This window comes from Derxia lacustris, assembly GCF_002105195.1.
GTDB classification, from domain to species: Bacteria; Pseudomonadota; Gammaproteobacteria; order Burkholderiales; family Burkholderiaceae_E; genus Derxia; species Derxia lacustris.
This window is the reverse complement of the sequence record NZ_MUHU01000031.1, coordinates 1-115,343: the sequence shown is the minus strand read 5'-3', so window position 1 is coordinate 115,343 and position 115,343 is coordinate 1. Positions and strand designations below refer to the sequence as shown.

94 protein-coding genes, 1 tRNA gene and 1 pseudogene (1 of these 96 running past the window's edge) are annotated in these 115,343 nt (G+C 70.5%); 62 read left to right on the top strand and 34 right to left on the bottom strand.

Translation table 11 applies throughout. The features are described 5' to 3' along the window. Together B9P64_RS20105 and gorA are read left to right on the top strand one after the other, a co-directional pair. Window positions 1-352, top strand: the 3' portion of a protein-coding gene (locus B9P64_RS20105) for a DUF2237 family protein (RefSeq protein ID WP_085317954.1). Its footprint begins 50 nt before the window's first position; 352 of the gene's 402 nt are visible here — the last part of the coding sequence; the start codon falls outside the window, past its left edge; the stop codon is at window positions 350-352. Next, window positions 349-1,710, top strand: a complete 1,362-nt coding sequence (gorA, locus tag B9P64_RS20100; protein ID WP_085317953.1) for a glutathione-disulfide reductase — start codon at window positions 349-351, stop codon at window positions 1,708-1,710. The genes B9P64_RS20105 and gorA overlap by 4 nt, the downstream gene beginning before the upstream one ends. A gap of 7 nt (window positions 1,711-1,717) precedes the next feature. On the opposite strand, the gene B9P64_RS29120 is transcribed toward gorA, so the two are convergent. From B9P64_RS29120 to B9P64_RS20090, 3 genes are all read right to left on the bottom strand, one after another. After that, complete coding sequence (locus B9P64_RS29120; RefSeq protein WP_268877154.1) at window positions 1,718-1,849, bottom strand: hypothetical protein; 132 nt, start codon at window positions 1,847-1,849, stop codon at window positions 1,718-1,720. A 19-nt stretch (window positions 1,850-1,868) separates the two neighbouring features. Beyond that, window positions 1,869-3,380, bottom strand: a complete 1,512-nt coding sequence (locus B9P64_RS20095; protein ID WP_139826428.1) for an extracellular catalytic domain type 2 short-chain-length polyhydroxyalkanoate depolymerase — start codon at window positions 3,378-3,380, stop codon at window positions 1,869-1,871. A 104-nt stretch (window positions 3,381-3,484) separates the two neighbouring features. Continuing rightward, entirely contained in the window at window positions 3,485-4,696 is a 1,212-nt protein-coding gene (locus B9P64_RS20090; protein ID WP_085317951.1) for an MFS transporter, read from the bottom strand. A 202-nt stretch (window positions 4,697-4,898) separates the two neighbouring features. Between B9P64_RS20090 and B9P64_RS20085 the strand changes: the two genes are divergently transcribed. The 8 genes from B9P64_RS20085 to B9P64_RS20050 all read left to right on the top strand — a co-directional run bounded on the left by B9P64_RS20085 (window position 4,899) and on the right by B9P64_RS20050 (window position 12,711). Then, window positions 4,899-6,164: a pyridoxal phosphate-dependent aminotransferase gene (locus tag B9P64_RS20085; protein WP_407919696.1), complete on the top strand. Its 1,266-nt coding sequence runs from the start codon at window positions 4,899-4,901 to the stop codon at window positions 6,162-6,164. 107 nt (window positions 6,165-6,271) lie between these two features. Further along, window positions 6,272-6,775 (top strand): peroxiredoxin, encoded by a 504-nt coding sequence (locus B9P64_RS20080; protein ID WP_085317949.1) that lies wholly within the window; start codon window positions 6,272-6,274, stop codon window positions 6,773-6,775. A 150-nt stretch (window positions 6,776-6,925) separates the two neighbouring features. Next, the gene (locus B9P64_RS20075; RefSeq protein WP_085317948.1) at window positions 6,926-7,483 is read left to right on the top strand and encodes an HNH endonuclease; all 558 of its coding nucleotides are present in this window, start codon (window positions 6,926-6,928) and stop codon (window positions 7,481-7,483) included. Window positions 7,484-7,612: 129 nt separating this feature from the next. After that, window positions 7,613-8,014 (top strand): response regulator, encoded by a 402-nt coding sequence (locus tag B9P64_RS20070; RefSeq protein ID WP_085317947.1) that lies wholly within the window; start codon window positions 7,613-7,615, stop codon window positions 8,012-8,014. Between the two features lie 102 nt (window positions 8,015-8,116). Beyond that, on the top strand, window positions 8,117-8,647 hold the full coding sequence (locus B9P64_RS20065) for an SET domain-containing protein (protein WP_085317946.1): 531 nt from the start codon (window positions 8,117-8,119) through the stop codon (window positions 8,645-8,647). 133 nt (window positions 8,648-8,780) lie between these two features. Then, entirely contained in the window at window positions 8,781-9,773 is a 993-nt protein-coding gene (gene bioB / locus B9P64_RS20060; RefSeq protein WP_085317945.1) for a biotin synthase BioB, read from the top strand. A 225-nt stretch (window positions 9,774-9,998) separates the two neighbouring features. Continuing rightward, window positions 9,999-11,519 carry a mannose-1-phosphate guanylyltransferase/mannose-6-phosphate isomerase gene (locus B9P64_RS20055; protein WP_085317944.1) on the top strand — a complete coding sequence of 507 codons (1,521 nt, stop codon included), beginning with the start codon at window positions 9,999-10,001 and terminating at the stop codon, window positions 11,517-11,519. 73 nt (window positions 11,520-11,592) lie between these two features. Beyond that, a complete protein-coding gene (locus B9P64_RS20050) occupies window positions 11,593-12,711 on the top strand; it encodes a WecB/TagA/CpsF family glycosyltransferase (RefSeq protein WP_085317943.1) in 1,119 nt (372 codons plus the stop codon). A 45-nt stretch (window positions 12,712-12,756) separates the two neighbouring features. Here the strand turns inward: B9P64_RS20050 and B9P64_RS20045 are convergent, their stop codons facing one another. Together B9P64_RS20045 and B9P64_RS20040 are read right to left on the bottom strand one after the other, a co-directional pair. After that, on the bottom strand, window positions 12,757-13,404 hold the full coding sequence (locus tag B9P64_RS20045) for a response regulator (RefSeq protein ID WP_085317942.1): 648 nt from the start codon (window positions 13,402-13,404) through the stop codon (window positions 12,757-12,759). A gap of 7 nt (window positions 13,405-13,411) precedes the next feature. Continuing rightward, window positions 13,412-14,764, bottom strand: coding sequence for a histidine kinase (locus B9P64_RS20040; protein ID WP_085317941.1), 1,353 nt, complete (start codon window positions 14,762-14,764; stop codon window positions 13,412-13,414). Between the two features lie 169 nt (window positions 14,765-14,933). Between B9P64_RS20040 and pqqA the strand changes: the two genes are divergently transcribed. From pqqA to B9P64_RS20005, 7 genes are all read left to right on the top strand, one after another. Further along, a complete protein-coding gene (pqqA, locus tag B9P64_RS24645) occupies window positions 14,934-15,008 on the top strand; it encodes a pyrroloquinoline quinone precursor peptide PqqA (protein WP_139826432.1) in 75 nt (24 codons plus the stop codon). Window positions 15,009-15,082: 74 nt separating this feature from the next. Further along, a complete protein-coding gene (gene pqqB, locus B9P64_RS20030) occupies window positions 15,083-16,000 on the top strand; it encodes a pyrroloquinoline quinone biosynthesis protein PqqB (protein ID WP_085317940.1) in 918 nt (305 codons plus the stop codon). Next, window positions 15,997-16,746 (top strand): pyrroloquinoline-quinone synthase PqqC, encoded by a 750-nt coding sequence (gene pqqC, locus B9P64_RS28250; protein ID WP_085317939.1) that lies wholly within the window; start codon window positions 15,997-15,999, stop codon window positions 16,744-16,746. The genes pqqB and pqqC overlap by 4 nt, the downstream gene beginning before the upstream one ends. After that, window positions 16,743-17,030 (top strand): pyrroloquinoline quinone biosynthesis peptide chaperone PqqD, encoded by a 288-nt coding sequence (gene pqqD, locus B9P64_RS28245; RefSeq protein ID WP_085317938.1) that lies wholly within the window; start codon window positions 16,743-16,745, stop codon window positions 17,028-17,030. Before pqqC ends, pqqD begins: the two co-directional genes overlap by 4 nt. A gap of 16 nt (window positions 17,031-17,046) precedes the next feature. Next, entirely contained in the window at window positions 17,047-18,294 is a 1,248-nt protein-coding gene (gene pqqE / locus B9P64_RS20015; protein WP_085317937.1) for a pyrroloquinoline quinone biosynthesis protein PqqE, read from the top strand. Window positions 18,295-18,320: 26 nt separating this feature from the next. Continuing rightward, window positions 18,321-18,397 (top strand) — tRNA-Met (locus tag B9P64_RS20010). 198 nt (window positions 18,398-18,595) lie between these two features. Further along, complete coding sequence (locus B9P64_RS20005; RefSeq protein WP_085317936.1) at window positions 18,596-18,922, top strand: hypothetical protein; 327 nt, start codon at window positions 18,596-18,598, stop codon at window positions 18,920-18,922. Between the two features lie 14 nt (window positions 18,923-18,936). On the opposite strand, the gene bioA is transcribed toward B9P64_RS20005, so the two are convergent. After that, window positions 18,937-20,295, bottom strand: a complete 1,359-nt coding sequence (gene bioA, locus B9P64_RS20000; RefSeq protein ID WP_085317935.1) for an adenosylmethionine--8-amino-7-oxononanoate transaminase — start codon at window positions 20,293-20,295, stop codon at window positions 18,937-18,939. Next, window positions 20,292-21,080: an MmyB family transcriptional regulator gene (locus B9P64_RS19995; protein ID WP_085317934.1), complete on the bottom strand. Its 789-nt coding sequence runs from the start codon at window positions 21,078-21,080 to the stop codon at window positions 20,292-20,294. The genes bioA and B9P64_RS19995 overlap by 4 nt, the downstream gene beginning before the upstream one ends. 107 nt (window positions 21,081-21,187) lie before the next feature. Here B9P64_RS19995 and B9P64_RS19990 point away from each other — a divergent pair, with 107 nt between their 5' ends. After that, the gene (locus B9P64_RS19990) at window positions 21,188-21,955 is read left to right on the top strand and encodes a class I SAM-dependent methyltransferase (protein ID WP_085317933.1); all 768 of its coding nucleotides are present in this window, start codon (window positions 21,188-21,190) and stop codon (window positions 21,953-21,955) included. On the opposite strand, the gene bioD is transcribed toward B9P64_RS19990, so the two are convergent. From bioD to B9P64_RS19950, 8 genes are all read right to left on the bottom strand, one after another. Continuing rightward, entirely contained in the window at window positions 21,952-22,581 is a 630-nt protein-coding gene (bioD, locus tag B9P64_RS25825; RefSeq protein WP_085317932.1) for a dethiobiotin synthase, read from the bottom strand. The two genes, B9P64_RS19990 and bioD, sit on opposite strands and share 4 nt — an antisense overlap. Continuing rightward, window positions 22,578-23,333 (bottom strand): methyltransferase domain-containing protein, encoded by a 756-nt coding sequence (locus B9P64_RS19980; protein ID WP_085317931.1) that lies wholly within the window; start codon window positions 23,331-23,333, stop codon window positions 22,578-22,580. The genes bioD and B9P64_RS19980 overlap by 4 nt, the downstream gene beginning before the upstream one ends. Then, the gene (locus B9P64_RS19975) at window positions 23,330-24,016 is read right to left on the bottom strand and encodes a hypothetical protein (protein ID WP_085317930.1); all 687 of its coding nucleotides are present in this window, start codon (window positions 24,014-24,016) and stop codon (window positions 23,330-23,332) included. Before B9P64_RS19975 ends, B9P64_RS19980 begins: the two co-directional genes overlap by 4 nt. Continuing rightward, window positions 24,016-25,212, bottom strand: coding sequence for an aminotransferase class I/II-fold pyridoxal phosphate-dependent enzyme (locus tag B9P64_RS19970; protein ID WP_085317929.1), 1,197 nt, complete (start codon window positions 25,210-25,212; stop codon window positions 24,016-24,018). The genes B9P64_RS19975 and B9P64_RS19970 overlap by 1 nt, the downstream gene beginning before the upstream one ends. A gap of 18 nt (window positions 25,213-25,230) precedes the next feature. Next, window positions 25,231-27,819 carry a DNA topoisomerase III gene (locus tag B9P64_RS19965; protein WP_085317928.1) on the bottom strand — a complete coding sequence of 863 codons (2,589 nt, stop codon included), beginning with the start codon at window positions 27,817-27,819 and terminating at the stop codon, window positions 25,231-25,233. 184 nt (window positions 27,820-28,003) lie between these two features. Beyond that, complete coding sequence (locus tag B9P64_RS19960; RefSeq protein ID WP_085317927.1) at window positions 28,004-28,462, bottom strand: DUF494 family protein; 459 nt, start codon at window positions 28,460-28,462, stop codon at window positions 28,004-28,006. 73 nt (window positions 28,463-28,535) lie between these two features. Next, window positions 28,536-29,786: a DNA-processing protein DprA gene (gene dprA / locus B9P64_RS19955; RefSeq protein WP_085317926.1), complete on the bottom strand. Its 1,251-nt coding sequence runs from the start codon at window positions 29,784-29,786 to the stop codon at window positions 28,536-28,538. A gap of 5 nt (window positions 29,787-29,791) precedes the next feature. After that, window positions 29,792-30,910: a LysM peptidoglycan-binding domain-containing protein gene (locus B9P64_RS19950; protein ID WP_085317925.1), complete on the bottom strand. Its 1,119-nt coding sequence runs from the start codon at window positions 30,908-30,910 to the stop codon at window positions 29,792-29,794. A gap of 390 nt (window positions 30,911-31,300) precedes the next feature. On the opposite strand from B9P64_RS19950, the gene def reads away from it, so the two are divergent. The 11 genes from def (at window position 31,301) to B9P64_RS19900 (ending at window position 41,755) form a co-directional block, all read left to right on the top strand. Further along, window positions 31,301-31,816, top strand: a complete 516-nt coding sequence (gene def / locus B9P64_RS19945) for a peptide deformylase (protein ID WP_085317924.1) — start codon at window positions 31,301-31,303, stop codon at window positions 31,814-31,816. 2 nt (window positions 31,817-31,818) lie between these two features. Then, complete coding sequence (gene fmt, locus B9P64_RS19940) at window positions 31,819-32,856, top strand: methionyl-tRNA formyltransferase (protein ID WP_085317923.1); 1,038 nt, start codon at window positions 31,819-31,821, stop codon at window positions 32,854-32,856. Then, a complete protein-coding gene (locus tag B9P64_RS19935) occupies window positions 32,853-33,554 on the top strand; it encodes a LysE family translocator (protein WP_085317922.1) in 702 nt (233 codons plus the stop codon). The genes fmt and B9P64_RS19935 overlap by 4 nt, the downstream gene beginning before the upstream one ends. A 94-nt stretch (window positions 33,555-33,648) precedes the next feature. Continuing rightward, window positions 33,649-34,509, top strand: a complete 861-nt coding sequence (htpX, locus tag B9P64_RS19930) for a zinc metalloprotease HtpX (RefSeq protein ID WP_085317921.1) — start codon at window positions 33,649-33,651, stop codon at window positions 34,507-34,509. A gap of 185 nt (window positions 34,510-34,694) precedes the next feature. Next, window positions 34,695-35,999 carry a 16S rRNA (cytosine(967)-C(5))-methyltransferase RsmB gene (rsmB, locus tag B9P64_RS19925; RefSeq protein ID WP_139826426.1) on the top strand — a complete coding sequence of 435 codons (1,305 nt, stop codon included), beginning with the start codon at window positions 34,695-34,697 and terminating at the stop codon, window positions 35,997-35,999. A 28-nt stretch (window positions 36,000-36,027) separates the two neighbouring features. Continuing rightward, entirely contained in the window at window positions 36,028-36,597 is a 570-nt protein-coding gene (locus B9P64_RS19920; RefSeq protein WP_217808724.1) for a DUF4390 domain-containing protein, read from the top strand. Between the two features lie 8 nt (window positions 36,598-36,605). After that, the gene (locus B9P64_RS19915; RefSeq protein ID WP_085317918.1) at window positions 36,606-38,936 is read left to right on the top strand and encodes a sensor histidine kinase; all 2,331 of its coding nucleotides are present in this window, start codon (window positions 36,606-36,608) and stop codon (window positions 38,934-38,936) included. Between the two features lie 60 nt (window positions 38,937-38,996). Beyond that, window positions 38,997-39,803 (top strand): response regulator, encoded by an 807-nt coding sequence (locus tag B9P64_RS19910; protein ID WP_085317917.1) that lies wholly within the window; start codon window positions 38,997-38,999, stop codon window positions 39,801-39,803. A 188-nt stretch (window positions 39,804-39,991) separates the two neighbouring features. Next, complete coding sequence (locus B9P64_RS25820; RefSeq protein WP_176256910.1) at window positions 39,992-40,156, top strand: hypothetical protein; 165 nt, start codon at window positions 39,992-39,994, stop codon at window positions 40,154-40,156. A gap of 94 nt (window positions 40,157-40,250) precedes the next feature. Continuing rightward, window positions 40,251-40,532, top strand: a complete 282-nt coding sequence (locus B9P64_RS19905; RefSeq protein WP_085317916.1) for a BTH_I0359 family protein — start codon at window positions 40,251-40,253, stop codon at window positions 40,530-40,532. A 176-nt stretch (window positions 40,533-40,708) separates the two neighbouring features. Continuing rightward, window positions 40,709-41,755, top strand: coding sequence for a homocysteine S-methyltransferase family protein (locus B9P64_RS19900; RefSeq protein WP_085317915.1), 1,047 nt, complete (start codon window positions 40,709-40,711; stop codon window positions 41,753-41,755). Between the two features lie 102 nt (window positions 41,756-41,857). On the opposite strand, the gene B9P64_RS19895 is transcribed toward B9P64_RS19900, so the two are convergent. Further along, window positions 41,858-42,808, bottom strand: coding sequence for a hypothetical protein (locus B9P64_RS19895; RefSeq protein WP_176256909.1), 951 nt, complete (start codon window positions 42,806-42,808; stop codon window positions 41,858-41,860). A 280-nt stretch (window positions 42,809-43,088) separates the two neighbouring features. Here B9P64_RS19895 and B9P64_RS19890 point away from each other — a divergent pair, with 280 nt between their 5' ends. The 12 genes from B9P64_RS19890 to B9P64_RS19835 all read left to right on the top strand — a co-directional run bounded on the left by B9P64_RS19890 (window position 43,089) and on the right by B9P64_RS19835 (window position 72,490). Continuing rightward, window positions 43,089-44,453 (top strand): glycosyltransferase family protein, encoded by a 1,365-nt coding sequence (locus tag B9P64_RS19890; RefSeq protein WP_217808723.1) that lies wholly within the window; start codon window positions 43,089-43,091, stop codon window positions 44,451-44,453. A gap of 250 nt (window positions 44,454-44,703) precedes the next feature. Then, window positions 44,704-47,412, top strand: a complete 2,709-nt coding sequence (gene metH / locus B9P64_RS19885; RefSeq protein ID WP_407919697.1) for a methionine synthase — start codon at window positions 44,704-44,706, stop codon at window positions 47,410-47,412. Window positions 47,413-47,607: 195 nt separating this feature from the next. Then, complete coding sequence (gene glgA, locus B9P64_RS19880; RefSeq protein ID WP_085317911.1) at window positions 47,608-49,059, top strand: glycogen synthase GlgA; 1,452 nt, start codon at window positions 47,608-47,610, stop codon at window positions 49,057-49,059. A gap of 84 nt (window positions 49,060-49,143) precedes the next feature. Continuing rightward, entirely contained in the window at window positions 49,144-50,784 is a 1,641-nt protein-coding gene (gene pgi / locus B9P64_RS19875; RefSeq protein ID WP_085317910.1) for a glucose-6-phosphate isomerase, read from the top strand. Window positions 50,785-51,020: 236 nt separating this feature from the next. Beyond that, on the top strand, window positions 51,021-51,590 hold the full coding sequence (locus B9P64_RS19870) for a GNAT family N-acetyltransferase (RefSeq protein WP_217808722.1): 570 nt from the start codon (window positions 51,021-51,023) through the stop codon (window positions 51,588-51,590). Beyond that, window positions 51,587-51,907: a DUF6916 family protein gene (locus B9P64_RS19865; RefSeq protein WP_085317908.1), complete on the top strand. Its 321-nt coding sequence runs from the start codon at window positions 51,587-51,589 to the stop codon at window positions 51,905-51,907. Before B9P64_RS19870 ends, B9P64_RS19865 begins: the two co-directional genes overlap by 4 nt. After that, on the top strand, window positions 51,904-52,485 hold the full coding sequence (locus B9P64_RS19860) for a phage tail protein (protein WP_085317907.1): 582 nt from the start codon (window positions 51,904-51,906) through the stop codon (window positions 52,483-52,485). Before B9P64_RS19865 ends, B9P64_RS19860 begins: the two co-directional genes overlap by 4 nt. 98 nt (window positions 52,486-52,583) lie before the next feature. Next, complete coding sequence (locus B9P64_RS19855; protein WP_139826424.1) at window positions 52,584-66,473, top strand: DUF4347 domain-containing protein; 13,890 nt, start codon at window positions 52,584-52,586, stop codon at window positions 66,471-66,473. Between the two features lie 38 nt (window positions 66,474-66,511). After that, on the top strand, window positions 66,512-68,077 hold the full coding sequence (locus B9P64_RS19850) for a TolC family protein (RefSeq protein ID WP_235840061.1): 1,566 nt from the start codon (window positions 66,512-66,514) through the stop codon (window positions 68,075-68,077). Beyond that, window positions 68,077-68,820 (top strand): efflux RND transporter periplasmic adaptor subunit, encoded by a 744-nt coding sequence (locus tag B9P64_RS19845; RefSeq protein ID WP_085317905.1) that lies wholly within the window; start codon window positions 68,077-68,079, stop codon window positions 68,818-68,820. The genes B9P64_RS19850 and B9P64_RS19845 overlap by 1 nt, the downstream gene beginning before the upstream one ends. Further along, window positions 68,817-70,286, top strand: coding sequence for an HlyD family efflux transporter periplasmic adaptor subunit (locus tag B9P64_RS19840; protein WP_085317904.1), 1,470 nt, complete (start codon window positions 68,817-68,819; stop codon window positions 70,284-70,286). The genes B9P64_RS19845 and B9P64_RS19840 overlap by 4 nt, the downstream gene beginning before the upstream one ends. Further along, the gene (locus tag B9P64_RS19835) at window positions 70,271-72,490 is read left to right on the top strand and encodes an HlyD family efflux transporter periplasmic adaptor subunit (protein ID WP_217808721.1); all 2,220 of its coding nucleotides are present in this window, start codon (window positions 70,271-70,273) and stop codon (window positions 72,488-72,490) included. Before B9P64_RS19840 ends, B9P64_RS19835 begins: the two co-directional genes overlap by 16 nt. A gap of 18 nt (window positions 72,491-72,508) precedes the next feature. Here the strand turns inward: B9P64_RS19835 and vapC are convergent, their stop codons facing one another. The 3 genes from vapC to B9P64_RS19820 form a co-directional block, all read right to left on the bottom strand. Continuing rightward, entirely contained in the window at window positions 72,509-72,910 is a 402-nt protein-coding gene (gene vapC, locus B9P64_RS19830; protein WP_085317903.1) for a type II toxin-antitoxin system tRNA(fMet)-specific endonuclease VapC, read from the bottom strand. A 9-nt stretch (window positions 72,911-72,919) separates the two neighbouring features. Beyond that, window positions 72,920-73,159, bottom strand: a complete 240-nt coding sequence (gene vapB / locus B9P64_RS19825) for a type II toxin-antitoxin system VapB family antitoxin (protein ID WP_085317902.1) — start codon at window positions 73,157-73,159, stop codon at window positions 72,920-72,922. A 61-nt stretch (window positions 73,160-73,220) separates the two neighbouring features. Beyond that, window positions 73,221-74,399, bottom strand: a complete 1,179-nt coding sequence (locus B9P64_RS19820) for an acetyl-CoA C-acetyltransferase (protein ID WP_085317901.1) — start codon at window positions 74,397-74,399, stop codon at window positions 73,221-73,223. Between B9P64_RS19820 and B9P64_RS25815 the strand changes: the two genes are divergently transcribed. The 4 genes from B9P64_RS25815 to B9P64_RS19805 all read left to right on the top strand — a co-directional run bounded on the left by B9P64_RS25815 (window position 74,398) and on the right by B9P64_RS19805 (window position 78,416). Beyond that, window positions 74,398-74,562 (top strand): hypothetical protein, encoded by a 165-nt coding sequence (locus B9P64_RS25815; protein ID WP_176256908.1) that lies wholly within the window; start codon window positions 74,398-74,400, stop codon window positions 74,560-74,562. The two genes, B9P64_RS19820 and B9P64_RS25815, sit on opposite strands and share 2 nt — an antisense overlap. 79 nt (window positions 74,563-74,641) lie before the next feature. Continuing rightward, window positions 74,642-75,343 carry an ABC transporter ATP-binding protein gene (locus tag B9P64_RS19815; RefSeq protein ID WP_085317900.1) on the top strand — a complete coding sequence of 234 codons (702 nt, stop codon included), beginning with the start codon at window positions 74,642-74,644 and terminating at the stop codon, window positions 75,341-75,343. A gap of 10 nt (window positions 75,344-75,353) precedes the next feature. Then, window positions 75,354-76,511 carry an ABC transporter permease gene (locus tag B9P64_RS19810; protein ID WP_085317899.1) on the top strand — a complete coding sequence of 386 codons (1,158 nt, stop codon included), beginning with the start codon at window positions 75,354-75,356 and terminating at the stop codon, window positions 76,509-76,511. Between the two features lie 84 nt (window positions 76,512-76,595). Continuing rightward, complete coding sequence (locus B9P64_RS19805; protein WP_139826423.1) at window positions 76,596-78,416, top strand: glycoside hydrolase family 17 protein; 1,821 nt, start codon at window positions 76,596-76,598, stop codon at window positions 78,414-78,416. Here B9P64_RS19805 and B9P64_RS19800 read toward each other — a convergent pair. After that, window positions 78,329-78,727, bottom strand: a complete 399-nt coding sequence (locus B9P64_RS19800; protein ID WP_085317898.1) for a hypothetical protein — start codon at window positions 78,725-78,727, stop codon at window positions 78,329-78,331. The genes B9P64_RS19805 and B9P64_RS19800 overlap by 88 nt on opposite strands. 194 nt (window positions 78,728-78,921) lie before the next feature. On the opposite strand from B9P64_RS19800, the gene B9P64_RS19795 reads away from it, so the two are divergent. Then, a complete protein-coding gene (locus B9P64_RS19795) occupies window positions 78,922-81,576 on the top strand; it encodes a glycosyltransferase (protein ID WP_085317897.1) in 2,655 nt (884 codons plus the stop codon). 90 nt (window positions 81,577-81,666) lie between these two features. On the opposite strand, the gene B9P64_RS19790 is transcribed toward B9P64_RS19795, so the two are convergent. Further along, window positions 81,667-82,167 (bottom strand): AtaL-like protein, encoded by a 501-nt coding sequence (locus B9P64_RS19790; RefSeq protein ID WP_085317896.1) that lies wholly within the window; start codon window positions 82,165-82,167, stop codon window positions 81,667-81,669. Window positions 82,168-82,324: 157 nt separating this feature from the next. Here B9P64_RS19790 and atzF point away from each other — a divergent pair, with 157 nt between their 5' ends. The 5 genes from atzF to B9P64_RS19765 are packed head-to-tail and all read left to right on the top strand — an operon-like array spanning window position 82,325 to window position 88,253. Further along, window positions 82,325-84,424 carry an allophanate hydrolase gene (atzF, locus tag B9P64_RS19785; protein ID WP_139826422.1) on the top strand — a complete coding sequence of 700 codons (2,100 nt, stop codon included), beginning with the start codon at window positions 82,325-82,327 and terminating at the stop codon, window positions 84,422-84,424. Window positions 84,425-84,436: 12 nt separating this feature from the next. Beyond that, on the top strand, window positions 84,437-85,885 hold the full coding sequence (locus tag B9P64_RS19780; RefSeq protein WP_085317894.1) for an AtzE family amidohydrolase: 1,449 nt from the start codon (window positions 84,437-84,439) through the stop codon (window positions 85,883-85,885). Beyond that, window positions 85,882-86,274, top strand: coding sequence for an oxalurate catabolism protein HpxZ (gene hpxZ, locus B9P64_RS19775; RefSeq protein WP_085317893.1), 393 nt, complete (start codon window positions 85,882-85,884; stop codon window positions 86,272-86,274). Before B9P64_RS19780 ends, hpxZ begins: the two co-directional genes overlap by 4 nt. A gap of 35 nt (window positions 86,275-86,309) precedes the next feature. Continuing rightward, window positions 86,310-87,011 carry a GntR family transcriptional regulator gene (locus B9P64_RS19770; protein WP_085317892.1) on the top strand — a complete coding sequence of 234 codons (702 nt, stop codon included), beginning with the start codon at window positions 86,310-86,312 and terminating at the stop codon, window positions 87,009-87,011. Window positions 87,012-87,038: 27 nt separating this feature from the next. Next, entirely contained in the window at window positions 87,039-88,253 is a 1,215-nt protein-coding gene (locus B9P64_RS19765) for a hypothetical protein (protein ID WP_139826421.1), read from the top strand. A gap of 9 nt (window positions 88,254-88,262) precedes the next feature. Here B9P64_RS19765 and B9P64_RS19760 read toward each other — a convergent pair whose 3' ends face one another. After that, window positions 88,263-89,444 (bottom strand): hypothetical protein, encoded by a 1,182-nt coding sequence (locus B9P64_RS19760; RefSeq protein WP_085317890.1) that lies wholly within the window; start codon window positions 89,442-89,444, stop codon window positions 88,263-88,265. A 212-nt stretch (window positions 89,445-89,656) separates the two neighbouring features. Further along, window positions 89,657-90,832: an MFS transporter gene (locus B9P64_RS19755; RefSeq protein ID WP_176256907.1), complete on the bottom strand. Its 1,176-nt coding sequence runs from the start codon at window positions 90,830-90,832 to the stop codon at window positions 89,657-89,659. A gap of 412 nt (window positions 90,833-91,244) precedes the next feature. On the opposite strand from B9P64_RS19755, the gene B9P64_RS19750 reads away from it, so the two are divergent. Both B9P64_RS19750 and B9P64_RS19745 read left to right on the top strand, forming a co-directional pair. Beyond that, entirely contained in the window at window positions 91,245-91,709 is a 465-nt protein-coding gene (locus B9P64_RS19750) for a CidA/LrgA family protein (RefSeq protein ID WP_085317888.1), read from the top strand. Further along, the gene (locus B9P64_RS19745; protein WP_085317887.1) at window positions 91,706-92,428 is read left to right on the top strand and encodes an LrgB family protein; all 723 of its coding nucleotides are present in this window, start codon (window positions 91,706-91,708) and stop codon (window positions 92,426-92,428) included. Before B9P64_RS19750 ends, B9P64_RS19745 begins: the two co-directional genes overlap by 4 nt. Window positions 92,429-92,504: 76 nt before the next feature. On the opposite strand, the gene B9P64_RS19740 is transcribed toward B9P64_RS19745, so the two are convergent. Beyond that, entirely contained in the window at window positions 92,505-93,008 is a 504-nt protein-coding gene (locus B9P64_RS19740; protein WP_085317886.1) for a DUF2867 domain-containing protein, read from the bottom strand. A 7-nt stretch (window positions 93,009-93,015) separates the two neighbouring features. After that, a complete protein-coding gene (locus tag B9P64_RS19735) occupies window positions 93,016-93,843 on the bottom strand; it encodes a nitroreductase family protein (protein ID WP_085317885.1) in 828 nt (275 codons plus the stop codon). Between the two features lie 117 nt (window positions 93,844-93,960). Between B9P64_RS19735 and B9P64_RS19730 the strand changes: the two genes are divergently transcribed. From B9P64_RS19730 to B9P64_RS19715, 4 genes are all read left to right on the top strand, one after another. Further along, window positions 93,961-94,335, top strand: a complete 375-nt coding sequence (locus B9P64_RS19730) for a thioredoxin family protein (RefSeq protein ID WP_085317884.1) — start codon at window positions 93,961-93,963, stop codon at window positions 94,333-94,335. 212 nt (window positions 94,336-94,547) lie between these two features. Continuing rightward, a complete protein-coding gene (locus B9P64_RS19725; protein ID WP_085317974.1) occupies window positions 94,548-95,741 on the top strand; it encodes an NAD(P)H-dependent flavin oxidoreductase in 1,194 nt (397 codons plus the stop codon). Between the two features lie 175 nt (window positions 95,742-95,916). After that, complete coding sequence (locus B9P64_RS19720; protein WP_085317883.1) at window positions 95,917-96,735, top strand: nuclear transport factor 2 family protein; 819 nt, start codon at window positions 95,917-95,919, stop codon at window positions 96,733-96,735. A gap of 32 nt (window positions 96,736-96,767) precedes the next feature. After that, entirely contained in the window at window positions 96,768-96,968 is a 201-nt protein-coding gene (locus B9P64_RS19715) for a heavy-metal-associated domain-containing protein (RefSeq protein ID WP_085317882.1), read from the top strand. A gap of 51 nt (window positions 96,969-97,019) precedes the next feature. Here the strand turns inward: B9P64_RS19715 and B9P64_RS19710 are convergent, their stop codons facing one another. Further along, on the bottom strand, window positions 97,020-97,688 hold the full coding sequence (locus B9P64_RS19710; RefSeq protein ID WP_085317881.1) for a hypothetical protein: 669 nt from the start codon (window positions 97,686-97,688) through the stop codon (window positions 97,020-97,022). Between the two features lie 160 nt (window positions 97,689-97,848). Beyond that, a complete protein-coding gene (locus B9P64_RS19705; protein ID WP_139826420.1) occupies window positions 97,849-101,538 on the bottom strand; it encodes an ATP-binding protein in 3,690 nt (1,229 codons plus the stop codon). Window positions 101,539-101,773: 235 nt separating this feature from the next. On the opposite strand from B9P64_RS19705, the pseudogene B9P64_RS19700 reads away from it, so the two are divergent. Continuing rightward, window positions 101,774-102,793, top strand: a pseudogene (locus tag B9P64_RS19700) (glycosyltransferase family 4 protein); the annotation flags it as partial. A 9-nt stretch (window positions 102,794-102,802) separates the two neighbouring features. Here B9P64_RS19700 and B9P64_RS30660 read toward each other — a convergent pair. From B9P64_RS30660 to B9P64_RS19680, 4 genes are all read right to left on the bottom strand, one after another. Next, window positions 102,803-103,810 carry a hypothetical protein gene (locus tag B9P64_RS30660; RefSeq protein ID WP_085317879.1) on the bottom strand — a complete coding sequence of 336 codons (1,008 nt, stop codon included), beginning with the start codon at window positions 103,808-103,810 and terminating at the stop codon, window positions 102,803-102,805. An 8-nt stretch (window positions 103,811-103,818) separates the two neighbouring features. Next, window positions 103,819-104,190, bottom strand: coding sequence for a glycine zipper domain-containing protein (locus B9P64_RS19690; RefSeq protein WP_085317878.1), 372 nt, complete (start codon window positions 104,188-104,190; stop codon window positions 103,819-103,821). Between the two features lie 38 nt (window positions 104,191-104,228). Then, window positions 104,229-104,432, bottom strand: coding sequence for a hypothetical protein (locus B9P64_RS19685; RefSeq protein WP_085317877.1), 204 nt, complete (start codon window positions 104,430-104,432; stop codon window positions 104,229-104,231). A gap of 121 nt (window positions 104,433-104,553) precedes the next feature. Next, complete coding sequence (locus B9P64_RS19680; RefSeq protein ID WP_085317876.1) at window positions 104,554-106,020, bottom strand: CHASE3 domain-containing protein; 1,467 nt, start codon at window positions 106,018-106,020, stop codon at window positions 104,554-104,556. Between the two features lie 305 nt (window positions 106,021-106,325). Here B9P64_RS19680 and B9P64_RS19675 point away from each other — a divergent pair, with 305 nt between their 5' ends. Beyond that, complete coding sequence (locus B9P64_RS19675; protein ID WP_085317875.1) at window positions 106,326-106,883, top strand: ferritin-like domain-containing protein; 558 nt, start codon at window positions 106,326-106,328, stop codon at window positions 106,881-106,883. A 122-nt stretch (window positions 106,884-107,005) separates the two neighbouring features. Next, window positions 107,006-107,647, top strand: a complete 642-nt coding sequence (locus tag B9P64_RS19670) for a response regulator (RefSeq protein WP_085317874.1) — start codon at window positions 107,006-107,008, stop codon at window positions 107,645-107,647. 97 nt (window positions 107,648-107,744) lie between these two features. Here the strand turns inward: B9P64_RS19670 and B9P64_RS19665 are convergent, their stop codons facing one another. The 3 genes from B9P64_RS19665 to B9P64_RS19655 all read right to left on the bottom strand — a co-directional run bounded on the left by B9P64_RS19665 (window position 107,745) and on the right by B9P64_RS19655 (window position 111,613). Next, window positions 107,745-108,185, bottom strand: a complete 441-nt coding sequence (locus B9P64_RS19665; protein ID WP_235840060.1) for a response regulator — start codon at window positions 108,183-108,185, stop codon at window positions 107,745-107,747. A 354-nt stretch (window positions 108,186-108,539) separates the two neighbouring features. Then, window positions 108,540-110,231, bottom strand: coding sequence for an MFS transporter (locus B9P64_RS19660; protein ID WP_085317873.1), 1,692 nt, complete (start codon window positions 110,229-110,231; stop codon window positions 108,540-108,542). 323 nt (window positions 110,232-110,554) lie between these two features. Next, complete coding sequence (locus B9P64_RS19655) at window positions 110,555-111,613, bottom strand: acyltransferase family protein (protein ID WP_176256906.1); 1,059 nt, start codon at window positions 111,611-111,613, stop codon at window positions 110,555-110,557. Between the two features lie 309 nt (window positions 111,614-111,922). Between B9P64_RS19655 and B9P64_RS19650 the strand changes: the two genes are divergently transcribed. Together B9P64_RS19650 and B9P64_RS19645 are read left to right on the top strand one after the other, a co-directional pair. Further along, window positions 111,923-114,148: a patatin-like phospholipase family protein gene (locus B9P64_RS19650; RefSeq protein WP_235840059.1), complete on the top strand. Its 2,226-nt coding sequence runs from the start codon at window positions 111,923-111,925 to the stop codon at window positions 114,146-114,148. Next, the coding region (locus B9P64_RS19645; protein WP_085317870.1) for a VIT1/CCC1 transporter family protein at window positions 114,145-115,343 on the top strand (1,199 nt) is incomplete at its 3' end. The genes B9P64_RS19650 and B9P64_RS19645, both read left to right, overlap by 4 nt.

Sequence of the window (115,343 nt, the reverse complement as noted above, 5' to 3'; positions counted from 1 at the left end):
CCAGACCTGCTCGACCCGTCCGCTCACCGGCTTCTTCCGCGATGGCTGCTGCAACACCTCGCCCGAAGACCACGGCCAGCACACCATCTGCGTGCGCATGACGGCCGAGTTCCTGGCCTTCAGCAAGGCCGCCGGCAACGACCTGTCCACGCCGGTGCCGCAGTACCGCTTTCCGGGGCTCAAGCCGGGCGACCGCTGGTGCCTGTGCGCGCCGCGCTGGGTCGAGGCGATGGAGGCCGGCGCCGCGCCGGCGGTGGTGCTCGAAGCCACGCATGAACGCGCGCTCGAAGTGGCCACGCTGGCCGATCTGCGCTACCACGCCTGGGTCGGCGACGACGGAGCCGCCAAGTGAGCCGCTACGACTACGACCTCATCACGCTCGGCGCCGGCTCGGGCGGCGTGGCCGGCAGCCGCTATGCCGCATCCAAGGGCGTGCGCGTGGCGATCTGCGAGGACAGCCGCGTCGGCGGCACCTGCGTGATCCGCGGCTGCGTGCCCAAGAAGCTGTTCATGTACGGCGCGCAGTTCTCCGACGCGTTTGCCGACGCCGCTGGCTACGGCTGGACCGTGCCCGAACCCAGCTTCGACCTGGCCGTGCTGGCCGCCGCCAAGGCCAAGGAAACCGACCGCCTCGAAGGCATCTACCGCAAGCTGCTGGCCGACTCGGGCGTGACGCTGATCGACGGGCGCGGCCGGCTGCTCGATGCGCACACGGTCGACATCGGCGGCAAGCGCGTGACGGCTGAACGCATCCTGATCGCCACCGGCGGCAAGCCGGCCGCGCCGGCCATTCCCGGCATCGAGCTGGCGCTCACCTCCAACGAGCTGCTCGATCTCACCGAGCGGCCGGCGCGGCTGCTGGTGCTGGGCGCCGGCTACATCGCGGTCGAGTTCGCCGGCATCTTTCGCGGCTTTGGCAGCGCGGTCACCGTGGCCTATCGCGGCGACGCGCCGCTGCGCGGCTTTGACGAAGACCTGCGCCGCCGCCTCGCCACCGAGCTGGGCAATCGCGGCGTCGCGCTCGAAGCCGGCTTCGCGCCCGCCGGCATCGAGCGCGTCGGCGCCGAATTCATCGTGCGCAGCGCCGACGGCCGCGAGCTGCGCGCCGACGCGGTGCTCAATGCGCTCGGCCGGGTGCCCAATTCACGCGGCATCGGGCTGGAGGAAGCCGGCGTCGAAATCGACGCCAAGACCGGCGCGGTGGTGGTCGACGGCTTTTCGCGCACCACGCTGCCGGGCGTGTTTGCTGTCGGCGACGTGACCAATCGCGTGGCGCTCACGCCGGTGGCCATCGCCGAGGCGCGTGCCTTCGTCGACACCGAGTTCGGCAACACGCCGCGCCACATCGACCACAGCCTGATCGCCAGCGCCGTGTTCTCGCAGCCGCCGATCGGCAGCATCGGTCTGTCGGAGGAAGCCGCGAAGGCGCGCGGCCTGCGCGTGACCGTGTTCGAGAGCGACTTCCGGCCGATGAAGAACACCATCTCGGGCCGCACCGAGCGCAGCTACATGAAGCTCGTCGTCGACAGCACGACCGACAAGGTGCTGGGCCTGCACATGATCGGCACCGACGCCGGCGAGCTGGTGCAGGGCTTTGCGGTGGCCATCACGATGGGCGCGACCAAGGCCGACTTCGACCGCACGATCGCCGTCCACCCCACGGCGGGCGAGGAGTTCGTGCTGATGCGCACGCCGCGCAAGGCGGGCTGAGCGCCGGTCACATGCACGAATAGAGCTGCCCGAACAGGTCCACGACCAGTCCGGGCCGGGTCCAGCCGGCGAGCGCGAGCGCAATGGCGGCCACGGCGAGCGCCCAGCCCGCCACGCGCCACCATCGCGCCCGCGTCATTTCCGGCATGGCCTTCCCTTCATGCAAACGGCCCGCAGCTCGCCGAGTTGGTCCAGGTCGAGCCGCAGAGGTAGAGCGTGACGCTGGCCGTGTAGCCGATGCGTCCGCCGAGCGTCAGATATTGCTGCAAGGTCAGCCGCCCGGCCGCGTAGTGGTTGACGACCGTGTCGGTGATGGCCTGCGAATAGGCCGTGCCGGCCTGGGTGCTGGCCGCGACCGGCGCCGACTGCGCGCTTGCGCCGTTGGCATTCACCGCCGCCACCGCATAGCTGTAGCTGGTCGCGGGCGCGAGGCCGCCGTCGGTGTAGCCGGTGCCGGTGGTCGTGCCCACCTGCGTGCCGTTGCGCCACACCTGATAGCCGGTGGCGCCGCCGCTGGCGCCCCACGCCAGCGTGATCGACGTGCTGGTGCTGCCGGTCGCGGCCAGTCCGGTCGGCACCGCCGGCACGCCGGTTCCGCCCCCGCCGCCGCCCGTGAAGCCGCTGCCGATGCGATCGACCATCGCCTTGATGGCCGCCATCTGCACGCCGGCCTTCTGGTCGAAATTGCTGCCGTACCAGCCGATCCAGTCGAAGCAGCCGTTGGGGTTGGCGAGCGAGCCGCTGGCCGCCGTGGCGTGGCTGGTGTTGTCGACCACCGCCTGCGGGTACAGGACGATGAGCTTGTTGGTGTCGGCCCAGCGGTTGTAGCCGGTGTTGCGCAGGAACTTGTCGCCGATCTTGGTGTAGCCCTGCTGGCAGCCGTGCAGCGCCACATGCACCTTGCAGGCCTGGCCGGCGGCGCAGGCGGCCGGCACGAAGGCCCAGCCGGTCGAGTCCATGCCCTTGCCGGCGCCGATGAACTCGGTCTGGTCGAACTGCACCAGGCTGCCGCCGAGCGTGCCGGTGTTGCGCGCGGCCAGCGTGCCGTAGATCCATTGCAGCATCGTCCCGGCGCCATCGAAGCTGCAATTGCTGATGTACGGCGACACGGCCGAGCCGCAGGCGTTGTTGCCGGTGCTGTCGTAGTCGGTCGGGAAGGTATGGGCCGCGCCGCTCGGCTTGTCGTAGCGCAGGTTGGCGGCGCTCACGAAGTTGCCGGTGCCGACGTACATCGCCTGCACCTGGTTCATCACGCTGGTGGCCACCGTGGTGTCGGCGCTGCCGCTGAACAGGTAGATGCGCTGGCTGGCGATGTTGGCGACCGGGTCGATCTGGTTGCCGCTCCAGTTGCGCATGTTGGTCACCGACTGCGTGACGCTCGGCGACGACTGGTACATGCAGCCGGTGTAGTTGCGCTGGCCGGCGCAGTCGTAGGGCCCGCCGGCGAACACGCCCACGCCCTTGAAGATCGACGAATAGGCCACGCCGAGCTGCACGGCCATGAAGCCGCCGGCCGACAGGCCCGAGACCGAGCTTTGCGTCTTGTCGACGTTGTAGCCGGCGAGCGGCGGCGCGGCGCGGGCCGCGAGCGGCAGCGCGGCAAAGGGCAAGGCGAGGGACAGCGCAAGCGCATGCAGCGCGCGCCGGCGCGAGGGTGAAACTGAAATCACGGCGGTCTCCTCAATGCGCGGACTTAGCTTGCGTCCGCTGGCGCGCCACTAGACGCGCGGGGAGACCGTTTCTCAATGCGGGATTTCGTTGTCGGACAGCGCCGTCACGCCACCGCGAGCCGCGCCATCGGCTGCTCGCGGATCGGCAAGTTCGCCAGCCCGGCCACCACGCCCAGCACGACGGTGATGGCCCAGACCACGTCATAGCTGCCGCGCCTGTCGTACAGCCAGCCGCCCAGCCACACGCCCAGGAAGCTGCCGACCTGATGGCTGAAGAACACGAAGCCCGACAGCATCCCCAGATAGCGCACGCCGAACACCGTGGCGATGACGCCGCTGGTGAGCGGCACCGTGGCCAGCCACAAGAAGCCCATCGCCGCCGCAAACACCAGCGTGGAGGCGGCCGTGAGCGGCAGCGCCAGCCACAGCGCAATCACCGCCGCGCGCGTGAAATAGATGCCCGACAGCAGCCACTTGGCCTTGATGCGCGCGCCGAGCTGGCCAGCGCTCCAGGTGCCGGCGATGTTGAACAGCCCGATCAGCGCCAGCGCCCACACCGCCAGCTGGGGGTCCATCGCCTTGTCGCGCAGATAGGCCGGCAGATGCACGCCGATGAACACCACCTGAAAACCGCAGACGAAGTAGCCGACCATCAGCCAGCGGAAGGCCGGCGTGGCGAAGGCCTCGCGCGCGGCCGCCAGCGGCGACTGCTGCATGCCGGGTGCGGCGGGCGCGGCCGCCGGCTCGCGCAAGCCGAGGCCGAGCGGCAGCATCAGCAGCGCCAGCGCCGCGAGGCCGAACAGCGCCTGCTGCCAGCCGACATGGCCGATCAGCCATTGCGAGATCGGCACCATCGCGAACTGGCCGAACGAGCCGGCCGCCGCGCAAATGCCGAGCGCCTGGCTGCGCCTTGCGGGCGGCGCGGTGCGGCCGATCACGCCGTAGACCAGCGAGTAGGTGGTGCCCGAGCAGGCCACGCCGATCAGCACGCCGGCGCCCAGATCGAACAGCGGCACATTCGGCGCAAGCGCCATCAGCACCAGCCCGCCCGCGTAGCAGAGCACCGCCAGCGCCAGCACGCGGAAGGCGCCGTGGCGGTCGGCCAGCATGCCGGCGAAGGGCTGGGTCGCGCCCCAGAGCAGGTTCTGCAAGGCCAGCGCGAAGGCGAAGGTCTCGCGCGACCAGCCGCGCTCCTGCGTGATCGGCAGCTGCCAAAACCCGAAGCCGTGGCGAATGCCCATCGCCAGCGTGACGACGAATCCGCCGCACACGAGCACGGTGGTGAGAGACAGACGATGGCGCAGCGGCGGAATCATGACGGGTGGCGATAGCAGGCGGGGCGCCAGTTTGCGGGCTGCGGCCAGCGGCCGGGGATGAGCTGTTTGCATGGCTCGGATAGCCGCCGCGCATCCGGCACACTGCCGCAGCCGGTCCGCCGTCCGGCCCGCGGCCAGTGCCCGCCGGGCCTTGCCCGCCGCTGCCGCCGCGCCCGATTCCCGCCCAACTTTGCCGACCGCCGTGACCGATCTCAGCTCCGTCCTCGCCCCGTCCGCCGTCCCGTCCGCGCTTCCGTCCGCCGCCCTGCCCGCTCTCCCGCCCGCGCGCGCCGCCGTCGCCGCGCTCGAAGGCTCGCGCATCCGCGAGGTGGCCAATGCCGGCCTCGGGCTCGATGTGCTGCCGTTCTGGTTTGGCGAGCCCGACTGGCCGACCGATCCGCGCATCGTCGCGGCGGCGCAGGCGGCGCTGGCGGCCGGCGACACGCGCTACGGCCACAACCTGGGCCAGCCGGCACTGCGCGAGGCGCTCGCCGGCTATCTGTCGCGCTTGCACGGCAGGGAGATCGGCGCCGGGCGCGTGGCCGTCACCTCCTCGGGCGTGAGCGCGCTGATGCTGGCGCACCAGACCCTGCTCGATCCGGGCTCGCGGGTGGTCATCGTCACGCCGGTCTGGCCCAACCTCACCGAGGCGCCGGCGATCCTCGGCGCGCAGGTGCTGAGGGTGGCGCTCGACTTCGATGCCCAGCGCGGCTTTCGCCTCGACCTCGACCGGCTGCTCGACGCGCTCACGCCCGGCACGCGCGCGCTCGTCATCAACTCACCCAACAACCCGACCGGCTGGACGCTGACCGCCGCCGAGCGCGACGCGATCCTGGCGCACTGCCGCCGCCACGGCATCTGGATCGTCGCCGACGACGTCTACGACCGGCTCTGGTACGGCCATGCCGCCGATGCCGCCAGCGCGCGCAATCCGCGCGGTTACGCCGTGGCGCCCGGCTTCCTCGAAGTCGCCGAGCCCGAGGACCGGCTGCTGGCCGTCAACAGCTTCAGCAAGAGCTGGCGCATGACCGGCTTTCGCCTCGGCTGGCTGGTGGCGCCGGCGCCGCTGATGGAACGGCTCGGCGTGCTCATCGAATACAACACCAGCTGCGCGCCCGGCTTCGTGCAGGCGGCGGGGCTTGCGGCGCTCGGGCTCGGCGAGGCGGTGATCGAGGCCCAGCTCGCGCACTACCGCGCCGCGCGCGATGTGCTGGTGGCCGGGCTGGCCGAGGTGCCGGGCGTGCAGGTGGCGCTGCCGCCGGGCGCGATGTACGCGTTCTTCCGGCTGGAGGGCGAGCGCGACAGCCTCGGGCTGTGCAAGCGGCTGGTGCGCGAGCAGCGGCTCGGTCTGGCGCCAGGCCTCGCCTTCGGCGCCGAGGGCGAAGGCTTCGTGCGCTGGTGCCTGGCCAACGAACCGGCGCTGCTGCGCGAAGGCATCGCGCGGCTGCGCGTCGGGCTCGGCCGCTGACCCACGCCGCCACGCCCGGATTTGCCCTCACCCGCGCGGTGACAAGCCGGCGCCGGCCGAAATGCCGGTGTAGCTTGGTCGGATTCCCGACAAACCGGAGCATTCCGATGACGATCCAGGTTGGCGACACCCTGCCCGACGGCACCCTCTACGAGTACTACGACGCGCCCGAAGGCGCCTGCGTGGTCGGCCCCAACGCCTTTTCCGTGAGCGAGCTGGTCAAGGGCCGCAAGTTGGTGATCTTTGCCGTGCCGGGCGCCTTCACGCCGGGCTGCTCCAAGACCCATCTGCCCGGCTTCATCCGGCTCGCCGACGCGATCAAGGCCAAGGGCGTGGCCGACATCCTCTGCGTGGCGGTCAACGACGCCTTCGTGATGGGCGCCTGGGGCCGCGAGCAGGGCGCCGGCGGCAAGGTGCGTCTGCTCGGCGACGGCAGCGCCACCTGGACCACCGCGCTCGGCCTCGATCTCGACCTCGTTTCCAAGGGCCTCGGCGTGCGCTCGCAGCGCTACGCCCTCATCGCCGAGGACGGCGTGGTCAGGCATCTGGCCATCGACGTGGCCGGCAAGATCGAGGCGAGCACCGCCGAAGCCATCCTCGAACTGCTCTGAAACACGCGTCGCCGACCGATCTGGCACGGGTCTTGAAACAAGCGAGCTGCGTGCCTGTCAAACGCAACACATCCCGGGTAGATTTTCTGTCCGGGGTTCTTGACGCATGCGCATCTCCCCCGCGCATGCGATCCGGTCGGGGTGTTCGCAATGAAAATCCTCAAATTGAGTTCCCAGGGCTTGCCGCAGTCCTGGATTTCGCTCGAAGCCGCCGTGCTGCACTACGCAGCGGGTGACGTGCGCTGGGAAGTGGGCAGTCCGGTCGCGGTGTTCCGCGGCGGGCACAACGCCCGCACCGGCCGCCAGTCGGTCATCGAGGTCAACTCGATCATCGGCACCAAGGGCGTGCCGCGCATCAATCCCTTCCTGCTCACGCCCGGGCTCACCAACGGCAAGCTGTTCGCGCGCGACCGCCATGTCTGCGCCTACTGCGGCGGCCGCTTCGTGAGCGACGCCCTCACGCGCGAGCACATCGTGCCGTTCGCGCAGGGCGGCCGCGATCACTGGATGAACGTGGTCACCGCCTGCCGCGCCTGCAACCATCAGAAGGCCAACCGCACGCCCGAGCAGGCCCACATGCCGCTGCTCTACACGCCCTACATCCCGACGCTGTGGGAGGACTTCATCCTGCGCAACCGCCGCATCCTGTCGGACCAGATGGACTTCCTCATGGCGCATCTGCCGTCGGGCTCGCGGCTGCACGACTGAGCGTGCGCTCGCAAGCGGTGTCGCTTCGCACGCCACGCATTTCCGCCGTCGGGCGCCGAGCAACGATCCTGAGTGCGCGGCGGCGGACCGTGGGTTAGCGTTCAAGCTTCCTGCCCCGCCCGCCCAACAATGTCGAACCCCGCCTCCCGCTCCGCCCTCGCCCGCGTGCTCGTCGTCGAGGACAACCCGATCAATCGCGAACTGGCTCATGCCCAGCTCGAAAGCTTCGGCTGCGATGTGGAAACCGCCGAGAACGGCCAGGTCGCGCTCGACCGTCTAGCCGAAACCGGCTTCGACGTGGTGTTCATGGACATGCAGATGCCGGTGCTCGACGGCCTCGCCACCATCCGGCTGCTGCGCGCACGCGAGGCCGGCGCGGCAACGCACCAGCGCGTGATCGCGCTGACCGCCAACACCTTCCAGAGCGACATCGACACCTGCCTGGCCGCCGGCTTCGACGGCTTCATCGGCAAGCCCTGCTCGATCGAGGACATGCGCCGGGTGGTCGAGACCGCCATCGGCGCGCGCTGAAACGCAGGCCGGTCGGCCGCGGCGCCGGCGCGCGCACGTCTAGAATCGCGCGGCTTCGCCGGGCGCCGCCCGGGGCCCACGGCGCCACGCCATCTCCATTCCATGCCAGCAGCTCAACGCAAGATCGTCGTCCGCCAGTCGAAGATTCACGGGCGCGGCGTGTTTGCCGGCCGCGACCTCGACAAGGGCGAGCGCCTCATCGAATACAAGGGCGAGCGCATCTCGTGGGACGAGGCCATCGCGCGCCATCCGCACGACCCGGCCAATCCCTTCCACACCTTCTATTTCGATGTGGACGACGGCGTGATCGATGGCGGCGTGGGCGGCAACAGCTCGCGCTACATCAATCACTCCTGCAATCCCAACTGCACCGCCGTCACCGAGCCCGGCCCCGACGGCCTCCAGCATGTGTTCATCGAGGCCAGGCGCGCCATCCCGGCCGGCAGCGAGCTGTTCTTCGACTACGGCCTGGTGATCGACGGCCGCATCACCAAGCAGCTGCGCGAGGACTACCGCTGCCTGTGCGGCAGCAAGAATTGCCGCGGCACCATGCTGGCCGAGAAGAAGAAGAAACCCGCCGCCAAGAAGCGGGCGCGCACCTCGGCCAAAAAAGCCGCCGATAGCGCCGACTGAGCCGCCACCGCCCGCCCGACGCCTCGGCCGCCCGTCTTGCCGACGCGGTTTTGCGGGCCTCGCGCAGCCACCCCGGCGCACAATGCGGCGGTCGATTTCACCCTCCCACGGCGGCCCGCCGCCACGACATCGCATGCCCCACAGCCCCATCCAGCTCGTCCCCGCGCCGCGCCGCGCCGAACCCGCCGGTCGCAGCGCCCGCATCACCCGCGCCGAAGTGCTGGCGCTGTTCGATCTGCCGTTCAACGATCTGATCTTTCGCGCGCAGCAGGTGCATCGCGCCAATTTCGATCCCAATGCGGTCCAGCGCTCCACCCTGCTGTCGATCAAGACCGGCGGCTGCGAAGAGGATTGCGGCTACTGCCCGCAATCGGCGCATCACGACGCCGGCGTCGAAGCCACCAAGCTGATGGAAAAGGATGCGGTCGTCGCCGCCGCCCAGGCCGCCAAGGCCGCCGGCGCCTCGCGCTTCTGCATGGGCGCGGCCTGGCGCGGCCCCAATGCGCGCGATCTCGAAAAACTGGTGCCGATCATCGAGGCGGTGCATGAGCTGGGGCTGGAAACCTGCGGCACCTTCGGCCTGCTCGACGAAGGTCAGGCGCAGACGCTGCGCGCCGCCGGCCTCGACTACTACAACCACAACATCGACACCGCGCCCGAGCACTACGCCGACATCATCCACACGCGCAAGTTCGAGGACCGCATCGACACGCTCGACAAGGCGCGCTCGGCCGGACTCAAGCTGTGCTGCGGCGGCATCGTCGGCATGGGCGAATCGCGCGAGCAGCGCGCCGGCCTGATCGCCGAGCTGGCCAGCATGGCCGAGCCGCCCGAATCGGTGCCGATCAACCATCTGGTCGCGGTCGAAGGCACGCCACTTGCTGGCGCCGATGCGCTCGATCCGTTCGAATTCGTGCGCACCATCGCCGCCGCGCGCATCACCATGCCGACCAGCTTCGTGCGCCTGTCCGCCGGCCGCACGCAGATGAGCGACGAAATCCAGGCGCTGTGCTTCCTGGCCGGCGCCAACTCGATCTTTCATGGCGAGCGGCTGCTGACCACCGGCAATCCCGAGGCGGATCGCGACGAAAGGCTGTTTGCGCGGCTGGGGCTTCGCACGATGTGAACGGAGTTGCAGCCGTCTCTCCATGCGGGTCGCAGGCGAGTGCGCAGGCACTGATTTGGTGATCGAATTGCTGCGTCGCGGTACGATTAATCAGCAAAATGAATGCGTTTTACAGCGCATTCCTTCGGAATTCGGATTGCGGAAGTTCGTGGGCAATTGCTTTCTACCCTCAATTCATCGCACCAATTCCGCAACACCTCACTCCTTCCAGTCATAGGAAATCAAATGGGCGAAATCCTCATCGACGCGGCAGTCGGCGAAGCCGCCGCGGCAACCACGACCGGCCTGCTGATTCCGGTCATTCTGTCGGGCGGCTCCGGCACCCGGCTCTGGCCGATGTCGCGCGCCCAATATCCCAAGCAGCTGCTGCCGCTGCACGACAGCAACACGCTGCTCCAGGCCACCGCGCTGCGTACCGACGGCTTTGCTTTCGGCGCCGTGCGCCTGGGCAAGCCGCTGGTGGTCAGCAACGAGGAATACCGTTTCGTCATCGCCGAACAGCTCAAGGCCATCGGCAGCGCCGCCGAATCCATCGTGCTGGAGCCGATCGGCCGCAATACCGCGCCGGCGCTCACGCTGGCCGCACTCGAAGCCTCGCTCGATCCCGCCGAAGACCCGCTGCTGCTCGTGATGCCGTCCGATCACGTCGTCAACGACATTTCCGCATTTCAAAATGCATTGCGCGCCGGTATTCCGGCGGCGCAAAACGGCGCAATCGTGACTTTCGGGATCATTCCCGATCATCCGGAAACGGGTTACGGCTATATCGAAATCAAGGCCGACAATGTCGGCACGCCCGGCCCGATTGCTTCCTTTGTCGAAAAACCGGATGCCGAAACGGCCCAGCGTTATGTCGATTCGGGGCGTTTCGTCTGGAATAGCGGTCTTTTCATGACCCGCGCCTCGGTCTGGCTCAAGGCCATCGGCGCCTTCCGCCCCGACATCCTCGAAGCGGTGAAGGCAGCGCATGCCGCCGGCAAGCGCGACGGCCAGTTCCTGTTCGTGCCGCGCGCCGAGTTCTCGGCCAGCCCGTCCGATTCGATCGACTACGCGGTCATGGAAAAGCTGCCGGCCGACACCGGCACCGGCATCCCGGCCTGGGTCGTGCCGCTCGAATGCGGCTGGTCGGACGTGGGCGCCTGGGGCGCGCTGTGGGACGTGGCCGAGAAGGATGCGGGCGGCAACGTCACGCGCGGCGACGTGCTCACCACCGACACCACCGACACGCTGGTGCTGGCGCAATCGCGCATGGTGGCCTGCGTCGGCGTCGACAATCTGGTCATCATCGAGACGCCCGATGCGGTGATGGTCGCCAACAAGGACGACACGCAGAAGGTGAAGGACATCGTCGGCCAGCTGCAGAAGGCCGGCCGCTCCGAAGCCATCGCCCACCGCAAGGTCTACCGGCCCTGGGGCTGGTACGACAGCATCGACAACGGCCCGCGCTTCCAGGTCAAGCGCATCGTCGTGAATCCGGGCGCCACGCTGTCGCTGCAACTGCACCATCACCGCGCCGAGCACTGGATCGTGGTGAGCGGTACGGCCCGTGTCACGCGCGGCGAGGACACTTTCCTGCTGTCGGAAAACCAGTCCACCTACATCAGCATCGGTCAGGTGCATCGCCTGGCCAACCCGGGCAAGGTGCCGCTCGAAATCATCGAAGTGCAGTCGGGCAGCTATCTGGGCGAGGACGACATCGTCCGCCTCGAAGACACCTACGGTCGCAGCGGCGGCCCGATCTGCTGATCCTCCCCTGACGCGCCGGCCCGGCGGCACTTGCTGCCGTCGGGCCGGCCGCCCGTTTCTCTCTCACGCAAGCATGACGCCCACGACCGACTTCTCCCGTCCCGTCCTCTGCGTGCTCGGCCTGCCGTTCGACATCGTCGATCTGGCGGGCGCCGAGCAGGTCATGCGCTCCGCCATCGCGGACCGGCGCCGGATGTTTCTTTCCACGCCGAACATCAATTTCCTGATCGCCTGCCAGACCGATGCGGCCTTCCGCGAATCGGTGATCGACAGCGATCTGTCGGTCGCCGACGGCATGCCGATCATCTGGCTGAGCCGGCTGGTCGGCACGCCGCTGCCCGAGCGGGTTGCCGGCTCCACGCTGTTCGAGCGCCTGTGCGGCGACGCTGCGCGGCCGGTGTCGGTCTATCTGTTCGGCGGACCCGACGGCATTGCCGCCAAGGCGGCCGCGGCCATGAGCGCGCGCTGCCCGGGCGGCCGCTGCGTCGGTGCGCGTTCGCCGGGCTTTGGCACGGTGGCGCAGATGAGCCCGCCCGAAGTGCTGGCCGAGATCAACGCCAGCAAGGCCGATTTCCTGCTCGTCGCGCTCGGCGCGAAAAAGGGCCAGGAGTGGATCGTGCGCAATCTGGCGGCGCTCGACGCGCCCGCCATCAGCCATCTGGGCGCGGTCATCAACTTCCTCGCCGGCACCGTGTCGCGCGCGCCGCTGCTGGCACAGAAGCTGGGGCTGGAATGGATCTGGCGCATCAAGGAAGAACCCAAGCTCTGGCAGCGCTACTGGAAGGACGGCGTGGCGCTGCTGGGCATGCTCACGCGCTTCGCGCTGCCGCTGGCACTGGCGCAGCGCCGGCGCGGCGCGGCGGTGCCGGCCACGCTCGATGTGCGCGGCCGCCGGCTGACGCTGGGTGGCGACTGGAGCGCGACCGAAGCGCCCAAGCTCGGCGCAGCCTTCACGCTGCTGGCGGCAGCGCCCGGGCCGGTCGAGATCGATCTGTCGGGCGTGCGCTGGATCGACGGTCATGCGATCGGCAAGCTGCTGCTGCTGCGCGCGCACCAGAAGCGCGCCGGCCAGCCGCTCAACATCACCGCGCGCGGGCCGGCGCGTCGGCTCATCGAGCTGCATGCGGCCGGTTATCTGCTGGCCGCCGACAGCGCCCAGCCGGCTGGCGCCGCCGCGCGACTGCCGCTCTGATTGCGCCGGGCGGCCGACGCGCCGCCCTGAACCCGCCAGCGCCGCTCAACTGCCCTCGACGCCGATCACGCCCGCGCGCAGCGCCATCAGCGTGATCTCGGCCTGATTGGCCGCGCCGAGCTTCTGCTTGACGTTGTACAGATGCGTGCCGACGGTCGACGGCGACAGCTTGAGCGACTCGGCGATCTGCGCCACGGTCTGGCCGCGCGCCAGCTGCACGAACACCTCGAACTCGCGCGCCGACAGCTGCTCGATCGGGCCGCGCTCGCCACCGAATTCCTGCAAGGCCATGCGCTGGGCGATGGCGGCATCGACCACGCGCCGGCCGCGCGCCACGTCGCGGATCGCGTCGATCAGCGCCTCGGGCGCACCGCGCTTGCTCAGGTAGCCGAGCGCGCCGGCCTGGAGCGCGCGCTTGGGATGGCTCGTGTCCTCATGCGCCGACAGCGCCAGGATGCGGGCCGCGCGGTCGCGCGCGACGATGCGCCGCATCGCCTCGATGCCGCCCATGCCGGGCATCGCGATGTCCATCACGATCACATCGGGCCTGGCCTCGACGAACTGCTGGTAGGCAGCCTCGCCGCTGTCGGCCTCGGCGATCACCGCGATGTCGTCGGTCGATTGCAGCAGCAGCCGGAAACCCATGCGCACCACCGCATGGTCGTCGACGAGCATGACCCTGATCTTGTCCATCGGCCGACTATACGGCGCCGCCGTCGAGCGGCAGCCGCGCCGCCAGCGTGAGCCCGGCGCCGTCGCCCGAGGCCAGCAGCAGCCGGCCGCCGAGCGCCTCGGCGCGCTCGCGCATGCCGATCAGGCCCCAGTGGCCGGGCTTGTCGCGCGCATCGGCGGCCAGCCCCAGGCCGTCGTCGCGCACCTCGATGCACAGCTCGCCGGCATCGAGCCGCAGCGCCAGCCCGATGCGGCGCGCATGCGCATGCGCGACGGCATTGGCCAGCGCCTCCTGCGCGATGCGGTAGGCCGCCGTCGCGACCGGCCCGGGCAGCGGATCGGGCAGCGTGCCGGCGTCGTAGTCGAAGCCGATGTCGGCATGCGCGATGCGCAGATCGTCGATCAGATCGCCGAGCGCATCGGCCAGCCCGAAGCGGTCGAGCGCCAGCGGCCGCAGGCGCGGGATCAGCTCATGCACGCTGGTGTACATGCGCGCGGCCGTCTCGCCGATGAGCCGGGCCGCCGTGGCGCTGTCGGCATCGGCGGCGGCACGCTTTTCGAGCACCAGCGCCAGGCTGCGCACGGCGGTGATCTGCTGGCCCAGCTCGTCATGCAGCTCGCGCGCGATGGCGGCGCGCTCCTCCTCGATGCGGCGCTCGGTGCTGTGGGCCAGCGCGCGGTTCTCGTCGAGCCGGGCGCGCGCCTCGGCGGCGGCCAGGCGCTGCACCTCGTTGTCCTCGACCGCCTGCGCCATCGCGTTGAAGGCATGGCTCATGAGCCGGCCCTCGCGCCCGGCCAGCGCCGGCAGCCGGATGCGGTAATCGCCGCGCTCCATCTCGCGCAGGCCGTCGAGCAGCACGCCGAAGGGCTGGGTGATGCGCCGGGCGATCCACACCGCCAGCAGATTGGCCAGCGCCAGCCCGCCGGCCGCCAGCGCCAGCATGCGCAGCAGGTCTTCCCAGCCGTCGAGCGTGGCGCGCGAGGCATCGGCATGGATCAGCATCTGGCCGCCCGGCAACGCGATGCTGCGGGTCTCGATGCGGGGCGCGACCAGCTGCGCAAACCAGGCTGGCGCATCGCGCCCGGCCTTGTACTGCGACGGCGGCGAGGCATAGAGCAGTCGGCCGTCGGCCGCGCGCAGCTCGATCTCGGTGGCGCGCACCCGGCCCAGCCGCTCCAGAAAGCCGAGCATGCCCGGCAGCCCGGCCTGCTCATACACCCAGCCGACGCGCGCCAGCAGCTGGGCCGTGACGCGGCTGGAGGTCTCGATCTCCTCATGCACGCCGCGCCGCGTGTCCTGCACCTGCATGGCCACGAGCAGCGCGGCAAAGCCGAGCGTGAGCACGGTGAGGACAAGCTGGATGCGCAGGCGAAGACTCATGGCGTGGGCTTATGGCAGGCGGCGCGCAGGCTGTCGAGCGGCGCCCGGCAGGCTCATGAAAATCATGAGGCGCGATTCCAGCTTTACGCGAGGCGCACGCAGTGCAGCAATCGGCAATCTCCTTCCACACCGGGTTCGCGCCCGGCTCAACCCACCCGAGGAGACTGACATGACCTGGACCACCCCCGCCGCCACCGACCTGCGCTTCGGCTTCGAAATCACGATGTACATCGCCAACCGCTAAGCAGCGGCCAGCGAGCGGGCGTTCCTCGCGGGGCGCCCGCTTTTTTTTCGCGAACCACATTCAGGGCGACGCACATGCACATCCGCATCCTCGGCTCGGGCGCCGGCGGCGGCTTCCCGCAATGGAACTGCAACTGCCGCAACTGCGCCGGCCTGCGCGACGGCACGGTGCGCGCCACCGCCCGCACGCAGTCGTCGATCGCCGTGAGCGGCGACGGCGAGCGCTGGGTGCTGTTCAACGCCTCGCCCGATGTGCTGGCGCAGTTGCGCAGCTTCCCGGCGCTGCATTCGGCGCGCGAGCTGCGCGACACCGCCATCGAGGCCATCGTGCTCATCGACGGCCAGATCGACCACACCACCGGCCTCTACATGCTGCGCGAGCACCGCAAGCCCTGGCCGCTGTGGTGTACCGCGCCGGTGAAGGAAGACCTGAGCGCCGGCAATCCGCTGTTCGGCCTGCTCGCGCACTACTGCAAGCTCGACTGGAACGAAGTGCCGACCGATGCCAGCGCCTTCGAGATCGCGCGCGTGCGCGGCCTGGCATTCAGCGCGCTGCCGCTCATCAGCAATGCGCCGCCCTACTCGCCGCACCGCGATCATCCGCGCGCCGGCGACAACATCGGCGTGACCGTCACCGACGGGGCGAGCGGCCGCAAGCTGTTCTACGCGCCGGGCCTCGGCGAGATGGAACCGGCCGTGTGGGCCGCGATGCAGGCCGCCGACTGCGTGCTGGTCGACGGCACCTTCTGGACCGACGACGAGATGATCGCCCTCGGCGCCAGCCCCAAGCGCGCGGTGCAGATGGGCCATCTCGCGCAGAGCGGCCCGGGCGGAATGATCGAGTGGCTCGACCGGCTGCCCGCCGGCACCCGCAAGGTGCTCATCCACATCAACAACACCAATCCCATCCTCGATGAAGACAGCGCCGAACGCGCGCTGCTCACCGCCCACGGCATCGAGGTGGCGCATGACGGCATGGAGATCGCGCTGTGAACGCACCCCAAGGTTTCGCCCTCGCCTGGAACCGCGACGAGTTCGAGGCGCAACTGCGCGCCAAGGGCCGCGCCTATCACATCCACCATCCGTTCAACGTCATGCTCAACACGGGCAAGGCCACGCCCGAGCAGATTCGCGGCTGGGTGGCGAACCGCTTCTACTACCAGATCGCCATCCCGGTGAAAGACGCGGCGGTGCTCAGCAACTGCCCCGACCGCGAAGTGCGGCGCGGCTGGCTCCAGCGCATCCTCGATCACGACGGTTTCGAGATCACCGGCTCGGACGGCCAGACGGTGAAGGACGACGGCGGCATCGAGGCGTGGATCCGGCTCGGCATTGCCACCGGCCTCACGCGCGAGGAAATCACCGATCTGCGCCATGTGACGCCGGCGGTGCGGTTTGCGGTCGATGCCTATGTCAACTTCGCGCGCCGCGCGCCGTGGCAGGAGGCTGTGTGCTCCTCGCTCACCGAGCTGTTCGCGCCCGAAATCCACAAGCAGCGCCTCGCCACCTGGCCCGAGCATTACCCGTGGATCGAGAGCAGCGGCTTGCAGTATTTCCGCAACCGCGTGAGCCAGGCGCGGCGCGATGTGGAGCAGGGGCTGGCCGTCACGCTCGACCATTTCCGCAGCCGCGAGCAGCAGGACCGCGCGCTCGAAATCCTCCAGTTCAAGCTCGACATCCTGTGGGCGATGAACGATGCGATGGCGCTGCGCTACGGCGTGCAGGGCGTGGCGCAGTGAGCGCGCCGGTCGAGTCCGATGCCGCGCTCGCGGTCGTGCCGCGCGTCGCGCGGCTGTTCCGGCTGCAATACGAGGAGGTGCAGCAGAGCTGGGTGCTGCTGTATCCGGAAGGCATGGTCAAGCTCAACCAGAGCGCCGGCGAAATCATGAGCCGCTGCGACGGCAGCAAGACCGTGGCGCAGATCGTCGCCGAGCTGGAAGCGGCCTTCTCCGCCACCGGCCTGACCGCCGATGTGCTGGGCTTTCTCGACATCGCGCGCAGCAAGCGCTGGATCGAGACTTGAGCGCCGGGAGACGTGGATGAGCTGTCCTGAAAGCAGTACCGGCAATGCCGCTCTGGCGGCGCTGCGCACGCCGCAGGCCGCGCCCATTGCCGCCGGTGGTGTGGCGCCGGCCGGCCCGCCGCTCTGGCTGCTCGCCGAGCTCACCTACCGCTGTCCGCTGCATTGCGTGTTCTGCTACAACCCGGTCGACTTCGCCCGGCACGAAGCCGAGCTTTCCACCGACGACTGGCTGCGCGTGCTGCGCGAGGCGCGTGCCGCCGGCGCGGTGCAATGCGGCTTCTCGGGCGGCGAGCCCATGCTGCGCGACGACCTCGAAGTGCTGGTCGCCGAGGCGCACCGGCTCGGCTTCTACACCAACCTGCTCACCTCGGGCGTGGGCCTCACCGAGCAGCGCGCCGCCGCGCTCAAGGCCGCCGGGCTCGATCACATCCAGCTGTCGTTCCAGGACTCCACGCGCGAGCTGAACGACTTTCTCTCGCACACCCGCACCTTCGATCTCAAGCAGAAGGTGGCCCGCATCATCAAGGACCACGGCTGGCCGATGGTGCTCAACTGCGTCGTGCACCGGCTCAACATCGAGTACATCGACCGCATCATCGAGATGGCCGACGAGCTTGGTGCCGAGTATCTGGAGCTGGCCAACAGCCAGTACTACTCGTGGGCGCTGCTCAACCGCGACGAGCTGCTGCCGTCGCGCGCCCAGCTCGAACGCGCCGAGCGCATCACCAACGACTGGCGCGCCGCCCACGGCGACCGCATGCGCATCTTCTACGTCGTGCCCGACTACTACGAAAACCGGCCGAAGAAATGCATGAATGGCTGGGGCAATGTCTTCCTCACCGTCACGCCCGACGGCACGGCCCTGCCCTGCCATACCGCGCGCATGCTGCCCGGCCTCGACTTCCCCAATGTGCGCAGCATGCCGGTCGCCGACATCTGGCATTCGAGCGAAGGCTTCAACCGCTATCGCGGCACCGGCTGGATGAAGCAACCCTGCGCCAGCTGCGACGAGAAGGAGAAGGACCTGGGCGGCTGCCGTTGCCAGGCCTACATGCTGGCCGGCGATCCGGCGGCAGCCGATCCGGTCTGCGCCAAGTCGCCGCAGCGCGCCGTGGTGGACGCGGCGGTATCGCTCGCGCAGCAGCCGCGCAGCGCGCCAGCCCAGCCACTGGTGTTCCGCGATCCGAAGGAATCGCGCGCCAGAACAACAGCGCCCATCGCGCCGGACGAGAAAGTTTCTGCAAAGCCTTGCGTTATCCCCTGAGCGTGCTAGAGTCCGGCCTCTTCAGACGCGGGGTGGAGCAGTCTGGCAGCTCGTCGGGCTCATAACCCGAAGGTCGTAGGTTCAAATCCTGCCCCCGCAACCAGTTTCGAGAACGCCTCGTCGGCCACAAGCCTGCGGGGCGTTTTTCATTGTGGCGGCCGGATCGGAGCATTGCGGACCGGCCTGCCGCTGGTGCAGAAGAAGCCGAGCCCGGCCGTTACAGGCGTAGCCGGCGCGAAACGCCGCCCGCCCCGACGCAGCGCTAGCGTGCAGTGACCGATCGCGCTTTTCGGGGCCTTTCATGCACTGCCGCCTTGCTGTCCTGCCCGTTCTCGTCGCCCTGCTCGGCGGCTGCGCCGTCTATGGCGAGCCCTACCGCACAGAGGTGTATCGCGAAGACATCTATTACTCCCAGCCCTATTACGGCTCGCGCATCTACAGCGCGCCGCCGATCTATCAGCCGCGCTACTACACGCCGCCGCCGGTGATCATTGCGCCGCCGGTGATCGTTCCGCCGCGTTACGGCGGTGGATGGGCGCCGGGCTTCGGCCGCGGGCCACATCGCGGCGAGGGCTGGGGCGGCGGGCCGCGTGACGGCGGCCGCTGGCGCGGCGGCGACCGGCGCTGAGCGCCGACCCGCCGTCAGAACAGGTCGCTCGGCGCTCCGGCACGCGCGGCGGGATCGGCCAGCTCATCGAGCACCGCACGCAATTGCGCATAGGCAAAGTCCAGATCGTCGGCCGAGGTGCAGTAGGGCGGCAGGAAGTAGACCGCATCGCCCATCGGCCGCATGAGCACGCCGCGCGCAATCATCGCTTCGCGCAGCGCGCGGCCGGATGCCGAGGCATAGCCACCGACATCGCCAGCGGGCTGGGCCAGATCGAAGGCGGCGATCGTGCCCCACTGGCGCGGCCGCGTGACCAGCGGATGGCCGGCGATGGCCGCGAGCCGCTCGGCCTGCATCGCCTCCAGCGCGACGATCTTCGCCATCACGTCTTCGTCGTCGAACAGCTTGAGCGAGGCCAGTGCGGCGGCGCAGCCGAGCGGATTGGCGGTGAAGGTGTGGCCGTGCAGCAGCGCGCGGTCGACGTTTTCGCCGAGGAAGGCATCGTGGATGTGCGGCTGGGCCAGCGTCGCGGCCATCGGCAAGAAGCCGCCGGTGAGGCCCTTGCACACGCACAGCAGGTCGGGCGTGAAGCCGATGTGCTCGGCCGCGAACATGCGGCCGGTGCGACCGAAGCCGGTCATGACCTCATCGAAGATGACCGGCACGCCGCGCGCGCGCACCCGCTCGCAGACCGCACGCTGGAACGGTGCGCGCGCCATGCGCATGCCCGAGGCGCCCTGCACCAGCGGCTCGAAGATGAAGGCGGCGAGGTCGTCGCCATGCCGGTCCAGGTAGGCGTCGAGCCGGGCCAGCGCGGCGGCTTCCTCGGCATCGATAGAGGCATTGTCGATCCAGCTTTGCGGCCAGGGCAGGAAGTCGACGCCGAACAGCCAGTCCTCGAACGGCGTGTAGAAGCCCGACGACTTGCCAGCCGCCATCGCGCCGAAGGTGTCGCCGTGATAGCCGCCCTCGAAGGCGAGAAAGCGGTGGCGCTTGCGGCCCTGGTTGATCCAGTACTGGCAGGCGATCTTGAGCGCGACCTCGATGGCGGTGGAGCCGTTGTCGGAGAAGAACACATGCTTGAGCGGCGCCGGCGCGCGGGCCGCCAGCTCGGCCGCGAGGCGCGCGGCCGGCTCGTGCGCGATGCCGGCGAACATCGTGTGCTCCAGCGTCAGCGCCTGCTCGGCCAGTGCGCGGGCGATGGCCGGATGCGCGTGGCCGTGCAGATTGACCCACCAGCTCGACACCGCATCGAGATAGCGCCGACCGTCGGCGGCGATGAGCCATGAGCCTTCGCCACGCACGATGGGCAGCGGTGCGGGCGCGGTCTGGGCCTGGGTGAACGGGTGCCAGCAATGGGCGCGGTCGAGGGCGAGCCAGTCGGGTGCGGTCATGTCGAGGAGGAAGCGGTGGAGGGCAGCAGCATCACCAGCAGCACGCCGGGCGCGCCGGCGGGAGCGAGGGTGATCTGGTCGAAGGCGAGCGCGCCCTGCCGGGGGTGATCGAACAGGCGTCGGCCGCCGTCGCGCGACTGCACATCCTGCGCCGACCAGAGCCGCGCGAAATCGGCGCTGGCGGCGCAGAGCGCGGCGACCAGTTCGCGCGTTGGCGACTCGGCGACGAAGCCGGCGCTGTGGGCGCGGAACTCGGCGACCAGGCGCGCGGCGCGCTCGGGCCAGTCGCGCACCAGGGCGCGCGCCGACGGGTCGAGGAACATGAAGCGCAGCAGATTGCGCTCGCTGGCGCGCCGGTCGAGCCAGCCGGTGAAGAGGCGGCGCGCGGCGGCATTGGCGGCCAGCGCGGTCCACTGGCGGTCGAGCAGATAAGCCGGATGGCGCACCGCATCGACGCTGGCGAGCAGCAGCGGCGCGACGCTGTCGGCGAGCAGCGGCTGGGCCGGATCGCGCCGACCGGCCAGCTCGAACAGATAGCGGCGCTCGGCGGCCGAGAGTTGCAGCGCGGCGGCAAGACGCGCGAGCGCCTCGGCCGACAGCGCCACCGCCCGGCCCTGCTCGGCCCAGGTGAGCCAGGTGGGACTGAGGCCGGCGAGCTGGGCCAGCTCCTCGCGCCGCAGGCCGGGCGTGCGCCGGCGCAGGCCGGCCGGCAGGCCGAGCGCGGCCGGCGACAGACGCTCGCGATGGCTGCGCAGAAAGGCGCCGAGAGTGGGGGCTGGAGTCATGGTTTCGGGTACTTGGCGGTTGGCTTTTATAACAGGATAAGCAGCTGCCTGTTACCAGGAACGAGGCGGCGCTAGATTGGCCGCCCCAACCCACAGCGGAGCCTGCCATGCCAGCCGTCGACGATTCCTCCATTGCGCAATTCGGTGCCAGCGCGGCCGCCTATCTGACCAGCGCAGTGCATGCCGGCGGTGCCGATCTGGCGCGGCTCGCGGCGCTGACGCCGGCCGGCGGCACTGCGCGCGCGCTCGACCTGGGCTGCGGCGCCGGCCATGCCGCCTTCGCCATCGCGCCGCGCGTGGCCAGCGTGACGGCCTGCGATCCGACGCCCGAAATGCTCGAAATAGTCGCGGCCGAGGCGCAGCGGCGCGGGCTGGCCAATGTGCTGGCGCAGCCCGCCCATGCCGAGCGGCTGCCGTTCGCCGATGCGAGCTTCGACATGGTGGTCACGCGCATGTCGGCGCATCACTGGCGCGATCTGCCGGCCGCGCTGGCCGAGATCCGACGCGTGCTGGTGCCGGGCGGGCAGCTGGCGCTCATCGATGTGCTCGGGCATGAAGAAGCTGCAATCGACATGCATCTTCAGGCGGTGGAGCTGCTGCGCGACCGCTCGCATGTGCGCAATCGCAATCCGTCGGAATGGCGCGCGCTGCTGGCGGCGGCGGGCCTGATCGTCGAGGCGCACGAGGCCTGGCGGCTGCCGATCGACTTCGACGGCTGGCTGGCGCGCATGCGCACGCCGGCGGTGCGGGCCGCCGCCATCCGCGATCTGTGGCAGGCCGCGCCGGCAGCGGTGCGGGCAGCCTGGAAGGTGCAACCGGATTGCAGCTTTGAGCTGGACTGCGGGCTGTTCGTGGCGCGGCGCGCTGCGGCCTAGGCGTCGAGCGCTGCGCGCAGGGCCGGCGGCAGCGCCAGCGCATGCAGCTGGGCCGCCAGATCGGCGGCCGGGTCGAGCCGGGGCAGCTCGGCCAGCACCGGCAGCCGGCCGTGCCGCTCGATGGCGGCGCGGTTGGCGGCATTGGGCGCGCCGCTCATCACCACGCCGAGCAGCGGCAGGCCGCGCGCACGCAGCGCCTCGACCGACAGCAGTGTGTGATTGATGGTGCCCAGGCCGCTGCGCGCCACCAGCAGCACCGGCAGCGCCAGCTGGCGCGCCAGATCGATCATGAGGAAGTCGGGCGCGACCGGCACCAGCAGGCCGCCCGCGCCTTCCACCACCAGCCGCTCGGCGCCGGTCGGCAGCACGAAGCCGGCCGGATCGATGACGCGGCCTTCCAGCTCGGCGGCGCGCGCCGGCGATTCGGGCGCGGCAAACCGGCAGGCTTCGGGAAACACCCGCACGCCGGCCAGCCGCGCCACGCCGCCGCTGTCGTCGCCGTCGTCGGTGGCGGTGCCGGTCTGGGCCGGTTTCCAGTAGGCGGCCGGCCAGTGGTGGGCGATCCAGGCGCTTGCCAGGGTCTTGCCCACGCCGGTGTCGGTGCCGGCGATGAAGATGGCTTTCATGCGATGCGGACGAAGGCGAGTTCGTAATTCATGACCAGCGGCGCCGGGCAGGCCGCGAGCACGCGCCGCAGCGCGACCGGACGATGACCGGCGCGCGCGGCATCGGCGCCGATGGCCCGCAGCGCGCGCGCAAACGCCAGGCCGTCGGCATGCGGCTCGTCGACGCGCACGAACTCGATCCGGCAGCTGCGGCCGTGGACGGCGGCGAGCCGCCGGCACAGCGCGGCGAGCGCCTCGGCCCTGGGCAGCGGTTGCAGGCCGCAGTCGGCGCCGACCGCATCGTGCGCCGCGCGCCAGGCCGCGAAGGAGCCGTCGAGCAGCAGGCTGAAGGCCAGCACGCGGCATTGCGAAAGATGCAGATCGAGTACGGCTTCAAGCGGATGCAGCCATTGCAGGCACATGGCCGAGACGATCCAGTCGGGCGCGGGCGCAAAGCGGATCTGGCGCGCATCGGCCTGGGCGGCGGTCAGGCGCGGCTGATCGGCGAAGCGCGTGCGGCAGTGCTCGACCATGGCCGGCGCGAGGTCGGTGGCGAGCAGTTCGGCATCCGGCCAGCGTGCGAGCAGATGCGCGCTGAGGAAGCCGGTGCCGCAGCCCAGCTCGGCGATGCGGGCCGGCGCGGCAGCGGGCTCGGCCTGGGCGAGCCAGTCGGCGAACTGCGCGGCGGCGCTCTGCTGGGCGCGCGCTGCGGCGTCGTAGCGCGCGGCGGCGGCGGAGAAGCGGTCGGCGACGGTGAGCGGGCGCGGCGTCATTCGGTGGCGGGCGGGAGGGCGGCAACAAAGCGCGCGATGGCGGCGGCGCAGTCGTCCGGCGCATCGAGCGGCAGCAGATGACTGCCGGCCAGCGTCACGAGTTCCGTGGCGAGCGGCGCGAACAGGGTCTGCGCATGCTCGGGCGCGACGACGGCATCGGCAGCGGCGACCAGCGCGAGCAGCGGCACGGCGGGCGGCACGAAATCGCTGTCGCGCAACTGGCGCAGCGCCTCGGCGAGCGCGGCGCTGTCGGCGCGGTACGGCGGCACGGCGGCCGGCACCGCACCGCCTTCGGCACAACGCGCATGAAAGTCGGCGAGGCAGCCGTCGGCATCGAGCGCCAGCCGCGCCAGCATCGCGTCGACCGCGCGCGCCGGCATGCCGCTGCGCCGGCCGGGCGCGCGGCAGAAGCGCGTGAAGCCGTTGATCGACACCAGCGCACGCCAGCGCGGCGCAACCGTCGCCTGCGCCAGCCGCGCAAAGCCCCAGGAATGGCCGATGCCGATCCAGCCGCCGTCGTCGCGCGCAGCCGCGTCGGCGACCGCAGCGCGCGCCGGACCGAAGAAGCCCAGCTCCTCGGCCAGCAGTTCGTGCGCGGGAAAGCGGGCGCGCAGCGCGGCCGCGAGCGGATCGAGACTGCGCGCATCCAGCCCCCAGCCGTGGCAGAGAACGAAGCCCGGCATCAGTCGGCCTGCGTCGCGCGCCAGTCGAGGATGGCACCGGCGAGCGCATCGATCTGCGTCGCCGTATGCGAGGCCGCGAGCGCGATGCGGATGCGCGCGGTATTGGGCGGCACGGTCGGCGGCCGCACCGCCGACACCACCAGCCCGCGCGCCGCGAGCCAGGCCTTGAGTTCAAGCGCGCGCGCATCGCTGCCGACGATGACCGGCACGATGTGGGTCGTGGACGTGCCGGTATCCAGCCCGCCCGCCTGCAAGCGCTTGCGCAGCGCCTCGGCGCTCGCCGTCAGCGCCGCGCGCCGTGCGTCCATGCCCGGCAGCCTGTTCCACACCGCCAGCACGGCGGCCGCGAGCGGCGGCGCGATCGCCGTCGAATAGATGAAGCCGGTGCAGCGGTTGAGCAGGTAATCGCGCACCGCGCGGCTGCACGCCACATAGGCGCCCTGGGCGCCGATGGCCTTGCTGAAGGTGCCCATCGCCGCGCCGCGCCCGCCGATCCAGCCGCTCGCCAGCCCCTGACCGGTGGCGCCGGCCACGCCGGTCGCATGCGCCTCGTCGAGCCAGAGGAAGGCGCCGAACTCGTCGGCCAGCGCGGCGAGCGCCGGCATGTCGAGCGCATCGCCGTCCATGCCGAAGATGGTCTCGGCCACGATGAATTTCGGCCGCACGTCGCCCGCATGCTTTTGCAGCAGCTCGCGCAGATGGCCCAGATCGTTGTGCCGGAACCGCAGCTGATGCACGCCGGCGAGCTGGCAGGCGTGATGCAGGCTCGCGTGATTGAGCCGGTCGGCGAACAGCAGCGGCTCGGCGCCGAGCGTCTTGCGGTCGAGCAGCGCGGCGAGCGCCGTCGCATTGGCCTGATAGCCCGACGGGAAGACCAGCGCCGCCTCGGTGCCCTTGGCGGCGGCGATCGCGGCTTCGAGCGCGGCATGCTCGGGCCAGTCGCCCGACAGCAGCCGCGAGCCGGTCGCGCCGACGCCGCTCGCCTGCGCGGTCGCGCACAGCGCAGCGATGGCATCGGCGTCGCGCGCGAGGCCCAGGTAATCGTTGTGCGAAAAATCGGCGACGGCGCCGTTCAGGCTCGCCTGCCCGGGCAGGCTGCGTCGGCGCGAATCGGCTTCGAGCGCGGTGCAGGCGGCGGCATAGCGGCGGTCGAAATCGCCGCTCGCCGCGAGGATGCCGGCGCTCGCCTCAGTCATTGCCCGTCACGTCGCGCATCACTCGGCGTCGGCGGTTTCGCGCGGACCGGGGCTCTTCTTGGCGGCAGCGCGGCCGGTCTTGGCCGCCGTCTTGCCGGCCGGCTTGGGTTCGCGCGGCGCGAATTCAAAGCCGATCTTTCCGTCTTCCTGCCGCACCAGAAAGGCCTTGAACTTGCGGCCATTGCGATTGGAAACGAAATTGGTCAGCAGATCGGTCTTGCCTTCAGCCAATAGCTTGGTCATCTGCTCGCGCGCGATTTCCTGCTGAAGAATGACCTTGCCCGAGCGGAAATCGCAGCGCTTGGCCGGCTGGTTTTCGCAGACGTAATTCATGCCCTGCTCGAATACCTTGCCGCCGCATTTGGGGCAGGCGCCAAGCGCTTCGGCACCCGAGAAATCGACTTCCTCGCCGCCTTCTTCCTCGCCGTCGTTCTGGCCGAAGTCGAATTCAAGCTTGAAGGCATTGCCGGTTTCGGTCTTGAGCGCGTCGTCCGAAACGATGCGCAGAATCGCGGCAAACGGCCGGCCCATCTTCGAGCGAAAGCCTTGCAGCGGACCGATCTCGCGCTTTTCGAGCAGCTCTTCCACTTCAGGAATCTCGAATTGCCGGCCGCCCGGCACTTTCGTCATCGAGAATGAGCATTTGTCGCAGGCAAAGCGCCGGTAGTTTTCCTTGATCGTGCCGCCGCAATTGGGACAGGGCGTATGCAGCGTGGCGTAATCGCCCGGCACGGTATCGCTGTCGTATTCCTTGGCGCGCTTGACGATGAGTTGCGTCATCTGCGCGATTTCGCGCATGAAATCCTCGCGCGCCAATTGGCCGCGCTCCATCTGCGCCAGCTTGTATTCCCATTCGCCGGTCAGTTCCGGATGGGTCAATTCGCTCACACCCAGGCCATGCAACAGCGTCATCAACTGAAAGGCTTTCGCGGTCGGCAGCAGATCGCGGCCGTCGCGCAGCATGTATTTTTCGTTGATGAGGCCTTCGATGATTGCCGCGCGGGTGGCTGGCGTACCCAGCCCCTTTTGCGCCATCGCTTCGCGCAATTCGTCGTCGCCAAGCAATTTTCCAGCGCCTTCCATTGCCGACAGCAGGGTGGCTTCGTTGTAGCGCGCGGGCGGCTTGGTTTGCAGCGCAATTGCCTCGACCTTGTCGGCCAGCGGCTTTTCATTTGCGCCCACCGCTACCAGCGTGGCGTCGTCGCCCTGCTGATCGCGGCCATAAACCGCGAGCCAGCCGGCATTCACCATGACCTTGCCTTCGGTCTTGAAATGATGGTTCTCAATCTTGGTGACGCGGGTGGTCACCATGAATTCGGCCGCCGGGAAAAACACCGCGATGAAACGCTTGACCACCAGGTCGTAGATCTTCTGCTGCACATCGCCGAGCGCCTTGGGCGTCTCAAGCGTGGGGATGATTGCAAAGTGATCGCTGATCTTGGTGTTGTCGAAGATGCGCTTGTTGGGCCGGACGTAATTGCTGTCGAGCGCCTGCTTGCAATGCTTGAAGTAATTGTTCTGGCCGGCCAGCGATTCGAAAGTGGCGCGCACCGTGCCCAGATAATCCTCGGGCAGATGGCGCGAATCGGTCCGCGGATAGGTCAGCACCTTGTGCTTCTCGTACAGCTCCTGCGCGATCGACAGCGTGGTCTTGGCCGAGAAACCAAAGCGCGAATTGGCCTCGCGCTGCAATGAAGTCAGATCGTAGAGCAGCGGCGAAAGCTGGCTCGACGGCTTGGCTTCCTCGGTGACCGTGCCCTGCTTGCCGCGCGTGGCGGCGACGATTTCCTTCGCCTCGGCTTCGGACCAGATGCGGTTGTCGCGCAAATGCTCGGCCTCGGGCGCGGCGGCCAATTTGGCGGCGCGCGCCGTGGCTTCATCCTTCTTGTATTTGGGATCGAACCATTTGCCGTCGTAGGTACCGGCCGCCACGACGAATTCGCCGCGCACTTCCCAGTAATCGCGCGAAACGAAGTTCTTGATCTTCTTTTCGCGTTCGACCACCACCGCCAGCGTCGGCGTCTGCACCCGTCCGACCGTGGTCAGATAGAAACCGCCGCCCTTGCTGTTGAAGGCGGTCATGGCGCGCGTGCCATTGATGCCGACGATCCAGTCGGCTTCGCTGCGGCTGCGCGCGGCATTGGCCAGCGGCAGCATGTCTTCATCGCTGCGCAATTTGCCGAAGCCTTCGCGGATCGCGGCCGGCGTCATCGATTGCAGCCAGAGCCGCTTGACCGGCTGCTTGGCTTTTGCCGATTGCACGATGTAGCGAAAGATCAATTCGCCTTCGCGCCCCGCGTCACAGGCATTGATAAGCGCGGAAACATCCTTGCGGCGAATGAGCTTGCTGAGCAGTTTCAGCCGATCTTCATTCTTGGCGATCGGCTGAAGGCCGAAATCCTTCGGGATGACGGGCAGATGGGTGAAACTCCATTTGCCGCGTTTCGGATCGTCTTCGGCAAAGATTTCGAGCAGATGGCCGACCGCCGACGAAATGATGTATTCGTCCGACTCGAAATAGCCATCGTGCTTGGTGAAACCGCCCAAGGCCTTCGCGATGTCGTTCGCGACCGAGGGCTTTTCGGCAATGATCAGGCTCTTGGACATGGTGAACGCCAGCTCGAAAGAATGGGGGGCACACATCGGCCTGCCCGCAAGGGGGGCCAAGTGTAGGCGGTTTCAAAATTTCGGCACAACGCGGCCATGATGGCAGCGGGTTTCGTCATGCGGTGCTGCGCGGCGGCGTCAGCGGCCGCAGGACTGCCAGAAAGTTGCCGTCGTTGCGGCGCAGTCAGTGCAGTTCGCGCGGCGAACCGTCGTCGAGCAGCTCTTCGAGGATGAGCGCATCGACCTCGGCTTCCTGGCTCCACAGCACCATCAGCACGATGACCTTGAGCTGCTCGGCGCCGACCGGCGAATCGCCGACGGCAAATGCGCGATCGACGATGAGTTCGCGCTGGGCTGCATCGATGACGCCGGCCGATTCAAGAAAGCTGACGAAACCGATGGCATCGGCGCCGAGCTGGTCGAGCTCCCAGTCGGTGTAGACGCGGTGGCCGCCGGACTCGGCCAGCGCGGCAGGCACCGGCGCCGAGCTGGCCTTGGACAGGCCATTGAGCCAGACCAGCGCCTCGTCGATCTCGTCGCGCTCGAATCCGACGGCCGTGAGCTTGCGGGCCAGTACATCGCCTTCCGGACAGGCGCTCGGATTGAAATAGTTCTCGAAGAGATAGATGAGGACGTCGAACATGAAAATGACTCTACCCGCGAAAACCCTGAGCGGCAACCGATGAAAAGACGCCGTTTGGCAGCGTTTCAGGCGATCAAGCCGGACGTTGCAGACGCTGGAAGAAACCGCCCGGCAGCCGCGCGACCAGACCGTCCAGCTCCCAGTCGAGCAGCGCGGCAAGCATGTCGGCGGCGCTTGCATTGCAGCGTTCGGCCAGACCGTCGGCAGTAAACGGCTCGACGCCAGCGAGCGTGAGCCAGGGATGATCGGCGAGCGGACCGGCGGCGGCGTCGCGCCGGTCGGGCGGTTCTTCGCGCGGTTCGGCGGCGTCAGGCACCGGTGCCGGGCGCTGCGCCGCCGCCAGTCCGGCTGCGATGGTGGCGGGCGACAGCGGCTTTCCGGGCCCGGTGCGCCGGCCGCGCCGCCGGGGCTCGGACGCGGCGGCAAAGCCGATCGGCAGCAGCTCGTCAAGGATGTGGCGCGATTCGTCGACCAGCTTGGCGCCGTCGCGGATGAGCTGATGGCAGCCCTTGGACAGCGCGGAATGGATCGAGCCCGGCAGCGCGAACACCTCGCGCCCCTGCTCGGCAGCCTGACGCGCGGTGATGAGCGAGCCCGAGCCGGCCGCCGCCTCGACTACCAGCACGCCGAGCGACAGCCCGGAAATGATGCGATTGCGGCGCGGAAAGCTGGCCTTGTGCACGCCGGTGCCGAGCGGCTGCTCGGACAGGATGAGCCCGCCGGCCGCGATGCGATGGGCGAGCGCCCGGTTGCGCGCCGGATAGACGATGTCGGCGCCGGTGCCGATCACGGCGATGGTCGTGCCGGTTTCGAGCGCGCCTTCATGCGCCGCCGCATCGATGCCGAGCGCCAGCCCCGACACCACCACCAGCCCGGCGCCAGCCAGGTTGGCCGCGAAGCCGCGCGCATTCTCGATGCCCTGGGCCGTGGCATTGCGGCTGCCGACGATGCCGATGGTCGGCTGGGCCAGCAGCGCCAGATTGCCGATGGCCCACAGCAGCGGCGGCGGATCGGCGATGGTGAGCAGCTGCTGCGGATAGTCGGCATCGGCCAGCGTGAGCAGATGGCGGTCGGGCTGCTCGGCCCAGTCGAGCGTGCGCTCGATGAGCGCCTGCGCGTCGGCGTCCGGCGTGGCCGAGAGCGCGCGGGCGAGCTGGTCGCCGGCGCCGCGCACCAGGGCGCCGTGGCCCAGCGCGAAGATCTGCTCGGGCGGACCGAGCGCGGCCAGCAGCTCGCGCGCCGTGACCGCGCCCACGCCCTCGACCGCCATCAGCCGCAGCCAGGCGGCCAGCTCGGCGCGACGCGCCGGCGCCAGCGTCGCCATCGGCGTCAGTCGAGCTTGGAGACGAAGCGGTCGCCGATGCGCGTGGTGTTGGTGGCGCGCAGGATCAGGCCGTAGCTCACGTTGTCGAACACGCGGAACACGAACACGTCGCCATAGGCCTCGTCGGGCAGGCGCACGGTCTCGGGCTTGTCGCCGGTGCGGTCGGTGATGAAACCGCCGTAGCTCAGCAGGCGGAACACATGGCCGCGCTCCACGCCCTGGGCCGCGCCGCGGTTGAGCGAGATGACCATGTTGGTCGCGGCCTGGTCCACGCCGTTGTAGATCGACAGCACGCGGCCATCGATGACCGTGCTGGACTGATGCGGCAGATAGGTGGGGAAGTCGCCGCTCTCGGCCGGCACCAGCCGGTCGCCGACGCGGATTTCCTCGCGCGCTTCCTTGATGCGCAGGGTGGCCGGATCGCCCTGGGCCGCGACGTCGGCGATGCCGCAGTACACCGCCTCCCACGCGATGACCTTGCCGGTCTCAGGATCCTTGAGCGCCGTGGCCGGGCGGAACACCTGCCAGCTGCTGCCGGCACCGGCCGGCATGCCGCGCACATAGACGATGTCATTGGTGCCCATCACCACCCGGCCGTCCTGGGTCGCGACCACGCGCGGCGCGCTCGCCAGCCCGGTCTCGGACACGATCAGCGGGCGATTGAGAAAGGGCTCGATGGCGCTCGGATTGATGCTCGGAATCGCGCCGTCGCCGGCCGCCTGCACGCGGATGTGCGGCGACAGCTTGAGCGTGGCGATGCTGCCCGGCGCCGTGCTCAGGCGCAGCGTGGCGCGCCCGTTGATCTTGTCGAGCACCAGGATCTGGCCCGGATAGATCAGATGCGGATTGCGGATCTGGTCGCGGTTCATGCCCCACAGCTCGGGCCAGCGCCACGGGCTCTTGAGGAACAGGCCCGAGATGCCCCAGAGCGTGTCGCCCTGCTTGATGGTGTAGCTGTCGGGCGCATTGGGCGCCAGCTCCGACAGCGGCACGCCAGCCTGCGCGACCTGGTCGGCCACGCTGCGCTGCTGCGGCGTGATGGGGTAATCGACGGCCGAAACGGTCTGGAAGGAAGCGGCAGCTGCGAGCGCGGCGCCCAGAAGCGCGGTGCTAGACTTTTTCATTCAATCCCTCGGTTCGCGAGCCGGCTTGAGCCCGCGTTGGCGTGAGCCGCAGTTTCCCGCGCGATGGTGTGTTGGGTTGGATCGGAGCTGGCAGCGCCGGCCGCCGTGCAAGGCAGCGAGCGCGCTTGCGGCGCCGCACCGCAGCGACGGGCGGGCGCACGATGCCACGGATCAGCCGCCATGCCGGCGGCCCGGGGCTGAACTGGCGCAAGCGGTGACGCGAAAGGCTGAAGGCATATCGAGACAGCTGAAGGCGGGGGGCGGCGGAATTGCCTGCCAAGCTTCGCGCCCGAACGATTTTGTTGCGATTTTTGTTGAAGATTCTGCCGATAACAGCTTGACGGGGCAATCAATTCCCCCGAACTCGCGTGTTGCATCACACACAAGCCCATGGCACTGCTGACCATCCTCGAATACCCCGATCCGCGCCTGAACAAGGTCGCCAAACCCGTCGCGCAAGTCGACGACCGCATCCGCCAGCTCGTCACCGACATGGCCGAAACCATGTACGACGCGCCCGGCGTGGGCCTCGCCGCGACCCAGGTCGATGTGCATGAGCGGGTCATCGTCATCGACACGTCGGAGCACAAGAACGATCTGCGCGTGCTCATCAATCCGCAGATCGTCGCGGCCAGCGATGAGCTCAAGGTGTGGGAGGAAGGCTGCCTGTCGGTACCCGGCTATTACGACGAGGTGAAGCGACCGGCGCGGGTGCGCGTGCGCGCGCTCGGGCTCGACGGCAAGCCGCATGAATTCGACGCCGACGGGCTGCTGGCGGTCTGCGTGCAGCACGAGATGGACCATCTGCTCGGCAAGGTCTTCGTCGAATACCTGTCGCCGCTCAAGCGCAACCGCGTGAAGGCCAAGATGGCCAAGGCGCAGCGCGAGCGCGGCGGCGGTCGCTGAGCATGCGCATCGTCTTTGCGGGCACGCCCGAATTCGCCGCGACCGCGCTGGCGGCGCTGATCGCCGCCGGCCATCAAATCGCGCTGGTGCTGACGCAGCCCGACCGGCCAGCGGGGCGCGGGATGAAGTTGCAGCCCTCGCCGGTGAAGGCGCTGGCGCTCGCGCACGGCATCGAGGTGTTCCAGCCGGCGACGCTGCGGCCCGAACATGCGCGGCTGGGTGCCGAGGGCGCCGAGGCGCAGCGCCGGCTGGCGGCAGCGTTCGGCAAGGCAGGCAGCGACGCCGCCGCGACGCCTGCCGACGTGATGATCGTGGCCGCCTACGGCCTGATCCTGCCGCAGGCGGTGCTCGACCTGCCGACGCGCGGCTGTCTCAACATCCATGCCTCGCTGCTGCCGCGCTGGCGCGGCGCGGCGCCGATCCACCGCGCGATCGAGGCGGGCGACGCCGAAACCGGCATCACGATCATGCAGATGGACGCCGGCCTCGACACCGGCGCGATGCTGCTGGAGCGTCGGCTCGCCATCGGCGCCGACGAGTCCACCGGCCAGCTGCACGACCGGCTCGCGGCGCTCGGCGGCGAAGCCATCGTCGCGGCGCTGGCGCAGCTCGACAGCCTCGTGCCGGTGCCGCAGCCGGCCGACGGCGTGACCTACGCCGCCAAGATCGCCAAGGCCGAGGCCGCCATCGACTTCGCCGAACCGGCCGCGACGATTGCGCGCCGCATCCGCGCCTTCGATCCCTTCCCGGGCGCGAGCGCCGAGTGCGACGGCGTGGCGATCAAGCTCTGGGCCGCAACGGCGCTCGACGACGCAGCGGCGCATGCCAGCGCCGGCCAGCACGGCGCTGCCAGCAACGCCCCCGGCAGCATCCTCGCCGCCGACGCGAGCGGCGTGGTCATCGCCTGTGGCAGCGGCGCGCTGCGCGTGACCGCGCTGCAAAAGCCCGGCGGCAAGCGCCTCGCCGCGCGCGACTTCCTCGCCGGCCATGCGCTCGCGCCGGGCCAGCGCTTCGTGTCCGCCGCGCGGAGCCCCGCATGAGCGGCCTCGGCGTGGTCGACCTCGGCTGGTTCATGGTCGCGGTGATGATGCTCAACCTCACGCCCGGGCCCGACACCGCCTTCATCGTGGGGCGCAGCCTGGCGCACGGGCCGCGCGCCGGCGTGGTCAGCGCGCTCGGCATTTCGCTTGGCTGCTGCGCGCATGTGCTGCTCGCGGCCTTCGGGCTGACGGCCATCGTCGCGGCCTCGGCGACGGCGTTCACGGTCATCAAGCTCGCTGGCGCGGCCTATCTGATCTGGCTCGGGCTACGCATGCTGCTGGCGCGCGAGGACAAGGCGCCGGCGACGGGCAGCACTGCGGCCACAGACGGCGCACGGCACACGGCGGTACAAGACCAGACCGCCGCGCCGCTCCAGCTCGCCAGCGCCCGCACCGCCGTCCTCCTGCGCCAGGCGATGCTGACCAACCTGCTCAATCCCAAGGTGGTGGTGTTCTTCCTGTCGTTCTTCCCGCAGTTCGTGGCGCCGGCCGCGCCGTCCAAGGCGCTGGCCTTCGTGGCGCTGGGCGTGGTGTTCGTGCTGATGAGCACGGTCTACAACGCGGCGGTCGGCTGGAGCGCCGGCGCGCTGGTGCGGGCGCTGGGCAGCAAGCCCGGCCTCGGGCGCTGGCTCGGCCGGGGCGTCGGCGCCGGCTTTGTCGCGCTTGGTTGCAAACTCGCGCTGACTCCGAGGCATTGAAACCACTCGGTACGTTGAAAGCGCCCAGCGGCCCGGCATCTAATGCGGGCGCCCGCAAATCCGTCCGCGCGCGCCGTCAACGCAGGAGTGCCTCATGTTCAATTACCTGAAGACCGCCGTGCTCATGGCCGGCATCGTCGCGCTGTTCATGGCGATCGGTGCCGTGCTGGGTGGCCGCCAGGGCATGCTGATCGCGCTGGTCGTGGCGGTCGGCATGAACTTCTTCAGCTACTGGTACAGCGACCAGCTGGTGCTGAAGATGTACAACGCACGCGAAGTCGACGCCGCCTCGGCGCCGCGCTTTTACGCCATCGTGGCCGATCTGGCCGGACGCGCCGGGCTGCCGATGCCGCGCGTCTATCTCATCGACGAAGCCTCGCCCAACGCCTTCGCGACCGGCCGCGATCCCGAGAACGCCGCCGTCGCCGCGACCACCGGCATCCTGAGCGTGCTCACCGAGCGCGAACTGCGCGGCGTGATGGCCCATGAGCTGGCCCATGTGCAGCACCGCGACATTCTCATCAGCACGGTCAGCGCCACCATGGCCGGCGCGATCTCGATGCTGGCCAACTTCGCGGTGTTCTTCGGCGGGCGCGACCATGAAGGCCGGCCGACCAACCCGATCGCCGGCATCCTGGTGATGTTCCTGGCGCCGATCGCCGCCAGCCTGATCCAGATGGCGATCAGCCGCGCGCGCGAATTCGAAGCCGACCGGGGCGGCGCCGAGATCAGCGGCGATCCGCAGGCGCTGGCCGCCGCCCTCGAAAAAATCCATCGGTATGCCCAGGGCATGCCGCTCCAGACCACCGAAGCGCATCCGGAGACAGCGCAGATGATGATCATGAATCCGCTCTCGGGCGGCGGGCTGTCCGGCCTGTTCAGCACCCACCCGTCCACCGAGGAACGCATCGCGCGCCTCATGGAAATGCAGCGCAGCGGGGTCTACCCGGCTTGAGTACCCAGCGCCCACCCGCCCGGGCCGCGCAAGCGCGCCGCCCGGCACATCGCAAGCCCCATCAGCCCGCGAATTCCGCGGGCTTGTCGTCTTCGGACGGCCAATCCGGCACCGCCCGCGCGCCGGCCGCCCGAGCGCATCGCCCGACCGCCGCCGAGGCTGGCCGCGCGCGCATCAGCGCGGCGGTGAATCCCGGCACACTGGCCGGCCAGATCGCGCTCGCGGCGCAGATCTCGACCGCCGTGCGCGCCGGCAGCGCGCTGCCGCAGGCGCTCGCCGCGCTGGTGGTCGAAGCCCGGCTCGATGCCGCCGCGCGCGGCGCGGTGCAGGACATCGCCTATCGCACCATGCGCGAGCGCGGTCTGGCCGACGGCCTGATCGACCGCCTCGCCAGCCGCCGCCCGCCGGCCGAGCTGCGCGAGCTGCTGGTCGTGGCGCTCGCGCTCGCGGTGCAGGCCGACGCGCCCTATGCCGAGCACACCCTGGTCGACCAGACGGTCGAAGCCGCCAAGCCCGGCGAGCGCGGCTTCGTCAACGCGGTGCTGCGGCGCTTTCTGCGCGAACGCGCGGCGCTGCTCGACGCCGCCCGCCAGCGCCCCGAAGCGCGCTGGAACCTGCCGCGCTGGTGGCTCGACCGGCTGCGCGGCGCCTATCCCGAACGCTGGCAGGCCATCGCCGACGCCGGCCTGCTGCCGCCGCCGATGACGCTGCGCGTCAACCTGTCGCAAGGCACGCGCGACGCCTATCTGGCGCGGCTGGCCGAAGCCGGCATCGGCGCCGAGGCACTCGCCACCGCGCCGGGCGCGATCCGCTTGCAGCATCCGGTCGGCGTCGCCGCCCTGCCCGGCTTTGAAAGCGGCGCCGTGTCGGTGCAGGACGCCGGCGCCCAACTGGCCGCGCCGCTGCTCGATCCGCAGCCCGGCGAGCGCGTGCTCGACGCCTGCGCCGCGCCCGGCGGCAAGACCGCGCACCTGCTGGAGCTGGCCGACTGCGAGCTGCTCGCGCTCGACATCGATCCCGAGCGCCTGGCCCGCGTGGAGGAAAACCTCGCCCGCCTCGGCCGTCGCGCGCAGACCCGCGCCGCCAGCGCCGACCGCCCGGCCGACTGGTGGGACGGCCGGCCGTTCGACCGCATCCTGGCCGACGTGCCCTGCACCGCCAGCGGCATCGTGCGGCGCCATGCCGACATCCGCTGGCTGCGCCGCGAAGCCGATGTCGACCAGCTCGCAACACTCGCCGCCGGCATCCTCGACGCGCTTTGGCCGCTGCTGAAACCGGGTGGTAGATTCGTTTTCTCCACCTGCTCCGTCTTCCCGCAGGAAGGCGAGCGCCAGCTTCAGCGCTTCCTCGACCGTCATCCCGACGCCAGCGTCCTGCCCGCTCCGGGCCAGCTGCTCCCCACCGCCAACACCGCCCCTGCACAGTCCGATGACCACGACGGCTTTTATTACGCGCTGCTCCAGAAGCGCGCGCCGTCGGGCGGCGAATGAACCGGCCCAGCCCGGCCGGCGCCGCGCCTTGCGCGCGCTGATCGCGCTGCCGGCGCTGGCCGGCGGGCTCGGGCTGGCGCAGCCGGCGCGCGCCGACGGCATCGAGAACCGGCTGGCGCGCATCGAGCTGCTCGAAGACGGCTGGGTGCTGCAAAGCGAGCACGACGTCGAGCTGACGCCGGTGCTGGTCGAGGCGGTGCAGCGCGGCCTCGCGCTGTGGTTCATCACCGAACTTGAAGTGACCCGGCGGCGCTGGTACTGGCTCGACCAGACCGTGGTGTCGGCCCAGCTCGCCAGCCGCCTGTCCTACAACGCCATGACGCGGCAATACCGGCTCGGCGTCGGCGCGGCGGCGCCCGGCCATGGCGCGCTCACGCTGCGCTTCGACACGCTCGAAGAAGCGCTGCGCACGCTCGGCCGGGTGCGCGACTGGCGGCTCGGCGATGCAAGCCTGCTGCGCCACGGCGAACGCTACTCGGCGGCGCTGCGGCTGCGGCTCGACCAGGGCCAGCTGCCCAAGCCGTTCCAGCTCAACGCCATCACCGGGCGCGACTGGCACATCGCGTCGGAGTGGACCCGCTTCGACTTCGTGGCCTGAGCCTGCCGATGCCGCCCGCCGCGCCCACGCCCGTTCCGGCCCGCCCGCCGGCCGACACGCCACCGCCCGATCCCAAGGCCGACGATCCGGCCCGGCGCGCCGCCCGCGCCGCCAAGCGGCGCCGCACGCTGCGCTATCTGAGCGTGGCCTTCGCCGGCTTCGGCGGCGTGATCTTTTTTCTGTATGTGACGGCGGCGTCCAACTCCGCCTTCTTCAACCGCAACTACACGACGCTGCTCTACGCCAACCTGGGGCTGCTGGCGGTGCTGGCGGCGGCGGTGGTGTGGCTCGGCTTCCGGCTCTGGCAGCGCCATCGGCGGCGCCGCTTCGGCGCGCGGCTGATGGCGCGCATGGCGCTCACGCTCGGGCTGGTCGGCGTGCTGCCGGGCGTGCTCATCTACACCGTGTCGGTGCAGTTTCTGGCGCGCAGCCTGGAGTCGTGGTTCAACGTGCGGGTCGACAGCGCACTCGAGGCCGGCGTGCGGCTCGGCCAGGCCTCGCTCGATGCGCTGCGCAGCGATCTGGTCAACAAGGCGCACGACGCGGCGCTGGAGCTGGCCGACGCCTCGGTCTCGGGCCGCGCCGCCCTGCTGAGCCGGCTGCGCGACCAGACCCAGGCCGCCGATGCGGTGCTGTTCACCGCCAGCGGCCGGGTGCTGGCCACGGCCGGCGGCGGTCTGCTACTGGCGCCCGACCTGCCCGCGCGCGAAACCCTGGCCCGGCTGCGCGTCGCGCCCACGCTGTCGACCATCGAGGGCGACGATCCGGCCGACGGCGCGGCCCAGCCGCTGCGGCTGCGCGTCATCGTGCCGGTGCCGGCCAGCGCCGGCGCCCAGTTCGCCGCGCCGGCCGACGACGTTTACTTGCAGATCGTGCAGCTGGTGCCCGACAGCCTGGCCGACAACGCCAAGGCGGTCACCGCCGTGTACCAGGACTACCGCGAGCTGGCGCTGGCGCGCGAAGGCCTCGGCAAGGTCTACACCGTGGCGCTCACGCTCACCGTGCTGCTCGCAGCCTTCGCGGCGATGGTGTCGGCGCTGGTGCTGGCCAATCGCTTCGCGCGCCCGCTCGCCGCGCTGGCCGAAGGCACGCGCGCCGTCGCCGAGGGTGATTTCACGCCGCTGCCCGAGCCCGGCACGCGCGACGAGATCGCCGCGCTCACCCAATCCTTCAACCAGATGACGGCCCAGCTCGCCGACGCCCGCGCCGCCGTCGACGCGCGCGAAGCCGAACTCGCGCGTGCCAACGCCTATCTGTCGAGCCTGCTCGCCAACATCTCGGCCGGCGTGCTGGTGTTCGACGAACGGCTGCGGCTGATGAGCGCCAACCCCGCCGCCGAGACCATCGTCGGCACGCCGCTCAGCCTGCGCATCGGCACCGCGCTGCTGGCGCTGCCGGTGCTCGACCGCATCGCCGACGGCGTGCGCGACGCCTTCGCCGCCGCCGACAGCCGCGAGCCCTGGCAGGCGCAATTCCAGATCGAGCGCGACGGCGCGCCCGACCTCGCGCTGCTGGCGCGCGGCTCGCGCCTCGTCACCGCCGACGGCACGCTGCTGGTGATGGTGTTCGACGACATCTCCGACATGCTCTCGGCCCAGCGCGCGCTGGCCTGGGGCGAGGTGGCCCGGCGGCTCGCGCACGAGATCAAGAATCCGCTCACGCCGATCCAGCTCTCGGCCGAGCGGCTGGAGCACAAGCTCGCCGCCAAGCTCGGCCCCGAGGATGCCGCCGTGCTCAGCAAGGGCGCGCGCACCATCGTCACCCAGGTGGCGGCGCTCAAGCACATGGTCGACGAGTTCCGCGAATACGCCCGGCTGCCGCCGACCACGCTGGCCGCCGTCGATCTCAACCGGCTCATCGAGGAGGTGGCCGCGCTCTACGGCGGCGTCGAGGCGCGCTTCGAGCTGGCGCCCGACCTGCCGCCCATCCTCGGCGACGCCGGCCAGCTGCGCCAGGTCATCCACAACCTGCTGCAGAACGCCCAGGACGCGGTCGCCGCGCGGGTCGCCGAATCGGGCCCGATCCCCGTCCAGCCGGGCGACGACGGGGCGCATATCGTGGTGAAAACCGAGGCGCTACAATTCGCCGCGTCCGACCGGGCTGAAAAGTTGGGCGTCAGGCTTCAGGTCCGTGACAGGGGAACCGGTTTCAATCCCCGAATCGCGGCGCGCATCTTCGAGCCTTACGTCACCAACAAGCCGCGCGGCACCGGCCTCGGACTCGCCATCGTCCGCAAGATCGCGGAGGAGCACGGCGCCCGCATCGAGGCCGGCAATGCCGACAGCGGCGGCGCGATCGTGACCTTGTTTTTCACCAGACTCGCGGTTGCGCAGTCTTGATTCAGTTTTCCCCGCCGTCTCGCGCCGACGGCAGCGGGAGAGTCGGCAGGATCTAATTACATGGCCAACATTCTTGTCGTGGACGACGAAATCGGAATCCGCGAACTGCTGTCGGAAATTCTCGGTGACGAAGGCCACGTTGTGTTCACCGCCGAGAACGCCGCCCGGGCGCGCGACATCCGGCAGGAAGAGCGCATCGACCTCGTCTTGCTCGACATCTGGATGCCCGAGTGCGATGGCGTCACCCTGCTCAAGGAGTGGGGCGCGCAGCAGCTGCTGACCATGCCGGTCATCATGATGAGCGGTCACGCCACCATCGATACCGCGGTCGAGGCAACCCGCTACGGCGCACTCGATTTCCTGGAAAAGCCCGTCACCATGCAAAAACTGCTGGCGGCGGTACAGAAGGGATTGCAGCGCGGCCAGATGCTGCGCATCGCGCATCCGGCGCAATCGGCGCTCGCGCCGGTGCAGCTGGGCACGGTGCCGAGCGGCTCGGTGCAGCTCGAATCGCAGGCGAGCGTGCCGCTGCCGCGCAGCATCTCGCCGAGCCTGCCGGTCGAGGCCGCGCCGCTGGTCAATCTCGATCAGCCGCTGCGCGATGCGCGCGACGAGTTCGAGCGGCTCTACTTCGAGCATCACCTGGCCAAGGAGCACGGCAGCATGACGCGCGTGGCCGAGCGCACCGGACTCGAACGCACCCACCTGTACCGCAAGCTCAAGCAGCTGGGCGTGGAGCTTGGCCGCGGCACCCGCCGCATCGGCGCCGCGCGCGAGGCGGCCAATGCCGCCGCCGATCGTGGCGGCTATGACGACGGCCTCGCCGGCGAGCTGAAGTACGCCGCGCTCGGCGGCAGCAAGTCCTGACGCCAGTCGCGCTGTACACGCGGGCCGAAACCGGCCCGCTGCTTGCCGACTGGCGCGCCCGCCCGCCGGGCCAGCGCTGGACCTTCCTCTTCGACGGCGCGCTCGCCGCACCGTCCGACATCGCCGACGCCGTCGGCAGCGACTCCCAGCTTCACGCCATTGCCGGCTGCGCCTGTTGCAGCGGCCGCATGGCGCTGCGCGTCGCGCTCACGCGGCTGCTGCGCGGCCGGCCCGACCGCATCGCGCTGGTCATCGCCGACGCCGCCCATCTGGGCGCCGTGCTCGACCTGCTTGCGGGCCCGGAGTTGCGCAATCACGCAAACGTCATGCGCCAGCCCTGTCCACCCCTTTGAGGCGCGGGGTTGAAGCGGTTCAAGCTAGCCGCATCTAGGCCGTAACACAGGCAATGACCCACCTGAATTCGACCCTCGGGTCATGGGAGTCCGCATGAACCTCATCTACAACAGCGATCTGTATTGCGTCGTCGAGTTCGCGCTCGGCGCCGCCGATCCGCAGCCCGTCGAGGGCGCGCCCGAAGTGCGCAAGCTCGGCGGCTACGAAATCATGGACAAGGTCGGACGGCGCGAGATCTACCTCGCCGGCGCGATGGCCGAACGCTTCCGCCGCGACGTCGACCAGCTCATCGCGAGCGAGCCGACCATGGACGACATCGACGAATTCCTGGGCCGCTTCAAGCCGATCATGGCCCAGCCGGTCGCGCTGCACTGAGCGCGAAGCTCCGCGGGCGTCCCAGCCCGCGACGGCCCTGTCCCTGATGACGGGCCCACACCGCCCGCCGCGTCGCAAGACCCGGCGGGCGGTGCCATTTCAGGCCCGGCCGCTAGAATCGCCGACCCGTCCCGGCGCCGCCGGCACCGCCCTCGCCTTCACGCATCGCCCCAGCCATGACCGCTCCCGACCTCGCCGCCCGCCTTGCCGACGCCATGTCGCGCCGCATCCTCGTCCTCGATGGCGCGATGGGCACGATGATCCAGCGCTACAAGCTCGACGAGGCGGCCTATCGCGGCGAGCGCTTTGCCAGCTGGCAGCCGGCCGACCTCGAAGCCGGCAAGCAGCTCTTCCTCAAGGGCAACAACGATCTGCTGGTGCTGACCCAGCCGCAGGTCATCGGCGAGATCCATGAGCAATATCTGGCCGCCGGCGCCGACCTGATCGAGACCAACACCTTCGGCGCCACCTCGGTGGCCCAGGCCGACTACCACATGGCCGACCTGGCCTACGAGATGAACCTGGCCGCCGCCAGGATTGCGCGCGCCGCCGCCGACAAGTTCTCCACGCCCGACCAGCCGCGCTTCGTGGCCGGCGCGCTCGGCCCCACGCCCAAGACCGCCTCGATCTCGCCCGACGTGAACGACCCGGGCGCGCGCAACGTCAGCTTCGACGAGCTGGTCGCCGCCTATCACGAACAGGCGCGCGGTCTGTGGGACGGCGGTGCGGATTTGTTTCTGGTCGAAACCATCTTCGACACGCTCAACGCCAAGGCGGCGCTGTTCGCCATCGACCAGCTGTTCGAGGAACGCGGCGCGCGGCTGCCGATCATGATTTCGGGCACGGTCACCGATGCGTCGGGGCGCATTCTTTCGGGCCAGACCGTCGCGGCCTTCTGGCATTCGGTGCTGCATGCGCGGCCGATCACCATCGGTCTCAACTGCGCGCTCGGCGCGGCGCTGATGCGGCCCTACATCGCCGAGCTGAGCAAGATCGCCGACACGCACGTCTGCGTGTATCCCAATGCCGGCCTGCCCAATCCGATGAGCGACACCGGCTTCGACGAGACGCCCGACATCACGGCGCGGCTGCTGAAGGAATTTGCCGAAGCCGGCTTCGTGAACATTGCCGGCGGCTGCTGCGGCACCACGCCGGCGCACATCGCGGCGATTGCGGCCGCGGTGAAGGGCGTGGCGCCGCGGGCGGTCATTCACACCCGCTGAACGCGAGACGCCGGAAACAACCGGCGCCCTCGCACCCAGGATCAAGCGCCAAAGCCGCCTTCCCTCATTTCTCTCGGCGCAATGCCGATTCGGCCAATTGCGTCAATCGAAGACCTGCTGCCAGGCCGCGGCGCATGCGGCATCGCCATAACGCCGCTCGGCTTCCTGCATGACCTGAGCCGCCGGAACGACAGTCCATTGCGCCAGTGCCTGCGCCAATTGGCCAGCGGCATAAGCCGTGACCCCCGGATGCCCGGAGGCAACCGCGCGCGAAAACCCGCTTTCGGCCAGCAGCACATTGGCGCCGCGCGATACCGCATGGAAATACGCGCCCGAAACGATCATCGTATTGTCGGCATGCGCAAGAATCACGCATTGGGTCCGGCTCAATGATTCGTCGAGCTCTTCATCCGGCACATAGGCATTCTTCCAGACGACATCGAGATTTCGATCACGGATCGTCCGCTCGATGGTCTCGATGAGTTCGGCATCGCGCGCACGCCCGAGAATCAGCAAGGGCTTTTCACGCGGCCATTCGAGCAGCAACTGGTCGAGCTGCTTGTATTTGTGAATTGCCCCAAACCACAGGAAGGGAATATCGCGACTGCCATTGGTTGCATTTTCTGGCATCGACATCAAGGGATGCGGCACCACCTGCGAGCGAATCGATGACACCTCTCGATGAGTCACCGTCACGTCGGAAAAGAATGCCAGCATCTTGAGCATTGCAGCATGTGCCGGAGTGCTTTGCGGCAGGAAATGCGGCTTGAAATTGTGCCGCACCCAGATCAGGCGGCCTGCCATCACGCGATAGGTCAGCACCGACAGCAAGGCACGCACAACCGACACCCATTGCGGCCTGGGATTGTTCAGCATCCAATCCTCGAACCAGTTGAGAATCACGATCTTCTGGCTGCGGCGGCCGAATCTTGCATTCCACGGCCATTTCGGGCATGCCTCGACCGCGTAACCCAGCCGACGCCATATCTCTATGTTCTTGTTGACATACTGATTGTTTATTTCGGTAAATGGATAGCAATAAATCGTCTTCACTGATGGATTCCCGAACAAAACGAGCGAATCTGCAGGCAGCCGGGCAATGAATGCCTGAAACCGCGCAAACACCGATGGCAGTTGCACCCATTGGGTACCTGCCGCATGCAATCAGACCGTGCCGAAATGGCGACTTGAATCGGACAATTTTGCCGGCCGTGAATAAATGCGTCAGTCGAAATCCGCACATTCGTCGCTACCGGCCATTGCATTCGCTCAGGCAGCAAGTGCCCGCCAACCGATAACCATCCGGAGCGCGACAATCCGCCGGGGCCTGGTCATGAATGCAGAATTGCCGATGATCGGCCGGAAAATTCGCCAGGCAAATCGAGAAATACTGCGCAATTCATATTGCACGCATCAAATCGAGGAGAGCGTCCCATACGCGCATTGCAGCATGCGGACTTATAGTCGGATGCCTCCGATCGGCATCGCTCCAGACGATGCTGCCAATGCACAACCCTCACGATTAGCCAGCCTCGACATGTCCACCTCCGACTCCGCCCCGCTGCGTGTGCTCTATCTGGTTCACGATCTATCGGATCCAGCCGTCGACAAACGAACCATCATGCTGCGCGACGGTGGCGCTCGCGTGACCGTCGCAGGCTTTCGCCGCACGCCCGAGCCCATTGCCGAAGTTGCCGGAACTCCGGCAATCAATCTGGGGCAAACTCAAAATGGCGGCTTTCTGCAACGCATCATTGCCGTGCTGCAAATCGTTCTGTCCATTCGAAAGTACAGACATCTGTTTCTCGATTCGGATGTGGTGATTGCACGCAATCTGGAAATGCTCGCCATCGGCGTGCGCGGCCAATCCAGCGTCAATCCGGCCCCCAAGCTCATCTACGAATCTCTGGACATTCATCGTCTGCTGCTCGACCGGGGAATCGTCGGACGTGTCTTGCGTGGCCTCGAGGGCTGGCTGTCAAAGCGTGCGGCCGCCCTGATCACCAGCTCGCCAGCCTTTGTCGAAAACTATTTCAAGCCGCTCTCGCAGGTGCAACTGCCGGTCGTTCTGATCGAAAACAAGGTCTATTCAGGCGAGACCGCCTTGCCGGGCACATCGGAAATCGTCCGTCCGGCAGCCCCGCCATGGAAGATCGGTTGGTTCGGAGCGATTCGTTGCCGCAAGAGCCTGGATCTGCTGTCTGAATTGGTGAAGCGTGCTGAAGGGCTGGTGGAAGTGACGATCCGCGGCCGGCCGGCCTATAACGAGTTTGCTGATTTTGCCCGAAGCACCACCGAAACACCGGGACTGAGATTTGGTGGCGCATATCGCAATCCAGTCGATCTCGACCAGATGTACGGGAATATCCATTTCACCTGGGCGATCGACATGTTCGAGGAAGGGCAAAATTCCACCTGGTTGCTTCCGAATCGGCTTTACGAAGGCGGGCGCCACGGATCTGTCCCGCTCGCGGTCGCCGATGTCGAAACCGGGCACAAGCTCGCCGAGCTTGGGATTGGCCGCAATTTCCCGGTGCTGACCGTCGATGCCTTGCTGGATTTTTTCAGGACGCTGACCGCCGCCGAATATCAGGCAATGTCATTTGCGGCAAGATCGATTCCTGCCGCGACCTGGAGCTTCACTCGGCAGGATTGCGTCGAACTCGTTGCCGCATTGCGCTCGGCCGGTTCGACCTGAGTCGCAATAATTCCCGAAACCGGGCGATCTGCCGAGAATACGGCGGCAATTCCGCACCACCGGGCTGGCTGCAATCCACAATTATCCGCTGTGTTATTCTGAAAAGTAGATTCGACAGGTCGGGCAGCCGCCTCCTGCGACGGCGCCGGCGGCGTCATCCTCGTACCATTCGGGGGAAATTCGATGCCGGCCGGTCGCCCGTGCTCGCCATCCCGTCGTCAGGATGACCATCGTGACCAATACCGTACTGCTGAATAACGATTCCTCGCGCCCGCTGCGCCTCTCCGGCCTCGAAGCCCTGACCATCGACGACAGCACGCTGTTCGTGAATGTGGGCGAGCGCACGAATGTCACCGGCTCCAAGATGTTTGCCCGGCTGATTCTCAATGGCGAATACGACCAGGCGCTCGCGGTGGCGCGTCAGCAGGTCGAAAACGGCGCGCAGATCATCGATATCAACATGGACGAGGCAATGCTCGATTCAAAGGCGGCAATGACCCGCTTTCTGAATCTGATTGCCAGCGAACCCGATATCGCGCGCGTGCCGATCATGATCGATTCCTCCAAATGGGAAGTGATCGAGGCCGGCCTGAAATGCGTTCAGGGCAAGAGCATCGTCAATTCCATTTCGATGAAGGAAGGCGAAGAAAAATTCATCGAGCAGGCAAAGCTGTGTCGCCGTTATGGCGCCGCCGTCATCGTGATGGCCTTCGATGAAAAAGGGCAGGCCGACACTTTTGCGCGCAAGACCGAAATCTGTGCCCGCGCCTACAAGCTGCTCACCGAAAAGATCGGCTTTCCGCCCGAAGACATCATCTTCGATCCGAACATTTTCGCGATCGCCACCGGCATCGAGGAACACGACAATTACGCGGTCGATTTCATCGATGCCTGCCGCTGGATCAAGGCCAATCTGCCGCATGCGCGCATCAGCGGCGGCGTGAGCAATGTGAGTTTCAGCTTTCGCGGCAATGAGCCGGTGCGCGAGGCGATTCACACCGTTTTTCTTTATCACGCGATCCAGGCCGGCATGACGATGGGCATCGTCAATGCGGGCCAGCTCGGCGTGTATGCCGATCTCGATCCCGAATTGCGCGAGCGCGTGGAAGACGTGGTGCTCAACCGCCCGGTGCCGGCGCCCGCCGACGGCAGCGAGCCCAAGACCGCGACCGAGCGCCTGCTCGACATCGCCGAGCGCTTCAAGGGCACGGGCGGCAAGCGCGAGGAGAACCTCGACTGGCGCGGCACGGCCGACAAGCCGGTCACGGTCGAGCAGCGGCTGTCGTATGCGCTGGTGCACGGCATCACGACCTTCATCGCCGAGGACACGGAAGAAGTGCGCGCCGCCATCGCCGCGCGCGGCGGCCGGCCCATCGAGGTCATCGAAGGCCCCTTGATGGCCGGCATGAACGTGGTCGGCGACCTGTTCGGGCAAGGGAAGATGTTCCTGCCGCAGGTGGTCAAGAGCGCGCGCGTGATGAAGCAGGCGGTCGCGCACCTCATCCCCTACATCGAGGAGGAGAAGCGCCAGATCGAGGCGGCCGGCGGCGACGTGAAGTCGAAGGGCAAGATCGTCATCGCCACGGTGAAGGGCGATGTGCACGACATCGGCAAGAACATCGTCAGCGTCGTGCTCCAGTGCAACAACTTCGAGGTCGTGAACATGGGCGTGATGGTCCCGTGCAACGAGATCCTCGCGCGCGCCAAGGTGGAAGGCGCCGACATCATCGGGCTGAGCGGCCTCATCACGCCGAGCCTCGAAGAGATGGCCTATGTGGCCACCGAAATGCAGCGCGACGACTTCTTCCGCGTGAAGAAGATTCCGCTGCTGATCGGCGGCGCGACCACTTCGCGCGTGCACACGGCGGTCAAGATCGCGCCGCATTACGACGGCCCGGTCGTCTACGTGCCCGACGCGTCGCGCAGCGTGAGCGTGGCCCAGAGCCTGCTGTCCGACGAGGGCGCGGCGCGCTACATCGCCGAGCTGGAAACCGACTACGACCGCGTGCGCGAAGCCCATGCCAACAAGAAGGCCGCGCCGCTGATGCCGCTGGCCGAGGCGCGCGCGCGCAAGCCGGCGATCGACTGGAGCGCCGCCGCGCCGGCCCAGCCCAAGTTCCTCGGCCGCCGCGTGTTCCGCAACTACGACCTGGCGGAGCTGGCGCGCTACATCGACTGGGGCCCGTTCTTCCAGACCTGGGATCTGCATGGCGCCTTCCCGGCCATCCTCGACGACGCGGTGGTCGGCGACTCGGCGACCAAGGTCTACAAGGACGGCCAGGCCATGCTCAAGAAGCTGGTCGAAGGCCGGCAGCTCAGCGCCAGCGCGGTCGTCGGCTTCTGGCCGGCCAATTCCGACGGCAAGGAAACCATCACGCTCTACACCGACGACGACGCGCGCGACGAGGCCCACGTGCTGTTCCGCTGGAAGAACCTGCGCCAGCAGACCGCCAAGCGCGAAGGTGTGGAAAACAAGTGCCTCGCCGACTACATCGCGCCGCTCGACTCGGGCGTGCGCGACTACATCGGCGTGTTCGCGGTGACGGCCGGCCTCGGCGCCGACAAGCTCGCCGAGCGCTACGAGGCGGCCAACGACGACTACTCGGCAATCATGGTCAAGGCGCTGGCCGACCGGCTCGCCGAGGCCTTTGCCGAGGCGCTGCACGAGCGCGTGCGCAAGGACTTGTGGGGCTATGCGCCCGACGAGGCGCTCGACGCCGCCGCGCTCATCAAGGAGCAGTACGTCGGCATCCGGCCGGCGCCGGGCTATCCAGCCTGCCCGCGCCACGAGGTCAAGCGCGACATGTTCGCGGCGCTCGACCCGGCCGAGATCGGCATGGGCCTGACCGAAAGCTTCGCGATGACGCCGGCCTCGTCGGTGAGCGGCTTCTATCTGTCGCATGCCAAGGCGCAGTACTTCAACGTGGGCGACGTGGGCGAGGAGCAGCGCGACGCCTGAGCCTGGGCGGGTCCGCGGTCGGCTCCGAACCCCAGCCGCGTCGGACCGCCGCGCCGTCCGACGCCGCCGCGCCTACAGCCCGTAGGCGCCAGCCGACATCATGCCGACATGTCGGCGGATACGTGGAGTTGCACCCGGATGCGATAACGATCGCAACGCGGACACCGGTCCGCGATCTCCGGGGCGACTCCTCCTATGAAGATCCTTTTCGTCACGAGCGAACTGGCCGGGCTGGTGAAGGTGGGCGGTCTGGCCGATGTGAGCGCCGCCCTGCCGCGCGCGCTGGAGCAGGTCGCGCACGACGAAGTGCGCGTGCTGCTGCCCGGCTATCCGGGCGTGCTGGCCGGCCTGCGCGATGCCGCGCCCATCGCCGAGCTGCCCGGACTCGCGGACATCCCGCCGGCGCGCCTGCTCGGCGGCCGCGGCGCCGACGGCCAGCAACTGTTCGTCATCGACTGCGCGCCGCTCTACGACCGCCCCGGCACGCCCTACGGCGATCTGGCCGGCGCGGACTGGGCCGACAACGATGTGCGCTTCGCGCGGCTGGCCTTTGCCGCCGCCCAGATCGCCCACGGCCTGCCCGAATTCGACTGGCAACCCGACCTGATGCATGTGCACGACTGGCCGGCGGCGCTCGCGCCCGGCTATCTGGCCTGGCAGGACGGCGCGCGGCCGATCCCGAGCGTGACGACGATCCACAACCTCGCGCATCAGGGGCTGTTTCCGGCCCACCGGCTCGGCGCGCTCGGCGTGCCCGAAGCGGCCTTCGCGGTCGACGGCAGCGAATTCCACGGCCAGCTCGGCTTCCTCAAGACCGGCCTCTACTACGCCAATGAAGTGACCACGGTCAGCCCCAGCTATGCCGAGGAAATCGCCACGCCCCAGCTCGGCTGCGGCCTGCACGGCCTGCTCGGCGGCCTGCGCGACGCCGGCCGGCTCACCGGCATCGTCAATGGCGTCGATCCGGCCTGGAACCCCAGGAACGATCCCTATCTGGTGCGCCGCTTCGACGCCCGCAGCCGCGACGCCAAGCAGCGCAACGCCCAGGCCGTGCGGCACAGCCTCGGCCTCGCGCACAGACCCGCGCCGCTGTTCAGCCTGATCGCGCGCATGGTCTGGCAGAAGGGCGTGGATCTGGTCATCGACGCCTGCGAGACGCTGGTGCGCGCCGGCGGTCAACTGGCCGTGATGGGTGCCGGCGATGCCAGCCTGGAGCGCCGGATGCACGCCTTGTCGCAACGCCATCCGGGCAGCGTCGCGGTCAAGATCGGCTACGAGGAAGCGATGGCGCACAAGGTTTTCGCCGCCAGCGACTTCTTCCTGATGCCGTCGCGCTTCGAGCCCTGCGGTCTTACCCAGATGTACGCCCAGCGCTTCGGCGCCCTGCCCATCGCGCGCGAAACCGGCGGCCTGCGCGACACCATCGACGACGGCATCACCGGCTTTCTCTTCCCCGACAGCTCGGTGCGCAGCCTGCTCGGCGCGGTGCGGCGCGCGCTGCTGATGTTCAACTTCCGCCCCGGCATGAACCAGATGCAGCGCGAGGCCATGCGGCGCGACTTCGGCTGGGACCGGCCGGCGCAGGAATATCACCGGGTTTACCAGCGCGCGCAGGCGGCATGCCGCACGTCCGCCCGTCATGAGTAGACGCTTCGCGGTGGTGTTTCAAAGTTCCATACCGCAAGATTCGCGGACTGTTCGGTACCTCTCTTCTCTTCCGCGAATCCCCTCATGACGCCCCTCGTCCAGACCGCCGCCTGGCAAGCCCTGCGCGACCACTCCGCGCAATGGCAAGACCGCCCCCTCGTCTCCCTGTTCGAACGCGATCCGCGGCGGTTCGACGCCTTCTCGCTGGAAGCCGCCGGCGTGTTCATGGACTTCTCCAAGAACCATGTCGACGCGACCACCGTGGAGCTGCTGGCCGAGCTGGGCCGCGCGCGCGGCGTGGAAAGCCTGCGCGACGCGATGTTCGCGGGCGAGAAGATCAATCACACCGAGAACCGCGCGGTGCTGCATGTGGCGCTGCGCGCGCCCCAGGGCCAGCAAATCCTGGTCGACGGCGAGGACGTGGTGCCGGGCGTGCATGACGTGCTGGCGCGCATGGCCGGCTTTGCCGAACGCGTGCGCTCGGGCGAGCGCACCGGCCGCACCGGCAAGCCGTTCACCGACATCGTCAGCATCGGCATCGGCGGCTCCGACCTCGGCCCCTGCATGACGGTCGAGGCGCTGCGCTCGTCGCTGCATCCGCGCCTGACGATGCATTTCGTGTCGAACATCGACGGCGCGCATCTGGCCAAGGCGCTGCGCGACCTCAACCCGGAAACCACGCTGTTCATCGTGATTTCCAAGACCTTCACCACGCTCGAAACCCTGACCAACGCGCGCAGCGCGCGCGACTGGTTTCTCAAGAGCGGCGCCAGCCAGGCCGACGTGGCCAAGCACTTCGTGGCCGTGTCGACCAACGCCGAGAAGGTCGAGGAATTCGGCATCGCCACGCGCAACATGTTCGGCTTCTGGGACTGGGTCGGCGGGCGTTATTCGCTGTGGTCGGCGGTCGGGCTGCCGATCATGCTGGCGGTCGGCGCCGACGGCTTTCATGAGCTGCTCGCGGGCGCGCACGCCATGGACGAGCATTTCCGCACCGCGCCGCTGGAGCGCAATCTGCCGGCGCTGCTGGCGCTGCTGGGCGTCTGGTATCGCGGCTTCTTCGGCGCCACCAGCCAGTGCATCGCGCCGTATGCGCAAGACCTGAACCGCCTCGCCGCCTATCTGCAGCAGCTGGAGATGGAGAGCAACGGCAAGGCCGTCACGCGCGACGGCACGCCGGTGTCCGCCGGCACCTGCCCGGTCATCTGGGGCGAGCCGGGCACCAACGGCCAACACGCCTTCTTCCAGCTGATCCACCAGGGCACGGACGTGATCCCGGTCGATTTCATCGCCGCGCTCGACGGCGGCCACGATCTGGCCGATCACCACCGGCTGCTGCTCGCCAACTGCTTTGCGCAGAGCGAGGCGCTGATGACCGGCAAGGACGAAGCCACGGTGCGCGCCGAATGCGCGGCCGAAGGCAAGTCGCCGGCCGAGATCGACGCGCTGGCGCCGCACAAGGTGTTCGGCGGCAACCGGCCCAGCACCACGCTGCTGGTGGATCGCTTCTCGCCGCGCGCGATCGGCGCGCTGATCGCGCTGTACGAGCACAAGGTCTTCGTGCAAGGCGCGGTCTGGGATGTGAACAGTTACGACCAGTGGGGCGTCGAGCTCGGCAAGCAGCTGGCCGCGCGCATCGCGCCCGAGCTGCTGCCGGGCGCCGCCGTCGGCAGCCACGACAGCTCGACCGCCGGGCTGATCGCCCGCGCGCGCGCCGCCGCCTGAGCGCCGCGCCATCCGCCGGCGCCGGGCGCCGGCGGCACTGCGCGTTTCAGCTCCCCGCATGACCGGACATCGGCAGGCCATGCCACAGCAACATGACCGGCTGTGGCCTTGGCATTGCGTTACCTGCCCGCGCCCCTCCCAATCCCGAGAGCACTCACTTTCGTGACTTTTGTCACGCTTGTTGCCCGCCGCGTGGCGGCAAAGTCAGCCGGTTTCCCTGTGTCAAAGGCCAAACCGTGTTTCAGACTGCATCGGAACCCCGCCTCGGCACGTCCCGGCTGCTTGCCGGGCTGGCGCAACCCGACGCCATCGGCAGCGCACTCGCCGGCATCGAGCTGCGGCCGATCGGCGACGGCGACCGCGACTTTCTCGCCGCGCTGTTCGCCGCCGTCCGGCGCAACGAGGTCGCCGCCACCGGCTGGCCGGCCGAGCGCCAGCAAGCCTTCCTCGCCGAACAGTTCAGCTACCAGCAGCGCTACTACCGCGCGCATTTCGCCGACGCCGACTTCCTGCTGCTGATGCGCGCCGGCCGGCCGATCGGGCGGCTGTATGCACAGGCTTGCAACGGCGTGCTGACGCTCATCGACATCAGCCTGATCGAGGCGGTGCGCGGTCAGGGCATCGGCAGCGCGCTGCTGCAAGGTCTGGTGGCGCTGGCCGACGGCGCCGGCCTGGCCATGAGCCTGGCGGTCGAGCCCGACAACCCGGCGCGCCGGCTCTACGAGCGCCACGGCTTCGCCGTCGCCGATGCCAGCGGCTTCTATCTGCGCATGCTGCGGCCGGCGCACGCGCCGGAGGCGGCATGAGCATTCCCTCGCCCGCCACCCTGCGCAGCCTGATCGGCCAGCCCTTCCACATCTCCGCGCCCGCCGTCGGCAGCTTCGGCGCCCGGCTTGCAAGCGTTGTCGACGGCGTGCCGATGGACGCGGACCATGTCTGCTACTGCGCCGGCTTCGCGCTCGACGGCGCGCCGGTGCCGCAGGCCAGCTACACCGTGATCGCGCCCGACGGCGCGGTCTGGCAACTGTTGTTGACGCCGGTGCGACCCGGCGCCGATGGGCGGCCCGTGCTCGAGGCCGTGTTCCACACCCTTGCGTCGCACACATCAGGAGACAGGAAATGAGCGAACCCTTCATCGGCGAGATCCGCATGGTCGGTTTCAACTACGCGCCGTTCGGCTGGGCCTTTTGCGACGGATCGCTGGTCCCGATCAGCCAGAACAACGCGCTGTTCGCACTGCTCGGCACCACCTTCGGCGGCAATGCCCAGACCAACTTCGGCCTGCCCGACCTGCGCGGCCGCGCTCCGGTCGGCGCTGCGCTGTCGGGGGGCATCAGCACGCCGCCCGCCAACTATCTGCTTGGCGAACAGCCCGGCGCCGAGAACTTCACGCTGACGGCTGCCGCCGTGCCGCTGGCGCCGCACACCCACGGCGCCAGCGTGGTGGTGGCCGAAAAGGCCACGACCGCCACGCCCTCCAACACCGCGCTGATCGGCGGCGCGACCGACATCGACAACCAGGTCACCTACGCGAATTTCGCGCCGACCAGCCCTCCCGTCGTGCCGCTCGCCGGCAACTCGGTCGCGGTGGGCCAGCCGGTCAGCACCGCGCCGCCGGCGGTCGCCATTCCGACGGTCCCGCCCTCGCTGGCGCTGAATTTCATCATCGCGCTCCAGGGCATCTTCCCGTCCCGCGGCTGAGCGACGGCCGGCGGTTGCACGCCGGCCGCCGGCGTCTCGCCCTTCTTCATTCGACCCACTGCCGTCCCGCCCGCGGGACGGTGCAGGAGCAAGACCTCATGGCTAGCTGGTTCGGCAAGCGTTCGCGCAGGCAATCCGACGACTCCCACGGCAAGCGCCGGGCGAACGAGGGTCAGCAGCCGCCTGCCGCCGGCACGCCGGACCCGGTCCTCCGCGCGCCGCTGATGCTGGCGCTCGAACCGCGAATGATGTTCGACGCCTCGGTCGCCGTGGTGGCCGACGCCGCCGCCGACGCGGCCCAGCATGCCGCCGCCGAGACGCCGGCTGCCGACGCAGCGGCGCATGCCAGCGAGCGCGCCGCGAGCGACGACGCCACGCCGGCCGCCAAGACCGCCGACAGCGCGGCCGCCAGCGCCGTCGGCACCGACGCGCTGGGCACGATCGCCCGGCTCGGGCCCGACGCGGCCCAGCTCGGCCGCGCCGACGCCGGCGCCACGGTCGTCGTCATCGACGCCTCGGTGGACAACCCCGATGCCATCGTCGCCGCGCTGCCCACCGGCACCGAAGTCATCCGCCTGAACGCCGACAGCGACGGCCTGGCCCAGCTGACCGAAGCGCTGGCCGGCCGCAGCGGCATCGGCTCGATCCAGATCGTCACCGAAGGCACGACCGCCGCCCTGCGCCTGGGCAACACCTGGGTCGACAGGAGCGCGCTCGATGCGCACTCGACCCAGCTCGCCGCGCTCGGCGCCACCCTGGCCAGCGACGGCGACATCCTGCTGTACGGCTGCAAGACCGCCGACGGCGCCGACGGCCGCGCCTTCGTCGACGAATTCGCGCGCCTGACCGGCGCCGACGTGGCCGCCTCGACCGACTGGACCGGCGCCGCCAGCCTCGGCGGCAACTGGACGCTGGAGTACGCGAACGGCGACATCGACCACGGCCAGCTGCTCGACGCGAGCAGCGCCGCCGGCTACGACCATCTGCTCAACACGCTCGCGGCGGGCGACATCGTCATCATCGGCTGGGGCCGCACCAGTCCGGTCAGCCAGGGCGAGGTCTATCTGATGTCGCTGGTGGACGTGCCGGCCGGCACCACCATCACCCTCACCGACATCGGCTGGGACAACAACACCAGCGCCTTCCAGGCCAGCCCCAACACCAGCGAAGGCCGGCTGGTCTGGAGCCTGGGCAGCACGCTCCAGGCCGGCGACGTGGTGAGGGTGCTCATCTATCCGTCGAGCGGCGGCGCGACGATCACCAACGTCACCGACGGCACGACGATCTCGGCCGCCGAATACGCCACCTCGGGCTGGTCCGGCTCCACCTATGTGTTCAACGCCAACGGCGACGGCGTCTTCATCTACCAGGACTCGGCCGCCAATCCCTACTTCATCTTCGGCGTCAACACCTCGCAGGGCGGCTCGCCCTACACGGTGGACGGCTCGGGCTGGAATCAGCAGGTGTCGTCCAACGGCGATGCGCTGTCGATGCTGCCCAACGGCAGCGGCAGCCAGAACGCCCTCGTCGACGGCAGCACCGCGGTCGGCTTTCCGCAGCAGTCGCTGAACAACAACCTCCAGTACAACGGCAGCACCGTCGGCACCGACCGCGCGGGCTGGCTGGCGCGCATCACCGACCGCAGCAACTGGAACGGCGTCGACCTGACGGCCTCCTCGACCGCCACCAATTCCATCGGCACCACGACCGGCAGCTTCGGCATCGTCACCACGCCCAACACCGCGCCCGCGCTCGCGCTCGACAGCGGCAGCACCGGCTACACCGAGAACGCCAGCGCCATCGTGGTGAGCGGCGGCGCCACCGCGAGCGACACCGAAGCCAACTGGAACGGCGGCAGCGTGGCCCTGACGCTGAGCGCCAACGGCGACGCGGCCGACCTGCTCGGCATCGCCAGCGGTGGCGGCATCACCGTGGCGGGCACGACGGTGAGCTACGGCGGCAGCGCCATCGGCACGCTGAGCGCCGCCGTCGGCTCGCTGAGCGGCAGCAGCGTGACCGGCAGCGCGAGCGCCTCGCTGCTGGTCACGCTCAATGCCAGCGCCAGCAATGCGGCGGTCGAGGCGCTGGTGCGTGCCTTCACCTTTGCCAACAGCTCGGATGCGCCGTCCACCGCCACCCGCACCGTCTCGGTGGTGGTGAAGGACGCCGCCAACGCCCAGACCACGGGCACGCGCAGCATCGTGGTGACGGCGGTCAACGATGCGCCGGTGACGACGCTGCCGGCCAGCCTCACCGTGACCGAGGACGTGGCCACCGCGCTCACCGGCATCAGCTTTGCCGATGCGGATGCCGGCGGCGCCAGCGTGACCGCGACCTTCGGCGTGGGCAGCGGCGCGCTCACCGCCACCTCGGGCAGCGGCGTGACGGTGCTGGGCAGCGGCGGCGGCAGCCTGTCGCTGAGCGGCACGGTCAGCGCGATCAACAGCTTCATCGCCGCCAGCGGCCTGAGCTATCAGGGCGCCAGCAATGCCACCGCCGACGTGACGCTCACCGTCGGCATCGACGACGGCGGCAACAGCGGCAGCGGCGGCGCGCGGACCGACAGCGACACGACCACGATCCACATCACCGCGGTCAACGACCGACCGGTGGTGGGCAGCGGCGGCACGCATCTGGTGGGCAGCGGCAGCACCAGCGATGCGGCGGTCGGGCCGATCAGCATCGCCAGCATGCTGAGCGCCGGCAGCATCACCGACGTGGACGGACCGGCGCTCGGCATCGTCATCGTCGCGACGACCGGCGCCGGCACCTGGCAGTACAGCCTCGACGGCAGCAGCTGGAACGACTTCGGCACGGTGTCGTTCACGCAGGCGCTGCTGCTCGGGCCGACGGCGTCGCTGCGCTATGTGCCGGCCGCCGGCGCCACCGAGACGGCGAGCCTGACCATCGGCGGCTGGGACGGCTCGTCGAACGTCAGCGGCACCAAGGTCAATGCCGGCACGATGCCGATCGCCTCGGTCACCGCCGGCGCCTACACCGCGACGGTGAGCGTGACCGAGCCGAATCTGGCGCCGGTGCTGACGCCGGCCGCGCCCACGCTCACGGCCATCGGCGAGGACGACACCAGCAACGCCGGCGACACGGTGGCGAGCATCGTCGGCAGCAGCATCGCCGACGCCAACGGCAGCCCGGTCGAGGGCATCGCCATCACCGGCCTGAGCAGCGGCAACGGCACTTGGCAGTACAGCATCGACGGCGGCGGCAGCTGGAGCGCCGTGGGCAGCGTGAGCGACGGCAGCGCGCTGCTGCTGCGCGCCACCGACCGGCTGCGCTTCGTGCCCGACGGCATCGACGCCGACAGCGCCAGCGTCACCTACCGCGCCTGGGACCAGACCGGCGCGACCGCCGGCCAGCAGGGCACGAAGGTGGATGCGAGCGGCAACGGCGGCGCAACCGCCTTCTCGACCGCCAGCGACAGCGCCAGCATCGCCGTGAGCGCGGCCAACGACGCGCCGACGCTGGCCACCGCGAGCTTCAGCCTGACCGGCACCGACGAGGACACGGCGGCGGTCTACTCGGTCGCCGATCTGCTCACCGGCGCCGGCGCGGCGGATGTGGACCCGGGCGCGCTCGGCGGCATTGCCGTGACCGCGCTGGCCGGCAACGGCAGCTGGGAATTCAGTACCGACGGCGGCACGACCTGGACCGCGCTCGGCAGCGTCAGCCCCAGCAGCGCGGCGCTGCTCACGTCGGCCACGCAGCTGCGCTACACGCCCGACGGCGCGCATGGCGAGACCGCCAGCATCGGCTTCGTGGCCTGGGACCAGAGCAGCGGCAGCGCCAGCGGCACCGGCACGGTCAGCTCGGCCGACACCACGAGCAACGGCGGCACGACCGCGTTCTCGACCGCCGGCAGCAGCGCCAGCCTGGTCGTCACCGACGTGGACGACGCGCCGACCGTGAGCCTGCCGGCCAGCTTCAGCGTGACCGAGGACACGAGCGGCGCGCTCACCGGCATCGGCTTTGCCGACTTGGACGGCAGCGGCGGCGCGGCGACCGTGACGCTCGCGGTCGACAGCGGCACGCTCGCGGCCACGGCCGGCGGCGGCGTGACGGTGGCCGGCAGCGGCAGCGCCAGCCTGACGCTGGGCGGCACGATCGCCGACATCAACGCCTTCATCGCCGGCAGCGGCCTGAGCTATCTGGGCGCCGCCGATGCCACCGCCGACGTGACGCTCAGCGCCGGCATCGATGCCGACGGCAACTCGGGCAGCGCCAGCGGCACGATCCACATCACCGCCGTCAACGACCGGCCGGTGCTGGCCGATACCGCGCTCGACCTCACGGTCAACTGGAACCTCGGCGCGCCGTCCGGCGCGGTCGGCACCGCGCTCGGCGACCTGATGGGCGGCGTGAGCGACGTGGACGGCGACAGCCCGCTCGGCGTCGCCCTCGTCAGCAGCGACGAATCGCTCGGCCACTGGTACTACACGACCGACGGCGGCAGCAGCTGGAACGCCGTCGGCGCGGTCAGCGCCAGCTCGGCGCTGCTGCTGGCCAACGACGGCAGCACGCGGCTGTACTTCCAGCCCGACAGCGGCGTCACCGGCAGCACCTCGGCGGCGCTCGGCCTGCGCGCCTGGGATGGCACCGAAAGCAGCGCCGGCAGCCGGGTCAGCGTGATCGACTCGGTCACCGCCAGCTCGAGCACCGCCTTCAACATCCCGGTCAGCGGCACCTCCGGCATTGCCTCGCTCTATCCGAGCAGCATCAACGTCAGCGGCCTCGTCGGCAGCATCGAGAGCGTCACCGTCACGCTCAACAACCTGACCCACACCTTCAGCGGCGACCTCGACATCCTGCTGGTCGGCCCGGACGGACGCGGCGTGATCCTGATGTCGGACATCAGCGGCCGGCCGTCGAACACCACCCTCACCTTCAGCGATGCCGCCGCCAGCCTGCTGACCAGCAGCACGACCAGCGGCAGCTTCCGGCCCAACAACAACGGCATCAGCGCCGACAGCTTCCCCGGCGTGAGCGGCAGCTGGGGCGCGTCCCTGGCCACCTTCCAGGGCGGCAACGGCAACGGCAGCTGGGGCCTGTACGTGGTCGACGACACCGGCGGCGACATCGGCACGCTCGCGGGCTGGTCGCTGACCGTCTCGGCCGGCGCCCGGACCGCCTACAGCAACGCCACCGATACCGTGTCGGTCACCGTCGTCGAGACGCCCGAGGCGCCGGTGCTGACGCCATCCGCGCCGAGCTTCACCGGCATCACCGAGGACGACGGCGCCACGGCCGGCCAGACCGTCGCCGATCTGCTCGGCGGCAGCGTCAGCGACCTCAACTCCGGCGCGGTCGAGGGCATCGCCATCACCGGCCTGAGCGGCAGCAACGGCAGCTGGCAGTACAGCCTGGACGGCAGCAGCTGGAGCGCCGTGGGCAGCGTGAGCGAGAGCAGCGCCCTGCTGCTGCGCGCCAGCGACCATCTGCGCTTTTTGCCCGACGGCAGCAATGGCGACAGCGCCAGCGTCAGCTACCGCGCCTGGGACCAGAGCGGCGCGACCGCCGGCCAGGAAGGCACGAAGGTGGATGCGAGCGTGAACGGCGGCACGACCGCCTTCTCCAGCGCGAGCGACAGCGCCAGCCTCGTCGTCGGCGCGGTCAACGATGCGCCGACCGTCGGCACGACGAGCTTCAGCCTGACCGGCACCGACGAGAACACCGCCGCGACCTATTCGGTCGCCGATCTGCTCACCGGCGCCAGCGCGGCCGACGTGGATTCGGGCGCGCTCGACGGCATTGCGGTGACCGGGCTGGTCGGCAACGGCAGCTGGGAATTCAGCGCCGACGGCGGCACGACCTGGACCGCGCTCGGCAGCGTCAGCGCCGGCAGCGCGGCCCTGCTCGATTCGGCCGCGCAGCTGCGCTACACGCCCGACGGCGTGCATGGCGAGACCGCCTCGCTCAGCTTCGTGGCCTGGGACCGCACGACGGGCTCGGCCAGCACGACCGGCGCGGTCAGCTCGGCCGACACCGGCGCCAGCGGCGGCACGACGGCGTTCTCGGCCGGCGCGGCGACCGCCAGCCTGGCCGTCGCCGAGGTCAACGATGCGCCGACGCTGGTGTCGACCGTGGCCTCCATCGTCACCGACGAGGACACGCCGAACAGCCCGTTCAGCATCGCCACGCTGCTGTCGACCTTTGGCGGCGCGGATGTGGACGGCGACACGCTCGGCATCGCCGTCACCGCCGTCGCCGCGCACGGCAACTGGCAGTTCAGCACCGACGGCGGCAGCAGCTGGACCAGCTTCGGCACGGTCAGCGACAGCGCCGCCCTGCTGCTCGGCAACGCCACCCTGGTGCACTACCTGCCCGATGGCGCCAACGGCGAGACCGCGCAATTCAGCTTCCGCGCCTGGGACGGCAGCGTGGGCAGCGCTTCCACCACCGGCACGCGCGCGCTGGCCGATGCCTCGACCACCGGCGGCAGCAGTGCCTTCTCGGCGGTGAGCGACCTGAGCAGCCTGATCGTCACCGACGTGAACGACGCGCCGACCCTGGCCAGCACCAGCTTCAGCCTCGCCGGCAGCGACGAGAACACCGCCGCGACCTATTCCGTCGCCGATCTGCTCGCCAGCGCCGGCGCCGCCGACGTGGACTCGGGCGCGCTGGGCGGCATTGCCGTGACCGGCTTGGTCGGCAACGGCAGCTGGGAATTCAGTACCGACAGCGGCGCGACCTGGACCGCGCTCGGCAGCGTCAGCGCCAGCAGCGCCGCGCTGCTCGATTCGGCCGCCCAGCTGCGCTACACGCCCGACGGCGTGCATGGCGAGACCGCCAGCATCAGCTTCGTGGCCTGGGACCGCACGAGCGGCACGGCCAGCAGCACCGGCGCGGTCAGCTCGGCCGACACCGGCGCCAGCGGCGGCACGACGGCGTTCTCGGCCGCGACGGCGACCGCCAGCCTTGCCGTCGCCGAAGTCAACGATGCGCCGACGCTGGTGCCCGTGCCGACCTCGGTCGATACCACCGAGGACGCGCCGAGCACGCCGCTCACGGTCGCCACGCTGCTGGCCGGCAATGGCGCCGGCGACCTGGATGGCGACGCGCTCGGCGTGGCCATCACCTCGGCCAGCGGCCTCGGCCACTGGCAGTTCAGCACCGACGGCGGCAGCAGCTGGACCGATGTCGGCGCCGTCGGCGACAGCGCGGCGCTGCTGCTGAGCGGCGCGACCGAGCTGCGCTACGCGCCCGACGGCCACAACGGCGAGACCGCCCAGCTCGGCTATCGCGCCTGGGACGGCAGCACCGGCAGCGCCTCGACCTCGGGCACGCGCTCGACCGCTGACGCCAGCGCGACCGGCGCCACGACGGCGTTCTCGGCGGCGCTCGGCACGCTCGATGCCAATGTCGCCGCGGTCAACGATGCGCCGACGCTCGGCACCGCAAGCTTCAGCCTCGCCGGCACGGATGAGGACACGGCGGCCGTCTACTCGGTCGCCGATCTGCTCGCCGGCGCGGGCAGTGGCGATGTGGACAGCGGCGCGCTCGGCGGCATTGCCGTGACCGGTCTGGCCGGCCATGGCAGCTGGGCGTTCAGTACCGACGGCGGCGCGACCTGGACTTCGCTCGGCAGCGTCAGCGCGAGCAGCGCGGCGCTGCTCACCTCGGCCACGCAGCTGCGCTACACGCCCGATGGCGTGAATGGCGAGACTGCGTCGATCAGCTTCGTCGGGTGGGATCGCACGACGGGCTCGGCCAGCACGACGGGCAGCGTCAGCTCGGCGGACACCGGCACGCGCGGCGGCACGACGGCGTTCTCGGCCACGGCCGCGACCGCCAGCCTCGCCGTCGCCGACGTGAACGATGCGCCGACGCTTGCCACGTCCAGCTTCAGCCTCGCCGGTACCGACGAGGACACGACGGCGGTCTACTCGGTCGCCGATCTGCTTGCCAGCGCGGGCAGCGGCGATGCGGACTCAGGCGCGCTCGGCGGCATTGCCGTGACCGGCCTCGCCGGCAACGGCAGCTGGGAATTCAGCACCGACAGCGGCGCGACCTGGACTGCGCTCGGCAGCGTCAGCGCCAGCAATGCGGCGCTGCTCACCTCGGCGACCCAGCTGCGCTACACGCCCGACGGCCTCAACGGCGAGACGGCCAGCATCAGCTTCGTCGCCTGGGACCGCACCAGCGGCTCGGCCAGCGCGACGGGCAGCGTCAGCTCGGCGGACACCGGCACGCGCGGCGGCACGACGGCGTTCTCGGCCGCGACCGCGACCGCCAGCCTCGTCGTCGCCGACGTGAACGATGCACCGACGCTCGGCAGCACCAGCTTCAGCCTCGCCGGCACCGATGAGGACACGGCGGCCGTCTACTCGGTTGCCGATCTGCTTGCCAGTGCAGGCAGCGGCGATGTGGACTCGGGCGCGCTCGGCGGCATTGCCGTGACCGGTCTGGTCGGCAACGGCAGCTGGGAATTCAGCACCGACAGCGGCGCGACCTGGACCAGCCTCGGCAGCGTCAACGCTTCCAGCGCCGCGCTGCTTACCTCGGCAACCCAGCTGCGCTACACGCCCGACGGCCTCAACGGCGAGACGGCCTCGATCAGCTTTGTGGCCTGGGACCGCACGAGCGGCGCGGCCAGCGCGACCGGCGCGGTCAGCTCGGCCGACAGCACCGGCGGCAGCGCCTTCTCGGCCAGCGCCAGCACCGCCAGCCTCGCGGTCGCCGACGTGAACGATGCGCCGACGCTCGCCACCGCGAGCTTCACTCTTGCCGGTACCGACGAGGACACGGCAGCGGTCTATTCGGTCGCCGATCTGCTCGCCAGCGCCGGCGGCGCCGATGTGGACAGCGGCGCGCTCGGCGGCATTGCCGTGACCGGTCTGGTCGGCAACGGCAGCTGGGCCTTCAGCACCGACGGCGGCGCGACCTGGACTTCGCTCGGCAGCGTCAGCGCTTCCAGTGCCGCACTGCTCACCTCGGCCACGCAGCTGCGCTACACGCCCGACGGGCTGAATGGCGAGACGGCCTCGATCAGCTTTGTGGCCTGGGACCGCAGCAGCGGCGCGGCCAGCACGACCGGCTCGGTCAGCTCGGCCGACAGCGGCGGCGGCAGCGCTTTCTCGGCCGCGAGCGCGACCGCCAGTCTCGCGGTCGCCGACCTGAACGACGCGCCGACGCTCGCCACCGCGAGCCTCACCCTCAGCGCCACCGACGAGGACACGGCGCGCGAATTCAGCGTGGCCGATCTGCTTGCCAGTGCCGGCGCCAGCGATGTGGATGCGGGCGCCGCCGTCGGTCTGGCCATCACCTCGGCCAGCGGCCACGGCAGCTGGCAATACAGCACCGATGCCGGCGCGAGCTGGTTTGCGGTCGGCAGCGTGTCGACCGGCGAGGCGCTCGCGCTCGGCCAGTACGCGCTGCTGCGCTACACGCCCGACGGCGCCAACGGCGAGACCGCGACGCTCAACTTCGCGGCCTGGGACGGGACCGACGGCACGCTCACCGACGGCGCCGCTCGCGGCACGATCGACGCCGGCACACGCGGCGGCAGCTCGGCACTGTCGAGCACGCTCGCCGGCGCCAGCCTCGCGATCGCTGACGTGAACGATGCGCCGACGCTCGCCACCGCGAGCTTCAGCCTCGCCGGCACGGATGAGGACTCGGCGGCCGTCTACTCGGTCGCCGATCTGCTCGCCAGCGCGGGCAGTGGCGATGTGGACAGCGGCGCGCTCGGCGGCATTGCCGTGACCGGTCTGGTCGGCAACGGCAGCTGGGCCTTCAGCACCGACAGCGGCGCGACCTGGACTTCGCTCGGCAGCGTCAGCGCGAGCAGCGCGGCGCTGCTCACCTCGACGACCCAGCTGCGCTACACGCCCGATGGGCTCAATGGCGAGACGGCGTCGATCAGCTTCGTCGGGTGGGACCGCACCAGCGGCTCGGCCAGCACGACCGGCAGCGTCAGCTCGACGGACGCCAGCACGCGTGGTGGCACAACGGCCTTCTCGACCGCCGCCGCGACCGCCAGCCTCGCCGTCGCCGACGTGAACGACGCGCCGACGCTCGCCACCGCGAGCTTCAGCCTCGCCGGTACCGACGAGGACACGGCGGCGGTCTATTCGGTTGCCGATCTGCTTGCCAGTGCAGGCAGCGGCGATGCGGACTCAGGCGCGCTCGGCGGCATTGCCGTGACCGGCCTCGCCGGCAACGGCAGCTGGGCGTTCAGTACCGACGGCGGCACGACCTGGACTTCGCTCGGCAGCGTGAGCGCCAGCAATGCGGCGCTGCTTTCGTCGGCCACGCAGCTGCGCTACACGCCCGATGGGCTCAATGGCGAGACGGCGTCGATCAGCTTCGTCGGGTGGGATCGCACGACGGGCTCGGCCAGCGCGACGGGCAGCGTCAGCTCGGCGGACACCGGCACTCGTGGCGGCACGACGGCGTTCTCGGCCACGGCCGCGACCGCCAGCCTCGTCGTCGCCGACGTGAACGATGCGCCGACGCTCGCCACCGCGAGCTTCAGCCTCGCCGGCACCGACGAGGACACGGCGGCGGTCTATTCGGTCGCCGATCTGCTTGCCAGTGCAGGCAGCGGCGATGTGGACTCGGGCGCGCTCGGCGGCATTGCCGTGACCGGTCTGGTCGGCAACGGCAGCTGGGCCTTCAGCACCGACGGCGGCGCCACCTGGACCGCGCTCGGCAGCGTCAGCGCTTCTAGCGCCGCGCTGCTCACCGCGGCAACCCAGCTGCGCTACACGCCCGACGGCCTCAACGGCGAGACGGCCTCGATCAGCTTTGTGGCCTGGGACCGCACGAGCGGCTCGGCCAGCGCGACTGGCGCGGTCAGCTCGGCCAATACCGCCAGCGGCGGCGGCACGACGGCGTTCTCGGCCGCAGGCAGCACCGCCAGCCTCGCGGTCGCCGACGTGAACGACGCGCCGCTGCTCACCCGCACCGGCGTCATCGCGATCCCCGCCACCGACGAGGACACGGCGCGCGAAATCAGCGTGGCCGACCTGCTCGCCAGCGCCGGCGCCATCGATGCCGACGCTGGCGCCGCCCTCGGCCTGGCCCTGACCTCGGCCAGCGGCAACGGCGGCTGGGCCTACAGCACCGATGGCGGCGCGAGCTGGTTTGCGGTCGGCAGCGTGTCGACCGGCGAAGCGCTTGCGCTGGGCCAGTACGCCCTGCTGCGCTTCACGCCCGACGGCGCCAACGGCGGATTCGCCGGTCTCAACTTTGCAGCCTGGGACGGCACGGACGGCACGCTCACCGACGGCGCCGCGCGCGGCACGATCGACGCCGGCACGCGCGGCGGCAGTTCGTCGCTGTCGAGCTGGAACGGCGCCGCCCAGCTCACGATCGCCGACATCAACGATGCGCCGACGCTGGTCGTACCGGCCACGCTGGCGCTCGACGAGGACGGCTCGGTCGCCATCACCGGCATCGTCATTTCCGATGTGGACAAGAGCCTGATTTCCGGCTCGTTCCCGGTTGGCGGTCTGGTCGGCTCGCTCACGGGCGGCGGCATCGGCCTTGCGGCCGCAGCGTCCGGCAGCAGCTACAGCGCCAGCTTCTCGGTCGAGAGCGGCAGCCTCGTCGCCACGGCAGGCGCCGGCGTGACGGTGAGCGGCAGCGGCGGCGCGCTGACGCTCAGCGGCTCGCTCGCCGACCTCAACGCCTTCCTCGCCGCCAGCGGGCTGGTCTACCGCGCCGCGCCCGACGCCAACGGCAGCGTCACGCTGTCGCTGACGGTCGACGACGGCGGCAACATCGGCGCCGATCCGGGCCTGAGCGGCGGCGCGCACAGCGAAGCCGCCAGCGCCGTCATCCGGCTCGACATCGCCGCCGTCAACGACGCGCCGGTCGTCACCGCGCCGGCCACGGCGTCGGTCGGCGAAGGGCTGGCGCTGGTCTTCGGCACGGCGGGCGGCAATGCCATCGCGCTGGCCGACATCGATGCCGGCAGCGGCCTGCTGCGGCTGAGCCTCGCGGTCGATCACGGCAGCCTCACGCTGGCGCGCAGCACCGGCATCGAGTTCGTCAGCGGCGACGGCACGGATGACGCCAGCCTCGTCATCGAAGGCACGCTGGCCGACCTGCGCGCCGCGCTCGACGGCCTCGGCTACACGCCCGGCGCCGGCTTCCACGGCAGCGCCACGCTCAGCCTCGCGCTCAGCGATCTCGGCAACAGCGGCAGCGGCGGGGCACTCGTGGCCGATGCCAGCATCGCCATCGACGTGGCCGCCGCGCCGCGCGCGACCGAGGTCACGCTGGTCGATGCCGGCGGCAGCCACGGCGCCGGCAGCAGCGTGCTGCTGAGCGTCGGCTTCGACATGCCGGTGCTGCTCGACACCAGCGGCGGCACGCCGACGCTGGCGCTTGAGGTCGGCGGCATCACGCGGCTCGCGCGCTATGTGCGCACCGAGGGCGACCGGCTGATCTTCAGCTACACGGTGCAGGCCGGCGACAACGCCAGCAGCCTCGCGCCGGCCGGCAGCGCCGCGCTCGCGCTCGACGGCGCGGTGCTGCGCAATGCCGCCGGCAGCGCCGCCGTGCTCGATCTGCCGGCCACCACGCTCGCGGTGCAGCTCGACGGCGTGGGCCCGAGCGCCGGCGCCGCCGAGGCGGTGGCCTCGCTGCCCAACGGCGCCAGCATCAACTTCGTCATCCGCTTCGACGAGGGGGTGACCGGGCTGGATGCCGGCGACTTCGTGCTGCGCAGCACCGGCAGCGCCAGCGGCCGCATCACCGGGCTGAGCAGCGACGACGGCCGCAACTGGGTCGTGAGCGTGGCGGCGGCCGGCGACGGCAGCCTGGCGCTCGACCTGGCCGCCGGCGCCAGCGTCACCGATCTGGCCGGCAATCCGCTCGCCGCCAGCCAGCCCGGCATCGCCTTCGCCGTCGACCACGGCGCGCCCACGCTCGACGCCATCGTCCTGCTCGACGCCGACCCGGCCGCGCCCGCGACCCAGCGCTTCGAGCTGCGCTTCAGCGAAGCCGTCACCGGCCTCGACGCGGCCGATCTGCGCCTGGTGCTCGACGGCACGGCCAGCGGCCGCATCGCCGGCCTGACCCAGGTCGATGCGCGCACCTGGATCGTCAGCGTCGGCGCGCTGGCCGGTACCGGCAATGTGCGGCTGGCGCTCGACGGCGCCGGCAGCGGCATCGTCGATGCGGCCGGCAATGCGCTGACCGGCTCGGTGACCGGTCCCGGCTATGCCCAGACCGAGCCGCCCGCACCGGCGCCCACGCCTGCCCCCACGCCCACGCCGGCACCGGTGCCGGTCCCGGCCGTGCTGCCGGCGCCGGCGCCCATGCCGCTGCCGCAAGCCGCACCCGCGCCGGCGCCGGTCGGTTCCGATCCGGTGCTGCTGCCGGTCATCCAGCTGCCGCCGGCGCCGGCCGGCAGTCCGCCGGACAGCAGCTTCGACGGCACGCGCTTTGTCGATCGCACGCCGCCGGCGCCCACGCCTGCGCCTGCGCCCGAGCCGGCGCCGTTCAGCCTGCCGGGCATCGGCTTCTCGCCCTCGCTCCCGGTGCCGCTCGCGGCCCGGCCGCTGGCCGGCGAGCAGCGCATCGCCGCCGGCAGCGCCTTCAGCTTTGGCCTGCCCGACGGCACGTTCACCGTGCGCGATCCGAACACCCGCTTCTCGCTCACGGTGCGGCTGGTCAACGGCCGCGCGCTGCCGGCCTGGCTGCATTTCGATCCGGCGCGCGGCACGTTCAGCGGCAGCGTGCCGCCGGGCCAGTCGGGCCGGGTGCGGGTCGAGGTCACGCTCACCGACCAGAACGGCAACAGCGTGAGGACCGAGATCGACATCGACCTCGGCGCCGCCGGCCCGCGCGCCGCCCTGCCCGACGCGCTGGCGCCGCTGGCCCGGGCCGACGCCGCCGCCGACCGCTCCGGCGCCACGCCGCCGCCCGGCCGCGCCGGCTTCAGCCGCCAGCTCGACCACCACGGCGACACCGCCTTTGCCGACGAACTCGCCGCGCTGCTCGGCCTTGCCGACCGCCTCTGATCTCCACACCGGACCCCGACCCAGAAAGACCGCAGGCCATGAACCTCGCCCAGCACGCCATGCCAGCCGACCTCGCCCTCGTCCCCCAACCGCGCGCCGCCGCCCTGCGCGGCCTGCGCCTGCTGCCGCTCGCCCTTGCGGTGGCGCTGGTCACCGGCTGCGCCGTCACGCCCCGGCCGTTCGATGCCGAAGCTACCGCCCATGCCGCCGCCGCCGAGCGCGCCGCGCTGGTCAGCGGCCAGCAGGCGCCCGCCGGCCCGGTCACGCTCGAAGAAGCCCTCGCGCGCACGCTCAAGTACAACCTCGACTACCGCGTCAAGCTGATGGAAGAGGCGCTCGGCCAGCGCCAGCTCGACCTCGCCAATCTCGATCTGCTGCCGCGCATCGTGGCCGGCGCCGGCTATTCGTCGCGCAGCAACGAGCTGGCCTCGTCGTCGGTCGATGTGGTGACCGGCCGGCAATCGCTCGCGCCGTCCTACTCGTCGGAGCGCACCCGGCTGAACGCCGATCTGGGCCTGTCCTGGAACGTGCTCGACTTTGGCGTGAGCTGGTACTCGGCCCAGCAGCAGGCCGACCGCGCGCTCATCCTGCAGGAGCGCCGTCGGCGCGTCGCGCATCAGGTGGTGCAGCAGGTGCGCCAGCTGTGGTGGCAGGCGCTCGCGGCCCAGCGGCTCGAAGCGCCGATCGACAGCCTGCTGAAGAAGGCCAATGTCGCGCTGGCCGATTCGCGCACGGTCGAGGCCGAACGCCTGCGGCCGCCGCTCGAAACCCTGGCCTATCAGCGCCAGCTGCTCGACGTGATCCGCCAGCTCACGCTCATCCGCAACGGGCTGGTGCAGGCCAAGCCGCGCCTCGCCGCGCTCATGAATCTGACGCCGGGGCAGCGCTACGACATCGCGCCGCCGGGGGCGCTGGTCACGCCGGCGCTCGGCATCGATCTGGCGCAGGCCGAGGAACTGGCCTTCGCCAACCGGCCCGAGCTGATCGAGGCGCGCTACACCGAGCGCATCGGCGTGGCCGAGACGCGCAAGGCGGTCGCCAAGCTGCTGCCCGGGCTGGAGCTGAGCGTGGGCGAGCACTACGACAGCAACCGCTATCTGGTGAACCAGGGCTGGGCCGATGCCGGCCTGCGCGTGAGCTGGAATTTGCTCAACGTCTTCAACGCCAGGACCATCCGCGGCGCGGCCGATGCGCAACTGGCGGTGGCGCGCGAGCAGAAGGTGGCGCTCGGCATGGCGGTGCTGACGCAGGTGCATGTGGCCTGGGCCGATTACGAAGGCCGGCTGCGCCAGTTCGAGCTGGAGAGCGATCTGGCCGGCGTCGAGCAGCGCATCCTCAACCAGACCGAGAACGCGGTCGAAGCCAATGCCCAGGCGCGGCTGCAAAGCATTCTGGCCGGCGCCAATGCGGTGCTGTCGCAGCTGCGCCAGTACCAGAGCTATGGCGAATTGCAGAACGCCTACGGCCAGATCGGCGCCACGCTCGGCCTCGATCCGCTGCCGGTCGAAGCCACCGGCCAGGATGTAGCCTCGCTGACCCAGGCCTTTGCCGGCGCCGAATCGCGCTGGCAGAGCAAGCTGGTGGGGACGACGGAGACGAAGTGATGCTGAAAGCAGTACGCGCGGCCGCAGTTGCCGCGCTCATGGCGGCGCCGCTGGCGCCCGCCGCCCAGGCCGCCGAGTTGCCGGCCGACAACCGCATCCGCACCCAGCTGGTGTCGCCCAATGCGGTCACGGTGGCCAGCGAGATCGGCGCGCGCATCGTCGCGCTGCCGGTGCCGGAAGGCGGCAGCTTCAAGCGCGGCCAGCAGCTGGTGAGCTTTGAATGCGGCACCCAGCGCGCCCAGCTCGCCAAGGCCGAGGCTTCGCTCGATGCGGCGCGGCAATTGGTGAAAGTGAATTCGCGGCTGGCCGAGCTCAATTCCATCAGCAAACTCGACGTGGAACAGGCCGAGGCGCGCGCCCGCGAAGCCCAGGCCGAGGTGAGCTACATGCAGACCGTGCTCACCAAGTGCAGCGTGGCGGCGCCGTTTGCCGGCCGCGTGGCCAAGCGCTCGGCGGCGGCCTTCCAGGTGGTGGCGCCGGGCACGCCGATCCTCGACATCGTGGAAACCGGCCAGCTGGAACTGCGGCTGGTGCTGCCGTCCAAATGGCTGGTCTGGCTCAAGCCGGGCAGCAAGTTCTCCATCGACATCGACGAGCTGGGCCGCAGCTTTCCGGCGCACATCGTGCGGCTGGGCGCGCAGATCGATCCGGTGAGCCAGTCGGTCGCCGTGACCGGCGTGGTGGAAGGCGACGGCGCCGCGCTGCTGCCGGGCATGAGCGGCTGGGCCGTGTTCCCGAAATGAACGCGCCCGATCCGCGCCTGGCCGCCGGCGCTGCCGCCGACGCCCGCGCGCGCGAACTCGGCACGCTGCTGCTGCTGATGCGCCGGGCGCGCGAGGCCGAGGCGGAGGACGCGCTCGGCTTTGTAATCGTCAACGAGACGCAGCGGCTGCTGCCCTACCGGCAGGCGGCGCTGTGGCGCGATGGCGCCATCGGCGCACTGGGCCGGGTGAGCGCGCTGTCGGGGCTGGCCGAGACCGATCCGACCGCGCCGTATGTGCAATGGCTCGGGGCGCTGTTCCGCGCGCTGCCGGCGGCGGCCTTGCGCGGCGATGCTTCCTCGGCGGCTGCGGCCGGTGCGGCGGCAAGCCCGGCCGACGCCGCATCTGCCGCATCTGCCGCTGCCGCCGCGCCGCCGCGCCAGCTCGCGCTCACCGCCGCCGATCTGCCGCCCGACCTCGCCGCCGACTGGCCGCACTGGCTGCCGGCGCATGCGCTGTGGCTGCGGCTCGATCCGCCGGGCCGCTTCGGCAGCGGCGCGCTGCTGCTGGCGCGCGACGAGCCCTTCAGCGCCGCCGAACTGCCGCTCGCCACCGAGGCCGCCGCCGCCTTCGCCCATGCCCAGGCGCGCTTTGCGCCGCAGCGCGCGCTGCGCGAACGCGCCGGCGACTGGCTGCGCGCCGGCAAGCGCCGCCGCTGGGCGCTGGCCGCGCTGCTGCTGGCCGCCTGCCTGCCGGTGCGCACCACCGTGCTGGCGCGCGGCGAAGTCGTGCCGCTCGAACCCTTCCTGGTGCGCGCGCCGCTCACCGGCGTGATCGACCGCATCGACGTGCTGCCCAATCAGGCGGTCGAGGCCGGCGCGCCGCTGTTCAGCCTCGACGCCACCGCGCTCGCCGGCCAGAGCGCGCTGGCCGCGCACGCGCGCGACGCCGCCGCCGAAGCCTGGCGCCAGAGCGCCCAGCGCGCCGTCACCGACGACAAGGGCAAGCTCGACATGGCGCTCGACCGCGCCCGCCTCGACGAAAAGACCATCGAGGCCGACACCAGCGCGCGCCAGCTCGGCCGGCTGCGCGTGAGCGCCGCGCGCGCCGGCGTGGTCGTGTTCTCCGACCGCGACGACTGGCTCGGCCGCGCGGTGTCGGTCGGCGAGAAGGTGATGACGCTGGCCGATCCGGCGCATGTGGAGCTGGCGGCATGGCTGCCGGCATCCGAATCGGTGCATGTGGCGCCGGGCACGCGGCTCACGCTCTATCCCAACGCGGCGCCGGGCGAGTCCTACGGCGCGACGGTCACGCGCGTGGCCTATCGCGCCGAGCCGGGCGAGGACGGGATCCTGGCCTTCCGCTTGCAGGCGCGTTTCGACGACGGCGACACGCCGCCGCGCATCGGGCAGGTCGGCACGGCGCGGGTGCAGGGCGACTGGGCGCCGCTCGCCTGGTTTGCGCTGCGCCGGCCGCTGACGACCGCGCGGCAATGGCTGGGGCTGTGAGCGGCGCCGCCAGCCTGCCGGGCGCGGGCCCGACACCTTCGGCGCTCGACCTGGCCCGTGCCGGCATCCCGGTGACCGCCGCCGCACTCGCCGCCAGCCAGCCCCAGCCGCTGCCGCCGCTGCGCGAAGACCTCAGCCTGCATCCCGGCCCGCGCCAGCCCGACGGCTCGCCGAGCTGGACGCTGCACGACCCGGCGGCCAACCGCTTCTACCAGCTCGGCTGGGCCGCGTTCGAGATCGTCTCGCGCTGGCGGCTCGGCACGGCCGAGGCCATCGTCGCCGCCGTCCGTGCGCGCACCACGCTCGACCTCGGCGCCGCCGACGTGAAGGCGGTCGCCGACTTCCTCGCGCGCCACAGCCTGCTGCGCACCGGCACGCCCGAGCACACCGAGCGGCTCATCCGCATCGCGCGCGCGCGCCGGCTCGGCCATGCGATGTGGCTGCTCAAGCACTACCTGTTCATCCGCATTCCGCTGCTGCGGCCCGAGCCGCTGCTGCAACGGCTCGCACCCGCGTTCGCGCTGGTCTGCACCGCGCGCTTTGCGTGGCTGCTGGCGGCCGCCGCCGTGCTCGGCCTCGGCCTCGTGGCCCAGCGCTGGGATGAGTTCACCCACACCTTCGCCGCCTATGCTGGCCTGCAAGGGCTGGTCGGCGTGGGCGCGGCGCTCGGCTTTGCCAAGGTTCTGCACGAGTTCGGCCATGCGCTCACCGCGCGCCGCTTTGGCTGCCGCGTGCCGACGATGGGCGTCGCCTTCCTGGTGCTGGTGCCGGTGCTCTACACCGACACCTCCGACGCCTGGAAGCTGCCGGCGCGGCGCCAGCGCCTGGCCATCGGCGCCGCCGGCATGGCGGCCGAAGGCGTGCTCGCGGTCGCGGCCACGCTGGCCTGGAGCTTTCTGCCCGACGGCCCGCTGCGCGCCGGCATGTTCCTGCTCGCCACCACCACCTGGATCGCCACGCTCGCGATCAACGCCAGCCCCTTCATGCGCTTCGACGGCTATTTCCTGCTCTCCGACGCGCTCGGCCTGCCCAATCTGCACGACCGCGCGTTCGCGCTCGGCCGCTGGGCGCTGCGGCGCGCGCTGTTCGGCTGGAACGACCCGCCGCCCGAGCGCTTTGCGGCGCCGCGCCGGCGCTTTCTCGTGGCCTTCGCGTTCGCCACCTGGGCTTACCGCGCGGTGGTTTTTCTGGGCATCGCGCTGCTCGTCTACCACCTGTTCTTCAAGGCGCTCGGGCTGCTGATGCTGGCGGTGGAGCTGGGCTGGTTCCTGGCGCGGCCGGTGTGGAGCGAGCTGGCCGTCTGGCGCCAGCGCCGCGCCGAGCTGCGCTGGAACGGCGCCACCCGGCGCAGCGCCGTGCTGCTGGCGCTGGCCTTCGCCGCGCTGGTGCTGCCGTGGCAGCGCGATGTCGGCGCGCCGGCGCAGATCGGCGCGCACGAGGCTCAAAGCCTGTACGCGCCCGCGCCGGCCGAAGTCGTCGACGTGGCGGTGCGCGACGGCGCCGAAGTGACCGCCGGCCAGCTGCTCGCCCGCCTGCGCGCGCCTGAACTCGATGCCGAACTGGCCCGCGCCCGCGTGCGCGAAGCCGCGCTGCGCTGGCAGGTCGAGCGCCAGCCGCTCGATGCCGGCCTGCTCGCCGGCGGCGAAGCCATGCGCCGGCAATGGGACGGCGCGCGCGAACAGGTCGCCGCGCTCGAACGCCTCGCGGCCCAGCTGGAGCTGACCGCGCCCATCGCCGGCCGCGTGGTCGACGCCAGCGATGCGCTGCGCCCCGGCACCGTCATCGCCGGCGGCGAGCGGCTGCTCGGCATCGTCGCGCCCGGGCCGCAGCGCGGCGAAGCCTTCGTCGACGAGGTGGCGCTCGCGCGCCTGAATGCCGGCGCGGAAGTCGTCTTCATCGCCGACCGGCCCGAGGCGCGCGCCGTGCATTGCCGGCTCGGCGCCATCGACCGGCTGCGCCTCGCCGCGCTCGATGCGCCGGCGCTGGCGTCGGTGAATGGCGGGCCGATCGCGGTGCAGCGCAGCCGCGACGCGCTGCTGCCGACCGAGCCGCTGTTCCGGCTGCGCTTCGATCAGTGCGATGCGAGCGAGCTGCCGGTGAGCGAGGCGACCGGCACCGCACGCGTGGCCGGCAGCGGCCACAGCCTGCTCGGCCGGGCCTGGCGTGCCGCTTGGGCGGCGGTGTCGCGCGAGGCGGCGCTCTAGGCTGGCGCGGGTGGCCGCTCAGGCGACCCAGTTCTCGCTCAGCAGGCCGGGCACGCGCTCGAACTCGCGCAGATTGTTGGTGACCAGCGTCAGGCCTTCGCTGCGCGCCTGGGCGGCGATGTGCAGATCGTTCACGCCGATCGGCGTGCCGGCCAGCTCAAGCGCAGCGCGGATGGCGCCGTAATGCGCCGCCGCCTTCTCGCCGTAAGGCAGCACCGTGAGCCGGCTGCAGAAGTCGTCGACCACGGCCAGATTGCGCGGCGGATCGGCGCTTTTCTCGGCGCCGTGCATCAGCTCGGCCAGGGTGATGGCCGAGATCGCCATGCGGCCATGCTGCCGGTTGAACAGCTCGCGCACCTCGGGCGGACGGCGCTTGATGACGTGGATGACGATGTTGGTGTCGAGCAGATAGCGCAGCACTGGCGCGCCTCAGAACGCTTCGCGCTCGGGCTGCTGCTGGCTTGCGCGTTCGGCCATGAAATCGTCGGTGGCCGTCACGGCTGGCGTGGCGGCAAAGAAGCTGTCCCACACCGCGTCGGCGGGCGCGATGACCCGCTCGGCGCCCACCACCCGCACCTCGACCCTTTTGACGTTGTCGGGGAAACGGGTATCAGCGGGCAGGCGCACGGCCTGGGTGCGGTTGTTGGTGAAGACAGTGCTCAGGGTCATGAAGCGCTCCGGCTGCTGCGATATACACAGACTATATACACGGCCGCCGAAGCGCGTTCCATCAGCGCTCGACCGTCAGCGCAATCCCCATCCCGCCGCCGATGCACAGACTGGCGATGCCCTTCTTCGCATCGCGGCGCTGCATTTCATGCAGCAGCGACACCAGGATGCGGCAGCCCGACGCGCCGATCGGGTGACCGATGGCGATGGCGCCGCCGTTCACGTTCACCTTGCTCAGGTCCCAGCCCATCTCGTTGTGCACCGCGCAGGCCTGGGCCGCGAAGGCTTCATTGATTTCGAGCAGGTCGAGGTCGGCGGCGCTCCAGCCGGCCCGCGCCAGCGCCTTCTTGCTGGCCGGCACCGGGCCCATGCCCATGATGGCCGGGTCGAGGCCGGCGCTGGCGTAGCTGGCGATGCGCGCCAGCACCGGCAGGTTCAGCTCGGCGGCCTTCTTGGCGGTCATCACCAGCACGGCGGCGGCGCCGTCGTTGATGCCCGAGGCATTGCCGGCCGTGACCGTGCCCGCCTTGTCGAAGGCCGGACGCAGGCCGGCCAGCGCTTCGGCATTGCTCTTGCGGTTGAGGAACTCGTCGGCCGCGAATAGCACCGGATCGCCCTTCTTCTGCGGAATGCTCACCGGCACGATTTCATCGACGAACTTGCCGGCGTCCTGCGCGGCAGCGGCCTTCTGCTGCGAGCCGAGCGCCAGCGCATCCTGCTGCTCGCGCGTGATGCCGTACTTCTTGGCCACGTTCTCGGCGGTGATGCCCATGTGGTACTGGTTGTACACATCCCACAGGCCGTCGTTGATCATGGTGTCGACCAGCTTCCAGTCGCCCATGCGTGCGCCGTCGCGCGAGTTGGGCAGCACATGCGGGCTGGCGCTCATGTTTTCCTGGCCGCCGGCAATCACGATGTCGGCATCGCCGTCACGGATGGCCTGCACCGCCAGCGCCACGGCCTTCAGGCCCGAGCCGCAGACCTTGTTGATGGTGAAACCGGGCACGCCCTGGGGCAGGCCCGACTTGATGATGGCCTGACGCGCCGGGTTCTGGCCCACGCCAGCCGTCAGCACCTGGCCGAGGATGACTTCGCTGATCTGTTCGCCGGCCAGGCCGGTCTTCTGCAGCAGGCCACGGATGACGGTCGCGCCCAGCTCGGCGGCCGGAACCTTGGCCAGCGAGCCACCGAACTTGCCCACGGCGGTTCGCGCGGCGGCGACGATGACGATGTCGGTCATGCTGTTCTCCTATGGTCTCTTCACGATGAATTCAGTGCGGCGCCGCCTCAAGGTCGGTGCCGCCTTCCTGATCTGCCAGTTTGCCGGTTTGGCAAGACGGGCGCCCCGCAACATCGCAATTGCCCGCGTGACCGGCACGCGACGCTGCGGCGCAGCGCGCTAGCATCGCCCGGCCCCGTGTCAGCCACCAATCGGGGTTTGAAGCCATTCGCAACCGCACGTTGCCGCGCCCGGACGCCGCCATGACCGCCTCGCCCCTCGTCAGCCTTCGTCATCTCAGCAAGCGCTACCGGCGCGGCGGCCAGGACGTGCCGGTACTCGACGACATCACGCTCGACATCGCGGCCGGCGACTTTGTCGCGCTGATGGGCCCGAGCGGCTCGGGCAAGAGCACGCTGCTCAACCTGATCGCCGGCATCGACAAGCCCGACGCGGGCGAGCTGGTCGTCGACGGCATCGACATCACGCAACTCGGCGAGAGCGAGCTGGCCGACTGGCGCGCGCGCAACGTCGGCTTCATCTTCCAGTTCTACAACCTCATGCCGGTGCTCGACGCGCGCGAGAACGTCGAGCTGCCGCTGCTGCTCACGCGCCTCGGCCGGGCCGAGCGGCGCGAACGCTGCGACACCGCGCTCGCGCTGGTGGGCCTGGCCGACCGCGCCGGCCACTATCCCAACGAGCTGTCGGGCGGCCAGCAGCAGCGCGTGGCCATCGCGCGCGCCATCGTCACCGACCCGGTGCTGCTCATCTGCGACGAGCCCACCGGCGACCTCGACCGCCAATCGGCCGCCGACGTGCTGGCCATGCTCGGCGAGCTGAACGCGCGGCTCGGCAAGACCATCGTGATGGTCACGCACGACCCGCGCGCCGGCGAGGCCGCGCGCCGCACCACCTACCTCGACAAGGGTCGGCTGTCGGACCGCAACCCGTTTGCCGCGCACTGAAGGACGCCGCGTGTTCTATCTCCGCCTCGTGCTGCGCAACGTGTTCCGGGCCCGGCTGCGCGCCGGCCTCACCATCCTCGGGCTGGTGATCGCCATCCTCGCCTTCGGGCTGCTGCAAACCGTGGTGCGCGCCTGGTATGCCGGCAGCGACATGTCGAGCGCGTCGCGGCTGTTCACGCGCAACTCGATCTCGCTCACCTTCTCGATGCCGCTGTACTACCGCGAGCGCATCGCGGCCCAGCCGGGCGTGACGAGCGTCGGCGTGTCGAACTGGTTCGGCGGCATCTGGCGCGAGCCGCAGAACTTCTTCGCGCAATTCGCGACCGACATCGCGCTGCTGGCGCGCCAGTACCCGGAGTTCGTGTTCGACCCGGCGCAGTACGCCGACCTGATGCGCGACCGCCAGGGCGCCGCCATCGGCCGCGAGCTGGCCGCGCTCTACGGCTTCAAGCTCGGCGACCGCATCACGCTCAAGGGCACGATCTACCCCGGCAACTGGGAGTTCAACGTGCGCGCCATCTACGACGGCCGCGACGACACCGCGATCACGCGGCAGATGTATTTCCATTACGACTATCTCAACGAGACGCTCAAGACGTCCGCGCCGGCGCGCGCCAATCAGGTGGGCGTGTTCGTGGTGCAGATCGCCGACGCCACGGCCGGCGCCGAAATCTCGAAGCAGATCGACGACGGCTTCCGCAGCTCGCTGGCCGAGACGCTGACCGAGACCGAGAAGGCGTTCCAGCTCGGCTTCATCTCGATGGTCGAGACCATCGTGGTGGCGATCCGGGGCGTGAGCTATGTGGTGATCGTCATCATCATGGCGGTGGCCGCCAACACCATGGCGATGACCGCGCGCGAGCGCATCGCCGAGTACGCGACGCTCAAGGCGCTGGGCTTTGCGCCCGGCACGGTGGCGGCGCTGGTCATGGCCGAGGCGCTGCTGCTGGCGGCCATCGGCGCCGCCATCGCGATGGCGCTGCTGGGGCCGGTGGCGCAGGGCTTTCATGCGGCCACGGTCAAGGTGTTTGCCAAGTTCCCGGTGGTGCCCGAGACCTATGCGCTGCAAGCCGCCTGCGGGCTGGCGGTGGGGCTGGTGGCGGGCGCGCTGCCGGCCTGGCATTCGGCGCGGGTACGCATCGTCGACGGGCTGCGCCGCGTGGGCTGAACGCCGCCGGCCGGCGCCGGTCGACGCGCGGGCGGCATCAGGCAAACTCGCGCGCCGCCGTCTTCACCCCTCCCGGACCGCCTCATGACGCCCTTGCGCCTGCGCGCCTTCCTGCTGCTGCATCTGCTCGCCATCGCCGCGCTCGCGGTGCTGGTGTGGCAGAGCAACCGCCTCGTCGACGTGCCGCCCTTCGCCCGCGCGCCGGGCGAGAAGTTCCAGTGCACGTCCTATTCGCCGTACCACAAGCCCGGCCAGACGCCGTTCAACGCCGGCTTTGTGGTGCCGCCCGAGCAGATCGACGAAGACCTGGCCCACCTGTCCGAGATGTTCGGCTGCGTGCGCACCTATTCGGTCGATCAGGGCCTCGACCGCGTGCCCGAGCTGGCGCGCAAGCACGGCATGAAGGTGCTGCTCGGCATCTGGATCGGCCAGGACGATGCCAAGAACCGGGTCGAGCTCGATCGCGCGATCGCGGTGGCCAATGCCAATGCCGACGTGGTGAGCGCGATCATCGTCGGCAACGAGGTGCTGCTGCGGCGCGACCAGCCCGAGTTCCGGCTCAAGGGCTATCTGGATTACGTGCGCGAGCGGACCAAGCTGCCGCTCACCTATGCCGACGTGTGGGAGTTCTGGCTCAAGCATCCGGCCATGGCGCCGGCGGTCGACTTCATCACCGTGCACATCCTGCCGTTCTGGGAGGACATCCCGGTGCCCATCGAGACCGCCATTCCGCATCTGGACGCGACGATGGCCAAGGTCGAGGCGGCCTTTCCGGGCCGCGAACTGATGATCGGCGAGGTCGGCTGGCCGAGCGAAGGCCGACGCCGCGAAGGCTCGGTGCCGAGTCTGGTCAATCAGGCCAGCTTCGTGCGGGCGCTCGCCGCCCACGTCAAGGAAAAGGGCTGGCGCTACAACCTGATCGAGGCCATCGACCAGCCGTGGAAGCGGCTGAGCGAGGGCACGGCCGGCGGCTACTGGGGCTTCTACACGGTCGAGCTGGAGCGCAAGTTCGGCTTCGACGGGCCGGTGGCCAATCGGCGCGATGCGCCGCAGGTAGGGCTGGCGGCGCTGATCGGGCTGGCGATCGGCGCGGGGCTGGCGCTCGGCGGGCTGGGCGCGGCGCGCAAGCTGGGCGCCACGGCGGCCGCTGCCGCGCCGTCGGCGCCGGCGGTCGCGGCAGCAGGCGGGCTGCTGGGCCTGTTTGCCGGCGCGGTGCTGTGGTTGCAGCACGGCCACGCGCTGCTCGCCTACCGCAATCCGGCCGAATGGCTGAGCCTGGGCGCCATCACCGTGCTGAGCCTGCTGCTGGCGCTGCTGGCGGCGCAGGCGCTCGGCCGCGCGGCCGGCGGCGCCGACGACCCCTCGCCCGCCGCCGCTGCCGAGGCCCAGCCCGGCATCGCCGGCGCGGCGCAGCTGGCGGCGCAACGCTCGGCCACGGCGCCCGCCGCGCCGGCGCCGCTGCCGGTCACCGGCGCGGTCGAGGACATGCGCGCCACCACGCCCCTGCAGATGATTGCCCGGCTGCGCGCGCTGATCCTGTTTGGCGCGGCGGTCGGCGCGCTGCTGCTCGCGGTCGATGCGCGCTACCGCGACTTTCCGTGGCAGCTCTATGCCATCGGCGCGCTCGAACTGGGGCTGGCGCTGCCGCTCGCGCTAGGCGCGCGCTGGCCGGCGGCGAGCCGCGCCGAGATCGGGCTCGGCCTGCTGATCGCGCTCGGCGCCGTCGTGCGCTGGGCGGTCGAGCCGACCAATCCGGACGGCGTCGGCTGGATGCTGCTGGGGCTGGTGCTCGGCCTCGGCGGCCTGGGCGGACCGGCTCAGGCGCGCGCCTGGCTCACCGGCGCCAGCGGCCCGCGCAGCACCGCCACGCCGCCCAGCACCGCACCCACGGCCGACAGGTCGTAGCAGTACAGCACCAGCCCGGCCGCGCCGAGGGTCACGGCAATCCAGCCCAGCCCCGGCCGACCGAACACGAAAGCCAGCACACCGGCCGCCAGCGCCAGCCAGCCGAGCCGGTTCTCCATGAACAGCTGCGGAAACGCGGCGCGCGCATCGCAGGCCAGCCCCTCGGCCTGGCGCGCGCAGGCAACGGCCAGCTCGTCGTTCTGCATCAAGCCGTAGCGCACCGCGAGTGCCGCGGCGACCGCCGCAGCCACCACGGCAAGAAGGCGCCACGGGAGCAGGCGCAGGCGGGCGAGGGAAAAGGGCGAGGGCATGGGATTTCGTCTGGGTTTCAGGCCGATACAAACCGGCCGGGGCGGGCTGCGGCAGCGGCGCAACATCGCGCCGCCGCTGCCCGGGCTGGAGCGGCGCGATTGTGCCGAAAGCCCTGATTTATAGTCGCATCCCGCCGTAAGACGGGGCCGTTCCGCCGCCCCGCCGCGACCTCGTTCCGAGACCCGCCACCCGCATGAATCCTTCGATTCCCAAGCCGCGCAGCCGATTCCGCCGCGCGCTGGTCGCCTTCGTGATCGCCGCCGTCGTGTCGGCGCTCAATTTCGGCATCTGGGCCCGCTTCAACCGCGATGCCGTCTTCCCCGACTACGACTCCGGCGAAATCCGCGGCTTCGCCTACAACGCCTACCGGCGCGACCAGGGCCCGATTTCCAAGGTCTTCCCGAGCGATCAGGAGATCGAGGAAGACATCAAGCAGCTCGCCACGCAAAGCTCGCGGCTGCGGCTGTATTCGTCGCTGGAACTGCCGCACATCCTGCGCGCCGCCTCCGACGCCGGCCTGCGCGTGACCACCGGCGCCTGGCTGGCGCGCGACATGGACGCCAACGAGCGCGAACTGGCCGCCGCCATGCAGGCGGTGCGCCGCTACAAGAACATCGACGCCGTGATCGTCGGCAACGAGACCCTGCTGCGCGGCGACCTCACCGTCGCCCAGCTGATCGACTACCTCGACCGCGCGCGCCGCATGACCAGCAAGCCGGTCACCACCACCGAGCCCTGGCACATCTGGCTCAAGTACCCGGAGCTGGCCAAGCATGTGGATGTGATCGGCGTGCATCTGCTGCCCTACCACGAGGGCGTGCCGATCGAGCGCGGCGTCGACCAGACGCTCGACCGCTATTTCGAGCTGCAGAAGGCCTTCCCCAAGAAGCGCATCGTCATCGGCGAAACCGGCTGGCCGAGCAAGGGTCCGGTCATCGGCGCCGCCGTGCCGTCGGTGGAAAACGAGGCGCGCTACATCCGCGAATTCATGACCGTGGCGGCCGAACGCAAGCTCGACTACTACCTGATGGAGGCCTACGACCAGCCCTGGAAGGTCGAAGTCGAGGGCTGGGCCGGGCCCTACTGGGGCATCTACAACGCCGACCGCGACGCCAAATTCCCGCTCGCCGGCAAGGTGCGCGAGGACACCAACTGGGTGAACAAGGCGCTCATCGCCTCGATCGTCGCCTTCTTCCTCATGGCCTTTTCCAGCTACAAGTTCAGCGACTTCCGCTGGGGCGGCCGGCTCACCTTCAGCCTGATGCTGCAAATCTGCGTGACCGGCGCCGTGGTGGCCATTGCCACGCCGGTCGACTACTACCTGTCGACCCGCGATTCGGTCGCGCTGTGGGCACTCATCATGGCTTCGATGGCCACGGTGGCGGTGTTTCTGAGCAATGGCTTCGAATTCGCCGAAGTCATGTACCGCAAGCACTGGAAACGCCAATTCCACATGCAGGAGCCGCTGACCGCCGCCGAAGAACCCTTCGCCTCGATTCATCTGGCCTGCTGCAACGAGCCGCCGGACATGGTCATTGCGACCATCGACAGCCTGGCCGCGCTCGAATACAGCAATTACGAAGTGCTGGTCCTCGACAACAACACCAAGGACCCGGCGCTGTGGAAACCGCTTGAAGAGTATTGCGCCAAGCTCGGCCCGCGGTTCCGCTTCTTCCATTTGGAGAATTGGCCCGGCTTCAAGGCTGGCGCGCTCAATTACGGCCTGAAAGTCACCGATCCGCGCGCCGAAGTGGTCGGCGTGGTCGATGCCGATTACGTCGTCACGCCCAATTGGCTATCCAGCCTGGCGCGCCATTTCGTCACGCCCGACGTGGCCGTGGTGCAAGCGCCGCAAGCCCACCGCGAATACGAGAATCAGCCGTTCCGCCGCATGTGCAATTGGGAATTCGACGGCTTTTTCCGCATCGGCATGCATCACCGCAATGAGCGCAATGCGCTGATCCAGCACGGCACCATGACGCTGGTGCGGCGCAATGCGCTGGATGAAGTGGGCGGCTGGGGCGAATGGACCATTTGCGAAGACACCGAGCTGGGCCTGCGCCTGCTCGAAGCCGGTCTCGATGTGCGCTATGTGGACGAGATTCTGGGCCGCGGCCTGACGCCGAGCGATTTCGCCGCGCTGAAAAGCCAGCGTTTCCGCTGGGCCTTTGGCGCGATGCAGATTCTGAAGGGCCATTTCGCGCGCTTGATCGGCCGCGTGCCGACCAAGCTCACGCTCGCGCAGCGCTATCACTTTCTGACCGGCTGGCTGACCTGGTTTGGCGATGCCTTGCAGGCGGTATTTGCCGGCGCGTCATTGGTCTGGACGATTCTGATGCTGCATGCGCCCAAGACTTTCTCGCTGCCGGTGGTGTCGCTGATTACGCCGGTGGTGGGATTGCTGCTGGTGAAGGCGGTGCTCGGGCCAATCCTTTATCGCGCCCGGATGAAATGCAGCTGGTGGGACATCTTCGGCGCCTCGCTCGCAAGCCTGGGGCTTTCGCATGCAATTGCGCGCGGGATATTTGCCGGGCTGGTCAAGCGCAAGGGCGAATTCGTGCGCACGCCCAAGGGCTGGAAGGAAAAGGGCGGCCTGCTCGCGGCAATTGCGCCGATCCGCGAGGAATTGTGGATGCTGGTCGCGCTCTGGACCGGCGCATTGACGCTGCTTTACATGCGCGGATTCGACAACATGGAAGCGCAGATCTGGGGCGCGATGCTGTTGCTGCAATCGCTGCCGTATCAGGCGGCACTGGGTTGCCAGATTGCGGCGTTGTGGCCGGAGAAGGCGGTGACGGAAACGCCGCCGGTGGAGCCGAAACTGGGGGCGGGGCATTTGGCGGCTTGATTGGCTTGAGTGCCAGATAGCAAAAGGGCGGCAATTGCCGCCCTTTTTCATTTCCGAGTGCCAAGTCGATGGGACATTGCTTTTGCTCGGTTAACCGAGGGGCGACATTCCTCCGTCATTCGAAAGCAGCTCGCGAATCCGCTTCACCATGTCCAGATCCGCCGCCAGATAAGCCTGCTCGCGCAATTCCACCAGCATCGATTCCGGCTCGGGCTGGCCGGCGGCGGCTTCGGTTTCATACACGCAGCGCAGGAACAGCGCGTCTTCCGCGGGCGCCTCGATGGTCATGGTGAGCTGGCTGCGGCCGAAGGCGGCGCTCGCCAGCGCCTCGATGCGCAGCCGGTTTTCGGGCTCGGCGACGACCACGTCGCGCACCGCGAACGGCCCGAAATCGAGCGTGCGGCTCAGGCGCCAGCCGCCGTCGGCGCCGTGCGGCTGGCGTTCGCCGACCTCGGCCGATTCGAGCCCGAGCGCGAACTCGACCGGAAATTCGGCCCGCCGCACCAGGCCGGCCCAGAGCTGGGCCCGCGTGAGCGGCGCGATGAGCGGGTTGGTCGGATCGTTGATCTGGATGAGGTGTTCGTAGCGCATGCGCCGATGCTAGCGCGCCCGCCGGCGCGAGCCGGCGGCGCCTCGCCGGGCGCCCCGCGCCACGCCGTCGCGAAGAAAAATGTAACCACACCGGTGGCACGCCCATTGCTGAACACAAACTTGTACACAAGAAAACCAACCGTCCGTGGAGCGTCCCGTGCCGTCAACCCATCAAACCCGCCTGCCCCCGCTCGACCCGACCCTGGCCCGCACCGGCTACGCCTTCATCACCCTGTTGGCACGACCGCTTTCGGCCATGCCGCCGGCGGCCGATGACGCGCCGCTGATCGGCAAGCGCATCGCGGTCAAGGACAACATCGACGTCGCCGGCCTGCCCACGACCTGCGCCTGTCCCGACTACGCCTACAAGCCCGCGCACCATGCCGATGCGGTCGCGCGCGTTCTGGAGGCAGGCGCGGCCATCGTCGGCAAGACCAATCTCGACCAGTTCGCCTGCGGCCTCAACGGCACGCGCTCGCCGTATGGCGCGGTCGCCAACGCTTTCGACGTGCGCCACATCTCGGGCGGATCGAGCAGCGGCTCGGCGGTGGCGGTGGCGCTCGGCGAGGCCGATCTGGCCTTCGGCACCGATACCGCCGGCTCGGGCCGGGTGCCGGCGGCCTTCAACAATCTGGTCGGCTTCAAGCCCACGGTCGGCGCGGTCAGCACGCGCGGCGTGGTGCCGGCGAGCGCCAGCTTCGACTGCGTGAGCGTGTTCGCGCCCACCGTGGCCGATGCCTGGGATGCGATGTGCGTGCTCTACGACGCCGACGCCAGGCTCGATGCCACGCCACTGCCGGCGCGCCCGCGCGTGGCGATTCCGCAGCAGCTCGATCCGACCGTCTGCGAAGCCAGCCGCGCCGGCTTTGCCGATGCGGTCGATGTGCTGTCGGGCCTGGGCGCCGAGCTGCATCCGGTCGACGACACGCCGCTGGCCGAGGTGGCCAACTGGCTCTACGACTCGGCGCTGGTGGCCGAGCGCTACGAGGCGATCCGCGATTTCTTCGACCAGCGCGCCGAAGCCATCATCGAGCCGGTGCGCGGCATCCTGTCGCGCGGCCGCGAGCAGTCGGCGGCCGATCTGCTTGAAGTGCAGCAAAAGCTTGCCGACGCGCGGCTGCGGCTCAACCGCATCTGGGACGGGCCCGAGGCGCCGGTGGCCTTCGCGGTGCCGAGCGCGCCCTTCCTGCCCACAGTCGACGAGGTGCTGGCCGATCCGATCGAGATCAACCGGCTGCTCGGCCGCTACACCAATTTCGTCAACCTGCTCGGCTGGGCGGCGGTGGCGGTGCCGGCGTCGATCCGCGCCGACGGGCTGCCGTTCGGCATCACGCTGATCGGGCCGGCCGGCTCGGATGCGCGCCTGGCCGAGCTGGCGCAGCGCTTTCATCACGCCGCCGATGCGCGCCATGCGCTCGGCGTGGGCGCGACCGGGCGCGCGCTGCCGCAGGCGCGGCCGCTCGGCTGGCCGGCCGGCATGGCCGGGCGCGGCGAGATCGAGCTGGCGGTGGTCGGCGCGCATCTGCGCGGCCTGCCGCTCAACCATCAGCTGACGGAACGCGGCGCGCGCCTGCTGCGCACCACCCGCACCGCGCCGAATTACCGGCTGCATGCGCTGCCCGGCACGGTGCCGCCCAAGCCGGGGCTGGTGCGCGTGGCCGGCGCCGGCGCCGCCATCGAGGTCGAGGTCTGGGCGCTGCCCGAAGCCACGGTCGGCAGCTTTCTGGCCGGCATCGCCGCGCCGCTCGGCCTGGGCACGCTGGCGCTCGAGGACGGCAGCTCGGTACACGGCTTTCTGTGCGAGGCGCATGCGGTCGCGGCCGCGCCCGACATCTCGGTCTGGGGCGGCTGGCGCGCCTGGATCGAGGGCGGCCGGCTGCTGCCCGGCGGCGAAACCCTGGCCGAACCGGCCGCCGGCAGCGCGGTGACGACGGTCGATCTGCGCGCCACCACCGCCGCCGTGGCCGATGAAGCCATCGCCGGCACCGCCATCAGCTTTGCCGGCGGCGCCGAGCGCTATCCGGTGCAGCCGGGCGCCAGCAGCTACGGCAGCCTGCCGGCCGACGAGCCCACTGGCGCCAGCGCGGCGCGCGCCGCCGCCGTCAATGCCGGGCTCACGCTCAACGGCTTTCTGCTCGGCGCCGAAGCCGAGGCGCGGGTGCGCACCCAGTTCGAGCTGATCGCGCGGCTCTACGACACGCTCGAAGACGAGCCGCTCAAGCCCGGCGATGAGCCGGCGCCCACCTACCGGCCCTGACGCGAGGCGGTCATGAGCGAAGCCCAGCCCGCAACCGCCGTGGCGCTCGATGCGCCCGATCCGCTCGCCAGCGCGCGCGACATCGCCGCCGCCATCGCGGCCGGCCGCTGGAGCGCCAGCGCCGTGGTCGAGCAGACGCTGGCGCGCATCGCCGCGCTCGATCCGCAGCTCAACGCCTTCACGCTGGTCACGGCCGAGCGGGCGCGCGCCGGCGCCGCCGCCATCGATGCGCGCCGCGCCGCCGGCGAGCCGCTGCCGCCGCTGGCCGGCGTGCCCTATGCCGTGAAGAACCTGTTCGACCTGGCCGGCGAGGTCACGCTGGCCGGCAGCAAGCTGCTCGCGTCCGACCCGCCGGCCGAGCGCGATGCGGTGCTGGTCGAGCGGCTGGACGCGGCCGGCGCGATCTGCGTCGGCGCGCTCAACATGGACGAGTTCGCCTACGGCTTTACCACCGAAAACAGCCATGCCGGCGCCTGCCACAACCCGCATGCGCTCGCGCATTCGGCCGGCGGCTCGTCGGGCGGCTGCGGCGCGGCGGGCGCTGCGGCGCTGGTGCCGCTGTCGATCGGCTCGGACACCAACGGCTCGATCCGCGTGCCGTCGTCGCTGTGCGGCATCTGGGGCCTCAAGCCCACCTACGGCCGGCTGCCGCGCACGCGCAGCTATCCCTTCGTCTACAGCCTCGACCATCTCGGCCCGTTCGCGCGCAACGTGGCCGATCTGGCGCTGGCCTATGACGCGCTGCAAGGCCATGACGCCGGCGATCTGGCCTGCGCCGACCGGCCGGTCGAGCCGACCTTTGCCGGGCTGGCCGCGCCCGGGCCGATCCGCGTCGGCATCCTCGGCGGCTGGTTTGCCGAGCAGGCCGGCGAACAGGCGCGGCGCGCCGTGGCCCGCGCCGCCGAGGCGCTCGGCGCGACCGAAACCGTGGTGGTCGACGGCGCCGAGGCCGGCCGCGCGGCGGCCTTCGTCATCACCGCCAGCGAGGGCGGCGAGCTGCACCGGCTGCATCTGCGCGACAGCTACCAAGACATGGAGCCGCTGTCGCGCGACCGGCTCGCCGCCGGCGCGCTGCTGCCGGCGGCCTGGGTGCAGCGCGCCCAGCGGGTACGCGCGCTGTGGCATGCGCGGATGCTCGCGGCCTTCGGGCGCTTCGACCTGCTGCTGGCGCCGGCCACGCCGGTGCCCGCGCCGCCGCTCGGCGCCGCCAGCATCGAGATCAATGGTCGCCAGCTGCCGGCGCGGCCGAACATGGGCCTGCTGACCCAGCCGATCTCCTGCATCGGCCTGCCGGTGGTGGCCGCGCCGGTGGAAACCGGCGATGCGCTGCCGCTCGGCGTGCAGCTGATCGCCGCGCCCTGGGCCGAAGCGGTCGCGCTGCGCGCCGCCTGGCGGCTGGAGCTGGCCGGCGTGGCCCGCGCGCGCGCCGTGCCGGCGGCATTTGCAGGACTCGCCCCATGACCGACCCCGCCTGCAACCTGCCCGCCGTGCTGGCCGAGGTGACCGCCGCCTTCGAGCGCTACGAGCGCGCCCTGGTCGGCAACGACATCGCCGAGCTCGACGCGCTGTTCCACGCCGCGCCCAGCACCGTGCGCTACGGCGCGACCGAAAACCTGGTCGGCATCGACGCGATCCGCGCCTTCCGCGCCGCGCGCTCGCCGGCCGGGCTGGCGCGCACGCTGCACAACACCGTCATCACCAGCTGGGGCAGCGACTTTGCGGTGGCCAGCACCGAGTTCCGGCGCGCCGGCGACGCCCGCATCGGCCGCCAGCAGCAGACCTGGGTCCGCTTCGCCGACGGCTGGAAGGTGGTGGCCGCGCAGGTAAGCTGGCTGGCTCCTCCCGCCTGACGCCGGCACCGGACGACGTCCCCTGCCGCCACCCCATGAACGACGTCCCGCTGCCGCCCAAGCCATCCCGCGCCGACGAGGTCTATGCCCGTCTGCGCGACGACATCTTCGAATTCCGCATGCCGCCCGGCGAGCGCTTCACCGAGACCCTCATCGCCGAGCGGCTGGCCATGTCGCGCACGCCGGTGCGCGAGGCGCTGATGCGGCTCCAGACCGAAGGCCTGGTGCGCGGCTATTTCCGCAGCGGCTGGGAAGTGGTGCCGATCGACTTCGCGCGCTTCGACCAGCTCTATGAATTGCGCCAGCTGCTCGAAGCCCATGCGCTCGAAGTGATCGCCGGCGCCGCCACGCCCGACGTGGAAGCCGAGCGCGCCGCGGTGCTCGACCGGCTGGCGCAGCTGTGGTGCCGCCCGCCCGACGCGCGCAGCACCGACGCGACCGAAGTGGCGCGGCTGGATGAAAGTTTTCACTCCGGGCTCGTGCAGGCCGCCGGCAATGCCGAAATCACCCGCGTGCATGCCGACGTCACCGACCGCATCCGCATCATCCGGCGGCTCGATTTCGGCTATGCCCAGCGCATCGCCGCCACCTACGACGAGCACGCCGCGATCCTGCGCGCGCTGCTGCGCCGGCGCGGCGATCAGGCGGCGCTGCTGATCCGTGCCCACATCCGCCAGAGTCAGGCCGAGGTGCGCAAGATCACGCTGCACCGCCTGCACAGCTTTGGCGCGCGCTGAGCCCGGGCCCATCCACAGGAGGAAACCGTGAAGTCTGATTCGAGCAAGCGGCGGTCATCGCCGGTGGCCATGGCCTTGGCCCTCTGGCTGGCGGCGCAGGCCGGCAGCGGCGCCGCGCTGGCGGCGGGCACGCCGGCCGCCGCCAGCAAGCCGGCGCCCGGCATGTTCGCGCCCACGCCCGACAACCCGCTGCAACATCCGGCCGCGCGCAATGCCGGCAGCGGCCCGGCGCCGGTCACGCTCGCGCCGGGCGCGCCGGCCAGCCTCGCCGGTGCGCCCGATCTGGCGCCGCTGCGGGCCCAGGCCGCGCGCATCGCCGCCGAGCTGGCCGAGCGCTGCCCGCTCGCCGCGCCGTCCGATGCCGCCGCGCTCGACGCCTGCCGCCAGGCCATGTTCCACGGCTCGGCGCTGCGCAATGCGCTCGCGGCCGACATCGCCTGGGGCCGCGACGGCAAGTTCCCGACCTCGCCGCTAGCCGCCACCGGCCTGACCCGCTTCTCGCCCGATGCGCTGGCCGGCATGTATCTGCCGCTGTTCATGTTCAACGGGCGCTGGTCGGTGGACTACGTGCCCGAGGAAGGCCGGGCCCGGCTGCGGCTGGAGGCGGCATTCCGCAACCGGCTCGCGCCGGGCGAATTTCCGTATCCGTTCTGGCACGACCCGGCCAAGTGGAGCGCCTACGAGAACACCCACGCCATCGTGCTGTGGTGGGCGCCCGATGGCGCCAGCTTCGACGTGGGCCAGTTCAGCTGGCGCGGGCCGCTGGCGGCCGGCGCGCACATCGATCCGCTGCCCACGCCGGCCTTCGACGGCCGCTGGATGTGGACCGATGCGCAGGGCCGCATGCAGCCCAAGGTCACGCTGTTCGACGGCCTGTACAGCGCCGGCAATCCCTACAAGAAGCGGGTCGATGCGAGCTATCGCAGCTTTGCGCTGGCGCTGCGCAAGGGCGATTGCGTGAGCTGCCATTCGCCCGACAACGCCAGCGGCATGCAGCGGCTGGTGCTGCTGCAAACGCCGATGCATGCGGCGACCGAGATCGATGCGGTGCTCGATTCGATCCGGCGCGAGCGCATGCCGATCGACACCTACGGCAGCGAGATCGCGCTCGACGCGGCGACGCGCCGGCTGCTGCTGGATCGCGGCGCGAAGTTCGCGGCCGAGGTGAAGGCCGCGCGCGACTGGGAAGCGGCGCGCGACGGCGCCGCCAGGCCGGCCGCCCGCACTGCGCAGCTGCGCTGAGGCGCGGCTTCAGTCGCCGCGCCGGCGCTGGTGGGCGTGCGGCGGGCTGAAATGCGCGCCGGTCCGCAGCGGCAGGCGTGCCTCGCCGTCGAACGCTTCGGCAAGGTCGGCGCTGTCGCTGCCTTCGGCGGCGCGCAGCACGGCGGCGGCCGCATCCAGATCGGCGAGCCGCTGCTGCCAGCGGCATTCCTCGGCCATGAGGGTGGCGGCCTGGGCCAGCCGGCGTGCATCGGCGGCCACGCTGGCCACGGCATTGCCGGGCGCGGCCAGCCGGGCCGCCTCGACCGCCGCATTGAGCGCCAGCAGATTGCTGCGGAAGGCCAGCGCCTCCATCGCGCCGGTGAAGTCGGCCGGGCTCGGCGGGCGGGCGCCGCTCGCCGGCTCGGCGCCGACATCGGTGGCCGGGCCGTCAGCTGCGGAGGCGGCGGCTGGCGCGCCGGCACCGGCCGTGGCCGAGGTGGCCGCCGGCGCCGACCGCTCGGCCGCGCAGCCGGCTTCGCGCAGCCGGGCCACCAGCTGGGCCAGCAGGGTGATGTCGCCCTCGGCGCTGTGCAGCACCGCCAGCGCCACCACCAGGCAGGGCAAGAGCAGCAGCGCCAGCAGCAGCAGCAGGCCGCGCAGCATGGCGCGACCGGCCTCGACGCGCGCGGCGCCGTCCTGGCGCACGGCGGCGGCCACGGCGTCGGCCAGTTCGCCGGCGCGGCGCTCCAGCCGATCGGCATGGCGCTCGGTCGCACCCAGGATGGCGTCGGCGCTGGCGGCATCGGGCAGCGCGGCGGGGTCGAGCAGATCGGCGAGCGCGCCGCGCCAGGGCCGCAGCTCGAAGGCATAGGTGCGGGCGGCATCGGCCACCGCCGGCAGCGCGGCGTCGGCCTCCTGCAGGCGGCCGACGACATCGACGCTGTGGCCAAGCGCGGTGCGGGCGGCTTCGGCCAGCGGGCCGGGCGGATCGCCGGCACCGGCCAGTGCCTGCACCAGCCGGCGCGCGGCGGCCTGGGTTTCGGCGATCGCCGGCGCCAGGCTCGCGGCCTGATGCAGCGCGCCGAGCTGGCGTTCGACCAGCGCGGCGGAACTGCGCGTCTCGCGGTCGAACGCCAGCAGCGCAAGGCTGCCGAACGCGGTCAGCAGCGCAATGGCGACCAGCGGCGCCAGCAGCAGCCGGGCGCGCAGGGAAAGTCGGTCGGCGAGCATGGGAGATCGGGGGAGGAGAGGAGTGGTCCCAATCATCGGCGCGCGGCGGCGCCGGCAGCGCGCGGAGCAGTCGTGGCGCGGTGCGGCAATTCGGCTGCGGCGCGGCCTCAAGTTCTGCCGCCGGCTGCCGTCAGGCGCGTCGGGCGCATGACGCGCCAGCGCGGCCCGGCGGTGCGCCGCGCCGGCCAAGCCGCCAACCGCGCCGACGCAGCTCAGCCCGCCCGCGGCGGCGCCCAGCGCCGCCAGGCCAGCGCGCAGCCGCCGAGCTGGGCGCACAGCACCATCGCGATCACGCCCGGCCAGCCGAAATGCCGCCACAGCACGCCGCCCAGCACCGCGCCCACCGAGCCGCCGGCGTAATACACCGCGTTGTAGAGCCCCGAGGCGAGCGACCGCCCCTCGCGCACATTGGCCGCGACGAAGCTGATCGCCACCGTCTGCGCCACGAAGGTCGCGGTACTGGCCAGCGCCAGCCCGGCCAGCACCGCCGCAAAGCTCGGCAGCAGCGTGAGCAGCGCGCCGACCGCGCCGCCGCCCAGCGCCAGCACCAGCGTGCCGCGATAGCCGAGCGGCCCGATCAGCCGGTTGGTCAGCGGCGCCGCCATGAAACCGAGCAGATAGATCGTGAACACATTGGCCAGCGCCGCCGGCCCGAAGCCCCAGGGCGGCCCGGCCAGCAGCAGGTTGATGTAGGTGAACACGCCAACCTGGCACAGCAGCACGCAGAAGCCCACCGCGCAGGCCGCCATCAGCCGCGCATTGCGCGCATGGCCCAGCAAGCCGCGCCAGGCCGCGCCCAGCTCGCGCCGGGCCACAAAGCGCCGTGACGCCGGCAGCAGCCGCGCCACCACTAGCCCGCCCAGCGCATTCAGTCCGCCCAGCACCACAAAGGCCGTGCGCCATTGCGACCATTCCGCGATCTGCCCGGTGAGAAAGCGCCCGGCGAAGCCGCCCAGCACGCAGCCCGCCACGTAAGTGCCCATTGCCGCGGCCATCCGGCCCGGCGCCAGCTCCTCGCCGATGTAGGCCACGATCACCACGGTGATGCCGGGGATGAACAGCCCCTCGACGAAGCGCAGCGCCACCACCTGCGGCAGCGTCTGCGCAAAGCCGATGGCGATCGTCGGCAGCGCCACCGCCAGCATCGACGCCACCACGAAGGCCTTGCGCCCGAGCGCATCCGAAACCATGCCGGTGAGCGGCGACAGCAGCGCCACCGCCATCACCGTCGCGCCCACCGTGGCGCCGACCGCCGGCGCGCTCGCGTCGAAGGCGCGCATCAGATCGGGCAGCACCGACTGGATCGAATAGACATTGATGAAGGCAAACACGCCGATCAGGCCGAACAGCCAGCGGGGCGCAACGCGTGCGGGAGCGACAGAAGCCATGACCGGGATTATCCCGGCGCCCCCGCGCCAAAGTCGGTCCGAAAATCTGTGGATAACTTTCTGACCGATTGGGTGCAACCCGGCCTTCGCGGCAAAAGTGCCAAAAACCGTCCCCGACCCTCCACAAGCCGCACCTGGGAAAGCCGTCGGGTTGTGCCTCATGGCAAGTGACTGATTCCAAAGCCGATGAAGAAGTTATCCACAGAAAAGGCGACCGATCATCAGTTCTCTCATTCATAAATAGAAATTCATCCACAAGGGCAAAGCCGCGCGCCGCGCGCGTAAGCCGGGCCTGCCCGGAGCTGTTGCTCAGGCACGCCGGCTTGTTACTGCGGATGATTGGACTGACCAATTTCCCGCAAGCGCGCGGCATGCTTTTGCCCCCGCCCAACCCGTTTGCGATTGCCCGCCCATGGTTGCCAGCCTGGTTCTGCTGCTCGTCTATCAACTCGTCGGTGAAGTCACCGTGCGGTTCTTCGATCTCGACCTGCCCGGGCCGGTACTGGGCATGGCACTGCTGCTGTTCACGCTGATGGCGCGCCGGCGCGTGTCGCTGGCACTGGCCAACACCACGCGCGGGCTGCTCGACAACCTGGGGCTGCTGTTCGTGCCGGCTGGCGCCGGCCTCATTTCGCAGGCCGGGCGCATCCAGGGCCACTGGCTCGGGCTGATCGCCACCGTGGTGCTGAGCACGCTGCTGACGCTGGTGGTCACCGGCTGGACGATGAAATTGATGATGCGATGGACCGGCACGCTGCCGCCGGCCGCTGAAGACGGCGCAGCGGGCGCTGGCGCGACTGCGGCCGCTGGCCCGGCCCCCGCCAGCCCGGCCGTGCCGGCAAGCGCGCCAGCGCCCGCTGACGGAGACCGCGCATGAACGCCCGGCTGTCGGAAATCTGGATCTATCTCGCGCCGACGCCGATCAATGGCCTGCTGCTGACGCTCGGCGCCTATCTGGCCGGGCTGTGGATTTTCGAGAAGGCGGGCCGGCGGCCCTGGCTCAATCCGGTGTTCATCGCGATCGGGCTGGTGATTGCGGTGCTGCTGGCGACGCATACCTCCTACGCGGCCTATTTCGAGGGCGCGCAGTTCGTGCACTTTCTGCTCGGGCCGGCCACGGTGGCGCTGGCGGTGCCGCTCTACGCCAATGTGCTGGCGGTGCGGCGGCTGGCGCTGCCGGTGCTGGTCACGGTGGTGGTCGGCGCGCTGGTGGCGTCGCTGTCGGCGGTGCTGATCGGCCAGCTGTTCGGTCTCGACCGCACGCTGCTGCTCACGCTGACGACCAAGTCGGTGACCACGCCGGTGGCGATGGGCATTGCCGAGCGCATCGGCGGCATTCCGTCGCTGGCGGCGGTGATGGTGATGTTCACCGGCATGAGCGGCATCGCGCTCGGCGTGCTGACGCTCAGGCTCACGCGCGTGACCGAGCCGCAGGCGCTCGGCTTTGCGCTGGGGCTGGGCTGCCACGGCATCGGCACGGCGGAATCGCTGCGGGTGAATCAGACGGCGGGCGCGTTTGCCGCGCTGGCAATGGGGCTGACGGCGATGGTCACGGCGCTGTTCGTGCCGGCGCTGGTGCGGTTGTTGGGGATTTAGCAGCCGGGGCGGCCTTGCCCGCAGGCGAGCGTCCGGCCGAACCGGCCGCCGCTGCGTTCGCGCGCCGCAGCGCGCCTCAGGCCTCGGCCAGCCGCGCCAGGAAGGCCGGCGCGATCAGCTTGTGCATCGGCGTGACCGGCAGCATGTAGAGCCGGCCGAGCCAGTTGCGCGTGTGCACGACCGTCGTCACCACCACCGCCGCGCCCTCGCGCCGCAGCGACACCACCACCTTCAGATGGCGGTCGTCGTCGCCGAGCAGCACTTCGTCGGGCGTGTTGGCGATGAGCGTGAAGATGCCCACGCGCTCGCCGGGCCGGTAATCGGCGCCGGCGCGCGTGGCCGACACGGCGGCCAGACCGCCCAGATCCTTGAGCCCGAACGGCGCCACCACGCGATTGCGCAGCGCCATCGCCGCATCGATCCAGCGCGGCGTGCGGCGCGCGGCCTTCAGGAACAGGTCGAGCGCCGACAGCGACGGATCGGCGACCGGCACCGTCCACGCATCGAAGAAGCTGGCGCCGGGCAGCAGCCGGGCCACGGCGCTGGCGGGCGGGACGGTGCAGGGCGCGGGCTTGTTCATGAGCGCGTCAGAGCAGCTTGAAGCCGAAGCCGCGCAGCTTTTCCGCCAGCACATCGCGGCCGGTGAGCGCGGCGGCGTCGGCGATGCGCTTGATGCTGTGCGGCGTCCACTGGTGCGCCTTCATGCCCTGGGATGTGTAGAAGGCCTGCATCGTGGCGTCGTAGGCGTCGATCTCGGGCAGTTGCGCTTCGAGGCTGTAGCGCTCGCGGTGCAGCACCGCCGGCTGCGGCAGGCGCGGCTTGACGGCGCCGGCCTTGGCCGGCTTGCCGACGCACAGACCGAACACCGGCGTGACCAGCGGCGGCAGCGCCAGCTCGGCCGCGACCTTGTCGACGTGATTGCGGATGCCGCCGATGTAGACCGTGCCGAGGCCCATCGACTCGAAGGCGGCGCTGGCGTTCTGCGCCGCGAGCGCCGCGTCGATCACGCCGACCAGCAGCATTTCCAGATAGTCGAGGCCGGCCGACGGCGCGGCGGCACGCTCGGCGCACTGGCGCAGCCGGGCCAGATCGGCCAGCCACACGAGGAAGGTCGGGCAGTCGGCGATGTGCTTCTGGCCGCCGGTCCAGTCGGCGAACTTGGCCTTGGTCTCGGGCGCCTCGACGGCGACCACGCTCCAGACTTGCAGGTTCGAGGACGTGGCGGCCGATTGCGCGGCGGCGATGCCGGCTTCGAGCGCGCCGGCCGGCAGCGCATCGGGCAGAAAGGCGCGCACCGAGGCATGGCCGAGCAGGCTGTCGAGCACGGCATTCCAGGGCGCCTCGGCGGCGACGGCGGGCGGGTTGGTGGCGCCGTAGCGCGCGGTAATCAGGTTGAGCGGGGTGGGAGCGGTCATGGCTGTTCTTGGACGAGTGGAGGCAGGTCGGTGGCCGGTTTGGCGCGGGGTAGGATCATGCGCGCCGCCGCCCGCGCGGCGAATGGCCGGTAGCAGTCTGGAATCGTCGAAAAAGAAATGAGCCCCTCCTCCCCCGCGCTTCATGTGCTGTGCCTGTGTGCCGAGTGGTGCGGCACCTGCCGCGACTACCACGCGCCCTTCGCGGCGCTGGCCGCGCGCCATCCCGAGGCGCGCTTCGGCTGGATCGACATCGAGGACGAGGCCGACCGCATCGGCGAGCTCGACATCGAGAACTTCCCGACCATTCTTCTGGCGCGCGAGGTCGACGGGCGCTGGCAGGCGGTGTTCTTCGGCACGGTGCTGCCGCACATCGAGCTGCTCGCGCGCCAGGTGCAGGAAGCGCCTGCGATGGCGCCGCTCGCGCCTGGCGGCCCGCACGGCCTCGATGCGCGCGAGCTGGCCTCGCTCCAGGCGCTGGTCGACGGGCTCTAGCCCGACCGATTGCGTCGGATGTGTGTTCGTGCGCGCAAATGTGGCCGCAGCAACACGCCGGCGGACGGCTGTTGCGCCACGTCAACCCGACTGACTTAGTAGGTTGTTACCGTCGACCGCGCCGCCGGTCTGGCCCTTGCGCCGCCGTGCCGACCGCTTCCCGTCGGTCGCTCTGCCACTTCCCGGCGCCTTCCCCCATGAATCCGCTCGATATGCCTGTCCTCACTTCCATTGCGCCCGATCTGGTCGCGCCGCTCTTCGCCAGCGGTCTCAAGCCGTTGAACATCGCGGGGCGCGAGCTGCTGCCGATCGTCCAGGGCGGCATGGGGGTGGGCGTGTCGGCGCACCGGCTCGCGGGCACGGTCGCGGCGGCGGGCGGCGTGGGCACGCTGTCGTCGGTCGATCTGCGCCGGCTGCATCCGGACCTGATGGCCGCGACGCGCACCCTGCCGCCCGGCGAAGGCGCCAAGACCGCGATCGACGCGGCCAATCTGGTCGCCATCGAGCGCGAGATCACCGCCGCTCGCGCGCTGTCGCAAGGCCGCGGCCTGCTGGCCATCAACGTGATGCGCGCCATCAGCGCCTACGCGGCGCATGTGAAGCACGCGCTCGAATGCGGCATCGACGCGGTGGTGGTCGGCGCCGGCCTGCCGCTCGATCTGCCCGATCTGGCGGCCGAGCATCCCAAGGCGCTGCTGGTACCGATCCTGTCGGATGCGCGCGGCGTGGCGCTGGTGGTCAAGAAGTGGGAGCGCAAGCGCCGCATGCCCGACGCCATCGTCATCGAGCATCCGGGGCTCGCGGCCGGCCATCTGGGCGCGGCGCGCGTCGCCGACGTCAACGATCCGCGCTTCGACTTCGAGCGCGTGATTCCCGAGACCGTCGCCTTCCTGCGCTCGGCCGGGCTGGAGCAGGTGCCGGTGATCGCCGCCGGCGGCGTGCGCAACCATGCCGACATCGCGCGGCTGCAGGCGCTCGGCGCGGCCGGCGTGCAACTGGGCACGCCGTTCGCCGTCACCCAGGAAGCCGACGCCGCGCCCGAATTCAAGGCGGTGCTGGCCGGCGCCAGACCCGAGGATGTGGTCGAGTTCGTCAGCGTGGCCGGCCTGCCGGCACGCGCGGTACGCACGCCCTGGCTCGAGAAGTACATGCTCGCCGAGCCGCGCCTGCAACAGACGGCGCAGGTGAAGTCGCGCTGCACCAAGTCCTTCGACTGTCTGGCGCAATGCGGTTTGCGCGACGGCAAGGTGGGCTGGGGCCAGTTCTGCATCGACCATCAGCTCGGGCTGGCGCTCGACGGCGATACCGACAAGGGCCTGTTCTTCCGCGGTGCCGGCGTGCTGCCCTTCGGCGCCGAGATCCGCCCGGTCGATGCGCTGCTGCGCCATCTGCTGACCGCCGCGTAAACCGGGCCGCTGTGGCGGCGCCGCGACCCGGCCGCGCAACGCGGCTTGCGTCGCAGGGCCGCGGCGGACGCGGGCGTAAAGTCTGCCGCCTTCAGCCGCCACTTTCCGCCCGCTTGCCGAGCCCGATCGCATGACGCTCTCTTCCGCCCGCCCTGCCCCTTTCCCTTTGCGCGCGTTGCGCTGCCTGCCCGTCGCGCCGCTGGCCGCGGCGGCACTGATCGGCACGACGCCGGCGCATGCTGCCGATGCGCGCGACGCCGTCGTCGCGGCCGACACCCTGCTCACCGGTCTGGCCGCCCGCAACGGCGTGCGCGACGGCTATCTCGACATGCTGGCCAGCAGCGGCCTGCTGCTGCGTCCGGCGCCGGTCAACGGCCCGAGCCTGCTGCAAGGCGACGAGCCCGACCGCAATCCGCTGCGCCGCGCGCCCGAGCGCGTGATCGTCGCCCGCTCGGCCGATCTGGCGGTCAGCGTCGGCCCCTATGCGGGCCGGCCGGCCGCCGGCGCCGACGGCCTGGGCCATTACGTCGCCGTCTGGCGCACCGGCGACGACGGCGACTGGAAGCTTCAGGTGGATGCGGCCATGCCGCACGGCGACGGGCCCGGCGCGGTCGATGCCGTGGCCGGCCTGCCGCTGCTGCCCTGGGTGGCGCCGGCCGGCCTGTGCGATGCCAACGCCCTCGGCGCGGCCGAGCGCCAGGTGGTCGATGCGCGCGCCGGCGGCAATGCGCCGGCGGCCCGGCTCTATGCCGCCGATGCCGTCGTGCTGCGCAGCGATCTGGCGCCGGTGGCCGCCGGCGCCGCGCCGCGCGGCCGGGTCTGGCGCGACGCGCAGATGCGCGGCACCTGGGTCGCGCAATCGCAGGATCTGGCGGTGATGACCGGCTTGGTGCGCACCGACGCGGCCGAGCGCGGTTACGGATTCCTCCATGCCTGGACCTGCGAAGGCGGCGGCTGGAAGCTCAAGCTCGATCTGGAAAACCTGCCGCGCTGACCGGTGCGGCGCACTTGCGCGGGAGAACGACGATGGAACATCGCTTCACGGTAGGCGGCATGACATGCCAGGGCTGCGTGCGCTCGGTCTCGGCGGCGCTGCAACGCGTCGATCCCAAGGCCGAGGTGACGGTGCATCTCGACACCGGTGTGGTCGAGGTGAAGAGCGAACTCACGCATGCCGAGCTGGCGGCGGTCATCGACGATGCCGGCTACGAGGTCGAGGCCGGCTGAGCCGGCAAGTCCGCGCTGCAATGCAAACCGGCCCGCGCGGGCCGGTTTCGCTTACACCGGCGTGATGATCGGCGCGACCGGGTAGTCGAGCACTTCCAGCCCCACCGCCTCGAAGGCGCGCACCCGGCGCGGCTTGCCGAACCTGAGGCTTTGCGACGGCTTCTGGAACCAGCTCACCACCTGCTCCAGCTGCGGCGCCAGAAACAGGAACAGCGCCACCAGAAAGGTGCGCGGCACCTGTTCTTCCCACAGGCCGTGTTCCTTCAGGTACTCGGCCGAGGCGGTCGCGGCCTTGGCCATGTCGTACTCGCCGTCGACGATGGCCATCACCGGAAAGCCGAAGGCGCCGTTCGGCGCGGCCACGTCGAGCCGTACCTCAAGCCGGCGCGCGCGGCCGTCGATCTCGGGTGCCTGCACCGGACCCGAGGCGCCGAGGATGCGCCAGCCTTCGCGGCCTTCGAGCCAGCAGCGCACGAAGCCGGGCGCGCCGATCACGGCGTCTTCCGGGTCGTCGATGCTTTCGGCCTGGGTCCAGACCACCGGCATGCGGGTGAGGATGGCGAACTCATGCGCATCGGAGCGCGCATCGATCGGCACGCTCTCGAAGAAGCGCTTGTACTCGGCGTCGATACCAGCTTCGGTAGGACGCTCGCGCTGGAACGAGACGAGACGGGCGGCAAGTTCGGGGCGGGTAAGGGCGAAAGTGAGGGGATCGGCCATGGCTCAGGTTTCGTAAGAGTTTTTCCTAGTCTGCACGCCGCAGCACAGGTTTGCACGCGGTTTCGATTGCGTTAGTCGGCACTCGCTGCCGTCTGTCGGCGTGCTGCCGGCCAGCGTGCGGAACACGCCGTCCGCGCCGACCGGGCAGCGCGGACTTCCATCATGCCGGGGTTGCGGAGCCAGGCACCGCCTCGCTCGTCAGCCAGGCCTGGGCTTCGGCAACTACGGCACGCAGTTCGGACAGCAGCAGGCCGTTGGGCGGCAGGGCGTCGGGTGGCAGCGCCATCGGCAGCGCGCTGCGGCCGGCTTCGCGCCAGGTGGCTTCCCAGGCCAGGCAGGCGCGGTGCAGCCGGGTGGCGCCGATCTGGGCCGACAGGCCCTTGAGCGTGTGCACGGCGCGTGCCACCTCGTCGGCGCCGCTGTCGGCGGTGAGCGGCAGGCCGCCGGCATAGGCCTGGGCAAAGCCGCGCAGCAGGCGCGCATACAGGTCGCGCATGCCGCCCACCAGTTGCAGTCCGGCGTCGACATCGAGCCGGGCCGCGACCGCGCCTTGCAGCAGCGAGGTGATGACCGGCATGTCGGCATAGGCGGGCGGCCGGGTGATGAGGCCGGCCGGCCGGGCGCCGGGCTTGCCCAGGCCCGAGAAATCGGCGACCGCGCGCTCCAGCAGCGCGAAATCGATCGGCTTGGTGAGGTAGGCGACGATGCCGGCGTCATGGGCGCGGCGGCGCTCGTCGGCCAGCGCATGCGCCGTCAGCGCGATCACCGGCAGGCCGGGCCGCAACTGGCGGATGCGGCGCGCCGCCTCGATGCCGTCGAGCACCGGCATCTGGATGTCCATGAGCACGGCGTGATAGGGCCGGCTGGCGCGCTCGACCGCGTCGACGGCTTCCTGGCCGTTCTCGGCAAAGTCGAGCGTGGCGCCGGCCTGGCACAGCAGCTCGCCGACCATGTCGCGGTTGAGCGGGTTGTCCTCGGCCAGCAGCAGATGCAGGCCGGCGAGCGTGGGCGCGGCGGGCTGGGTCGCGCCGCCGCTGACCGGCCGGTCGAGCAGCGCCTGCACATGGCGCCCGCGCAGCGGCGCGGCGAGCAGATGCGGATGGCAGGGCAGGCTGGCGACGACCGGCGGCGTGGCGCCGGCGCCGAGCAGCAGGGCCAGCTCGGCGCCGGCGTCCTGGCAGGCGCGCGCCAGCGCATCGAGCCGGGCCGGCGCGAGTTCGGCCGGCGCGACGACCAGATCGCCGCGCGCCGGCAGCCGTGGCGCCACGGCCGGGCCGGCCCAGTCGCGCACGTCGAGGCCGCGCGCCACGAGCCAGCCACGCGCCGGCGCGACCGGCTCGGACGCGAACTCGGCCAGCAGCACGCGCCGATGCGGCCGGGCCGCCGGCGGCGCCGCTGCCACCTCGGTCAGGCCGGGCAGGCGCACGGTGAAGCAGCTGCCCGCGCCGGGCGTGCTGCGCACGTCGATGCGGCCGCCCATCAGCCGGACCAGCCGATGCGAGATCGCCAGCCCGAGCCCGGTGCCGCCGAAGCGCCGCGTCAGCGAGCCGTCGCCCTGCTCGAACGGCGAGAACAGCCGCGCGATGTGCTCGGGCGCGATGCCGATGCCGGTGTCCTCCACCTCGACCACCAGCCCGCCGTCGGGGCCGGCGCGGCGCAGTCGCAGCGTGACCCGGCCGCGCTCGGTGAACTTGACCGCATTGGTCACCAGATTGAGCAGCACCTGGGTGAGCCGCAGCGGATCGCCGATCACGCGACGCGGCAGCGCCGGGTCTTCGTCGAGCAGCAGCGCGATGTGGCTGGCGGCGGCCCGGTCGGCGGCGATCTCCACCACCTGATCGACCGGATCGCCGAGGTCGAACTCGATGCGCTCCAGGCTGAGCCGGTTCTCCTCGATCTTGGACAGGTCGAGCACGTCGTTGACCAGTGCCAGCAGCAGCGCGCCCGACTTCTCTATGCGCTCCAGATACGGCCGCACGCCGTCCTCCACGCCGAAGGGCACGGCGCGCAGCGCCAGCTGGGCATTGCCGATCACCGCCGCCAGCGGCGTGCGGATCTCATGGCTCATGTTCGCCAGGAAGTTGCTGCGCGCCTGGGCCAGCTTGCGTGCCTCGGCCAGCGCGCGGGTGTGCTCCAGCAGGCTGTCGTTGAGCAGCCGGCGCTCGGTGGTGTCGGTCTGGATGCCGGCGATGCGCAGCGCCCGGCCGTCGGCATCGCGCTCGTAGGCGCGGCCGCGCAGGAACACCCAGCGCCAGTTGCCGTCGGCGCCGCGCATGCGGTGCTCGACCGCCAGCCGCTCGCTGCGGCCTTCGATGTGCTCGGCGAGCGCGCCGCGCAGCGCCGGCAGATCGTCGGGATGGGTCAGCGACAGCAGCGCGGTCAGGTCGAAGTCGAGCCCCGGCGCATGGCCGAGCCGGGTCAGCAGGTTGTCGCCGCAGAAGATGCGGCCGGTGGTCAGGTCGAGATCCCAGTAGCTGTCGTCGCTGGCCTGGAACACCCGCTCCAGCCGCCACCAGCTGTCGCGCAGCGCGTTCTCGGCCGCCTTCACCTGCGACAGGTCGTAGGCCTGGAGCACGAAATGGCGCGGCTGGCCGTCGCTGCCGCGCACCAGCGAGACCGCGATGGCGGCCGGCAGCGCGCTGCCGTCGCGGCACAGCAGCCGCACTTCCAGCTCGCCGGTCACGGCGCGGCCGCGCAGCAGCCGGGCCGCGCGCGCCAGCAGCCGGCGCATGTCGTGCCGCGCGATGACCTTGTCCGGCCGGGCCAGCAGCAGCTCGCGCGGCCGGTCGAGCATGCGGCACAGCGCCGGATTGGCGTCGATCACGCGGCGGTCGAGCCCGACCAGCGCCATGCCGATCGGCGAGTCGTGCATCGCGCCGCGAAACCGCTCCTCGCTTTCGGCCAGCCGGCGGTGCTTGCGCCGCATGCCGGCGAACAGATAGGCGATGCCGAGCGGCGGCAGCGTGACCATCGCCAGCGTGGCCACGCAGTGCATGAAGGCGGCATGGCGCAGCGGCCCGAAGGTACCGCCGTCGAACGTCAGCAGCACCGTGGCCTCGATGGCCAGCACCAGCAGGCAGGTGGCCAGCACGCTGAAGCGCAGCGCCGCGATGCCGAGCGGCAGCTCGACGATCATCAGCCAGTGCGGCGCGCGCGTGCTGGTGAAGGCGGCCAGGCTCACCAGCAGCAGCAGCGCGCCGGCCAGCTCGGTGCCGCTGTCCTGGCCGGGCTGGCGCGGTTCGGGCCGGAAGCCGCCAAGCATGCGTAGCAGCTGGGCGCGCGACAGCGAGATCGCGCCGGGCACGACGGTGGCGATCATCAGCGCATCGGTGGCCCACCAGAGTTGTGCCGCCTGCCAGCCGTCGATCTTCCAGCTGGCGCCGAAGGCCAGGCCGGCGAGCGCCGCGCCGGGCAGCGTGCACAGACTGCCGGCGATCAGGAAGGCCATGAGCTGGCGCTTCTGGTTGTCGCGCGCATGGGCGTCGATGCCGAGCCGCGCGAACAGCCGCTCGCACAGCCCGAGCGTGAGCCCGTGCGCGAGTGCGCAGGCCAGCGCCAGCGGCCAGGTCGAGGCGCCGAGCGCGGCGGCCAGCGCCTGACCGGCGGCGGCACCGGCGGAGCCGCTCAGCAGGCAGTGCCGGCGCGCGCTGCCGTCGCGCCGCAGCAGCGCGCCGAGCAGCAGCGCATCGGGCAGCAGCAGCGGCAGCAGCGCGCCGCTGGCGCGGGCGTGCAGCATCGTCAGCGCGACGAGCGCGGCAGCGAGAACGAAGACGACGAGATTGCGCGCCACTTCGTGCGCGGCGAGCGACGCGCGGGGCTCGATCGGTCGCACGGGGAGCGGTACTGGCATGACGGCGGCGTCACCGGCACAGGACCGGCGCGCGAGGGGATAGAGGCGACACTGGCCAGTATCGGCAGTCGGCCGGCGCGCGTTGGGCGGAACATGCTGCCGATTGCCGCTCAGCTTTCGGCTTAACCCGCAAGGCCGGAGCCCGCAGCGGCGACATCGACTTGTGCTCCGGGTCACAAAGTCGTCATGCCGATGTCACCGGCCTGTCGCCACCGGCTCGCAGAGTCGGCCGGCCATGAACATCCTGCTCGTCACCGATGCCTGGGCGCCGCAGGTCAACGGCGTGGTGCGCACCTGGACCGAGGTGCTGCGCGAGGCGCGCGCACTCGGCCTGCGCATCGAGGTGGCCGCGCCCGATGCCGGCCCGACGATGGCCGCGCCCACCGAGCCCGGCGTGCGCCTGAGTCTGGCGCCGGTGCGGGTGCTGGATGCGGCCCTGGCGCGGCTGCCCGGGCGCCGGCCCGATGCGCTGCACATCGCCACCGAAGGCCCGCTCGGCCTGGCCGCGCGGCTGCGCGCCGGGCGCGAGGGCTGGCGTTTCACCACCTCGTATCACACGCGGTTTCCGGAATACCTCGCGGCCCGGCTCGGCCTGCCCGAGGCGCTCGGCCATGCGGCGCTGCGCTGGTTTCACCGGCCGGCGCGGCGCGTGCTGGTGCCCACGGCCAGACTGCGCGACGAGCTGGCGGCGCGCGATTTCCGCCATCTGCGGCTGTGGTCGCGCGGGGTCGACGGCGCCGCCTTCCGGCCCGAGGCGCCGCCCGACGAGGTCGCGCCGCCCGGCTTCGAGGGCTTGCCGCGGCCGATCTTCCTGAGCGTGGGCCGGGTGGCGCGCGAGAAGAATCTGGAGGCGTTTCTGGCGCTCGACCTGCCCGGCAGCAAGGTGGTGGTCGGCGGCGGCCCCGAGCTGGCCCGGCTGTCGGCGCGGCATCCCGAGGTGCGCTGGCTGGGTCCGCGCGCGCACGCGGCGCTGCCGGCCTGCTATCGCGCCGCCGATGTGTTCGTGTTTCCGAGCCGCACCGATACCTATGGGCTGGTCATGCTCGAGGCGATGGCCTGCGGCTGTCCGGTCGCGGCCTATCCGGTGACCGGGCCGATCGATGTGGTGGGCGCGGGCGGCGTGCTCGACGCCGACCTGCGCGCCGCCTGCCTGGCGGCGCTGGCGCTCGATCGCGCGGCGGTGGCGCACTCGGCGCGCAGCCGCAGCTGGGAAGCCACGGCGCGCCAGTGGCTCGATGCGCTGGTGCCGCTGCTGCCGATGAATTCAGCGCGCCGCCGGCAGCTCCGGCTGGACGGTGGCGCCGAGCCCGGCGGCTTCGGCTTCAGCCTCGGCACGGTCGGCGCGCTGGTGCGCGGCGGTCCGCAGGCTGCCGGCCAGGTCGGCGACGCGCTCGGCCGTGCGCTCGACGCTGCGCGCGCCACTGGCAATGACGCTGGCGCCCAGCGCCTCGGTCTCGGCCACGAGGGCCGCCGCGGGCAGATCGGCAACGGCCACCTCGGCTGAGGCTGGCGCCACTGCCGGCGCGGGCGGCGTGAAAGCCTTTGCAGCCGGCGCGGCCGCCGCGTTGCGAGCCGCCTGCTCGGCGATGAGCAGCCGGCTTGCCGAGGCGCCCGCCATCAGCCACAGCCGCGTGCGCCGCGACAGCCCGAAGGCTTCGGCCGCGAGGCTCACCGTCTCGACCAGCGCATCGGGCCGGGCCGCTGGCGCGGCTGCGGGCGGCACTGGCGGGGCCGGCGGCGTTGCGGCGGTCGCCGGCGCAGCGTTGCGGCGCCGCTCCAGCTCGGCCTCGATCGCCTCGGCCAGCTGACGGTTGAGATCGTCGTCGGCGGCAGCGGCGCCGGCCGGCCGGACCGGCGCGGCGGTGGCGGCCGCCGGGCGCGGCGCCCGCCGGGCCAGCAAGCGGCGCAGCAGCGCCGCCGGCGTGAACAGCTCGGCGACCAGTTCGCGCAGCCGGTCGACCATGCCGACCAGCAGGCTTTCGCGCTCGCGGTCGGCCCACATCAGCGCGCCGATGCCGCCGGCCAGCAGCGCCAGCGGCGTGGCCACCGCCAGCGTCACGCCGATCCAGCTGTCCCAGAGCAGCACGATGACGACCACCAGCAGGCCGATCAGCCCGAGCGTGGCCACCACCGCGCCCACGCTCGCGACCACGCCGCGCATCACCATCAGCCGCAGGTCTTCCTCGGCCGCGCGCAGCAGCAGCCGCGCCAGCCGGGTGGCCGAGGCTTCGGCCGCCTGCGGCCCGGTGGCCGCGTCGTCGCGAGGCGTCATGGCGCGGCTCAGTCGCGGTTGCGCAGCACGGCGAACAGCACGCCGAGCGCAAAGCCCGCGCCGGCGGCCACCGCCACCGATTGCAGCGGCCGGTCGCGCACGTATTCGCGCGAGGTCTCGGCGCCCTGCTCGGCCAGCGCGCGCGCGCTGTCGACCTTGGCGCGGGCGAATTCGGTCGTGGCCTGGGCCAGCGCGGCCGCACGGTCGCTCACCACCGAGGTGCCGTCGGCGATGCGTTCGCGCAGCGCCACCAGTTCCTCGCTCGATGCGCTGGCGATGTCGGAAAGCAGCTGCTCGAAATCCTTGGCGATGCGGCCGGCGGCGGCGCTGTCGGCGGCGTTGGACGTGCGGGCGCGCAGTGACGAAGCGATGGAACTCATGGTCTTTCTCCTTCGGTTGATGGCTTGGAACCCCGGATTCAGCTTCGGCCCGGCCGGGGGTGCCGGTCTTGAGTTGGCTCAAGCGCGCCGACGACAAGGTCGCTCACGAAACCCATGACGGCCATCGCGACAAACACGGTCAGCAGAAAATTGACGCCGACCGAGGCCAGCACCGGTCCGCCCAGACAGACGGTGGCGCCGAGGATGGCGATCATCACGAACACGACGACGTGGTACAGCATGGGCTTCTCCTTGCTGGCTTCGCCGTCGGCTTCGCGGCGTGGTCACAGTGTCGACGCGCGGCCCCGGGCGGCCTGTGAGCCCGGCGGTTCGGCTTGTGTCGCAGTGTTACGCGCGCGGCTGTCAGCGCAGACCTACAGCGCCGGCGCCAGACGGCGGCCGGGCCGTCTCGGGATTGGTGCGCGCCGGCAGGATGGCCGTCACCCGGGTGCCGCGACGCGGCGCCGATTCGACCTTGAGCCGGCCGCCCAGGCTCATCAGCCGGTACTTCATGCCGGCCAGGCCATGGCCCGGCGTGTCGGCCAGCAGCGCGGTGTCGAAGCCCACGCCGTCGTCCTCGACCACCAGCTGCACCTCGGCATCGAGCTGGCGCAGCGCCAGCCGCACATGGCTGGCATTGGCGTACTTGTAGATGTTGGTGAAGGCCTCCTGCGCGACCCGGTACAGCGCCAGCCCCGAGCTTTCGTCGACCGTCACGCCGGGCTCGATGTCGAGCGCCATCTCGCCGCCGAGGCGCTGGCGCTGCTGCTCGGCAAAGCCGCTCAGCGCCGGCACGAAGCCGAGCGTGGTGAGCGTGGACGGCCGCAGGTCTTCGATGATGCGGCGCTTGAGCGCGACGCCGTGCTCCAGCAGTTCCTTGAGGCTGCGCAGCCGCGCCAGCGCCTTTTCGTCGGCGCCCTTCAGCCGGCCGGTGGCGGCGGCCAGATCGAACTTGGCCGCCGTGAAGATGGCGCCGAGCTCGTCGTGCAGTTCGCGCGACAGCCGGGCGCGCTCGTCCTCGCGCGCCGATTGCAGATGGCTGGCCAGCCGGATCAGTTCGGCGGTGCGCTCGGCGATGCGCACATCGAGCTCGTCGCGCTCGCGCTGCACCGCGCGGCGCTGCCGTTCGCTCTCGTGCGCCAGCCGCTCGCTGTGACGCAGGAACAGCCCGAAAGTCATCAGCACGAACAGCGTGGCGAAGGCGATGCCCAGCCGGGCCCAGTTGGCGGTGCGCTCCCAGTCGCGCGTGATGACTTGCAGCCGCTGTTCCTCGTAGGCCAGCAGCCGGCCCACGCCGTCGCGCACGGCTTCCATCTTCTCGAGGCCGACATCGGTGCGCACCACCTCGGTCGCGGCCTCGCCCTGGCCGCGCTGGCGCAGCCGCATCGACACGTCGAGCTCGGCCATCTTGGCCTGCACCGCCTGCTCCACCGGGCCATACAGCGCCTGGCCTTCCGCATCGCTCAGGTAGTGCTGATGCGCCAGCCGGGCGCTGCGGCCGACCGCGTCGATGGCATTGCGATAGGGCGCCAGATAGCGCTCGTCGCCGGTCAGCACGAAGCCGCGCTGGCTCGATTCGGCATCGACCAGCGCCGCGCCGATGGCTTGCAGCGTGCGCTGGATTTCCAGCCGCTCGGTCACCTCGGTCGAGCCCTTGGTCGCCTCGTGATGGCTGTACTCCGACAGCCCCAGCAGGCCGAGCGACAGCGAGGCGCAGACGAACAGGCCGCGCGCCAGCCCGCGGCCGCGCAACGGCGGCTCGATGGCCGGATCGGCGGCAGCGGGCGCCGGACGGCGCAGCGGGAACAGGCGATTGAACGGAGGAAGCATCGGCCGGGATGACTTTGCCTGCGCGCGCAGGCAGGGCTGGAAATGTAGGAGAGGGCCGACGGAGGCTTGCGGGCGACTCTTGCAGTGCGCCGAAGGTGGCCTGCCCACAATAGTTCCATCGGCTTCGCGATGGCAAGAAACCGCCGACGGAAGCCACCGTCGCCTCGCGGCCCGATGCGGTCGGGTTCAGGCCATCGCGCCGCAGCCCGGGTGACTGCATGTAACACCATCGAAGACACCGGCCAAGGGCGTCGAACATGACGTCCGGGCCATCCAGGACGCACACCGGAACCAAGGAGCCAGCGATGACCATTCTGCAAGCCAACCGCCACGACAGCGCCACCGGACTGACCGACCGCAACACCCTGCGCGCCGAGGCGCGGCGCAGCGTGAGCGACGGCGCGGTCACGGCCGCCTATGCCGCCGACCGCACGGCCGTGATTGCCATGTTGCAGACCGCGCTGGCCACCGAACTCACCTGCGCGTTGCGCTACCGGCAGCACTACTTCGTGGCCAAGTCGCCGGTCTCGCCGTCGATCAAGGATGAATTCCGGGAACACGCCGCCGAGGAACAGGAACACGCCGACCAGCTGGCCGAGCGCATCGTGCAGCTCGGCGGCACGCCCGATTTCAATCCCGCGACCTTCGCGTCGCGTTCCGATGCCGAGTACGTCGCCGGCACCGAACTGCGCCAGATGCTGACCGAGAACCTGGTCGCCGAGCGCATCGCGGTGCAGGCCTACACGGAAATGATTCATGCGATCGGCGAGAGCGATCCGACCACGCGGCGGATGCTGGAGCAGATTCTCGCGAAGGAAGAGGAGCATGCGGACGAGCTGTCCGACCTGCTTCCTCGCGAGTGAAGGCCCGGCCTTCGCAGTCCCCCTCCTGCGGCGCCCCGTCCCCCGACACTGGGGCGCATTTCGGGTACGCTCGACTCAGGTCAGGCGTACCCGTCTTTTTTTCTGCATCACCCTGAAAAGCCATGCCGATCCGTATCCGAGTCGCCATCTGCGATGACCACGCGATTGTCCGGGCGGGCTTCCGTCAGTTCATCGCCGACCAGGCCGACATGGAAGTCACGGCCGAGGCCGAGACCGGCCGCGCCGCCCTCGACATCGCCCGTTCGGGCCGCTGCGACGTGCTCCTGCTCGACATCTCCATGCCCGGCCAGAACGGCGTCGACACGCTGCGCGCCATCAAGGCCGGCCAGCCCGAACTGCCGGTGCTGATCCTGTCGGGCTACCCCGAAGAAAACTACGCGCTCAGCCTGATGAAGATGGGCGCGAGCGGCTATCTGCGCAAGGACGTCGATCCCGACGAGGTGCTGCGCGCCATCCGGCTCGTGGCCCAGGGCCGGCGCTATGTGAGCCAGGCCGTCGGCGAGATGCTCGCTGCCGGCATCGACGATCCCGACGCGGCGCCGCCGCACACCCGGCTGTCCGACCGCGAGCAGCAGGTCTTCCTGCGCCTTGCGCGCGGCGAGACCGTCACCGGCATCGCCGAGGCGCTCAATCTGAGCGTCAAGACAGTCAGCACCTATCGCGCCCGGCTGTTCGAGAAGCTGAGCCTGCAATCGAACAGCGAGCTGACCTACTACGCGATGAAGCAGGGCCTCATCGAATGAACTGAGGCGGCTCCGCCAAAGCCAAAGGGCCGGCAACGCGCGCTGCGTTGCCGGCCCTTTGTGCTTGATGAAGCCGTATCGGCGATGCCTCTTCAGCTCATTCGCCGCCCGCCCCCAGGCGGTCGCGCAGATAGTCGGTGAGATCGTCGATCTCGCCCGACTTGTCGAAGAAGGCATCGGCGCCGAGCGCGAGACACAGGTCGCGCACCTCGGGGCCGGCTTCGTTGGTGAGCACCAGCCGCACCGCGCGCCGGTCGCTGCCGGGCCGCTGGCCGAGCCAGGTGAGCACGCCGATGCCCGTTCCCTCGCGCAGCCACAGGTCGAGCACGAGCACGTCCCAGCGGTTCTGCGACAGCCATTGCTTGGCGTCGGCCTCGGTCTCGGCATAGCCGACCACCTTCACATGCTTGACCTCCTCAAGCAGCGGGATCAGTCGGTCGCGGATGACTGGCGAGTCCTCGACGATGAAAATCCTGAGCGCGGCATCTACCGCCATGATGTTGTGACGCTCCATCTGGGCTACATGCACCGTCTGCATGCCGACTCCCGGTAAATCGATAAAAGGCAGTTCCGCGTTCGGGACCGCCGGAGCGACCGGTAACGCCATGCATCATCGCTCAAACCCTCGCGCAGCGATGCGCAGGCAGGAGCGATCCATCCGGTCCCGTCACCCTGTTTCCCCTCGGACTTCCGGAGCAGCCGGGCTCGGCAAACCATGCAGGATTGTCTGGTTGCGGGCGCTGGCGGATTGCCGGAACCGTCTGTGCCGCCCGGTCGGCGAACTTCCAGCCGGGCTGTAGGAATGATCCGACGCCGGCACCGGCCAGGGTCTGGCGGGCGCCACCAATGCAAAAAGGGGCCGAAGCCCCTTTTGCCGCCGCTGCGTCCGCGCTCAGTTGCGCTGACCCACGCGCTCGTCGTTGATGTCGATGTCCTTGGTCTCGCGCACGAACAGCAGCCCGATGACGAAGGTGATGCCGGCCACCACGATCGGGTACCAGAGCCCGTGATAGATGTTGCCGTTGGCCGCCACCAGCGCGAACGAGATGGTCGGCAGGAAGCCGCCGAACCAGCCGTTGCCGATGTGGTAGGGCAGGCTCATCGACGTGTAGCGGATGCGGGTCGGGAACATCTCGACCAGCATCGCCGCGATCGGGCCGTAGACCATCGTCACGTAGATCACCAGGATGGTCAGCAGCACCACCAGCATCGGCTTGTTGATCTGCGCATCGTCGGCCTTGGGCGGATAGCCGGCGGCCTTGATCTCGGCGCCGAGCAGCTTGTTGAACTCGGCATTGCGGCCCTTGAACGCGGTGCCGTCGAGCGCCTCGCCGTCGAAGCTCTGCACGCTCTTGTCGCCGATCTGGATGGTGGCCAGCGACCCGGCCGGCGCCGGCACGATGCTGTACGACACCGAGGCCTTGGCCAGCGCCGCCGCCGCCACGTCGCAGCTCGACGCGAAGTTGGGCTTGTTGGGATTGGCGAACAGCTCGAACTGGAAGTGGCAGCTGCCCGGATCGGCCACGATGGTGACCGGCGACTTCTCCTGCGCCATTTCGAGCGCCGGATTGGCGTAGTGCGTGATGGCCTTGAACAGCGGGATGTAGGTCAGCGCCGCGATCAGGCAGCCGGCCAGGATGATCGGCTTGCGGCCGATGCGGTCCGACAGCGAGCCGAACACCACGAAGAACGGCGTGCCGATCAGCAGCCCGATCGCCACCAGGATGTTGGCCGTCGCCGAATCGACCTTGAGCGACTGCGTGAGGAAGAACAGCGCGTAGAACTGGCCCGTGTACCAGACCACCGCCTGACCGGCGACCAGCCCGATCAGCGCCAGGATCACGATCTTGAGATTGCGCCACTGGCCGAACGACTCGCTGATCGGTGCCTTCGAGGTCTTGCCCTCTTCCTTCATCTTCTTGAAGGCCGGCGATTCGCTCATCGACAGGCGGATCCACACCGAAATGCCGAGCAGCAGGATCGACACCAGGAAGGGCACGCGCCAGCCCCAGTTCTGGAACGCCTCTTCACCCAGCAGCGTGCGCACGCCCAGGATGACCAGAAGCGACAGGAACAGGCCCATCGTGGCCGTGGTCTGGATCCAGGCCGTGTAGGCGCCGCGCCGGCCGGCCGGCGCGTGCTCGGCCACATAGGTGGCGGCACCGCCGTACTCGCCGCCGAGCGCCAGGCCCTGCAACAGCCGCAGCGCCACCAGGATGATCGGCGCCGCCATGCCCCACGAGGCATAGCCCGGCAGGATGCCGACGATGAAGGTCGACATGCCCATGATGAGGATGGTGACCAGGAAGGTGTACTTGCGCCCGACCAGATCGCCGATGCGCCCGAACACCAGCGCGCCGAAGGGCCGCACCGCGAAGCCGGCGGCAAACGCCAGCAACGCGAAGATGAAGGCCGAGGTCTCGTTCACGCCGGCGAAGAACTGCTTGGAAATGATCGCCGCGAGCGAGCCGTACAGATAGAAGTCGTACCACTCGAACACCGTGCCAAGCGACGACGCGAAGATCACTTTCTTCTCTTCGCGCGTCATGGGCGCCGCGCTGCCCATCGGAATAGCCGCTGCCATGTTGTCTCCTCCACTGTCGGGATTTCTGCCCGGAGAAACACCCCGGTTCCGGCCGATTGGGCATTTGACGCTTTACACGGGGCTTACCGTTTTCACCTTCCGGCAAGTGTCGGCGAGCCGGTTTGTGCGGCTGCAATAACGGCATTCAGCCAACGCCAAATATGGTCAATGGATGAAGAAGCATGGGATTTGCATTGCGGGCGCACATGGCCGCGTCGCGCTCGGTATTTACACCGAGGCCGACTCATGCAAAGGAATTCCGCCGCAGCCGGGCAGTGCGGCAGACCTGGGGAAAATGCCGAGTCCGCCGTTGGGCGCCGCGCCTAGTGCGGCGTGGCCGATTGCCGGGTGACGGCAGGCGCGGCCGCAGGCAGGCTGATCCAGGCCCAGGCCGGGCGCTGGAACAGCCAGCGCAGCGGCGTTGGCCGGGCCAGCCGTTCGAGCGCGAAGGCACTGCCGATGGCCAGCAGCGTGACGCCGAGCGCCAGCGGCACCGCCGGCAGCCGCAGCCCGGTCAGGCTCCAGCCCAGCAGCAGAAAATGCACCGGCAGCGAATGCGCCAGATACACGACGATCGAGCGCCGGCCGCAATAGGCCAGCCAGCCGAAGGCGCGCAGCTGCGCCGTCAGCGCGGCGAGCGCCACCGCCACCAGCGCGCCCGTCAGGCTCAACGCCAGATGCACCGGCGACATTTCGACATAGCGCGGCGCGATCACCGTGGCCCAGCCGTTGATGCCGGCCCAGACGACGATGGCCGCGAGCGTCGCCAGCCGATGCCGGCCGAACCATTGCGCCAGCTCGCCGATGCGGGCGGCAAACAGCCAGCCCAGCGCGAAATAGATGAAGCGCTCGGCCGTCGCATCGATGAACAGCAGGCCCGACTGCGGATCGGCCAGATTGATCGCCGCCGCGCCGATGAGCACCGCCGGCGCGCTGGCGCCGCTCATCAGCCGCGCCAGCACATAGAACAGCGGCAGCAGCAGGATGAACCAGAGCGGCCCCGGCTCGTTGAAGGCGTGGCTGAAGAACATGGCCAGCGCCGCCATGCCCGACGGCCCGTTGCGCCAGTGGCCGAGCAGCAGGTATTCGAGCCCGAACCACAGGAAAAAGAAGTACCAGAAGTGCACCAGCTTGCGGTCGAGATAGAGCCGCCACGGCCGGCCGAGCACCGGCCCGAGCAGCAGACCCGACACCAGGAACAGCCCGGGCAGCCGCAGCGTCTCGGCGAAGCGCATGGCGGTGCCGACCGGGCCGGGCGGAAGCGCGTACTTCCACATTTCTAGGATGACGTGCAGCACCACGATCAGCAGCACGCACAGGCCGCGCGCATGGTCGATCCAGTCGATGCGGGAGCTGCTGGCGGACTGGGACTGCGCGGGCATTGCTGAAGCCGGCATGCAAGTCTCCCGAGACGAGGCGAGCGTCGTTTTGTGACTTAGCTCACCGATGAGTAGATTGAAATCGCTTCGAAGTCTAATAATTTCTAGGGATAAATTCTAGAAATATCCGAGAAATCCCCGCTTCAAGCCTTCCGTCCGGCAACTGGACGCGGCGCGACGGGCACAGCGACCGGCTTGTCTGCGAAGCTCGCCGACTCCTCTGCCCGCCCGACACCCATGAACCTGTCTTCCGCCTTCAGGACCGTTTTCGGCCCATTGGCGCTTTTCTTGATGGCCCTGCCGACCGGCGGAATGGCGCAGCCCGCCGCCGAGCCGGCGCCCACCACCGCTTCGCCGGCGCGCGCCCCGGCCCCGCCGACCGCCGCACCGGCCGCGCCACTCGGGCGGCCGCGCATCTGCCTGGTGCTGTCGGGCGGCGGCGCGCGCGGCGCGGCGCATGTCGGCGTGCTCAAGGTGCTCGAAGAACTGCATGTGCCGATCGACTGCATCGCCGGCACCAGCATGGGCGCCATCGTCGGCGGCGCCTACGCCTCGGGTACCAGCGTGGCCGAGATGGAGGCACGGCTGCAAAGCCTGACCACCGAGGCGCTGTTCACCGACGATCCGCCCCGGCCCGAGCGCTCGATGCGGCGCAAGGCCGACGATGCGCGGCTGTTCGTCGGGCCCGAGATCGGCGTCGATGCCGAGCGCGGCCTGCGGCTGCCGAAGGGCGTGGTCTCGGGCACGGCGCTGGAGGCGGTGCTGCGCCGGCTGGTGCACAGCGGCGGCGTCAACCGCTTCGACCGCATGCCGATTCCGTTTCGCGCGGTGGCGACCGACATCGAGAGCGGGCAGATGGTGGTGTTCGCCCAGGGCGATGTGCCCAATGTGATGCGCGCCAGCATGTCGGTGCCGGGCGTGGTCGCGCCGGTGGAAATCGGCAACCGCGAGCTGGTCGACGGCGGCCTGGTGCGCAATCTGCCGGTGGACGTGGCGCGCGCCATGGGCGCCGACGTGGTGATCGCGGTCAACCTGGGCACGCCGCTGATGAAGCGCGAGGACATCAACTCGGTGCTCGACGTGTCGGGCCAGATGATCAACATCCTCACCGAGCAGAACGTGCGCGCCTCGCTGGCCCAGCTGACGACGCGCGATGTGCTGATCTCGCCCGAGCTGGGCGCGTTCTCGGCCGGCGATTTCAGCGGCGCCGCGCTGGCGGTGGCCATCGGCGAGGCGGCGGCCCGGCTTGAGGCGCCCCGGCTGGCGGCGCTGGCCGTCGCGCCCGAGGTCTATGCGCAATGGGCCGAGCGCTTCGATGCGGCGCGCAACGGCTCGCCGCTGAGCCATGCGCTGCCGATCGCCGAGGTGAAGGTGACCGGCACCGAGCGCGTCAATCCCGAGGTGCTGCTGCGCGCCGTGAGCACCCGGCCCGGCCAGCCCTTCGACCAGCGCACCATGGACGACGATCTGCGCCGGCTCTACGGCTGGGGCGACTTCGAGCGCGTGGGCTTCAAGGTCGACGAGGCCGCGACCCGGCCGGTGGTCACCTATGACGTGAGCGAGAAGAGCTGGGGCCCCGACTACCTGCGCTTCGGCCTCGGGCTGCAAAGCGATTTCTCGACCGATTCCAGCTTCACGCTGCTGGCCAGCTATCGCCGCACCTGGCTCAACAGCTACGGCGCCGAATGGCGCAACGACCTGCAGCTGGGCCGGCACAACCTGCTGCATTCCGAGTTCTTCCAGCCGCTCGACCTGGACCGGCGCTGGTTCATCGCGCCGCACATCGATGCCGGCCTGCGCCCGCTCACGCTCTACAACGGCGATGCCAAGCTGCTGCGCTACGGGCTGGCCGAACGGCTGGCCGGCATCGACCTCGGCCTCGATGCGTCGAGCAGCCTGCAATTGCGCGCCGGGCCGGTGTTCGGCTCGCGCCGGCTCACGCTCGATACCGGTGCCTTCCCCGGCGTGCCGCATGAAGTGTCGGATCGCGTCGGCGCGCTGCGCCTGCAAGCGCGCAGCGACACGCTCGACAACCGCCAGTTCCCGGGCGACGGCCATGCCGCCAGCGCCACCGTCACCGGCTCGCGGCGCGAACTGGGCGCCGATGCCGACTACACCCGCTGGGAGGCCGACTGGATGTCGAGCGCCTCGCTGCGCAGCCATGTGCTGGCGCTGCGGCTGCGCGCCGGCGGCAAGTTCGGCGGCAATCCGCTGCCCATTTCCGACCAGTTCCGGCTCGGCGGCTTCATGAATCTGTCGGGCTATGCGCCCGACCGCTTCTACGGCGGCGGCTATGAGCTGGCCACCATCACCTATGCCGACCGGGTGCTCGAGATTCCGCTGCTGCGCGGCGCCTATGCCGGCATGGCGCTGGAGCTGGGCCGCATGCGCCAGCAGCCGCTCGGCGGCGGCAGCGGCGTGCGCAAGTCGCTCGCGCCCTTCGTTGCGGTCGACAGTCCGCTCGGGCCGGTGTATCTCGGCCTTGGCCTTGCGCCGGACGGCATGCGTTCGGCCTACATCACGCTCGGATTGCCATGACCAAGAACTCAAGCGACTCCTCCGTCCCGACCTCTGCCGCCGACCGCGCGCGCTGGCGCGCCAATTTGCGCGACGAACTCGACTCCGCCGCGCTCTACGAGGCGCTGGCCGGCGCCGAAGCCGATCCGCAGCGCGCCGGCGTGTTCCGCGAGCTGGCCCAGGCCGAGCGCACCCACGCCGGCTTCTGGGTGCAGCGCTTGCAGGGCGCCGGCGAAACCGTGGCGCCGCACACGCCGTCCTGGCGCGTGATGACCATGAGTCGGCTGGCCAGGTGGTTCGGCGTCGGCTTCGTGCTGCCCACGCTCACGGCGGCCGAGTACGCCGATCGCAACAAGTACGCCGACCAGCCCGACGCGGTCGCGGCCGGCCTGTCGGCCGAGGAGCAGCAGCACGCCTCGGTGCTGCACGCCGCCGGCCGCGGCGACATGCATGCGGTCGCGATCGCGCGCGGCGAGCGTCAGCCCGATGCGGCGCATCTGCCGAGCGCCGCGCCCGCGTCCGCGCGCGGCATGACCGGCGACGAGATCGCGCGCACCGAGCGCTGGCATCGCGGCGCCTCGGGCAACGATCTGCGCGCGGCGGTGCTCGGCGCCAACGACGGGCTGGTCTCCAACTTCTGCCTGGCGATGGGCGTGGCCGGCGCCGGCGCCGACGGCAAGACGCTGCTGATGACGGGCGTGGCCGGCCTGGTCGCAGGTGCCTGCTCGATGGCGCTCGGCGAATGGCTGTCGGTGCTCAACGCGCGCGAATCGGCACAGTCGCAGATGGCCAAGGAAGCCGAGGAAATCGAGAACACGCCGCATGCCGAGCAGCGCGAGCTGGCGCTGATCTATCAGGCCAAGGGCATCGCGCGCCGCGACGCCGAGCGGGTGGCGGCGCAGATCATGCAGAACAAGGACACGGCGCTGGAGACGCTGACGCGCGAGGAGCTGGGCATCGACCCGGCCGAGCTGGGCGGCAATCCGGTGAGCGCGGCGGCGATCTCGTTCGGGCTGTTCGCCACCGGTGCGCTGATCCCGATCCTGCCGTTCATGTTCGGCTCGGGGCCGTGGGCGATGGCGGCGAGCGTGGGGCTGACGGCGGCGGCGCTGTTCGGCATGGGCGCGGCCACGTCGCTGTTCAACGGGCGCACGGTGATGTACTCGGGCGGGCGCCAGGTGCTGGTGGCGGGGTTGGCGGCGGCGGTGACCTGGGG

What these genes read in the sequence shown, in the direction of transcription:
- B9P64_RS29120 (WP_268877154.1), bottom strand. Translation starts at nt 1,849, where the DNA reads ATGACGCGGGCGCGATGGTGGCGCGTGGCGGGCTGGGCGCTCGCCGTG.
- B9P64_RS20090 (WP_085317951.1), bottom strand. Translation starts at nt 4,696, where the DNA reads ATGATTCCGCCGCTGCGCCATCGTCTGTCTCTCACCACCGTGCTCGTG.
- B9P64_RS20080 (WP_085317949.1), top strand. Translation starts at nt 6,272, where the DNA reads ATGACGATCCAGGTTGGCGACACCCTGCCCGACGGCACCCTCTACGAG.
- B9P64_RS20075 (WP_085317948.1), top strand. Translation starts at nt 6,926, where the DNA reads ATGAAAATCCTCAAATTGAGTTCCCAGGGCTTGCCGCAGTCCTGGATT.
- B9P64_RS20070 (WP_085317947.1), top strand. Translation starts at nt 7,613, where the DNA reads ATGTCGAACCCCGCCTCCCGCTCCGCCCTCGCCCGCGTGCTCGTCGTC.
- B9P64_RS20065 (WP_085317946.1), top strand. Translation starts at nt 8,117, where the DNA reads ATGCCAGCAGCTCAACGCAAGATCGTCGTCCGCCAGTCGAAGATTCAC.
- bioB (WP_085317945.1), top strand. Translation starts at nt 8,781, where the DNA reads ATGCCCCACAGCCCCATCCAGCTCGTCCCCGCGCCGCGCCGCGCCGAA.
- B9P64_RS20055 (WP_085317944.1), top strand. Translation starts at nt 9,999, where the DNA reads ATGGGCGAAATCCTCATCGACGCGGCAGTCGGCGAAGCCGCCGCGGCA.
- B9P64_RS20050 (WP_085317943.1), top strand. Translation starts at nt 11,593, where the DNA reads ATGACGCCCACGACCGACTTCTCCCGTCCCGTCCTCTGCGTGCTCGGC.
- B9P64_RS20045 (WP_085317942.1), bottom strand. Translation starts at nt 13,404, where the DNA reads ATGGACAAGATCAGGGTCATGCTCGTCGACGACCATGCGGTGGTGCGC.
- B9P64_RS20040 (WP_085317941.1), bottom strand. Translation starts at nt 14,764, where the DNA reads ATGAGTCTTCGCCTGCGCATCCAGCTTGTCCTCACCGTGCTCACGCTC.
- pqqB (WP_085317940.1), top strand. Translation starts at nt 15,083, where the DNA reads ATGCACATCCGCATCCTCGGCTCGGGCGCCGGCGGCGGCTTCCCGCAA.
- pqqE (WP_085317937.1), top strand. Translation starts at nt 17,047, where the DNA reads ATGAGCTGTCCTGAAAGCAGTACCGGCAATGCCGCTCTGGCGGCGCTG.
- B9P64_RS20005 (WP_085317936.1), top strand. Translation starts at nt 18,596, where the DNA reads ATGCACTGCCGCCTTGCTGTCCTGCCCGTTCTCGTCGCCCTGCTCGGC.
- bioA (WP_085317935.1), bottom strand. Translation starts at nt 20,295, where the DNA reads ATGACCGCACCCGACTGGCTCGCCCTCGACCGCGCCCATTGCTGGCAC.
- B9P64_RS19995 (WP_085317934.1), bottom strand. Translation starts at nt 21,080, where the DNA reads ATGACTCCAGCCCCCACTCTCGGCGCCTTTCTGCGCAGCCATCGCGAG.
- B9P64_RS19990 (WP_085317933.1), top strand. Translation starts at nt 21,188, where the DNA reads ATGCCAGCCGTCGACGATTCCTCCATTGCGCAATTCGGTGCCAGCGCG.
- bioD (WP_085317932.1), bottom strand. Translation starts at nt 22,581, where the DNA reads ATGAAAGCCATCTTCATCGCCGGCACCGACACCGGCGTGGGCAAGACC.
- B9P64_RS19980 (WP_085317931.1), bottom strand. Translation starts at nt 23,333, where the DNA reads ATGACGCCGCGCCCGCTCACCGTCGCCGACCGCTTCTCCGCCGCCGCC.
- B9P64_RS19975 (WP_085317930.1), bottom strand. Translation starts at nt 24,016, where the DNA reads ATGCCGGGCTTCGTTCTCTGCCACGGCTGGGGGCTGGATGCGCGCAGT.
- B9P64_RS19970 (WP_085317929.1), bottom strand. Translation starts at nt 25,212, where the DNA reads ATGACTGAGGCGAGCGCCGGCATCCTCGCGGCGAGCGGCGATTTCGAC.
- B9P64_RS19965 (WP_085317928.1), bottom strand. Translation starts at nt 27,819, where the DNA reads ATGTCCAAGAGCCTGATCATTGCCGAAAAGCCCTCGGTCGCGAACGAC.
- B9P64_RS19960 (WP_085317927.1), bottom strand. Translation starts at nt 28,462, where the DNA reads ATGTTCGACGTCCTCATCTATCTCTTCGAGAACTATTTCAATCCGAGC.
- dprA (WP_085317926.1), bottom strand. Translation starts at nt 29,786, where the DNA reads ATGGCGACGCTGGCGCCGGCGCGTCGCGCCGAGCTGGCCGCCTGGCTG.
- B9P64_RS19950 (WP_085317925.1), bottom strand. Translation starts at nt 30,910, where the DNA reads ATGAAAAAGTCTAGCACCGCGCTTCTGGGCGCCGCGCTCGCAGCTGCC.
- def (WP_085317924.1), top strand. Translation starts at nt 31,301, where the DNA reads ATGGCACTGCTGACCATCCTCGAATACCCCGATCCGCGCCTGAACAAG.
- fmt (WP_085317923.1), top strand. Translation starts at nt 31,819, where the DNA reads ATGCGCATCGTCTTTGCGGGCACGCCCGAATTCGCCGCGACCGCGCTG.
- B9P64_RS19935 (WP_085317922.1), top strand. Translation starts at nt 32,853, where the DNA reads ATGAGCGGCCTCGGCGTGGTCGACCTCGGCTGGTTCATGGTCGCGGTG.
- htpX (WP_085317921.1), top strand. Translation starts at nt 33,649, where the DNA reads ATGTTCAATTACCTGAAGACCGCCGTGCTCATGGCCGGCATCGTCGCG.
- B9P64_RS19915 (WP_085317918.1), top strand. Translation starts at nt 36,606, where the DNA reads ATGCCGCCCGCCGCGCCCACGCCCGTTCCGGCCCGCCCGCCGGCCGAC.
- B9P64_RS19910 (WP_085317917.1), top strand. Translation starts at nt 38,997, where the DNA reads ATGGCCAACATTCTTGTCGTGGACGACGAAATCGGAATCCGCGAACTG.
- B9P64_RS25820 (WP_176256910.1), top strand. Translation starts at nt 39,992, where the DNA reads ATGGCGCTGCGCGTCGCGCTCACGCGGCTGCTGCGCGGCCGGCCCGAC.
- B9P64_RS19905 (WP_085317916.1), top strand. Translation starts at nt 40,251, where the DNA reads ATGAACCTCATCTACAACAGCGATCTGTATTGCGTCGTCGAGTTCGCG.
- B9P64_RS19900 (WP_085317915.1), top strand. Translation starts at nt 40,709, where the DNA reads ATGACCGCTCCCGACCTCGCCGCCCGCCTTGCCGACGCCATGTCGCGC.
- B9P64_RS19890 (WP_217808723.1), top strand. Translation starts at nt 43,089, where the DNA reads ATGAATGCAGAATTGCCGATGATCGGCCGGAAAATTCGCCAGGCAAAT.
- glgA (WP_085317911.1), top strand. Translation starts at nt 47,608, where the DNA reads ATGAAGATCCTTTTCGTCACGAGCGAACTGGCCGGGCTGGTGAAGGTG.
- pgi (WP_085317910.1), top strand. Translation starts at nt 49,144, where the DNA reads ATGACGCCCCTCGTCCAGACCGCCGCCTGGCAAGCCCTGCGCGACCAC.
- B9P64_RS19865 (WP_085317908.1), top strand. Translation starts at nt 51,587, where the DNA reads ATGAGCATTCCCTCGCCCGCCACCCTGCGCAGCCTGATCGGCCAGCCC.
- B9P64_RS19860 (WP_085317907.1), top strand. Translation starts at nt 51,904, where the DNA reads ATGAGCGAACCCTTCATCGGCGAGATCCGCATGGTCGGTTTCAACTAC.
- B9P64_RS19855 (WP_139826424.1), top strand. Translation starts at nt 52,584, where the DNA reads ATGGCTAGCTGGTTCGGCAAGCGTTCGCGCAGGCAATCCGACGACTCC.
- B9P64_RS19850 (WP_235840061.1), top strand. Translation starts at nt 66,512, where the DNA reads ATGAACCTCGCCCAGCACGCCATGCCAGCCGACCTCGCCCTCGTCCCC.
- B9P64_RS19845 (WP_085317905.1), top strand. Translation starts at nt 68,077, where the DNA reads ATGCTGAAAGCAGTACGCGCGGCCGCAGTTGCCGCGCTCATGGCGGCG.
- B9P64_RS19840 (WP_085317904.1), top strand. Translation starts at nt 68,817, where the DNA reads ATGAACGCGCCCGATCCGCGCCTGGCCGCCGGCGCTGCCGCCGACGCC.
- B9P64_RS19835 (WP_217808721.1), top strand. Translation starts at nt 70,271, where the DNA reads ATGGCTGGGGCTGTGAGCGGCGCCGCCAGCCTGCCGGGCGCGGGCCCG.
- vapB (WP_085317902.1), bottom strand. Translation starts at nt 73,159, where the DNA reads ATGACCCTGAGCACTGTCTTCACCAACAACCGCACCCAGGCCGTGCGC.
- B9P64_RS25815 (WP_176256908.1), top strand. Translation starts at nt 74,398, where the DNA reads ATGCTGTTCTCCTATGGTCTCTTCACGATGAATTCAGTGCGGCGCCGC.
- B9P64_RS19820 (WP_085317901.1), bottom strand. Translation starts at nt 74,399, where the DNA reads ATGACCGACATCGTCATCGTCGCCGCCGCGCGAACCGCCGTGGGCAAG.
- B9P64_RS19815 (WP_085317900.1), top strand. Translation starts at nt 74,642, where the DNA reads ATGACCGCCTCGCCCCTCGTCAGCCTTCGTCATCTCAGCAAGCGCTAC.
- B9P64_RS19805 (WP_139826423.1), top strand. Translation starts at nt 76,596, where the DNA reads ATGACGCCCTTGCGCCTGCGCGCCTTCCTGCTGCTGCATCTGCTCGCC.
- B9P64_RS19800 (WP_085317898.1), bottom strand. Translation starts at nt 78,727, where the DNA reads ATGCCCTCGCCCTTTTCCCTCGCCCGCCTGCGCCTGCTCCCGTGGCGC.
- B9P64_RS19795 (WP_085317897.1), top strand. Translation starts at nt 78,922, where the DNA reads ATGAATCCTTCGATTCCCAAGCCGCGCAGCCGATTCCGCCGCGCGCTG.
- B9P64_RS19790 (WP_085317896.1), bottom strand. Translation starts at nt 82,167, where the DNA reads ATGCGCTACGAACACCTCATCCAGATCAACGATCCGACCAACCCGCTC.
- B9P64_RS19780 (WP_085317894.1), top strand. Translation starts at nt 84,437, where the DNA reads ATGAGCGAAGCCCAGCCCGCAACCGCCGTGGCGCTCGATGCGCCCGAT.
- hpxZ (WP_085317893.1), top strand. Translation starts at nt 85,882, where the DNA reads ATGACCGACCCCGCCTGCAACCTGCCCGCCGTGCTGGCCGAGGTGACC.
- B9P64_RS19770 (WP_085317892.1), top strand. Translation starts at nt 86,310, where the DNA reads ATGAACGACGTCCCGCTGCCGCCCAAGCCATCCCGCGCCGACGAGGTC.
- B9P64_RS19760 (WP_085317890.1), bottom strand. Translation starts at nt 89,444, where the DNA reads ATGCTCGCCGACCGACTTTCCCTGCGCGCCCGGCTGCTGCTGGCGCCG.
- B9P64_RS19755 (WP_176256907.1), bottom strand. Translation starts at nt 90,832, where the DNA reads ATGGCTTCTGTCGCTCCCGCACGCGTTGCGCCCCGCTGGCTGTTCGGC.
- B9P64_RS19750 (WP_085317888.1), top strand. Translation starts at nt 91,245, where the DNA reads ATGGTTGCCAGCCTGGTTCTGCTGCTCGTCTATCAACTCGTCGGTGAA.
- B9P64_RS19745 (WP_085317887.1), top strand. Translation starts at nt 91,706, where the DNA reads ATGAACGCCCGGCTGTCGGAAATCTGGATCTATCTCGCGCCGACGCCG.
- B9P64_RS19740 (WP_085317886.1), bottom strand. Translation starts at nt 93,008, where the DNA reads ATGAACAAGCCCGCGCCCTGCACCGTCCCGCCCGCCAGCGCCGTGGCC.
- B9P64_RS19735 (WP_085317885.1), bottom strand. Translation starts at nt 93,843, where the DNA reads ATGACCGCTCCCACCCCGCTCAACCTGATTACCGCGCGCTACGGCGCC.
- B9P64_RS19730 (WP_085317884.1), top strand. Translation starts at nt 93,961, where the DNA reads ATGAGCCCCTCCTCCCCCGCGCTTCATGTGCTGTGCCTGTGTGCCGAG.
- B9P64_RS19725 (WP_085317974.1), top strand. Translation starts at nt 94,548, where the DNA reads ATGCCTGTCCTCACTTCCATTGCGCCCGATCTGGTCGCGCCGCTCTTC.
- B9P64_RS19715 (WP_085317882.1), top strand. Translation starts at nt 96,768, where the DNA reads ATGGAACATCGCTTCACGGTAGGCGGCATGACATGCCAGGGCTGCGTG.
- B9P64_RS19710 (WP_085317881.1), bottom strand. Translation starts at nt 97,688, where the DNA reads ATGGCCGATCCCCTCACTTTCGCCCTTACCCGCCCCGAACTTGCCGCC.
- B9P64_RS19705 (WP_139826420.1), bottom strand. Translation starts at nt 101,538, where the DNA reads ATGCCAGTACCGCTCCCCGTGCGACCGATCGAGCCCCGCGCGTCGCTC.
- B9P64_RS30660 (WP_085317879.1), bottom strand. Translation starts at nt 103,810, where the DNA reads ATGACGCCTCGCGACGACGCGGCCACCGGGCCGCAGGCGGCCGAAGCC.
- B9P64_RS19690 (WP_085317878.1), bottom strand. Translation starts at nt 104,190, where the DNA reads ATGAGTTCCATCGCTTCGTCACTGCGCGCCCGCACGTCCAACGCCGCC.
- B9P64_RS19685 (WP_085317877.1), bottom strand. Translation starts at nt 104,432, where the DNA reads ATGCTGTACCACGTCGTCGTGTTCGTGATGATCGCCATCCTCGGCGCC.
- B9P64_RS19680 (WP_085317876.1), bottom strand. Translation starts at nt 106,020, where the DNA reads ATGCTTCCTCCGTTCAATCGCCTGTTCCCGCTGCGCCGTCCGGCGCCC.
- B9P64_RS19675 (WP_085317875.1), top strand. Translation starts at nt 106,326, where the DNA reads ATGACCATTCTGCAAGCCAACCGCCACGACAGCGCCACCGGACTGACC.
- B9P64_RS19670 (WP_085317874.1), top strand. Translation starts at nt 107,006, where the DNA reads ATGCCGATCCGTATCCGAGTCGCCATCTGCGATGACCACGCGATTGTC.
- B9P64_RS19665 (WP_235840060.1), bottom strand. Translation starts at nt 108,185, where the DNA reads ATGCAGACGGTGCATGTAGCCCAGATGGAGCGTCACAACATCATGGCG.
- B9P64_RS19660 (WP_085317873.1), bottom strand. Translation starts at nt 110,231, where the DNA reads ATGGCAGCGGCTATTCCGATGGGCAGCGCGGCGCCCATGACGCGCGAA.
- B9P64_RS19655 (WP_176256906.1), bottom strand. Translation starts at nt 111,613, where the DNA reads ATGCCCGCGCAGTCCCAGTCCGCCAGCAGCTCCCGCATCGACTGGATC.
- B9P64_RS19650 (WP_235840059.1), top strand. Translation starts at nt 111,923, where the DNA reads ATGGCGCAGCCCGCCGCCGAGCCGGCGCCCACCACCGCTTCGCCGGCG.